Below are 114674 nucleotides of genomic sequence, written 5' to 3' on the forward strand. Positions count from 1 at the left end.
GCTGCTACCGGTGACGATCTGCTCGCCGACGACGAACAGCTCGCACGATTCGTCCCCGGCGCACGGGCGGAGGTCGCCGCGCCGCCCGGTGTGACGCCGGCCCGTGCGGCCCGGCGTCACGCCACGTGCGTGAGCGCCGGCAGCGCCTGCTCGCGCAGCCCGGCCAGGGTGCGCGAGAGCAGGCGGGAGACCTGCATCTGCGAGACGCCGATCTCGCGGGCGATCTCGGCCTGGGTCTTGCCGTGGCCGTAGCGCATGATCAGGATGCGGCGTTCGCGCTCGGGCAGCGCCGCCAGCAGCGGAGCCGCGGTCAGCGTCTCCTCCACCAGGGTGAAGCCGTTCTCCTCGACAGCCAGCTTCTCGAGCTGGGAGACCGGCCGGTCGCCGCCGTCGTCACCGCCGCCGGAATCGGAATCCAGGGAATCGGTGGTGTAGCAGTTGCTCGCGATCAGCGCCTGGGTGACCTCGCCCGGCTCGATGCCGAGTTCGTCGGCCAGTTGCTGCGCGGTGGGCGAATGGCCCAGCCGCTGCGACAGCTCCGGCACGACGGTGGTCAGGCGCTGCTGGATCTCCTTGATCCGCCGGGGTACCCGCACCGCCCAGGTGCTGTCCCGGAAGTAGCGCCGGACCTCACCCATGATCGTGGGCACCGCGAACGACAGGAACGGAGCCCCGTTACCCGGATCGAACCGGTCGACGGCCAGGATGACCCCGACCGCGGCGATCTGGGCCAGGTCGTCGAAGTCGACGCCGCGGCCACTGTAACGACGAGCGATGTGCTCACCCAGCGGCAGGCACCTCGCGATGATCTCCGACCGCAACCGATCGTGCTCGATGCTGTCGGAGGGAAGATCGGCCAGCTTCGTCAGCCAGGGCTCGATGTCGTCGTATGAATCGCCCTTGCTCTTGTCGCGGACAGATGCTCCGGTGCGAGCCGCGTATTCATTGGACATACCAATTCCTCACTGTGGGATCCGAGGATTCCGTGTATTGGTTCGTTACCCAGTCCGCCGCGTCGGAATCCTGCACTGTGACGAGCGACACAGATCATTGTCTGTTTATGCAGGTCACCCGTCCGGCATTCCCCCGCCGTCGCGGCGATGGATCACAGTCGTATCTCTTTCGTCATCCGAAAGCCGCGGATACCCACTCCTCCGGGCTCGAAACAGCCGCCGGGAAGAAATCCGCCGCACGTGGTGATCCCGTCCGGCCACCGACCCGCACCACGCGTTTCACCACCGCTCGCGGGGGCATCCGGACCTCGGAAGTCGCCACCCACCGGAAGGAGTTGCCTTCGATGACCGCACCGTCACCGACCCCGCCCGCCGCCACCCCACCCGGACCGCCGGACGCCCTCCTCGACACCATCGACTGGCCCGGTGTGCTGCTCCTGCTGCTCGGTGTCGCGACGATGGCCTGGACGGTCACCGGCGGCGCCGCACCCCGGGTGCTGGGCGGCTCAGTGGCCACCGCGGTCGCGCTGGTGGCGGGTGTCGCCTGGATCGGCGCCGAATACGTGCGCTGCCGCTCGCGGCGGGAGCGGCGGTCGTGAGGCGCGGGCCCGCCGCCGCGGCGGCCGCCCTCGCCCTGACCACGCTGCTGCTCGGCGGCTGCGACAAGGCGAAGGAAGCGGTCAACAAGGGCGGCGACACCCCCTGCTCGGAGTTCACCGCCCAGGATCAGGACAAGCAGCGGGTGACCGTCCGAAAATACCTCCAGAACGACACCAAGGTCACCGAGACGCCCTCCCCCGACACCGTCGACGCCGCCATCGGCGCCATCACGCTGATGTGCAAGGCGCAGGCCAACCCCGACACCCCCATTCGCAACGCCGATCTGTCCGGCATCCTCATCCCGAAGAAGTAGCCCGGACCGGCCGGTACCGTGCCGGTCCCGGGACGTTTGCTGCGCGTGCGACACAACATCGGATACGATCTGACTGCCTCGTGGTCCAGAAACCGGCCGCGGGGCTGTCCTTTGCGCTGTGCGCATCGCGGGTGATGGGAGTCCATGCGTTGCCGAAACCGGCAAGCCGCGAGCCGGTGTCCGTCGAATCCGCTGCCCGGCCGGCGGAATACATGTCCTGCGCCGGCCGCGGCCGGGGTGGTGCCCGTGTGGCCTGACACACCCGACGGCACCGGCGGCACCACGGCCACCCGGGCCGACGTCCTGCTGATCGAGGACGATCCCGCCGATGCGCTGCTGGTGGAGGCGCTGGTCGAGGACGGCGACCTGAGCATCCGGCTGGACTGGGTGCGGTCGATGTCCGAGGCCGCCGAGCACCTGCGCGAGCGCACCCCCGACTGCGTCCTGCTGGACCTGAACCTGCCCGACGCGCAGGGCCTGGAAGCGCTGGGCCGGGTGCGAGCCCTGTCCGAAGCCGCGGTGGTCGTGCTCACCGGCCTCGACGAGAAACTCGTCGGCCTGGCCGCGATGGCCGCCGGCGCGCAGGATTACCTGGTCAAGGGCCGGGTCGAGCCCGACCTGCTGGGCCGCGCGGTCCGCTACGCCGTCCAGCGCAAACAGGCCGAGCGCACCAGCGCCGCACTCCAGGCCAGTCAGTTGCGGGCCGAGGAGAACGCGCGCCTGGAACGCGGGCTGCTGCCCACTCCGCTACTGCGGCCCGACGCCGCGGTGGTGGTGGTGCCGCGCTATCGGCCCGGCCGCGCCCACGCGCTGCTGGGCGGCGACTTCTACGACGTGGTCGAGGACCCCGACGGCACGGTGCACGCCGTCATCGGTGATGTGTCCGGGCACGGTCCCGACGCCGCCGCGACCGGGGTCGCCCTGCGACTGGCATGGCGTACGTTGGTACTGAGCGGCGTCACGGGGGCACGGCAGTTGCAGCTGATGGAGGAGGTGTTGCTGGCGGAACGCTCCGATCGGCAGACCTTCGCCACCGCCACCGCCCTCACGCTGTCGGCCACCGAGCACACCGCCCGGGTGCTGCGTGCGGGTCATCCCGGCGCGCTGGTGCACTCCGCCGGCGGCTGGGAGTGGGTCGAGGTCCCCGGCGGACCGGCGCTGGGCTTCGGCGCCGGCGACCGCGCGGGCTGGCCCGAGACCGCCCTGCCCCTGCCGGCGGATGCGGCGCTGGCCCTGTTCACGGACGGATTGTTCGAGGGCTGCATCGATCGGAACCGGGGCCGGCTCGGCGAGGAAGGGCTGCTCGCGCTGGCGCGTTCCGTCCCCGCCGACGAGCCGGACGAATTCCTGGACGCGCTGATCAACCGGGTCGAGGGCCTCGCGGCGCCGTCCGGCGGTCTCGACGACGATGTCGCGATCCTCTACCTCCACTGGCGACGACACCGAACGGCACCATGACAGCAGACGAACCACCTGAACCGCGTAATCCGGCCGGTCGGCTCACCACCCGCGCCTGGTTCCAGGCCGTGCTCGGCGCGATGATTCTCGTGGTCGTCCTCGGCGCCGTGCTGGGCGGGCGCGTGATCTCGACCACGGCTCGAGCCAGCGATCAGCTGCTGGATCGGTCGCTGCCCGCGCAACGGGAGGCCCTGCGCTTCCAGTCCGCCCTGCTCGATCAGGAAACAGGTGTCCGCGGTTTCGTGATCACCGGGCAGCCGCAGTTCCTCGACCCCTACAACCAGGGCGTCACCGCCGAACACGACGCGGCCCAGCAATTGCGGAGCCTGGTGACCGGCGACCAACAGTCGACGACCGATCTCGACGACATCGAGACCGCCGTCCAGCGCTGGCGCACCGCGTACGTCCTGCCTCTGATCGCCTCCCCCGCCGTGGCCCGCGCGCAGGGCGACACCGACGCGGTACAGGGCAAACGCGATTTCGACGGCATCCGTGAGCTGTTCGCGCAACAGAACCGGCACCTGGCGGACGAGGTCACCACCGATTCCACGCAGCTGCACCGTTCCCGCAGTGTGCGCGACGGCATCCTGCTGGGACTGCTGGCCATCTACCTGGCCACCGGATTCATCCTGCTGGTGCTGGTCCGCCGTCTCGTCGTGCGGCCGCTGGCCGATCTCACCGACGCCTCCCGCCGAGTCTCCGACGGCGACTTCACCTTTCACATCGACGTGCACGGCCCGGCCGACGTCGCCGCGGTCGCGACTGCGGTGGAGGAGATGCGCCGGCGCATCGTCGCGGAACTGGACTCGTCGCGGGTCCAGGAGACCCGGTTGCAGGAACAGCAGACCTTCCTGCACGCGCAGGCCGCCGAATTGCGGCGCTCCAACGCGGAATTGGAGCAGTTCGCCTACGTCGCCTCGCACGACCTCCAGGAACCGCTGCGCAAGGTGGCCTCGTTCTGCCAGCTGCTGGAGAAGCGCTACGGCGACAAACTCGACGACCGGGCCACCCAGTACATCGCCTATGCCGTCGACGGCGCCAAACGCATGCAGGTGCTCATCAACGATCTGCTGAGCTTCTCGCGGGTGGGCCGGATGACCGACGACACCGTGCCGATCGACCTGGCCCAGCCGCTGGATCGCGCCCTGGCCAACCTCGCGACCGCCATCGACGACAGCGGCGCACACGTCGAGCGCCCGGACGAGCTACCCCGGATCGAGGGTGTGCCGGTACTGTTGACCATGTTGTGGCAGAACCTGATCGGCAACGCCATCAAGTTCCGCGCCGGCGACCGCCCCCCCGAGATCCGGATCACCTGCGAGCCGGCCGAACCGGGCTGGCAGTTCACCGTGGAGGACAACGGGATCGGCATCGAGCCGCAATTCACCGACAAGGTGTTCGTCATCTTCCAGCGCCTGCACAACCGCGACGAATACGGCGGCACCGGGATCGGCCTGGCCATGGCGAAGAAGATCGTCGAACACCACGGCGGCCGGATCTGGATCGACACCGAGTACACCACCGGCACCCGTATCTGCTTCACCCTGGTCGGATCCACCCCGGCGCCCGAAATCCGCACCGCCCTGACCGATCACGACAGCGAAGGACCTCGCCCATGACCAGTCCCGCCCAGCCGATCGATATCCTCCTGGTCGAGGACGATCCCGCCGACGAGCTGATGACACGGGAAGCCTTCCAGGACAACAAGATCGGTAACACGCTGCACGTCTGCACCGACGGCGAGAAGGCCCTGGAGTTCCTGTACCGGCGCGGCGAGTACACCGACGCCCGCCGCCCGGATCTGATCCTGCTCGATCTCAACCTGCCCAAATACGACGGGCGCGACGTGCTCGCCCGGATCAAGGCGGACCCGGATCTGGCGTCCATCCCGGTCGTCGTGCTCACCACCTCGGCGGCCGAGGAGGACATCCTGCGCAGCTACGAACTGCACGCCAACGCGTACGTCACCAAACCGGTCGATCTGGACCAGTTCGTCGCCGCCATCAAACAGATCGACGACTTCTTCGTCCAGGTGGTGCGGCTGCCCCGCGGTCGGCGGTGAACGAATGGCCGCTGCCGCGGCGGTGAACGAATGGCCGCTGCCGCGGCGGTGAATCTCAGACCGCGGACCCGGGCCCGGCCAGCGCCTGGTCGAGGGAGTCGAACAGGTCCAGGATCTTGTCCAGCCCGGTCACCTCGAGCGGCCGGCGCACCTGCGCCGAGACCACGACGCGCAGCCGGTCGCCACCGAGCTGTTCGGAGGCGGCCAGCAGCACGCTCAGCCCCACCGAACCCATGAAATCGACCCCGGACAGGTCGACGATCGGAGCGAACCCCTCCGCGCCGACGGCCTCGAGCGCGGCGCTCAACTGTGGTGCGGAGGTGATATCGATCTCCCCCTGGGCAGCCACCACCACGATGTCACCGTGGTGACGCTGCGACACGGTCAGCAGTTGCGAAACTCCGCCGTCGCTCACGGTCACTTCCTCTCTGTCGTTCCCGGCCGGTCGGCCGTGGGCCGACCCGTCGTGTCGTCGATCCGGCAGTCGCCCGGCATCGGCTTACCCGTTTCCGCGCCGTCGAATCGGCCGGGCCGATATCGGCTGCCGCCACCCCACTTGTCCGGACCGTCGAATAAGTCCGCACCACAAGGGTATGTCTCCAGGCGTGCAGAGGTTTCCGAAGGTCGGTGAGCAGAGAGGACTGTGCAGGATGCCAACTGCGCGCTTGCGATGGGTGCAATCCCCGGCTCCGCTCCGACTCACGTTTCCCGCGCAGCCATCCGCACTGGCGCCCTTGCGGCGGACATTACGCCAATGGCTGACCCAGGCGGGTCTCGGCGCGGACCGTACTGCCGACATGGTACTGGCCGTCACCGAGGCGTGCACGAACGCCGTGGAGCACGCCTATGTCGCCGAGCAGCCGGAGGCGGGCACGATCCGCGTCGACGGCGAACTGCTCGGTGAGGTGCTGCGGATCACGATCGTCGACGGCGGTCACTGGAAGACGGCCGACAGCGATCCGAACACGCTCCGCGGACGCGGCCTCGCGATCATGCGCGCGGTGGTCCCGGACACGTTCATCTCGACGAGTCCGGCGGGGACGACCGTGGAACTGCGGGCGACCGTGGAACTGCACGCCCTGCACTGAGCCGCGATCGCGCGCGCTGCTGTGCGGTGCCGGCCGATCGGGACCACGGGTCCGAGGCGGACGGCCCGCGGGGAACGGTCTCACCGGGACGGCTCAGAAATCGTCCACGTCACGTTGCCGCGCGAACCGCACGACCACGGGATAACCGCCGAGGTCCGGATCGAAGGGCCCGCAGGAGGTCTCGAGCCGGTCGGTCAGCGCCGCCACGATGTGCCGGCCGAAGCTGTCGTCCTCCAGCGCGGTCTCGGTCCGCGCCACCAGCGACACCCGCACGTCCACACCGTGGGCGTCGTATCGTATCTCGCATTCGATCTGCCGGCCCGAATCGGCGGCGAGGATCAGCGCGGTGGCGACCTCGTCCAGCGCCACCCGGACATCGGTGACCACATCGAGTGTGAAATCCGCTGTGAGCAGTACAGTTTCGGCGACAGCACGCAACATGGACAACTGCCCCACCACGGCCGGCACCCGCGACCGGAACTCGCCGAGATAGGCCGGCATGCTCACCTCGAAACCCTCGGCGGCGGTCTGCGCGTCGCTGTCGCGTCCGGCGCCGCTGCTGCCCGGACCGGTCCCGCCGTTGCCCACCGGCCCGACGCTCCGGAGCCGGCCCCGGCCCGCTCCACCGCGCCGCGGTGACCTCCGCGTGTTGTCCACCACCCGATCACAACCTGTTCTGTCCGTCCCGTTTTCCCGAGACGTACCCAACAGGTATCGGGGAAAACGGCCACGGTCTGCGAATCCGCTCGACGACCCGGCCGGGTCCGATGGTACGGACACCGCGCGCCGTCCGCCGGACCGGGTCCGGTCCGGTACTAACGCGGTCCGGGGACGGACCGCTCGGTGACGGCCGGGAACCGGCCGTCACCGGCCACGACGGCCACCTCCGGCGTGCCGGGATGATCCGGGACGATCGCCCGGGTCGGGCCGCTACCCACCGCGGTGGCGTGCGCGTCGATGTCGAGAACCTCCGGGCCGCGCATGGCTCGCTCGCACCGGCGGGCCAGTTCGTGCCGGTCGTCCCCGGGCGGCTGCACGGGCAGCAGCGTGACCTCGGCGACCACTCCCTTGGACCGCAGTACCCGGCGGGCCGAATCGAGGAAGGTGTCCACGCCCACGAAACCGGGGACCGTGGTCAGTTCACCGGCGGCGTCCAGGTAACGCATGCGGACCGGCTGCACCGGGGTGCCGGTGCCGATCGCGGCCTGGAACAGCGCCGGGCGCAACGATCCGTGTGCACGGCCACACCAGGTGGTGCCCTCCGGGAACAGGCCGATCCGCTCCCCGGCGGCCAGCCGCTGCGACATGGTGGCGATCACCTCGGGCAACTGCCGCAACCGCTCGCGATGGATCGGGATGACGCGCATGATCCGGGCCAGGCCGCCGAGCATCGGCCATTCGATCAGATCGCCGCGCGCGACGAAGCCCATCGGCGACACCGCCGCCAGCGCGACCACATCCGTCCAGCCGACGTGCGCGGAGACCACCAGCAGCCCCCGGCCGTCGCCGCTGCGACGCAGGAGCGGCACCTGTCCACTGCCGCGACGCAGGAGCGGCACCTGTCCACCGCTGCGCAGGAGCGCCCGCCCGCGCCGCCGGGCCCGCGCCGGCTCATCGCCGCCCCGGACATCGACGTCGCGCTGATCGAGGATGCGAATACGAATTCCGCAGGACCGCAACAATGTCCGGGCATAGCGGCGATGCAGTCGCGGCCGCAGCGGGCCAGGGGTGGCCAGGTTCACCGCGGGAAAGCTGACCAGCAGGCCCGCCACCGCGGCGATCCGGGCCAGCACCCGCAGGCGTCCGGCCTGCGCGGGCACGTCCACACAACTGGGCACGCACGGGCTGGTGGGCATCCAGGCGTGCACCGGCGCGGCCGGCGGACAGGACAACCCGGCGGCGCCGGGCGGGTTCGAGGCGGGCATATGTCTCCGTCCGTCCTCTTCGGCGGTTACCGGCCGTCGAAGGTGTTCGCGGCCGATTGCAGCCGCTCCAGATAGCGGCGGTTGATGGTGTCCAGTCCGAGCAGCACCACGAAGTCGGCCACCGCGAAGTCCGGATCGTGGGCGGGCTCCCCGCAGATCCAGGCGCCGAGCCGGAGATAACCGCGTACCAGCGGCGGCAGCTTCGGCCGGGCCGGGGCCGGCAGTTCGTCGAGGGTACGGCCGTCGACGACCACCGGACGATGCGGCACCGCCCACTGCGCCGGATCGGCGGCATGTTTGGCGAGCACGAAATCGCGGACCCCGCGCACGTTGACCCCGACCGGATCGGCCGGGCTCTCCTGCATCGGTACCGACGCGCAGCCCATCACCCAGTCGTAGCCGGTGAGCTGGATGTAGTGCAGGATGCCCGCCCACATCAGGGTCACCACGGAGCCGTTGCGGTGTTCGGGCACCACGCAGGCCCGGCCCATCTCGACGATCCGGCGGCCACCGGGATCCATCGCGGTGAGGTCGAATTCGGTTGCCGTGTAATAGCCACCGGCCGCGGCGACCTTGTCCGGCGGCAGCATCCGGTAGCAACCGACGAACCGGTCGGTGGCATTGTCGCGGACCAGCAGATGGTCGCAGTGCGCATCGAACCGATCGGCGTCGAGCCCCTCGGCGTTGTCGGGGATGTCGAATCCGGGCTCCCCCTTGAACACCCGGTACCGCAGCTGTTGCGCGGCCCGCCGATGCTCGGGATCGGACGATACGACCAGGGAGTACTGTGAGCCTGCCGCACCCGGCTCCGCCGGACGCGATACCGCGGGCGATGACGTCGGAAGCAGGCTGGGATATGACACTGCCGGTGTTGTCATGACCTGATGAAGCCAGCCCGAGTCGGCCCCGGGGCAACCTGTGAGTGTCGTCCCGATGCCAGTCCGGTGAACGAGATGCCGGTCACACACGACGTTCACCCCCGCGCTGCCCGGCGTTCGCTCACCCGGCGGAAAAACGGCCGAGCCGGCCGCCGCAGCGGACCGGCCCGGCCGGACCGGCGGACAACACCACATGCGGGTCGTCGGAACAGCCAGCTCCGCAGGTTGACCCATGACCCGCCGGGCGCCGCTCAGCTCTCCGCCGCCGGCAGGCTCTCCCCCTGTACCAGCTCCATGTCCAGGTCGATCTTCACCGTGGCGCCGACGACAGCGACGCCGACCCGCACCATGGCGTTGTAGTCGATCGCGAAATCGTCACGGTGCAACAGTGTTTCGGCATGGAAGGCGGCCCGGGTGCCGCCGTACAGATCCGGGCCGCAGCCGCCGTAGGTGAGCGCGAGCTCCACCGGCCGCCGGCGGCCACGCAAATCGAGTTCGCCTGTCATCACCCAGGTCTCGCTGCCGGTGCGGCGCAATCCGTTGCCGGTGAACGAGATCACCGGATGATGTTCCACGTCGAGGAAGTCCGCGGACCGCAGGTGGTCGTCACGCATCCGCACGCCGGTGTCCACGCTCGCCGCCTTGATCTCGGCGTATCCCGTGGAGTGCTCGAAGGTTTCGGAGATGTCGAGCCGGCCGCCGACCTCCGCGAACCGGCCCCGGATGCTGGCGATACCCATGTGCCGCGCGGTCGCCACCACCGTGGAGTGCTCCGGGTCGATGGTCCACGGCCCCGGCGGCGGCAGCTCGATCGCCGTCGCCTCCGGAGTCAGTCGCAGTTCGCCGAGCAGACCGCTGCCGTCGGCGCCGATACGGGCGATCCGGGCCTCGGGCTGATAGCCGGGCGCGGTCACCACCGCGGTGTGCATCCCCGGCGGCAGCGGCCCGGTGGCCACCGCACCGGATCCGTCGGCGACGGCGCGGACCAGCTGGCGGCCCTCGAGATCGGTGACGGTCAGCACCGCGTCCGGGATCGGCCAGCCGTTGGGGGTGCGAATCTGCACGTTGAGGCCGGTCACTGCATTTCCTCCGTCTGGTCGTAACCCAGTCGTACGTTGTGGTCGAATTCGCCCGAGGACAGTGTCACCCGGGTGGTCACCGGCGGGTAGCCGCGGGCCACCACGTGGTAGCTGCCCTCGGACAGATCGGGCACCACGTACCGGCCGTCGCCGTCGGTGCGGGCGCTGCCCATCGTCGTGCCCGATTCGTCGAGCACGGTGACCCAGGCGTCCGGCACCGGCCGCCCGTCGGCGGAGACCGCACCGGTGAGCACCGCCATCGAGGCCAGTTCGATGTCGTAGTGCAGCACACCCGTCTCCGGCACCGACAGGGTGGCCGCGGCGGGCCGCAGCCGCTGGGCGACGGCGACCAGGGTGTAGACCCCGGCCACCATGCCCTGACAGGAGTATCCACCGTCCGGGCCGCTGACGGTCGCCCCGACCACCTCACCGCGCATATCGGTGAGCGTGACGGTGGCCCCGGGCACCGGCTCGCCGTTGCCTTCGCGGCGCACCACGCCCGACAGCTCGCCGGAACCGTGCAGCGTGATCTCCACCCGCTGCGGACAGTCGTCGACGACCAGGTTCAGCGCGGTCGGCTGGTAGCCGCCGGCCGACACGATCAGCACGTATTTCCCCGGAACCGGCTGTGGCATGCCGAAATTGCCGCCGCGGTCGGCGCGGGCCCGCGCGACCTGGTGGCCGCGCTGATCGATCAGCGTGAGTACCGCACCGGTGATCGGGCCGCCGCCGGCGCGCAGCACCCGGCCACCGAGGTCGCCCTCGCCGCCGGACTGCGCCGCCTCCGGCAGCATCGAGATCGCGGCCTGCGCGGAATCGGCCGGCCGCGGCGCCGGATCGGCGGCCGGCCGCGGCATCCCGTGCCCGGCGAAGCCGTTGCCGTCGGCCAGCGCCGCCTTCAGGCCGCTGCTGAGCGCGGCGTAGCGGGCCCGTTCCGCCTCGGTGTCCGCGGACTCCACCGCGAGCATCGGCTCCGGCGCCGAGATCGCCTGCGCGGCACCGAGATAGACCTGATCCTCGGCCCACTCGGGATCGTCGGCCGGGGTCTGTTCGATCGGCTTCGCCGCCGGGTCGAGCAACGGGATCTCCTTCATGAACAGCAGCACCGCGAACGCCAGCAGCGCCACGCCCGCGGTCGAGTACAGCACGACGTGCAGCGAATTCGTGAAACCGATCAGGATGGGATCGCGCACCGTCGCCGGCAGCGTCGCGATGAGCGACGTATTCGCTTGGATGTCACCGAGTTTCGACGTGTCGAAGCCATCGGGCAGCAGCCCGCCGAAGGCGGCGAGGATCTTTCGCGGCAGCTGATCGAACAGGATGGTCAGGAACACCGCCACCCCCAGCGTGCCGCCCACCTGCCGGAAGAAGGTCGCCGACGCGGTCGACACCCCCATATCCGAACGGGGACCGGCGTTCTGCGCCGCGATCACCAATGTCTGCATACAGCAACCCAGTCCGAGCCCGAGCAGCGCGGCCACCAGCAACGGCTCCCACAGCGGGCTGTCGTAACGCACCTGCGCGTACAGCACGGCGCCGGCCGAGATGATCACCGTACCGATCACCGGCAGGATCTTGTAGCGCCCGGTGCGCCGCACCACCTGACCGCAGGTGAGCGAGCCGACCATGATGCCCGCCACCATCGGCAGCATCAGCAGACCGGCCTTCGTCGGCGAGAACCCGCGCACCACTTGCAGATACAGCGGCACCATACTCAGCGAGCCGAACATCGCGACGCCGAGAATGAAACCGCCGACGATGGTCACGGTGAAGGTGGTGTTGCGGAACAGTCGCAGCGGGATCAGCGCGGCATCCCCCATCAGCGCCTCGGCCACGACGAACAACACCAGCCCCACGGCACCGAGACCGAAGCAGATCAGCGCGTCGGTCGACCCCCAGCCCCAGCCGCGCCCCTGCTCGGCCACGATCAGCAACGGCACCACACAGATCGCCAGCGCCACCGCGCCGTACCAGTCGACCCGGACCCGCCGCGGCTGATGCGTCAGGTTCAGCACCTTGGCGACCACCACCAGGGCGATCAGGCCGATCGGCACGTTGACCAGGAAGACCCAGCGCCAGCCCTCGAGTCCCCAGAGGCGGTCGTAACCGGAGAACAGCCCGCCCAGCACCGGCCCCAGCACCGTCGAGGTGCCGAAGACCATCATGAAATAGCCCTGGTACCGGGCCCTTTCGCGGGCCGGCACGATATCGCCGATGATGGTCAGCACCAGCGACATCAGCCCGCCGGCCCCCAGACCCTGGAATGCGCGGTACCCGGCCAGCTCGTACATCGACCCGGCGAAGGTGCAGGCCGCCGAGCCGGCGACGAAGATCCCGATCGAGGCGAGGAAGAACGGCTTGCGGCCGTAGATGTCGGCGAGCTTGCCGTACAACGGGGTACTGATCGTCGAGGTGATCAGGTACGCCGTGGTCGCCCAGGCCTGCTGGTCGAATCCGTGCAGGCTGTTGGCGATTCGCACGATCGCGACGCTCACGATGTTCTGATCGAGCGCGGCCAGGAACATGCCCAGCAACAGCCCGGAGAGAATGGTGAGGATCTGGCGGTGCGACAGCGCCGGAGGCGCCGCGGATGAGTCGATACTCGGTGTCGTCATGTAGTCGATGCCCTGTTCGGACGGCTAGGCCGTCGTCGTCGTCTCCACGCTGCTGATCAATCGCTCGAGCAGATCGGTGAACGTCCGCCGATCCTGCTCCGGCCAGCCCGATAACAGCCCGGCGAGCCGGAGGTTGCGGCGCCGGCGGGTCGCCTCGAACAGCCGGGCGCCCGCGTCGGTGGCCGCGAGGACGCACACCCGGCCGTCGACCGGATCGGCCCGGCGTTCCACCAGGCCGTGCGATACCAGCGAGCGGGTCTGCCTGCTGATCGTCGACGGTTCGGCGTCCAGCAGTTCGGCGAGCTTGCCGGTCCGCTGCGGCCCGTCCTGCACCAGGCGGCCCAGCATGCCGATCGCCGATCGTTCCACTCCGCTCGGCACGTCCGGATCCTGCCGGAGTTTCGACCGGCCGAGCGCCCGCGCCAATCTACCGAGCTGGATACCGAGGCGATCGGCCGTGTCGAGGTCGGCGGTGGTGACACTCGGATCATGGGCGGCAACGGCCATGATCTGTCCCCTTACTGAAAGTTCTCACAATTATTTACTTAGCTTCTGCAAATACTTGGCGTCCGCAACTATACCCAGCCGGGACAAGTGTCCAGCAAACCGCCCGGAATACTACAGCGGATTGCCCGGATCTCGTTCGGGGAGCGGACGTTCAGTGATGGGAGGCCGGGCCAGCGGATTGCGGACCCGGCGCTTCGCGGATTCGTACACCTGCACCGTCTCGGTGGCGACCACGTCCCAGGAGAAATCCGCGGTCAGGCGCGCGCGGGCGGCCCGTGCCCGGTCCTGGGTGGCGACCGGATCGTCGAGCACCACGCAGACGGCGTCGACCAGGCCGTTCACGTCGGCGGGCTCGAAGGAGGCGCCGGTGACGCCGTCGACGACCAGCTCACCGAGGCCGCCCGCGGTGGAGGTCACCAGCGGGATGCCGGCCGCGGCCGCCTCCAGGGCGACGATCCCGAACGGCTCGTACCGGCTCGGCAGCACGATCGCGTCGGCGCCGTGCAGCCAGCCCAGCAGTTCCGCGTGATCCAGCCGCCCCACGAAATTCACCGCGCGCGCCACCCGGTGCACCCGGGCGCGCTCCTGCAACCAGTCGAATTGCGTTCCGACACCGGCGATCGTGAGCGTGGCGCCCGGATGCGCGCGGCGGATGCGCGGCAGGGCGGCGATGGCGTCCTGCACGCCCTTCTCGTACTCCAGCCGGCCGATGTACAGCAGCCGCGGCGGACCCGAGCGCGGGGCGCGGTCCCGGAAGGTCCACGAGCCCACGTCGATTCCGTTGCGGATCACCGACACCCGGGCCAGGCCCGGACCGTACAGCCGCTCGACCTCGTCCTGCATCGACGCCGAACAGGCGATGAGCGCGTCGGAATCCCGTGCCAGCCACCACTCCACCGAATGCACCTGACGATTCACCCGGCCCGACACCCAGCCGCTGTGCCGGCCCGCCTCGGTGGCGTGGATCGTGGAAACCAGTGGTACGTCGTAGTATTCGGCCAGCGTGATGGCCGCGTGCGCCACCAGCCAGTCGTGCGCGTGCACCACCTCCGGGGTCCAGCCGTCGGCGATCCCGGGTTTGCTCAAGGCGATTCCCGCGCGCACCATCGCGTGCCCCATGGCCAGCGTCCACGCCAGCATGTCCTCGCCGAAGTCGAAGCAGGGCGGGTCCTCGGCGACCGCGACCACCAGCACGCCGTCCTCGATGAAGGAGTGGGTCGGATGGGTGGAGGCGTCGGTGCCCATCGGGCGGCGCGCCAGCATCACCACCTCGTGCCCCGCGGCGGCCAGTTCGGTGGCCAGGTGGTGCACGTGCCGTCCCAGCCCGCCGACGACCACCGGTGGGTATTCCCACGACACCATCAAGATCTTCATGCTGGTCCCTCCGTGCCTACGGAAGCTACCTGCTCGCGCGCGGTTACGCGCGTCGGGCCGCCGGGCAACCGGCGCGCGTCCAGCGCCGGGAACAGACCGTCGGCGGCCGCCCAGCCGGCGGCCAGGTCCCGGGCCCGCGCGGGATGCCCGGCGGCGAGGGCCGCCGCCAGCTCCCGGACCGCGTGCGCGTGCTGGTGGGCCCGGTCGCGCGCGTAGCCGGCGGCGGAATCCTTGCTGACCATGAAGGCCCAGTCGCTGGACACGGTCAGGATCGCCTCGCGCAACAGTTGGTCGGCCACCCGGTCGCGCAGACCCGCGCGGCCGGTCTCGGCGGCGGACTTGTCGAGGGTGTCCAGCGCCAGCCGCACGATGTCCGCATTGAGATCCACCAGGTCCCGGACCTGGTCACCGGCCCACACCCGCCAGTCCTTGCCGGAGCCCCAGGACGAGTCGGCCAGCGGAACCGGCTCTCCCACATAGCCGTTCGCACGCGCGTCGGCGAGCGTGCCGACGGTGACCCCGGCCTCGGGCAGCGCCCGCAGCACCTGCTCCAGCCACTGCGGGCCCTCGTGCCACCAGTGCCCGAACAGTTCGGTGTCGAAAGCGGCCACCACCAGCGCGGGACGCCCCAGCCGTTCGGATTCGGCCAGCAGCCGCCGCCGCACGGTCGCCACGAAATCGTCGACGTCGCGCCGCACCGCCGCCGCGGCCAATTCCGGGTCGTAGGGGGCCTTGTCCGGGCCCGCGATCTGCTTACCGGTGACCCGGGCCGGTTTCAGGCCGGTGCCGTGGTCGTAGTGATGAAAATCACGGTAGGCGGCGTGCCCCGGATAGCCCGATTTCGGGGACCACACCCGATAGCTGACCTGGAGATCGCGGCCGAACGCCACCACCTCCGAATCCCACACCGGCCGGCCCAGCGTGGTGTCGCCGCGCAGCGCCGGACCGTCGACCATGAAATGCGTCACACCGGCGGCGGCGTAGCCCGCCTCCATACCGGGGGTGAAACCGCACTCCGGCGCCCAGATGCCGGCGGGGGTGTGACCCCAGCGGTGGTGCGCGTCGGCCAGCCCCTCGGTGAGTTCGAAGGCGCGCAGCCGCGGATCCAGCAACGGCTGGAACGGATGGGCCAGCGGGCCGCCCAGCAGCTCGATCGTCCCGGCCGCCAGCAGCGCCCGCCACACCGGCGAACCGCCGTGCCGCCAGCGGGTTTCGAAGTCGGCCAGCGCCGCGGCGGCCTGCTCGTGCTCGTACCGGCCGAGCGCGATCCGGCCCGCGGCGGCGGCCTCGTCGGCGCGCAGCTGCCAGTTGCCCAGCCAGTGGTGCATGCCCGCCAGGCTGTGCGGATCGTCGAGCTGCGCGGCCAGCACCGGTGTGACACCGAAGCTCAGCAGATGTGAACGGCCTTCGGCGGCAAGCCTTCCCAGCACCCGGGCGAGCGGAATGTAGGTGGCCGCCCAGGACTGGTACAGCCACTCCTCCCCCACCGGCCACCGGCCGTGATGGGCCAGCCAGGGCAGATGGGAATGCAGCACCAGGGTGAACTGGCCCGGCACCGGCGCGGAGCCTGCGGAGCGCCCGATCGGCACCGGCGCGGAGCCCGCGGAGCGCCCGGAGCCTGCCGTGGCTGTCACGGCTTCACCGCGCAGGCCACCAGGTCCAGGCTGGCGTCGATATCCGCGCCGGTCAGCTCGAAATCGCCGGTCCGGACGGCGGCCACATCGGCGATCAGGTCCGCGGGCCAGGGCTGTCCGGCCAGGGCGCGTGCGATCTGGGCATCGATCAGCGAGCCGCCCCATTTCGCGTCGAGCGCGGCCAGCCGCGGCCCGTGGTGCACGCCCTCCAGCGATTCGATCCGGAAACCGGCCTCCCGCAACAGGTCCGACAGTTCCGCCGCGTTCAGCTCGCGGGTGTGGAACGGATTGAGCGGGGTGTCGCGCCCCGGCGAGAAGGTGATCCGGTTCGGCGTGCTGATCAGCAGCCGGCCCCCGGGCCGCAGCACGCGCAGGCACTCCCGCAGGAAGCCGAGCTGATCCCAGAGATGTTCGATCACTTGGAAATTCACCACCACATCGATGCCGGCTCCGGCCAGCGGCAGGTCGGCGAGATTGCCGCGGACCATCGCCACCCTCGGATACGCCGCACGGACGTGCGCGGCGGCGCTGACATCGTAATCGAGCCCCAGCACCGCGGCGGCGACGTCGGCGATCATGTTGGCGCCGTAGCCCTCTCCCGCACCGGCCTCCAGCACGATCCGTCCGGCGCAGCGTTCCAGCAATCGCGCGTAGACGATCTCGTGACGGCGGAACCAGTAGTTCTCCTCCGGGATGCCCGGTACGGTCCGCTCACCGGTCAGCGGCAGCGGATCGATGGCAACACCCGGCGACGCCGCCGGCGGGGAATAAGAGAGAGCCTCGCTCATCCTCCCGACGTTAGCGGTTGCCATTACCATAACTGCCCCCCGACCCGGTCATGCCGAACGTCACGCGCTAAGTTACCCTTGAGTAACTTAGCGTGGGGTAATGTCCGCAGAGAGCTGAATCAAGCCCACACCGTGGACGTACGGCGAGACCGATCGTGCGACCCCATCCACGTGCACACCGAACAGGAGGTCGACGCAGACCAATGCCGAACATCGTCGTACTGATCAAGCAAGTGCCCGATACCTGGTCCGAGCGCAAGCTCACCGATGGTGACTACACCCTCGATCGCGAGGCCGCCGACGCCATTCTCGACGAGATCAACGAGCGGTCCGTCGAATCCGCGCTGCAGATCAAGGAAGCGCAGGGCGGCGAGGTCACGGTCCTCGCCATGGGACCGCAGCGGGCCACCGAGGCCATCCGCAAGGCGCTGTCCATGGGCGCCGACAAGGCGATCCACATCAACGATCCGGCCATTCACGGTTCCGATGTCGTGCAGACCGCCTGGGTGCTGGCCGGCGCGCTGGGCCAGGTCGAGGGCGTCGAGCTGGTCATCGCCGGCAACGAGGCCACCGACGGCCGCGGCGGCGCGGTGCCCGCGATCATCGCGGAGTACCTGGGTATTCCGCAGCTGACCCACCTGCGCAAGCTCACCGTCGACGGCGACAAGGTCACCGGCGAGCGCGAGACCGACGAGGGCGTGTTCAGCCTGGAGGCCACGCTGCCCGCGATCGTGTCGGTCAACGAGAAGATCAACGAGCCGCGATTCCCGTCCTTCAAGGGCATCATGGCCGCCAAGAAGAAGGAAGTTCAGGTGTTCACCCTGGCCGACCTGGGCATCGACCCGTCGACCGTGGGTGTGGGCAATGCGGGATCGGCCGTCACCGGGGTGACCCCGAAGCCGCCGCGCACCGCCGGTCAGAAGTCCGCCGACGAGGGCGAGGGCGGCAACCAGATCGCCACGTACCTGGTGTCGCAGAAGATCATCTGACACCGGCTCACCGACTTCGACGAACTTCCAGGAGAGAAGAACAATGGCTGAAGTACTCGTGCTCGTGGAGCACGCCGACGGCGCACTGAAGAAGATCACCAATCAGCTGCTCACCGCCGCCCGTGAGCTGGGCTCGCCCGCCGCGGTCGTGACCGGCGCGGCCGGCACCGGCGAGAAGCTGGCCGAGGCCCTGGCCGCCGCCGGCGCCGAGAAGATCTACATCGCCGAATCCGAGGATGCCGACGGCTATCTGGTGACCCCGAAGGTCGACGTGCTCGCCGGCCTGGTCGAGTCCGCCGCCCCCGCCGCCGTGCTGGTCGCCGCCACCGCCGAGGGCAAGGAGGTGTCCGGCCGGCTGGCCGCGCGCATCGGCTCCGGCCTGCTGGTCGACGTCATCGGCATCAGCGCCGACGGCATCGTCAAGCACTCCATCTTCGGTGGCGCGTTCACCGTGGACGCCAAGGCCACCGGCGACGTACCGGTGATCTCGGTGCGTCCCGGCGCCATCGAGGCGGTCGCGCAGGCCGGCGCCGGCGAGAAGGTGACCGTCGAGGTGCCCGCCCAGGAAGAGGGCGTCACCAAGGTCGTCTCCCGGCAGCCCGTGGTGGCCGGTGGCCGCCCGGAGCTCACCGAGGCCGCGATCGTGGTCTCCGGTGGCCGCGGCGTCGGTAGCGAGGACAACTTCCACAAGGTGATCGAGCCGCTGGCCGATTCGCTGGGTGCCGCGGTGGGCGCGTCCCGCGCCGCCGTCGACTCCGGGTACTACCCCGGTCAGTTCCAGGTCGGCCAGACCGGCAAGACCGTGTCCCCGCAGCTGTATGTGGCACTGGGCATTTCGGGCGCCATCCAGCACCGGGCCGGTATGCAGACCTCGAAGACCATCGTCGCCGTCAACAAGGACGAAGAGGCGCCGATCTTCGAGATCACCGATTTCGGTATCGTGGGCGACCTTTTCAACGTCGCACCGCAGCTGACCGAGGCGGTCAAGAACCACAAGAACTGACCCGCACTCGTTTCACCGCACTGCGGCCCCGGTGGGAAACCACCGGGGCCGCAGTCGTTTCCGGGATCGCCTCCGGGCGACCCGCGGTGCACCTACGCAACCTGCGAAGATTCGATATTCGCAACGTGCGGAACGCAAGTTTCGTAACGAACCGGTCGCGACGATCGCCGGATGCTGCTAATGTTCTGACGTCGAGTGCTGGGGTGGTTCGGGGCCCCAACCGGTCAGGCGTGTGCGTCGATCTTCCTGTCCGGCAAACGTTTTCACGGCCCCGCCGAGTCGGCGTGCGTCATGGCCGAACTCCGCTTCTGACGCGAGTGTTATCCGGTCGTGATATAGATGTTCACAATCGGCACGTCGATTTGGGGAAGGACTGAGCGGCCGGGCATCCGGCGACGAGGCAACCTGATGAATGAATCTCTCGCACTGACGATTTCGTGGATCCTCGCCGTCGTCCTGCTGATCGTGGTGGTGGCGACGGTCTTCTATGCCTACCGGCAGCGCACTCGCTCGGAGAACGCCGAGGACGCGCTACGGGCCGCCGAACAACAGATCGAACACCTGCGGATGTTACACAACGATCTGCGGCGGCAGGCCGAATACGAAGTACAACAATCCATCTCACGCACCGAGGTGACCACCCGCGAGCGGGTCGAGGGCGGCGCCCGGGAGGCGACGGCGGCGGCCGTGCGCGCCTTCGGCACGGCCGTGGTGAGCCTCGGCACCGATGTCGGGCAGGTGGTCAGCAGCGCGTTGCGCGAACACCGCGGCGACGACGTGTACGAGACGCTGATCCGCATCGACCACAGCGTGCAGCAGATGATCCGCCAGGCACAGTCCTATGTGATCGTCTGCGGCGGCCTGCCCGGCCGCCGCTGGCCGCAGCAGACCCTCACCGACGTGGTGGGCGGCGCCGCGGGCCGCGTCCGCGACTACACCCGCATCCGGCCGCAGCAGCTGGACCGCGTGGCCATCAGCCGCGCGGTGGAGCCGCTGGTCCACACGCTGGCGACGTTGCTGGACAACGCATTGCGGTACTCGCCACCGGCCTCGTTCGTCGACGTGACCTTCCAGGAGGGCCATCACGGCGTCACCATCATCGTCGACGACGCCGGGGTCCGGATGAACGGCGAGCAGATGGAGGAGGCCCGGCAGATCCTCTCCGGTGAGCGGATCGTCGACATCCAGCAGCTCGGCCCGTCGCCCCGGATCGGGCTGCCCGGTATCGCCGCGCTGTCGCGGCGCTACGGGTTCACCGTCTACGTCGACGGTCCCAACATGTACGGCGGGATGCGCGCGATGGTGTACGTCCCGGAGGAACTGCTGGTACCGCGCTCCGAAGAGGTGGCCGCACCTGATGCGCCGGCCGCACTCGCCGGCGCACCCGTCGCCCTGCCCGCCGCCGAATCGACCTCGAAACCGACTGTGCTGGAATCTGATTCGATCGAGTCCACCGTTCACGAAATCACCCCCGGCGGACTGCCGCGCCGACGACGCCGATCGATCTCGGTCACCGCACCCGCGGCCGCCGAGTCCGACCGGTCCGCGGCGGATCCGCTCGCGGGAGAGCAGCCCGGCGCCGATACGGCACTGCCCCGCGCGGATATCGCGGCCGCGTGGCACAGCGGGTCCCACAGCGGCCGCGCCGCCGCATACGAACACACCGAAGGGATGACATCCTGATGGGCACACCCGGCACCGCCGTCACGGACGGCAGCAACAAATTGGCCTGGCTGCTGGACGAACTGGAATTCCCCGGCGTCCGATTCGCGGTGCTGCTGTCCGAGGACGGCCTGCGCATCGCGCACAGCGGTGGCATCAGCCTCGACGACGCCGATCGTTTCGCCGCCGGCGCGTCCGGGTTGCGCTCGATCGGCAAGGCGCTCGGCGAATTCTGCGGCTCGGCACATACGGTGCGGCAGAACATGACCGAGTACGACCACGGGATGATCTTCATCACCGCCGCCGGCGAGGGCGCGCTGATCGGGGTCTCCACCACCGCGCAGGTGGACGTCAGCCTGGTCGCCCATCGGATGAACGAGCTCGCGGCGCGGGTCGGCCACGAGCTCGGCAGCCTGCCCCGCCATCGGTGACGGGTGATGAGCGGGCACGAGTGGTCAGGAGCCGGAGGCGGCAGCGGCGCACGGAGACCCGCTGATCCCAGCCCCGCGGCCTCGCAGGACCAGCATCGGCGCGATCCCGATCTGGTTCGCGCCTATGTGCGCACCGGCGGTCGCACCCGCCCCACCCGCGACCTCGATCTGGTGACCCTGGTGGTCGCCGCGCAGGAGGCGGCGCCGGGCGCGAGCCCGGATCTGCGCCGGGTGCTGGGCATCTGTAGTCGCGCGCTGTCCATCGCCGAGGTGGCCGCCTATCTCGACCTGCCACCGTCGGTGGTGAAGATCCTGGCAGCCGATCTGCTGGATTCCGGTCACCTGGTGACCCCGACCCCGGCGGATTCGCTGCCGGAGGTCGCCCTGCTCGAGGAGGTACTCAATGGGCTCCGCGCTCTCGCCGTCTGAGCGAGCCGATGCCCGTGCTGTCGACTATGTCCCGGAAACCGTCACCCGCTCGGTGAAGTTGCTGGTGGCGGGCAATTTCGGGGTCGGCAAGACCACCCTCGTGAACAGCGTCTCCGAGATCCGGCCGTTGCGCACCGAGGAGACCATCACCGAGGCCAGCGTCGGCATCGACGACATGGCGGGCATGCCGTCGAAGGTGACCACCACCGTCGCCATGGATTTCGGACGCATCACCCTCAATCCGCAACTGGCGCTGTACCTTTTCGGCACACCAGGACAGCGGCGCTTCCTGCCGCTGTGGGACGAACTGGCCCGCGGCGCGCTCGGCGCGCTGGTGCTGGTCGACACCCGGCGTATCGACCGGGCCGACGAGGTGCTGTCAGTCCTGGAGGAGCGCGGCACCCCGTACGCCGTCGCCGTCAACGAATTCGAAGGCGCGCAACGCTTTCCGCTGCACGAGATCCGCGATGCGCTCGATCTGGAGCCGCACACCCCGCTCACCTCGCTGGACGCCCGCAATCGGGCCACCTGTCTGCAAGCACTCATCACCCTCGTCGAGTACCTGTTCCACCGTCGTCTGGAGCCCACCCGTTGACCCGTCCCCCCGCCCCCGTCCCGGTGTCGCACGGCTCGCCCGTCGACACCGACGGACCGCGAATTCCCTTGTACGCACCGGAATTCGCCGCCGATCCACACGCCGCCTATCGGGAGATGCGCCGGCGCTTCGGATCGCTGGCGCCGGTGGATCTGGCGCCCGGGATACCGGCGACCCTGGTGATCGGCCACCGGACCGCGGTGCGAATCCTCAACGACCCGGACCACTTCCCGGCCGATCCGCGCATCTGGCAGCGGGGCGTGCCGCCGGACGCGCCGGTGCTGCCGATGCTGGAGTGGCGTCCGAACGCGCTGCGCAGCGCGGGCACCGACCACACCCGTTTCCGGCAGGCCAACGTCGCCGCGATCAACGGCGTCGATCTGCACGCACTGCACAGCACCGTCGAGCAGGCGGCGATCCCGCTGATCAATACCTTCTGCACCACCGGCGCGGTCGAGTTGATCACGCAGTACGCCTATCCGCTGACCTTCGAGGTGCTCAACCGGATGCTCGGCTGCACCCCGGACATCGGCCAGCAGGTCGCGACGGCTATGGCGCTGATGTTCGAGAGTGCCGACACCGAAAAGGTGAACCAGATGATGGTCGCCGCCCTGCTGGAGCTGGTGGGCCGCAAACGCGCCGAGCCCGGTGACGACATCACCACCCGGCTGCTGCAACATCCGGCCCACCTCGACGACACCGAGATGATCCACCAGCTGGTCACCCTGTACGGCGCGGGCATCGAACCGCAGCAGAACCTCATCGTCAATACGCTGCTGCTGATCCTCACCGACGACCGCTTCGCCGGCAGCCTCATCGGCGGCAGCCTGTCCACCCGCGACGCGCTCGACGAGGTGCTGTTCACCGACCCGCCGATGGCCAACTACTGCGTGAGCTACCCGCGGCAGCCGGTCCTCATCGACGACGTGTGGCTGCCCGCCCACCATCCGGTGGTGATCAGCATGTCGGCCGCCAACAACGATCCGGCGCTGGGCGCGCGCGAATTCACCGACAACCGTTCGCATCTGGCGTGGAGCGTGGGCCCGCACGCCTGCCCCGCCCGCTCGGTGGCCTACCTGATCGTGCAGGACGCCATCGATCAGCTGCTCGACGCCCTGCCGGAACTGACGTTGGCCGTCCCCGCCGCCGAATTGACCTGGCGCCCCGGGCCTTTCCATCGGGCCCTGGCCGCGCTGCCGGTCACCTTCCCACCGACTCCGCCCTTGCACGTGTATTAGAGGAGAACCACCCGATGGAGCTACAACCTCTCGTCCTGGATCCCCACGGAACCGATATCCAGGGCGAGGCGCAGCGCCTGCGCGAGCGCGGACCGGTGACCCCGGTGGAGTTGCCCGGCGCCGTGCGCGCCTGGTCGGTGACCGACGCCGAGCTGCTGAAGAAACTGCTGGCGGATCCGCGGGTGTCGAAGGACCCCCGGCAGCACTGGCCGGCCTTCGTCAACGGCGAGATCCCGCAGGACTGGCCGCTGTTCCCGTGGGTGGCGGTGACCAACATGTTCACCGCCTACGGCAACGACCACAAACGGCTGCGGAAGCTGGTGGCCCCGGCCTTCACCCATCGCCGCACCCAGGCGCTGCGGCCGCGGATCGAGGCGATCACCACCGCGCTGCTGGACGCGCTGGCGGCCACGCCGGAGGGTGAGATCGCGGATCTGCGTGAGGGTTTCGCGTATCCGCTGCCGATCCAGGTGATCTCCGAGCTGATGGGCGTTCCGGAGGAGCTGAATCCGGGCCTGCGCGGCTGTGTCGACGGCATCTTCGACACCACGCTCACACCGGAGCAGTCCCAGGCCAACTACATGGAGATGTACCGGATCCTGGGCGAGCTGGTGGCCTATCGCCGCGCGACGCCGGGCGACGACATGACCAGCCTGCTGATCTCGTACCGCGACGAGGAGGACGGCTCGCAGCTCAACGAGCAGGAGCTGGTCGACACGCTGCTACTGGTGATCAGCGCCGGGCACGAGACCACGGTGAACCTGCTCGACCAGGCCGTCTACCTGCTCCTCACCCGCCCCGATCAGCGCGCGAAAGTCGAAGCGGGCGAGGCGAACTGGGAGGACGTGGTCGAGGAGACGCTGCGCTTCGAGGCGCCGGTGGCCTACCTGCCGCTGCGGTACGCCGTCGACCACATCGAACTCGACGGGGTGACGATCGCCAAGGGTGATCCGATCCTGGCCTCCTACGCCGCCACCAATCGCGATCCGAAGGTGCACGGCGAGACCGCGGCGGAGTTCGACGTGAGCCGTACCCGCAAGGACCACTTGGCATTCGGCTACGGCGCCCATCTCTGCCTGGGCGCACCGCTGGCCCGGCTGGAGGCGGCGGTGGCGCTGCCGGCGCTGTTCGCCCGCTTCCCGGACCTGCGGCTCGCGGCGGATCCGGCGGAGCTTGGCACGGTGCCCAGTTTCATCTCCAACGGGCACCGGCGCCTGCCGGTGATTCTGCGATAATCGATGCACACAGCGCGGTGGCCCCGGTCCGGACGACCGGGGCCACCGTCATTTTCGCGAAACCGACACATATGAATAGTTGACGTTTCAGAATGTGGGTGCCGCGGGTCCCCGACCCGCTCGGAAAGGAACAGCGCCATGCGAACTTTCGCTGTCACCCTGCTCGCCGCAGCCCTGCTCACCGGGATGCTCTCGGTCGGCGCGGTCGATGCGACGGCCTCGCCCGCCGTCGTCGCCGCGGTGCCGCTCGCGCCGGAATATCCCGGCGCGGAAGCGATCACGATCGGCACCGGCTCGGGGGGCGCGGTCCCGGCCGCACCGTTCAACCTGCCGAGCGCGCTGGTCACCGGTTCCGCCTCCGAATCGGCCGGACTGCGCTGGCTGGGCTGGTGCTACTCGGTCGGCGCCTGCGCCTGACCACCGGCGTCCGGGACGTCCGAGGGCGGCTCGGCGCGGACACCGTGCAGCGTGGTCAGCAGGGTGTCCAGAATCGGTGACGGCCGCGCGTCGGCGCGCAGCACCGCCGACACCGGCACCCGCAGCGGGCGGCCGGACAACTCGAGCGTCGCGATGCCCTCGGTGGCGCTGTCGGCATAGAGAATCGTCCAGGCATCGGGCCGATTGACCAGTTCCATCGTCGCGGTGTGGTCCGGCGGGATCGGCGGACCGTACGCCGGCCGGCCGGGCAGGTAGGCCGCGCGGACGATGTTGTGCAGCAGGATCTGCTCCTGCTCCGGCGGCAGCAGCAGTGGATAACCACCGAGTTCGCCGAGCGTCACCGCCGGACGCCCGGCCAGCGGGTGCGCCCGCGAGACCGCGATCACCAGGTCCTCCACCCACAGTCGTTCGACGGTCAGACCGGGTTGATCGACACTGCCCCGGATGAGAGCCATGTCACAATCGCCGTCGGCGACCGCGGCGATGCGCTGCCGGAACGGCTTGATGACGAACTCGATCTCGGCCCCCGGATGAGCCGCCCGCGCACCCGCGATCGCCGATAGCGACCGGGTTGCGAAGGACATATTCGCAGCCAGGCGAATTCGCGGACCGGATGCCCGGACAGCAGCGCGGATGGCGGATTCCAGACTCAGCATCTGCTTCGCAAGCGGAAGTAGCCGAGTGGTCGCATCGGTCGGAACCACGGACCTCGTGGAGCGCTCGAAGAGCTGCGTGCCAAGATCATGCTCGAGCCGCGCGATCTGATGACTGATAGCTGATTGCGATATGAAGCACCGCGCGGCCGCCCTGCTGAAGCTGAGCTCCTCGCACACCGCTACGAAGTAGGCGAGCTGCCGCAGTTCCATCGAGATCTCCATTCATGAGCGATCTAGATAAGAGTCATCTAAATTATGCGCCCTGACCCGTGGAACAGCCAGTTTCCGAATCGCGTTTACTAATGAGAGAAGGAGGAGGTCACAGTGGACGAGGATCTGCGGGTCCAGCACAGCATCGAGACCACTGATGTGGTCATCGTAGGGTCGGGCTTCGGCGGACTCGCCGCCGCGAAGCAACTGAGCAAATCGAAGGTGAACTATGTCCTGATCTCGAGCACGCCGGAACACCTGTTCCAGCCACTGCTGTATCAGGTTGCCACGGGCGTGCTGCCCGCCGGCGACATCGCACCGCCGATCGCGGACATCCTGGAGGGTCGCCGGCATCGCAACGCCGATGTGCGGCTGGGCACCGTCGTCGACATCGACGCCGACGCCGCCGTCCTCACATACGAGACACCCGAGGGACCGCGCAAGATCCGGTACTCGTCGTTGATCGCCGCCACGGGTGCCAGCCAGTCCTATTTCGGCCGTGACGATTTCGCCGAGAAGACGTACTCCCTGAAGACCGTCGACGATGCCGAGCGACTGCGCACCCAGATCAAGAGGGTGTTCGACGAGGCCGCGTCGGCAGATCCGGAGACCCGGAAGCGACTGCTGAGCTTCGTGGTGGTGGGTGCGGGCCCGACCGGCGTGGAGGTGGCCGGGCAGCTGAAGGAACTGTCGAAACGGCACTACCACAAGGACGTTTCGGTCACCCTGGTCGAGGGCGCGGGCGCGGTGCTGCCCCCGTTCGGCGGCAGCCTGTCCGAGTACGCGCTGAAGTCGTTGAGCAACAACGGCGTCGACGTGCTGCTGGACACCTTCGTCACCGATATCGACGGTGGCAAGGTGACGGTCAAGAGCAAGGACGGCGTGGAGCGGCTGATCGCCGCCGAGACCGTGGTCTGGTCGGCGGGCGTGCAGGCAGGTGGCTTCGCGAAGCTGCTGGCCGAGGTCACCGGGTGTGCGACCGACCGGGCCGGGCGGCTGCTCATCAACCAGGACTGCACCGCCGGTGGGCACGCCGATATCTACGCCATCGGCGATATGACCTCGCTCAACGGCTATCCGGGCCAGTCGCCGACGGCAATGCAGGAGGGCCGGCACGTCGCCGACATCATCCGCCGCAAGAAGCAGCCCGGCACGCCGTTCCGCTACCGGGACAAGGGTTCCATGGCGGTGATCAGCCGGTTCAGCGCGGTCACCAAGCTCAGCGACAAGGTGAAGTTCACCGGCACGCTGGCCTGGCTCACCTGGCTGGCGGTGCACCTGTTCTATCTGGTCGGATTCCGCAACAGGTTCGTCGCGGTGGCGTCCTGGCTGATCGCCTTCATCGGCACCGGGCGGCCCGGTTTCCAGGAGGCGGACCGGCAGTCCAAGACCGTCCCCAGGGCCGAACAACGCGCGGCATGACCGCCCCCCGGCAGTCGTCGGGACGAATACCGTGAAGCCCTCCGAGGCCGGACAGCCTCGGAGGGCTTCGTGTTGAGCGACTTTCGCACAGCGGCCTAAGCGGCCCTGCCCACCTCCGCATTCGTGGTGGCCATGGCGAAGAACTCCTCGGCCAGTTCGTCCGGGTGGACACGTGGCAGTTCGTTCTGCTCGACCGACGCGAAATGTCCGGAGTCGAACAGGATCTGGGCCGCGCTGCGTTCGATCAGCCTGCTGATGAGCAGACTGCCCACCCGCACCCCACGCTCTCGCACCTGTTCGTCGATCGAGTGCAGGTAGTTGAGCAGCCCGGAACTGGGCACACTCACGCTGGCCAATGCCGCCTGCGGATCCCGCACCGAAATGCCCTGTGCGATGAGCACCGCGCCGGAGCCGCGCTCGACCATGCCGGGCAGCAGCGCGTGCACGATGCGGACCGGGGCCAGCAGATGCAGGGGCAGCCAGGTCCGCAGGGTGTCCACATCCAGGGACAGCGCGTCCACCGGCAGCCGGGCCACGTCGCCCGGACCGTAGAGCACCACATCCGGAACCCCGTGGCGGACCCGGAGTTCCGCGATCGCGGCGTCGAGTTGCGCGTCCTCCACCAGATCGGCGTAGAGCACATCCGCGGTGACACCCTCGGCAATGAGGGTGTCGCGCAACTGTTCCAGCGTGCCCTTGTTCCGTGCGATCAGTGTCACGGCAAAACCGGCTCGCCCGAAGCGGCGAGCAACCGACAGGCCGAGCGCGGGACCGGCGCCGAACAGTGCCAGATGGGGCATGTCTGATCCTTCCAACCTAAATCGAGAGGGTACTCAAGTTGAGTATGCACTCGACTTAGCGGGAAGTCGAGCCGGAGCAGGGCCACGCGTCGCGTTGTTAGGCTGGCTGGATGGTGGATCTCGTGTCGCGGCCGCGCCGCCGCGATGCCCGGGACAACCGGGAGAAGGTGTTGACCGCCGCGCGGCGGCGGTTCGCAGCCGACGGTTTGGACGCGTCACTGAACGCGGTGGCGCGCGAGGCGGGTGTCAGCATCGGCACCTTGTACAACCACTTCCCCACCCGCGACGAATTGATCGATGAGACGCAGTTGGAGCGCGTCGAGGAGTCGGTGCGGAGCGCGGAGGTTGCGCTGGCCGCGGCCGATCCGTGGACCGGGCTCGTGCAGCACCTGATCACGATGGCCGAATTGCAGGCCACGGACCGGGGTTTCACGGACGTCTGCGTGCGCCCGCTGCCCGCGGGCAGCCGGATCGAGCAAGCGAAGCGTCGCGGGCAGGTGCTGTTCCACGAGTTGATCGCCCGGGTCCAGGCGGCCGGTGCACTGCGGCCCGATGTCGATGTCACCGATATCGGGCTGATGCTCTGGTCGGTGGTGCGCGCCACCGACGGTGTGCGGCACCGCGCCCCCGAGGCATGGCGCCGGCACGTGGCGATACTGCTGGACGGCCTGCGTACCGAGGCGGCGCACCCGTTGCCCGGTGCACCGCTGGAGCACGACATCCTGCGGGCGGCCATGGAATCGGATCGGTGAGAATTCGGTAGCGGCCCCGGTCGTTCCGGGACCGCCACGATATCGCTATCTCCGCGGCGCGAGCAGGCCGACAATCCGCTCCAGCATGGTGGTGCCGGATTTCATCTCGTGCCCGAGCGCGGTGACATCCCCGCGCAGGCCCTGGAGTTCGCCGTGCAGGATGCCGAACTCCTCGAGGATGCCCGCATGCCATCGGTCGGCCGCGTCCTCCAACCGCTGCACCCGCGCCTCCATCGGCGATCTGGCCGCGGTCACCCTCAGAGCTCCCCTCGGACACTGAGCCATTCCGGGTAAGGGTGGCTGCGGCGGCTTGACCTGGTGACACGCCGGAACGTGTTGGGGTGCAACGTGAAAGCGCGGAGTGCCTGGTAGAGGTTGTTTCGACCAAGAAGACAACTTCATAGGAACTCCGCGCCCCATGAGTGTGACATACACAGCCGTCCTGCCGGTCTCCGAGCCCACTGTCGAACGCTTGACCAGCCTGCTCGAAACCGAACGCCGTCGCCGGGGCACTCGTGCGGGGCGGCGGGCGCTGTGCTGCTTTGACCAGGCCGTTCTCGTGCTCCGCTGGTTCCTCGACGCTGTTCGTGTCAGCCAGCTCGCCGTCGATCACGGCATCGGTAAATCCACCTGCTACGCCTACCTTCACGAAGGGATCGACGTGCTCGCCGACCAGGCACCCGACCTCGGGCAGGCGTTATGGGAGGCGTATCTGGCTGGGCACGAGCATGTTTCGGTCGATGGCACGCTTATCGAAACCGATCGGATCAGCGAACCCGGACCGACCCTGCGCAAGGGCAGTTCCAGCGGTCGCCGCGTCGATCTGTGGTGGTCCGGCAAACACCGCCACCACGGCGGGAACGTGCAGGTCGTGACGGTGCCCGACGGATTTCCGATCTGGACTTCCGACGTGCGGCCCGGCCGCGAACACGACACCAAAGCGTTGCGTACCCACGAGGGTGTGCATGATGCGTTCACCGGCTGGACCAGCCACGACCTTGCTGTGCTGGGCGATCTCGGCTACGAAGGACAAGCCCCGCTGATCACCACCGCGACCAAGACCCCGGCCGGCGGGACGCTCACCGAGGAACACAAGACCGCCAACAAGGCTCACAACACCCGCAGAGCCCTCGGCGAGCGCGGAAACGCGCTGCTCAAAACCACTTTCAAAGCTCTTCGCCGAGTCACGCTGTGCCCGTGGCGAATCGGCGCCATCACCGCCGCCGCACTGGTACTGCTCCAACTCGAACACCGCCGCACAGCGTGAGCGCCCGACACGCCGCTTACCCGGAATGGCTCACTCTCCACGGGCTCCGGCTCCGGCGCCTTCGCCGGGAGTCGTCCGAGAATCTCCTTCAGCAGCACAGAATGTTCTCGCAGTATCGACGAATGCTCGGCGAGTATCCCCTCGTGAACGCCCATACGAGTATTGATCTGACCGATCTCAGCCTTTACGCCATTGATTTCATATTTGACGTTGGCGACCTCCTCCTTGAGGATATCGACATCGCCCTTGATATAATCGACCTCGGTTTTCAAGCCGCCGACGTCACTGGTCAACCCGCCGAGCTGGCCGTGGACCAGGCGGAACTCGTTCAGGATCTTGTCGGACCGCTCCCCGGACACCGACTCCAGGTCTGCCACCCGGACTTCCAGCCCGCCGATCCGGGTGTCGGTCTCCGTTTTCAGCGCCACCATGTCCTCACGGAGATGCCTGGTATCCCGCTCCAGCTTGAAAAGACGGCCTTCGAAAAATTGCACGAACAACACCCCTTCTCCCCTGCAGCTCTCCCCTGGTTTGAATGAGAGCCTTTTCATCATGACCATCGAAACCCGCACCGGGATTCGAAGACGAACCGTAACTCCCTAGAATTCCGGAGGCCCGATCCCGGTTCGCGCGGCCAATGCTAACAGCACCCCGCACCACTGCCAAGCCCGAAAATATTCACTCGCGTAATTCCGAATATTCGATTCACGCCTTTTCGGCGGCGACCGGAATTTGTACCGCGGCTATCGCCGTCTGCACCTGAGTGCAATCGGCGGTGGTGAGGCCCGCGAGTATGTCCACGACCGCGTCGCGGCAGGCGGTCATCAGGGTCGCGGCGAGGGCGGGGTAGTCGGCGCTGGGATAGAGCTGGTTCTGCACGGTCCAGTAGAGCGCCGCGGCCTTGCGGATGCCGAGGCCACGGATCGTGCGCCCGTTGAAGGTGTCCCCGTCCGTGATCAGGTAGGCGAGCTTGTTGCCGACCCCGCTATTGGTGTGCGCGCCACCGCGGTCCGGGACGCGGTTGTGATCGGAATAGGTCGCCGGGACCCAGCCCGGTCCGCGATAGATCTCCGGCTGATGCCCCGGACCCGTGCTCGGCGACCGCATGTCGCGGATGACCCCCACCTCGGTCCCGTTGCCGACCTTCCAGCGGTCCTTCGGGTCGTGGGGAATCCGCTCGGTGGTGAGTTCGGTGAATTCACCGAAGATGTCGGACATGGACTCGTTGATCGCGCCGGATTCGTTGAGATAGTCCAGGCCGCTGGTCTTCTCGGTGACACCGTGGGTCAGTTCGTGCGCGACGACATCGATGGCCAGCACCGGTGCGCCGATCACGAAGCCCACCCCGTCGGACCAGTAGGCGTTCTGGTAGGGGCAGGTGGTGACACATACCCGGACGACCGCACGCAGCGCTGTGCCGTTGCTGTCGCGGGCGTCGATACCGATGAAGCGGGTGAGATCGTCGAGTCCGGTATAGCGGCGGTAGAACGCGTCGGTATCGCCGATCCAGTCGTAGACCTGGTTCGCGTCGTTCTCGTCGGTCACCGGCGGACCGCCCTCGGTACGTACCACCGGATAACTGCCCACCCCACCGCACGGGATGTCGAGCCGGATCTCGTCGCCGCCGGAATCCGCGTCGCAGATCACCCGCAGCACACTCTCCTCGGTCTTCCAGGCGTCCAGTACGGTCCGGGAATCGGTGGCGGCCACGAACACTCGCCACGCACCGTCACCGACGGCCAGATCGAACCGGTAGGCCGGGCGGGCCGCGTGCTCGCTGCGACCGCTGCCGGACAGGCCCGGGTCGTACCAGGTCGGCGCCTCGGACCGGACCCGCACCGCGGCCGCCTCGGCCTTCGCGAGTTCGGCCGCCTCGGCGAGGGCGGCGCCACGGGCGGCGGCGGTCGGCGCGGCCGCACCGGCCGGGAAGGCCCCCGCGGTCTGCTCGGCCAGCGCCCCGGTGGCCGAGAGCAGCGCACCGTCGGCCTTCAACGCCAGTGCGACACCGCCACCGTAGACGGGGATCGCATCGACGGACTGCGTCAGCCGGACGGTGTTGCCGGTGCCGCGGCGCGATACCCGATCCACCGTGAGTGCCGCCGCCACCCGGGATCCGAACAGTTGCGCGACATCTCCGGCGTGCGCGATGGCCGCGCGACCTGGATCACCGGAAGCGCCGCCCGGCGCGGGCACAGGCGCGTCGAGCACCACCTGGCGCACGGATCCGCCGCTGTTGCGATGAATCGTCTTGGGGCTGTTCAGCAGTGACGGCGCCGGTTGCGCCGTCGCCGTGACAGTGGGCACCGCGAGCAGCGCCGCCACGAGGCCGGCCAGTACCGCGAGCCGGATCGGAACCGCAAGTCGCGCAAGAGCCGTTGATCGCACGAGAAAACCTGGAACGGACATGCCGAAGCCTCCCCTGCCGGGTCGTCATAGCAGAAGCGTATCGAACAGTACTGGTGGGTGCCCCGATTCCCTGGCATCTCGCCTTCGGCCGCGCCCTCGGGCCCGGCCGGCCCCGCTACAGCTTGGCCAGCACCTTCTGCACGGTCAGCCAGGTGCGCGTGGTGATGTCCTTGCCGTACATGGTTTCCAGCCACGCCATGTGATTGGGCGTACTCCCGGCGGTGTTGTCGATGACGGCGAGCACCGCGCGGGCCCCCGGGTCGTAACCGAGAACGTTCACCACCGAGGTCAATTCCTTCGGGAGTGGACGCGACGGCGGGCCCGGATCACCGTCCTTGACGAACGTGACGGTGAGATAGCTGCCGCGGCCGTGGGTGCGGTCCCCGAACGGGGCCGCGTCGACCAGCGCCTGCAACTCGGCCCGGCTGCGCACGAGAGTGCCACCGGCGATGCCGAGTTCGGCCCGCAACGCCTGCTGGATCTGCGACTCCAGGGCGGGCACATCGGTCTCGGTGCAACCGAAGACCAGATTCCCGCTGGTGAGCACCGAACCGACGGCATCGAACCCGAGCCCCGACAGCACACCGCGCAGCTTCTCGCCACGCATGTTCGGATTGGTGGGCATGATCCCGCGGAGCAGAGCGGCGTAGCGAATCATGCGGCCGACCGTACCGGCTGCCACCGACAATCGCCCCCGCCGCGCTCCGGAGAAGGGTGCGGCCCCGGTGGGTGATGTGTGCGCCGCGGCTCAGCCCGCGGCGATCCCGGCCTTCTTGCGCGCGATGTCCGCCAGCGCCGCCTCGTGCCGCGCGCGCTCCGCCGCCGCGTCGTCCCAGGCCTGCTTGCGGTTCTTGACCACCTTGGCCGGCGCCCCCACCGCGATGCCGAAGTCGGGGATGTCGCCGCGCACGACCGCGTGGGCGCCCAGCACACAGCCGCGGCCGACCCGGGTGCCGCGCAGCACCGTCACCTTCGCCGCGATCCAGGTGTCCGGGCCGATCCGGACCGGGCTCTTGACGATGCCCTGATCCTTGATCGGCATCGTGACATCGTCCATGCGATGGTCGAAATCGCAGATGTAGCACCAGTCGGCGACCAGGGTGGACTCACCGATCTCGATGTCGAGGTAGGTGTTCACCACGTTGTCCTTGCCGAACACGACCTTGTCGCCGATGCGCAGCGAGCCCTCGTGGCAGCGGATGGCGTTGCCGTCGCCGATGTGCACCCACCGGCCGATCTCCATGCGGCCCAGTTCGGGCGTCGCGTGCACCTCCACGCGCTTGCCCAGGAACACCATGCCGCGCAGAACGATGTGCGGATTGGCCAGCCGGAACTTCGCCAGCCGCCAGTAGCGGACCAGGTACCAGGGCGTGTACGCCCGATTGGCGAGCACCCACCGCAGCGACGCCACCGTCAGGAATCGGGCCTGTTCCGGATCCCGCCGACGTGAACCCCGCCACCGTGCGCGCAACGGTGCGCCCCACATGCTCGTCACGAACTGCTCCTCGTGTCCCTCGGGCGACTGTATCTTGATCCGCGGCGTCCTTCCCGCGGTGTCGGCCGTGAGCTATCAGGGTACGTTCGCCACACCCGCGAACGCGCCCCGCCCTCGTGGCCGCCCGGAAATCCGGCGAACCGGCGCCGGGGTGAGGCAGGCGGCCGCGGTGTCGGCCGGGAGGACTAGTGTCATGCAGGCCCGTACCAGCAGAGGGAGCACAGTCAGGTGCGTAACAGCAGCCGGCGACCCGAGCACAGCGAGCACGACCGGCGTGCAGGGGATGCCGAAGAACCGAGCGCGGCCCGGATTCGGCCGTCGGTGTGGCGCGGGAGTGTCCGCGCGGCCGCGCTGAGCGCGATCGGCCTGCTGGCCCTCACCGCGTGCAGCGGCGGCCGGGAGGATCTGTCGGTGGGCCCCGGCACGGGGTGGCCCTCGGCGTTCCACGATTCCCGCAACAGCGCCACCAGTCCGGTCTCCGGTTCACGACATCTCACCCTCAGCTGGTCGCGGCCGGTCGGCGGCCCGATCACGTCGGCCACCACCGTGAGTTCGGACGGGCAGCTGTTCGTCACCACGCGCACCGGCAACGACTGCACCGGCAATCCGGGTCTCACCGGTTCGGTCTTCTCGTTCCAGATGCTCACCGGCCGTAAGCGTTTCTGCAATGTGCTGGGGCCGGACGCGATCGCGACCACCTCCTCGGTCGACGGCGCCGCCAATGTCTACCTCGGGGACAACGGCGGGGTGAACTCGTTCACCCAGATGGGGCAGCCGCGCTGGCGCACCCCGGTCGCCGGGGTGCCGGTGTCCGTGCAGTTCACCGGCGACGGCCGGGTGCTCACCGTCAGTCAGCTCGGCCAGGTCGACGTGCTCGACCGGCAGACCGGCGACCGGGTGGCGTCCACCTATCAGCTGCTGGGCGAGCCCGACTACATGAAGCTGCCCGATCTGCCGCGCCCGCCGGACGGCCAGGGTATCGACGACTGCACCTTCGGCTGGCCGCACTGTCCCGTCGCGAACGTGTCGGCGGTCGACCAGGGTTCGGGCCGGTTCTACGTGACGGTGTGGCGGCCGGGGTCGGCGACGGCATCGCTGGTGGCCCTGCGCTACGCGGACAAGGTGATCCGCCAGGACTGGAGCGCCGACCTGCTGACCGACGGCAGCGCCACCAGCCCCACGCTGTCCGCCGACGGCAAGACCGTCTACGTGGGCGACAACGGCGGCGCCCTGCTCGCCCTCGACGCCGGTGACGGCCATCGGAAATGGGTGCAGCCCTTGGGCTTCGCGCCGATGGGCGCGATCTCCGCCGCCGACGGCCTGCTCATCCCCGGCGGCGACGACGGCCACCTGGTGGCGCTGCGCGACCACGGCGACAACGTAGAGATCGCCTGGGAGCGCAAGGATCTCCAGCTGCGCGGCCGCCCGGTGCAGACCGGGGGCGACACCGGCTACGTGGTCGCCTCCATCGGCACCGGGCTCAACCTGGTCACCTTCGACACCCACACCGGCGCCACCGTCGCCTCCGCGGTCCTGCCCGACGCCCAGGGCACCACGGTGGGCACCGCGATCGGCGCCAGGGGCGAGGTCGTGGTCACCACCCGAATCGGCGAGGTATACGCCTTCAAACCGGAGGCGTAGCCGTACCACCGGCGAATCAGCGTGGTACCGGCGGAGTTTCGCAGAGGAAGACCGTCGGGGTGGCGCCGATCCTGGTCACCACCAGGGTGAACGGCGTACCGCCGCGTGGTTTGACCCGGGCGCGCAGCGCATCCGGATCGAGATCCACACCGCGGGTGAGGATTTCCAGCGGCCCGCAGTCGCGGCGGTGCAACTCGGCGCGCAGCGCCTTCTCCCGGAAGTCGAACCGGTCCAGGATGTGGAATCCGCGCACGCCATCGGGCACCGTGTTCCCGGTGAGATAGGCGATGCGCGGATCCAGCTGCCACAGGCCGTGTTTCGCCGCGTAGTGCCGGACCAGCCCGGCTCGCACCACCGCGCCGTCCGGATCGACGATCCAGTCGCCGGGCGCGCGCTCCGGGATGTCGTCGGGCTCCGCGTCGGTCAGCGACCAGCCCGAGCCGTCACCGGCCAGTACCGAGGCGCGGCGGGTCACACCGGGCTCGCCGAGTCCGGACGGCCACAGGCACGCCTCGCGCACCGAACCGTCCAGCGACACCACCTCGACCTCACCGTGCCAGCTCAGCCCGCCGGGCGGCGCACCGCCGCCGGGCCGCACCAGGAAACTGTCGAAATCTATTCCGGGCGCGCACTTCACGACCAGCTCCCGGCCCGGGTACGCGTCGATCAGATCGGGCAGTGGCGGTTGCAGTTTCGCCGGATCGTAGGTGCGGCGGCCGTCGGCGCGGCGGGCCGGATCGGCGATCACCACGGTGCCGGAACTGCACGGTGCCAGCGCGTCGGCGCGAGCCAGCAGGACGTTCGGCGCGTCCGCGAGATTGTGCGCGGCCATCGCCAGCCGCACCTCGTCCAGATCGCTGCCCAGCACCGCCGGGCAGACCCGGTGCAGCGCGGCCAGTTCCGCACCGAGGGAACAGGTGACGTCGTGTACCGGCCGCCCGGCCAGCCGCCGGGCTCGATGCCGGGCCACGGTCGCGGGCGTGGCCTGTTGCAGCGCGTCGTCATCGAACAGCCAGTGTTGCGCCCCAGGCAGTTTGACGACCGCCCGCCGTCGCAACCGGACCGTCTCGACCAGTGCTCCGGTCCGCTCCCCGAAGGCCCGCCGCACCTGTTCGGTATCCCGCACAGAGCTTTTCGGCGTCAGGGACAGCCGATCGACCTCGGCCAGCGCGGCCACCCCGGCCGGACTGCCCAGATAGTCGACCTCACCCCGCGAGAACCGATACCCCACTACTTGCCGGAAGCGCCCGGCTTCACGCCGGTGAGCATGGCGTTGTAGAAGAACCGCCGGGGCACCAAGCGGCGTATGACGTTCTCGTCCAGCCAGCTCAGGCCCAGCCAGGCTCGGTACATCGTCAGGCGGTAGCGCCAGGTGAGCTTCTCGGCGGGAACCGCGGCCTCGAAGGTGCGCACCGGCCAGCCCCAGAGCGCGGCGGCGAATTCCTCGGTCTCGGCCCGCACCCCGACGGCGCCGGCGCGGGTGGCCATGGCCTCGAGCTCGGCCGGATCGAAGGTGTGCAGGTCGACGACCGCCTCCAGGGCCGCGGCGCGGGAGGACTCGTCGAGTTCCTCCTGCGGGCGACGCCAGCCCTGCAGGAACGGCAACTTGGTGACCTCGGTGGTGACCTTCCAGGTGACCTGGCCCAGCCGGCGCGCGTAGATGTTGCCGATGGTGGTCGGCTCGCCCGCGAACACGAAACGGCCGCCCGGCTTCAGCACCCGCAGGCATTCCTTCAGCGCCAGTTCGACATCCGGAATGTGGTGCAGGACGGCATGTCCGACCACCAGGTCGAAGGTCTCGTCGTCGTACGGGATGGTCTCGGCGTCGGCGACGCGGCCGTCCACATCGAGACCCAGGTGCTCGGCGTTGCGGGTGGCCACCCGGACCATGCCCGGAGACAGATCGGTGACCGAACCCGACTTCGCGATGCCGGACTGCATCAGGTTCAACAGGAAGAAACCGGTGCCGCAGCCGAGTTCCAGCGCCCGCTCGTACGGCAACCGCGCATTCGGCGCCACCGCGTCGAAACGCCCGCGCGCGTAAGCGATACAGCGCTCGTCATAGGAGATCGACCACTTGTCGTCGTAGGTTTCGGCCTCCCAGTCGTGATACAGCACCTGGGCGAGCTTGTTGTCCGCGAGAGCGGCCTGCACCTGTGCTTCGGTGGCGTGCGGGTTGGGCGCGGGATCGTCGGGGCGTCCGGTCATGGTGGCCAACCTTACTCGAGCGTCAAAATCGCCGCTATCAGCGACCCGAGAATTCGGCGGACCCGGGACCAGCGGCCAAATAGGAACGTGTTCCTATGCTGCGGTCCTCGGTTCCGAACAGCTCGGCCCACTCCACGCGCGCGCGATCGGCGCCGTGCGGACCGGCCTCGAACACCCGTTTCGCGGCGGCCAGCGCGAGCCGCGGCCCACCGGCGAAGCGGCGGGCCCAGCGCAATGCCGCGGCGTAGACGTCGTCGGGCGCGACCACCTCGTCGACCAGGCCCAGCGCGGCCGCCTCGGCCGGCTCGACGAACCGGCCGGAGTACACCAGATCCTTCGCCGCCGCGGGTCCGATCAACAGGCTCAACCGGCGGATTCCCGCCAGCGGCAGCAGCCCCGATCGGATCTGCGGCAAACCCAGTTTCACGTTGTCGCCGATGATGCGGCGATCCGCGCCCAGCGCCAGTTCCAGCCCGGCACCCAGGCAGTAGCCACTGATCGCGGCCACCGTCGGCTGCGGCAGCCGGGCCAGGCAGCCCAGCGCCGCCTGCACGTCCTCGGCCATCGCCCGCGCCTGTTCGACCGTCAGCCGGGCCGCCTCGGCGAGATCGTCGCCGGCGCTGAACACCCGCTCGTCCCCGTACACCACGACCGCGGCGACCGACTCGTCCGCACCGAGCCGCCGCGCGGCCTCGGACAGCTCGAAGGTCGCCTGGGCGTCGATCAGGTTCATCGGCGGCCGTGCCAGGCGCAGCACGGCGATGCCGGCCTCGGGCCGGTCCACGCTCACGAATTCGGCGCTGCCCGCCACCAGATCAGAGGTCACGGGTCTACTACTACCAGCGCCGGTGCGCCGCGGGCAGATCGGCGTAGTAGGCGGCGCAATTCGGGAAGGACAGGTTGATCCGCCCACCCTCCTCCTCGACCACCGGCAGCACCGGCTCGATCACCCGATCGGCGGCGAACAGGTCTGCGGCGGAAGCGAATCCGTCCAGCGCGACGAGCTGGGTCCAGGTGGGACCGAGCAGTTCGTCGGCCCCGGCCCGCCAGCTGTCCAGCACGGCGGCGGGCGTCGTCCACCGCACCTCGCTGGCCTCGGAAGTGGCGCCGTCGGCCTGCTGCCCGGCCGGCAGCAGCGCCACGAAGAACCGGGTGTCGTAGCGGCGTGCGGAGACCTCCGGGGTGATCCAGTTCGCCCACGGCCGCAGCAGATCCGCCCGCAGCACCAGGCGTTCCCGGGACAGGAATTCGCCGAGGGTCACCTCGCGGCGTTCCACCTGCTCCCGGGCCGCGCGATAGGTTTCGGCGTCGGAGACGACGGTGTCGGCGGTCGGTCCCGCCAGCAGCACGCCGCATTCCTCGAACAGTTCCCGCACCGCCGCGCACACCAGTGCCCGCGCCCGATCGGTGCCGACCCCGAAACGCTGCCCCCACCAGGCCGCGTCGGGCCCGGTCCAGCCGATGTCGGCCGTACTGTCGGAGGCGTCCACCCCACCGCCCGGGAACACCGTGACCCCGGCGGCGAACGCCATGCCGTCGACCCGCCGTTGCAGAAACACCTCGGGTCCGGAAGCGCCCTCCCGGACCAGGATCACCGTGGACGCGTCCTTGGGCGCGGCAGGCGATTCGGCTCGGGCAATGATCTCACTCACCCTCGCACCATAACCGGCGCGCGATGGCGCCCGTTCGGGGCCCGCGGCCGGGTCAGCGGCTGCGGTGGCGGCCGAAGCGCTGCGAGCGCCGGGCGAAGTAGCGGCCGTCGATGCGGTCCAGCGCGATGGACTGGTGGAAGGCCTCGCTGAGGTTCTCCGCGGTCAGCACGTCCTCCAGCAGGCCCTGCGCGACGACACTGCCCTCCTTGAGTAGCAGGCCGTGGGTGAAGCCCGGGGGGATCTCCTCGACGTGGTGGGTGACCAGCACGGTGGCGGGCGAGTCCGGGTCGGCGGCCAGATCGCCGAGTTTCTCCACCAGTTCCTCGCGCCCGCCCAGATCGAGACCGGCGGCGGGCTCGTCGAGCAGCAGCAGTTCCGGATCGGTCATCAGGGCCCGTGCGATCAGCACCCGCTTGCGTTCACCCTCGGAGAGGGTGCCGTAGGCGCGATCGGACAGATGTTCGGCGCCCAGGCTCTCCAGCATGTCGACCGCGCGATCCAGATCGACGTCGTCGTAGCGCTCACGCCAGCGGCCCAGCACCGCGTAACCCGCAGAAACCACCAGATCGCTGACCTTCTCGTCCAGCGGTACCCGGGCCGCGACCGCGGCGGAGGACAGGCCGATGCGAGGGCGTAGCTCGTTGATGTCGACGCGGCCCAGCTTCTCGCCCAGCAGGATCGCCGCACCCGAGGTGGGGTACATCTCGGCGGCGGCCATGCGGAGCAGGGAAGTCTTGCCGGCGCCGTTGGGGCCCAGCACCACCCAGCGTTCGTCGAGCTCCACCTGCCAGGTCACCGGACCGACCAGGGTGTGGCCCGAACGCCGGACGGTGACCTCGTTGAAATCTATGAGCAGATCGGGATCCGGTTGCGGCACGGGGTATATCTTTGCCGACCCGCCGGGTCCACCGTCAACTCGGTCGGTTCGTGTGGTCTGTGTCATCGGTCGCTCTCGAGCGGAATGGATGTCGTGTCAGGATCCGGGATTTCGGGCGGACGCGCGGCCGGAACCGCGATGACCGTCATCGAACCCGGTGCGACCTCGGTGAATCCGGCGTCCCGGACCGCGGTCGCGGTGCCCTCCCGGACCCGCCGGCACAGGGCCGCCCACTGTTCGCCGGTGGCCTCGCGCACCGAACACCGCAGAGCCTGCCGGGACCAGGCGAACGCCGCGTCCACCGACAGTGCCCCGGCCAGCAACATACTCGCGTGCCCGACCTGTGCGGCGGCTTTGCCGACGGTCATGCCCAGATCGGCATCGATCCAGAGCACCGGCACCGTGGGATCCGGCGGGCCCGGCTCGTCGTGTTCCAGATCGGTGCCGCCGATCTGGAGCCGCCGGATCCGCGGGTCCACCGCGCCGACCGGCCCGGGGACCAGCGCTCGCGCCTGAGCGCCGTTCACCTCGACGGTGACCCCGTCGACCTCGGCGGCCGCGAGCCACTGCGCGCCGCGGGCACGCCGGGCCACCTTGCGGATGCGGGACCGTTTCCAGGTCAGATAGCGCTGCTCCCAGACACCGTCCAGGCCGACCCGGGGATCCAGGCACAGCGCGACCGCGGCCGTCGCGGCGGCGGCCAGCAGGTCGCTGCGGCGGGGCTGATCGCCGTTCTTGGGGATGTGCAACACCATCTGCATGGCCTGGACCAGCGCCGGATCGGCGGGATCACCGCCACCGCCGTAGCCTCGGGCCAGTTCGGCGTGCCGGGCTCGGAAGGCGGCCGGGTCGTCGGATCCGGGGGCGCTCCCGGACTCCGGGGCCGATGCGGCGGCCTGCCCGATTCCGGCGGGTGACGGCGAGACGCCGGACGGGGTCGCGGGGGCGGGGAACTCGGCCGTCATCAGTGCAGGGGCACGCGGCGCAGCAGGCCGTCGCGGGCGTCGGCGGCCTCGACCTCCTCGCGGGTCACCCCGAGGATGAACAGCACGGCGTCCAGGAACGGGTGCGACAGGGCGGCATCGGCGACCTCGCGCAGCGCGGGCTTGGCGTTGAAGGCGATCCCCAGCCCGGCGGCGTTGAGCATGTCGATGTCGTTGGCGCCGTCGCCGACCGCGACCGTCTGTTCCATCGGGACCCCGGCGTCGGCGGCGAACCGGCGCAGCGCCACCGCTTTGCCGGGACGGTCGACGATCTCGCCGATCACCTTGCCGGTGAGCTTGCCGTCCACGATCTCCAGGGTGTTGGCCTGCACGAAATCGAGTTCGAGTTCGTGTGCGAGCGGCTCGATCACCTGACGGAAACCGCCGGAGACGACACCGCAGCGGAACCCGAGCCGGCGCAGCGTCCGGATGGTGGTGCGGGCCCCGGGGGTGAGTTCGATGGTGTCGGCGACCTCGTCGATCACCGTGGCGTCCAGCCCGGCCAGCGTCGCCACCCGCTGCCGCAGCGATTCGGCGAAATCCAGTTCGCCGCGCATGGCGGCCTCGGTGACCGCGCGCACCTCGTCCTCGACACCGGCGTGCGCGGCCAGCATCTCGATCACCTCGCCCTGGATCAGGGTGGAGTCGACGTCGAAGACGATCAGCCGCTTGGCCCGCCGGGCCAGGCCCGCGCGCTCGACGGCCACGTCGACGTTGCGGCGGGCGGCCACCTCGGCCAGCCCGGTGCGCAGCCGGGTCTCCGCGGCGGGATCGCCGGGCCGCACGGTGATCATCAGTTCCAGGCCCGTGACCGGGTAGTCGGCGATACCGCGGATGGCATCGATGTTGACGCCCTGTCCCGCCAGTTCCCGGGCGATCGAGCTGAACGCCTTCGCTGTGACCGGACTGCCCAGCACCACCACCGCGTGCGTCGACAGCCGGGCACCGGCGACGGAGTTCGCGCCGATCTCCACCCCGACCTCCATGCCGACGGTCGCCATGGCGTCCTCGAGCTGGTCCTGCAAGCCCTCCGGATCGGCGGGCGAGGTCACCAGCACCCCGAGGGTGAGGCGGCCCCGGATCACCACCTGTTCGACGTCGAGCAGATCGACCCCGTGCCGCGACAGCGCCGCCAGCAATACCGACGTCACACCCGGCTTGTCAGGTCCGGTGACGGTGACCAGCACGGTCGTCTCGGACTCGGCCAAATCTGGAACTCCGTTTCTCGCGAACTCACCTGGCGCGCCGGCGCACGACGGGCTCGGCCATTGTCTCAGCCGTGCACGCGCTCCCGGCCACCGGGCGGTGCCGTACAGCCACAGCCGCCCGGCCGTAAAACCGACGCGGCGGCCGTCCGAGGGACGACCGCCGCGAGAGCTTCGGTGACTAGCTCGACACCTTCTCGAGCTCGTGCACCTCGTGGGACTTGCTGCCCCAGCCCACGTGGGCCTCGGCGCGCATGCGATCCACCATGTGCGGGTAGTGCAGCTCGAACGCGGGCCGCTCGGACCGGATCCGCGGCAGCTCGTAGAAGTTGTGCCGCGGCGGCGGGCAGCTGGTGGCCCACTCCAGCGAGTTGCCGTAGCCCCACGGATCGTCCACCGTCACGACCTCGCCGTAGCGGTAGCTCTTGAACACGTTCCAGACGAACGGCAGGGTCGAGGCGCCCAGGATGAACGCGCCGATCGTGGAGATGGTGTTCAGCGTGGTGAAACCGTCGGTCGGCAGGTAGTCGGCGTAGCGGCGGGGCATGCCCTGCGCGCCCAGCCAGTGCTGCACCAGGAAGGTGGTGTGGAAGCCGACCATGGTGGCCCAGAAGTGCCACTTGCCCAGACGCTCGTCCATCATGCGGCCGGTCATCTTCGGGAACCAGAAGTAGATGCCCGCGAAGGTGGCGAACACGATGGTGCCGAAGAGCACGTAGTGGAAGTGCGCGACCACGAAGTAGGTGTCCGACACGTGGAAGTCCAGCGGCGGGCTCGCCAGGATGACGCCCGACAGACCACCGAAGAGGAAGGTCACCAGGAAGCCCACGGAGAACAACATCGGTGTCTCGAACGTCAGCTGGCCGCGCCACATGGTGCCGATCCAGTTGAAGAACTTCACGCCGGTCGGGACCGCGATCAGGAAGGTCATGAAGGAGAAGTACGGCAGCAGCACCGCGCCGGTGGCGTACATGTGGTGCGCCCACACCGCGATCGACAGCGCCGCGATGCCCAGGGTCGCGTAGACCAGCGTGGTGTACCCGAAGATCGGCTTGCGGCTGAAGACCGGGAAGATCTCCGAGACTATGCCGAAGAACGGCAGCGCGATGATGTACACCTCGGGATGGCCGAAGTACCAGAACAGATGCTGATACAACAGCGTGCCACCGGTGGCCGGATCGTAGATGTGGCCACCCAGGTGCCGATCGTAGGCCAGACCGAACAGCGCGGCGGTCAGCAGCGGGAAGGCCAGCAGCACCAGCACACTGGTGACCGCGATGTTCCAGGTGAAGATCGGCATCCGGAACAGCGTCATACCGGGGCAGCGCAGGCAGACCACGGTGGTGAGCATGTTCACGCCGCCGAGGATGGTGCCCAGACCGGAGACGGCCAGGCCCAGGATCCACAGGTCACCGCCGACACCCGGCGAGTGCACGATGTCCGACAGCGGGGTGTACGCGGTCCAGCCGAAGTCGGCCGCGCCGCCCGGGGTGACGAAACCGGCGGTGGCCATGGTCGCGCCGAACAGGTACAGCCAGTAGCTGAACGCGTTCAGGCGCGGGAAGGCGACGTCGGGGGCGCCGATCTGCAACGGCAGCACGATGTTGGCGAAGCCGAACACGATCGCGGTCGCGTAGAAGAGCAGCATGATCGTGCCGTGCATGGTGAACAGCTGGTTGAACTGCTCCGGCGACAGGAACTGCAAGCCCGGCCGGGCCAGTTCGGCACGCATGAGCAGCGCCATCAGGCCGCCGATCATGAAGAAGGACATCGCCGTCACCAGGTACATCACGCCGAGGACCTTGGGATCGGTCGTGGTGACGCACTTGTAGATGAACGAACCCTTGGGACCCAGGCGCTGCGGATACGGCCGAGTCGCTTCCAACGTGGGGACTGGCTGAGGCTCTACAGCAGTCACTGATCCTCCTGACGGTCGGCTTGCGCTACGACAGATCGTAAACCGTGCTGCCGCAAGCTCCTCGCCGGGTCCTACTCTGTGTCGTAATTGGGTGTCACCCGGTGCGCGTGTACCCTCCCCCGCATGCCGGTGATCGAGGTCGACTCCACCCGAAACACTCGAGCTCGCAACAGCACCCGCCGCCGGGCCGCCGCCGGCGCGCCGGCCGCCGCCGCCCTCGCGATGCTGGCGGTGCTTTCCTCCGGGGGCCTGACCGGGTGCGCCGCGGGCACCACCGATGCCGAGAGTTCCATCGTCCGGACCACCACCAACATCGCCGGCGCGGCCGTCGTCGGCGTCGAACGCGATACCCGGCAGGCCTGCGCGCTGCCCAGCGCCCCGGACAAGCCGGGCGCCGATCCGCAGCGCATCGTGGTGCTCGACACCGCCGCCCTGGACGCGGTGTGCGCGCTCGGCCTGTGGGAGCGGGTGGTCGGAGCGGCGACGGTGACCGGCCCGTCCCCCCAGCCCGGCTATCTCGGCACCGGCCTGGCCAAGGTGCCGAGCGTGGGCACCGTCGGCGGTGTCGATCCGGCCAAGATCGCCGGGCTGCATCCCGATCTGATCCTCGGCAGCACCGGTGACGGCGACCCGGCCGCCCTCCAGGCCGTGGCACCCACCGTATTGACCGACGGCGGCGGCTGGGCGGACCGATTCGGCGCCTTCGCGGCGGCGCTGGGCCGCGCCGGCGCGGGCGCCAAGGCACTCGACGACTACCGCACCGCGGCCCGCGAGACCGGCTGGTCGATCGCCGCCTCCTTCTCCCAGGCGTCGGTGATCCGCTTCACCGACAAGGACATTCAGGTGCAGGGCGACGACAGCTTCGCGGCCGCCGTCCTCACCGACACCGGCGTGCAACGGCCCACGGCCCAGCGCGGCCATTCGTTCACGGTGACCGGTCTGGGCACCGACGCCGAGCGCGCGAAGGTGGAGGGCGACCTCATCTATCTGATGTTCGACGGCCCCGACGGGCAGCAGCACGGCGAATCGGTCATGCACAGCAAGGACTGGAAGAAACTCGGCGCCGTGTCCGACCGCCGTGAATTCGCCGTCGACGACACCATCTGGCACGGCTCGGGCATCACCGCCGCGCGCGCGATCCTGGAGGATCTGCGGCGCACGCTGAACGGGTACGTCACCGACTGACAGGTATCCCGATCAGCGGATGATCACCTGAATTTCGTTGGCACCAGGGCTGTTTCAGGGTGGGTCCGGGTTTACCCCGATTCCGGATTTCAGGGTGCCGCAGGCGGCGGGCCCGACCCTACGATCGAGTCGACATCACCCCCGCTGCCTGCGACGGAGACCTCATGTCCGCTCCCGCCGTCCCCGACTCGACCACCCTGCCGGGCCGTCTGGCCCGAATCCCCAGCGGCCGCCGCACGAAGTGGATCGTGTTGGCGGCGTGGCTGATCGCCATCGTCGCCCTCGGCGGCTTCGCCGGGAAACTGAACGGCGCCGAGAAGAACGACAACATCCAATGGTTGCCCGGCGCAGCCGAATCCACCCAGGCGTACCAACTCGGCCAGCGCTTCGGCGGTTCCGACGAGGTCCCGGTGGTGTTCGTCTACGAGCGCACCTCCGGCCTCACCGACGCCGACCGCGCGGTCGCCGCCGCGGATGTCTCGCGCTTCGCCTCGGTCCCCGGCGTCTCCGCCCCCGGAATCGTCGGCCCGGTGCCCTCGAAAGACGGTCAGGCCCTGGAGGTTCTGGTCCCGATCCCGGTCGGCCACGGCGGCTGGAACACCATCGGCGCCACGGTCGGGCAGTTGAAGGACGCCGCCGGTCCCCCACCCCCGGGTCTGACGATGCTCCCGACCGGCCCCGCCGGTTACGCCGCCGAATTCTCGAAGGCGTTCAAGGGAATCGACGGCACCCTGCTCTACGCGACCGCCGCGGTGGTGATCGTGATCCTGCTGTTCACCTACGGCCCGATGCTGTGGATCCTGCCGCTGCTCGCGGCGGGCGGCGCGCTGTCGATCGCGATGAGCGCCGTCTACGGCGCCACCGGCACGGGCCTCACGGTGACCGCGCAGAGCGCGGGCATCCTCACCATCCTGGTGTTCGGCGCCGGCACCGACTACGCCCTGCTGCTGATCGCCCGCTACCGCGAGGAACTGCGCCGCCACGAGGACAAACACGACGCGATGGCGGTGGCCCTGCACCGGGCCGGACCCGCGATCCTCGCCAGCGGCACCACGGTCATCATCGCCATGCTGGTTCTCCTGGTCGCCCAACTGAATTCGACCAAGGGCGTGGGTCCGGTCTGCGCGATCGGCGTCGCCGTGGCCCTGCTGGCGATGCTGACCCTGCTCCCCGCCCTGATGGTCGTGGCGGGCCGCTGGATCTTCTGGCCCCGCCACCCCCACTTCGGCACCGCCGACCACACCGCGACCGGAATCTGGTCCCGCGTCGGCACATTCGTGGCCGGCCGCCCCCGCACCGTCTGGATCGGCACCGGCGCGGTCCTCGTCGCACTGGCCTTCGGCATGACCGGCCTGCACGACGACGGCATCGCCAACCAGGACGCCTTCACCACGACCACCGACGCCGTCCACGGAAATCAGGCCCTGGCAAGACATTTCGATCAGGGCACCGGATCCCCGGTCATCGTGATCGCGAATTCGGCGAAGATGCAAGAAGTCTCGTCGGCCCTGGCCTCGACCCCCGGCATCGCCGCCCCCACCGCCGCGCACACCAGCGGCGACCTGATGCAGATCCAGGCCACCCTGACCGACGCCCCCGACAGCGCCGCCGCGGGCGCCACCGTCGACCGCCTGCGCGCGAACCTGCACCGCATCGACGGCGCCGACGCGAAGGTAGGCGGCGACACCGCGGTCCGCATCGACATCGAACGCGCCGCGGCCCACGACAACCGGACGGTCGTCCCGATCGTCCTCCTGGTGGTCATGGCCATCCTGATGCTGCTGCTGCGGTCGCTGCTGGCCCCGATCCTGCTCACCCTGACGGTGGTGCTGTCCTTCTTCGCCGCCCTCGGTCTGAGCACCCTGGCCTTCCACGCCGCCGGCTTCCACGGCGCCGACGCCTCACTCCCCCTGCTGTCCTTCGTCTTCCTGGTGGCCCTCGGCATCGACTACAACATCTTCCTGATGTCCCGCGTCCACGAGGAGGCCCGCACCCACGGCACCCGCCGCGGCGCCCTCACCGGCCTGTCCGCCACCGGCGGCGTCATCACCTCCGCCGGCCTGGTCCTCGCGGGCACCTTCGCGGTCTTCGCCACCATGCCGATCGTGTCCTTCGCCGAAGTGGGCCTGGTCATCATGATCGGCGTCCTCCTGGACACCCTGATAGTCCGCTCCATCCTGGTCACCGCCCTGAGCCTCGATCTGGGCGACCGCATCTGGTGGCCGAGCCGCCTCACCCGCCGCACGGATCCCGAAGCGGAGCGGGAACCGGTGGCGGCGCTGAACTGAACTCGGAAATGCACCCGTATGGCTCCGGCGACTCCGGGGCCATACGGGATTTCCCGACGACAGGGTGCCAAGGCCGGTGTCATTTCCACGGGACAAACGATCACTTCGAGGAAGTGCCGATCTTATCGCTACCATAGAAACGATAAGCTCAATTGTTGTGACGCACACCACTATATGGCTCGTTATCATCAGAATTCTGATGATAACGAGCGGGCTCGATCAGTCGTGACGAACGACCTCCCTCGCTCACGTCGCCGGTGAACGAAGCTCCTCGCGCCGCTGATTGATCATCTGTCGCAGTCGATGGGTCGACTTCTCATCGAAGCCGATGTCCGAGACACGGCCGACATACGGCTCGGCGGCATCGACGATCCGTGCCAGACCACGCTTGACAGCGCGCTCGGCGACGCCCAGGCGGTGCGCGGCCTCGATCCACCAACGGTGCGTCAGCCTTCCGTCCCGACCGTACAGCGGCAGCGCCATGGGATCGTTCCAAGACAGATAGGGCTGCGTGGTCAGCAGATCGTAAGCCGGCGTGACCTCCCACAGCCCGTCCGGATTCTGCCTGATGGAAAGGTTCTTTCCATGGAGGTCGCCGTTGCCGATCAGGTAACTGAAGGCTGCGATCTCCAACATCCGGACGATGGCCACCGGATACGACCCACCGCCGGCGGCCACCGCATCCGCAAGAGCTTTCATCGCTTCCTGCAAGGAGATTCGGTACTTCGCGGCCGGATACCGACCACTGACCTGACACGCATCCTCTTGAGCCAATTTCCGGACACCCCCGCGCTCGACAACTCGGTCGAAACGATCTACGAAAAGCGCGGTGCGCCCGCGGCAGTCGGCCGCGAGCTGGTGACGTGGAACCAGGATGCCGCAGCCGGCCGCCATGTCGAGGAAGAAGTTCTCGTTCTCGACCAGAAACGGATGATCCGGCGGGTTGAGCTTCAGAATGGCCGGCCCACGGTTGGTCGCCACCGGAGTGGAAATCATCTGCGCCGATACCTTGACCTGGACACCCGGCAGTCCGGTGCGGTCGAACCCGTCGGCATCGGCGGATGTCGCCTGAGAGAAAAGGGATCCGAAGTCCGCTTCGGAGGTATTCGCGCGGTCGAACATCGGCACCGGATCGGCCGGCCGGCTGCCGGCCGGGACCACCCGCACATCGCCGATCGTATCCGTGCCTACCGCGAGCAACAGACTGAGATGATCGTCCTCGCTCGTTCGCGCCGCGGTCGTGATCGCGCTGAGGCGCAACCCTTCCGGCAGCAGTCCGGCAAAGAAGGGCGGTACCGAACCGCCGGTGGCACGATATCTACCGGCCACTTTGGGCAGCGTGAAGGCGACCGGGGGCACCGCCGCTTCGGCCAGATAGGAATCGGTGTAGGCGAATTCGACGACATCGCCCGCCCGCCGGAGGTGACCGGCCAGAACGCCGGCTTTGTAGACATCGGCCTCGTTGATGGACCGCAGTGCGCCCAGATCCGGAAAATCGGTCACCCGCCGGCACTCCGCTTCGCACCGAGGTCAGCAGCATCGTTCGGAAGGAGCTCCGCCGCCGCCTGAGACATAGCGACCAGCGTCGACCCGAGAGCGTCCAACACGCGGAGCGTGACCTCGAGCGTAGGCGAAGCCCGGCCGGCCTCGACATTACGCACCGTGGAAACGCTCACCTCCGCCAGATCCGCGAGGTCGAGTTGCGTCAACCCGAGCATGTGCCGACGCCGCGTCACAAACTCCGCGAACTCGACCAGCGGCCCGACATCCACCCGGGTTCGCCGGCGCGGCTGGGGTCGTATCACCTGGGCTCCCTGCATGAACGTGCGACGTCGGGTTCCGCTGAGCCGGGCCAGACTATCACTGCCCTGGCAACTATAAGCGAGAATATTGTGACTGGCGTCACAATATTCTGCACTTATCGACATGATAATAGCGATAGCTTCGCGGCCACAAAGCTGGCGGGACCTACGACCTGCGAACGCTCGACGCCGAACCGGGGCGTGCTGTTCTGTTCGTCGACCCGGACTCAGCAGCCGTATCTCCAGAGTCAACGGGCTGCCGTCGCTGTGCACAGCTCTCACGTCGGTGAGTACCGCCCGCATCAGATAACCACCGCTCGGCGGCATCGGGGCGCCGGGCGAGGGCAGCAGCGGAAACAGCCGCTCGTACACGGTGGCGGCATCGGCAGGTCGCTGCTCGGGATCCTCGGCCAGCAGTTCCCGCACCAACTGGTCGAGTTCGTCCGGAACCTCGGCACGGATCTCACGCGGTGGGGTCGGCACGGTGAACGCGTGGTCGTACAGCACCTTCGTGTCCACACCATCGAATACCGGCTGACCACAGAGCATTTCGTACACAACGCAGCCGAGCGCGTACAGATCCGCGCGCGGGGTGGGCTGAGCGCCGGCACCTTGTTCCGGCGCCATGTACCGGCAGGTACCGAGCCACACCCCGGCCTTCGTCAGCCGGGACGTACCCGGGGTCAGCAGAGCCGCGATCCCGAAGTCGATGATCTTCACCGTGCCGTCCGGGGTCACCAGGATGTTGTCCGGCTTCAGATCGCGGTGCACGACCGGCACGGCGTGGGCATACGACAACGCGGTAGCGATCTGGGCAGCGACGGCCACCACCCAGGCAATCGACAACGGCGACTGCGGGTTCACGTATTCGCGCAACGTGGTGGCGCCTCGGTACCGGACGGCTGCTTCGGCAACCGGATCAGCCGTTCCGCAAGGGCGGGATCGGCGTGAACGGCAACGGTACTGCGCCACTACCGACGTAACGGCCACCCTCGGGAATTCATTTGAAGTGGCGCTTGCAATTCAAACACCCCCTTCGAGCACCACCGGGTTCGATTGGCACGAGTGTAGGCCGACAGCCCATGCTCGTACCGGTCGCGTGAGATCAGTTGCCCGGACAATGAACAGCCGGTACGGTTGCGCTGCCGAGTCGGCGCGGCCATCCCCGGTCGAAGATTCCACCGGTTCGTCGACGAGCGGCCGAAGCATTCGGCACGGTAGCTCGAGTGCGTGATACTCCTCGATTCGATCGTGTAATCATCCAGGATCGGTGTTGATGCAGTGACGGCAAACAAAAGGCGTGAGGCACGGTATGCACATCCGGCAGCAGTCTATTCCTCGCGTATCCACACCTCGGGCTGCCCGTGGATCTACACATGGGACTGCGATCAGGCGTGGTCGGATATTCAGTGCGAAGATTCGGAAGCTGCCGACATGTTGCGAGCGCAGATAAAGCGAGCATTCGAGAAAGGAATACCGGCGACCCGCAACAACGGAGCCCCGAACGCCGACGGGTATCCCACACATCGATGCCCGGTCGGTGACCGGGTGAACGAGTTGACGGACGTGAAGTTCGACAGTTCACGACCGCTGCCGTGGGCCGGCGAGCTCTACGCCGAGTCGGATGACGGTCGCACCATGTACCGCTTGTACTTCATCGAACGCCGAGCCGACTGGCATCAGCCGACAGACCGGATCATCGGATGCGGTATCGGCAGCAAGCCGGTCGACGAGTCCACGGCATGGTCGAACGCCGACCAAACGCGCGACATCCACGTCGCGATGGACTGAGGCGTCACGACCTGCGAAAATACGCGCTTCAGATGGCGGCGGTGGAACTCGGCCCGATACTGTTTGCGTTATAACGCAGATCTGCAGGCGAGCAGTCCCGCATGCTGGGGACAGCCGAGATGAAGCGAGGAGCCGGTGGACTTCTACCCCGGGATCGACAGCCCGACCGACCACGATCAGGTCGGTCTAGCGGTTGCGGAAGAGCAACTGGAACTCATCCACAACCTACGCGAGATCCGCATCCGTCGCGGCCTGAGCGTGACCCAGGTCGCTGAAGCGATGGGGATCGACGCCTCTCAGGTATCCCGGTTCGAAAGCGGGTCGACCAACCCGACGATGTCGACGATCCGCCGCTACGCCAAGACTGTCCGCGCCGTCTTTCGGATCCGAACACTGACGTGGGAGGAGGACTGCGATCATCGGGCAGCTGAGGGAGGCAGCGAATTCTCGGGCTCACTGCTGCCGACCGCACCACAGAAGGTGCCGGCCGCTTTTTCGGCCTCGGGATCGCCGAAGTTCATCGTCAACGGAGTGACGTCATGAGCCTCGCGAACCGCGCAACCACCGGTGATGTGGTCTGGATTCGCCGTTCGGTTGTCCGCCACGAGCCGGACACGGATAAGAGGGACGACTCGAATTCATTCCAGGCGACAATTTCGGCATCTGTCGTACACGAGCCGGATATGGGCCAATGCCACGTAGGGTAAGTGGTGCGTCCGTGTGGTTTGGTTGTGCTGTTTGATTTTTCGGGTGCTTGTGGTGGGGGTGTGGCAGTGTCTCGGGGGTGACGGACGTGGTGGTGGCGACGCCGGACATGGTGTCGCTGGGTGTGCTGGCAGGGGTTGTGGACCGGGCTCGGGTGGAGGATGCGGTCATGGTGTGCGGGGCGCGTGCGCAGCGGTCGGGCGGGAAGTTGCCTCCGCATGTGGTGGCGTATCTGACGATGGCGTTGTGCCTGTTCGGCGGCGATTCCTATGAGGAGGTCGCGGTGAAGGTGACCGGGGCGCTGACCCGGTGGGGTTGCTGGGATGCGGGCTGGTCGCCGCCGACGGCATCGGGGATCACCCAGGCGCGTAAACGGTTGGGGCCCAAGGTTCTCGAGCGGGTGTTCGAGTCGGTTGCCGCACCGGTGGCGACTCCGGCGACGCGGGGGGCGTGGCTGGCGGGGCGCCGGCTGGTGGCCATCGACGGTTTCGATGTGGACGTGGCTGACACCGAATCGAATGTGGCCGAATTCGGGTATCACGGGTCCGGGGACAACCGCTCGACCTATCCGAAAGCGCGGGTGGTCGCGTTGAGCGAGTGCGGTACGCATGTTTTTCTGGCCGCGGAGGTTACCGCGATCACTGTCGGGGAACGTGCCGCGGCTGCCCGGTTGTATCCGCGGCTGCTCGGTGACGAGATCTTGTGCGCGGACCGGGGTTTCTACTCCTTCGATGCGTGGGCGGCCGCGAAAGCCGGTGGGGCCGAACTGGTGTGGCGAGCACCGACCAATCTGCGCCTGCCGGTGGTGCGGGTACATGCGGACGGCACCTACGTGTCGGTACTCATCGATCCTGCCGTGCAGTCGAAACGGCGGCGTGCAGCGATCCTGGCCGCCGCGGCCGCGGGCGAGGACCTCGACGAAGCCGAGGACGCGCACCTGGTGCGCGTCGTGGAATACGATGTGCCCGACCGTAATCCCGACGGTGAGCTGATCGTGCTGCTGACCACCCTCACCGATCCCGCGGCCGTGCGCGCCGACCAGATCGCCGGCGCCTACCACGAGCGCTGGGAACACGAAACCGCGAACGACCAGCTGAAAACCCACCTCCGCGGCCCCGGCGCCGTACTCCGGTCGAAGTCGCCGGAATTGGTCCATCAGGAGATCTGGGCGTGGCTGACCGTCCACTACGCCATCGCCGCGGTCATGGCCCGCGCCGCCGAAGCCGCCGACCTGGACCCCGACCGAATATCGTTCATCCACGCACTCAACATCATCCGCCGCACCGCCACCGGCACGGCGGCTTTTCCCCCCTCACCGCTGGACCGACCCCGACGTGACCGCCTCGGTCGCCACTGAGATCACCAGGGCCTCGGCGTAGTCGGGTACCGATCCGCTGATCTGGGGAAACTGGTTGCGTGACACACGGTTTGAGATGCTGGGCGGACACGAGTGACTCGAGGAAGATGAAGGTTCCTACGCCTGACATCACTCTCGGAGACCCGTGCCCGCCGTACAAGTATGCCCTGCCGCGCCCACCACGATCGAGCTGGACAACGTTCCGCTCGAACAGGATCCGGCCAACGCTGCCGGCAGTTTGCTCGATGTCCTCCGACAGGTCCCCGATCCCCGCGACGCCCGCGGCCGCCGCTACGACCTGACCTCGGTCCTGCTGCTCGCTCTGGCCGCTACCGCCGCCGGCGCTCGCTCGTTCACCGCGATCGGCGAGTGGGCTGCCGACGCGTCCACCGCGGTGTCGGCCCGGCTCGGGTTCACCCGTCGCGCGCCGAGCGAGTCCGCGATCCGGCGGTTGCTGCAGCGCCTGGACACCGACCAGCTCGACCAGCTGATCGGCGCGTGGATGTGGTTGCGGGTCAGCGTGATCGGCGGCGCGAAAGTCATCTCCTTCGACGGGAAAGCCCTGCGTGGTGCCCGTGACGCCGCCGGGCATCTGACCTATCTGTTGTCGGGGATCTGCCAGGCCACCGGCGTGGTCGTGGCGCAGGTCGCGGTAGCGGACAAGACCAGCGAGGTGCCGATGCTGCGGAAGCTGTTGTCCGCGTTGAACATCGCCGGATGCGTCATCACCGCTGATGCCGCCCATACCTGCCGTGAGACGGCGCATTCGATCGTCGAAGCGGGCGCCCACTACATCCTCTGCGTGAAGGGAAATCAGCCCAACCTGCGTAAACAGTTGAAGCAGCTGCCGTGGGACGACGTGCCGGTGCTCGACAAGTCGACCGGCAAGCCCGCGCACGGCCGCCGGGAGACCCGCACGGTGAAAGCGACCGGGATCGCGTCGGGGATCGGATTCCCCGGTGCGGCACAGGTTCTGCGGATCCACCGCACTCGCACCGTGATGTCGAAGCATCGAAAGATGCGGCGCCAGACCCGGGAGACGGTGTTCGTGGTGACGAGCCTGACCGTCGGTGACGCCGCTCATCACGTGATCGCCGACTATTTGCGGCGGCACTGGTCGATCGAGAACCGAGTGCATCACGTCAGGGACGTGACGTTCGACGAGGACCGGCACCAGGCCCGCACCGGTGCCGCCGGGCATGTCATGGCGATCCTGCGGAACACGACGATGTCGCTGCTGCGGCTGGCCGGACACCGCCACGTCGCGCCGGCGTTGCGGTACTACGGCCGGGACTACAACAGGCCGGTGGAATTACTGCTGGCCTGCTGAAACCCGACTACGCCGAGGCCCTGCTGAGATCACTACCCGGCTCAACCCACCCCGGCGCCACCGCAGCTACCCACGCAAGATCAAACGCGGACGTCACAACGCCTACCTGATAAAACGCAAGTGCGACAAAGGAATCCGACACACCGGCCCGGCCACCATCAACCTGCGACGCCTACCCGCCGCATGACAAACCACACGGACGCACCACTTACCCTACGTGGCATTGGGCTATGGGCAACATTCCGATGGTCGGCATCGGCGCACGACTCGAAATCCGTAACTCACTCTTCGACGCCGACTTCGAGGTCTCGAGCCGATTCTTTTTCGAAAACGACACCGAACTCCCCGAAAAAGAGGAAGCTGCGCAGTTTGTGAACGAGTACGGCCTCGAATACGCATTCGGTTATATTCGAGCAGCACTGGCCGACGACCTGCGCATATTCGGATTCCCGGCGGGAATCATGCCCGTAACGGCACTCGACACAGCCAAGGCCAGCGGCGTGAACGTTGCCTACCACTAGATCACGCGCCGACCCGGAAACGTCGGAGACGGTCCGATCGGGCACGCAGCTTGCCTGCCCGTTCAATCTCCCTCTGCTGGTAGATGTTCCAGCACCTCCGTTACCCCAAAGTCAGCTCGTCGTCGGCACCCCGAGGGCAACCTGATAGCGGGGTTACGCCGCGCCGGCCTGCTTCTCCTCGGCGTACTTCGGTGCCAGCACCTCCATTTGGTCGATGACCTGACGGATGGCCGCCTGCTGCTTGTCCGGCGGGTATCCATACTTGATCAGCAGACGTTTGATGGTGGAGCGAAGCTTGGCACGGACGTCGTCACGGACCGTCCAGTCGGTCTTCACATCGCGTCGCATCACCTTCACCAGGTCGCGGGCGATGTCGCCGAGTACGTCATCGCCCATTTCGATGACGGCGGACTCGTTCTCGTGGACCGCGTCGTAGAACGCGAGTTCATCCTCGTCGAGCCTGGGGCTGAACTTGTCGCCGCGGTCGCGCTCCTTCGCGGCTTCGCGCGCCAGCTTGATCAGTTCGGAGATGACCTGAGCGGATGTCAACTGCTGGTTGGTGTACTTGTTCATCAGTTCGCGCAAGCGCTCGGAAAACGCTTTCTGCCGAACCAGGTTGTTGCGGGTGCTGTGCCGGACCTCTTCGGTCAGCACGTCACGCAACGCCTCGATGGCCAGGTGCGGATGTTCGGATTCCAGTGTCCGCCGCTCGAATTCGGGGGTGAGTTCGGTCAGCGACGGCTTGGGCATACCGGCGGCGGCGTAGATGTCGATGATCGCGCCGGACGCGGTGGAGTCGGCCAGCAGTTTGTCGAGCACGCGTTTGATGTCGGCGGGCAACGGCCGGCCTTCGGCTTTGCGTTGCTCGGCATCGCATTTGGCCATCCAGACCCGCACCTGCTCATAGAACTTGATCACTGGTTGCAGATCGGTCAGTGTTTCCGAGCCCCGGCAGACCGCCCATGCCCGGCCGAGCTGATTCGCCAGGTCACGGAATCGGTCGCCGAGTGTCGGATCACCGGGCGCCACCCTGTTTCCCGGTGTCGTGGGTGACCGCAGGTATTCGAGGAGACCGGTGACGACCCGCATGAACTGCCCGGGCTTGGGACCGAGCTTCGAGCGCCACGGATACCCTGCACACAGGCTGTCCAGCGCGGCTACCAGCTGCCGGGTGAGTTCGATGACCTCGTTCGGTGTCGTCTCCACCGGTTGTTCCCGGCCGGCAGTGCGGGTGTATTCCTTGAGCGCCCTCTCCAGGTTGTCGGCAATCGGGGCGTAGGCGACGACCAGTCCGTCCTTCTTGCCCTCGAAAGTGCGGTTGACCCGGGCCAGGGTCTGCATGAGCAACGCGCCCTGGATCGGGCGGTCCAGATAGAGGGTGTGCAATGGCGGCGCGTCGAATCCGGTAAGCAGCATATTCTGCACGATCACCAGCTCCAATGGGTCGTTCTCGTCCTTGAGCCGGTTGGTGATGGCCTTGTTCTCCGACTCGCGGCGCACATGCTTGCGAATCGACGCCGGATCCTTGGCACTGCCCGAGTAGACGACCTTGACGACGCCGTCCTTCGGCGAATCCGACTCCCACTCCAGCTCCAGCGCGATGATCTCCTCGTACAGCTTCGCGCAGATCTCGCGGGTCGCGCAGACGATCAGTGCCTTTCCGTGGCCGCCGATGTACTCGTCCATCACCTCCCGGCGGTCCTTCCAGTGCCCGACAATGTCTTTCGCGACCTTCGCCAACCGCTCGGGTGCGCCGTACAGCGCGTTGAGTACGGTCACCGACTGTTCGATGCGGCGACGTTCGACGTCGTCGAGCCCCACCACCGCCGCATCCGCGGCACCATCGATCTCGGCGTCGGTGACATCCGCGGCGACCTTCACCTCCGGTAGTCGAGGCTCGAAGATCACCCGTACGGTGGCACCGTCGTCGACGGCACGGGCCAGGTCGTAGATGTCGATGTAGTCGCCGAACACCTTGCGGGTGTTGCGGTCCTCGAACGATATCGGGGTGCCGGTGAACGCGATCAAGGTAGCGTTGGGCAGCGCCGACTTCAAATGTGCGGCATAACCATCGAGATCGTCGTAGTGGCTACGGTGCGCTTCGTCGACGATGACGATGACATTGCGCCGGTCCGACAGCAGCGGATGTTCGCGCCCGGAGTCCTTCTCGTCCTTGGTCAGCCCGAACTTCTGCAGCGTGGTGAACAGGATGCCGCCGGTCTGCCGGTCGGCGAGCGCGGTACGCAGTTCGGCGCGACTGCGAATCTGCTTCGGTTCCTCCTGTAGCAGTGCCGATTTCGAGAATGCCGCGTAGAGCTGCCCGTCGAGTTCGGTCCGGTCGGTGACCAGCACGATGGTCGGGTTCTTCAGCTGCGGTTTGGTGCCGACCAGATGGGTGTAGAGCTCCATCTCCATCGACTTGCCCGACCCCTGGGTATGCCAGACCACGCCGGCCTTGCCGTTACTGCGCATCGCCTCGATGGTGCAGCCGACCGCCTTGCTGACCGCGAAATACTGGTGCGGCTTGGCAATCCGCTTCACGAGTCCGTCGGCGGTCTTGTCGAAGGCGACATAGTTGCGCTGCAATTGCAGGAACCGTTCGGTCTGCAGCACCCCGTCGATCAGGTATTCCAGCTGGATACCGGCGTCCTCGTCCTCGATGCGGGCACCGAGCGCCAGCGGCTCCCCGTTGTCGTCCACATTCCACGGCGAGTAGTGGTTCAGCGGCGTGAACGCGGTGCCGTACCGGGCGGTGACGCCGTCGCTGATCACGGTGAGCACGGTGAACCGGAACGCCATCGGGAACTCGTCGAGGTAGGTGGCGAGTTGAGCGTGAGCGGAGGCCAGATCGGCCGCCAATGCTCCCGGTTTCTTCAATTCGACGATGCCGATTGGCATTCCGTTGAGGTAGAGCACTACGTCGAAGCGCCGCTGATGCTCCCGCGAACGGATGTCGACTTGGCGCACCGCCAGGAACTCGTTGTCCTCGACCCGCTCACTGACGAACCGGATCGTCGGATTCTGCTCCGCCCCAACGTGATCGACGTAGCTGATCCCGCGGTATCCATCGACCAGGATCTCGTGCAACCGGAAGTTCTCGGCGATCGCGTCCTGCGACTGCGGCGCCAGCACTTCCGCTCGTGCCTGCTCCAGATACTCCACCGGCACCGCCGGATTCAGCTGCCGCAACCGCTCCAACAGCCGCCCCGGCAACACCAGCTCCTGCCACGACTCCCGCCCCCGATCCTTCCCCGGAGCGATGTCGGTGCCCGCCAACGGCTCCCACCCATGCAAATCCCCCAGCCGCTCGAGCATCATCTGCTCCAACTCGGCCTCACTGCCACCGACATGCTCGATCATCAGACCATCTCTTCCACTTTCTTTTCCGCATCTTTGACGCGGAGCTTTCCGGACATGAGTAGAGGGAGGAGTTCGTCGCGAGTTCTGGCGAGAGCGACGTTCTCGCGCGTGACAGCATGCCCCAAGCTCTGGAGCGAACCGAGCTGTTCGACAGTTGACCCGAATGCATCCAAATCCATGATTGGCACTACCAACGACCCGATATCCTGAAGGTTTACATAGGGGGCCATGTCGCTCTTGTGCATGGCGATGTCGGTCTGACGAATCCGGTCGGAGCTCCGGAACCACGCTGCCAACCAAGGCTGAATCCGACCGTGATCTTCAGCTACTCGAAAATAGCACAGTTGCGGACTGTATACACTTGAGGAGATATCGTCCGGGACGACGGCAACTCGCCCGACCGTACCTTTGGTCGTGAGTACGATATCTTTGGGACGGCAGATTTTGACACCGATTTGACCGACGTAATCATTGCTGACGAAATCGTCTCCACTGAGTACTATTCGACCACTTTTAATATCACCCGCTCGCACTATTCGCAGCCCGGGCTGGCCATGCTCAGACCGCTTGGTTCGATAGCCGTCGCCGTAAGTCAGCACTCCGTCACCCGCAAGATCACGGATGCTGACGCGGACAATCGCATCAGATGCAGCAACTACAGACTTAAACAAGGCGTCGCCTAGTGCGTTCGCGGTGGTTTCAATCCGATGGTTGGCGTCGATCTTGTCATCGAGCGCCCCCAACACCTCCGCAATCGCCCGCTGCTCCCCTAAAGGTGGAAGTGGAGGCAAAGTGAAGGATTTAACATCAGCGACCCGCAGGTGAGGGACCGTCGAACCCATCGCGATCGAAATCAGCTTCGCCTGAGTATCAGGTGAAATAAGCAGGTAGAATAGATAGAGCTCGTGAACCACGGAGGGATTCGCACGTAGATGCATAACGCGCTGCCCTGCAGCAATTCTTCCACCGTCAGGAATCCGTACCACCGGCCCGACTGGAGCCTCCCGCGCCAGGAACAGATCCCCAGCTTTAGGGAGCAACCGACGGGTCCACGTTGCGAAGGTCTCCGCCGATAGCCGACGAGCCTCCAGCAGATTGATCACATTACCTCTCATTGCGGGAGTACCTACCGCAAAGTATTGGCCATCCAAAGTCTCTGGCGCTGTGCGGTTTACACAATCAACGACTTCGGAACAAACCTGATCAATTGTGAGAGGCTCAGCCATTAATTCGCTCCAGCTGTGCCCGCACCATGGCCTCCAGACTTGCCGACTCATCAAGGGCCACTATCAGTTCTTTTGTTAGGCGCCGAATCTTGGTTTCAATCGGTTCTTCATCAGCACCGACCTCGGCCGCGCCGACGAAGCGCCCTGGGCTCAGGGTATAGTCCGCGCCCTTGATCTCGTCCTGCTTGACAGACCGGCAAAACCCCGGCACATCCTCATACGTCAGCCGTTTTGCCACAGCCGACCGAGTCCCCCGCCACGCGTGATACGTATCCGCGATCTTCGCGATATCCTCGTCCGACAGCGCCCGCTCGGCCCGGTCCACCATGTACCCGAGTTCTCGGGCATCAATGAACAACACCTCACCTGTCCGGTCGACGGTGCCACCACGACCGGGTTTCTTGTCCTTGGCGAAAAACCACACACACACCGGGATACCAGTGGAGCGGAACAGCTGGGTGGGCATCGCGACCATGCAGGACACCAGGTCGGCTTCCACGATGCGACCGCGAATGTCGCCTTCCCCATTGGAGTTCGACGACATCGAGCCGTTCGCCATCACCACGCCGGCCGAGCCGTCCGGCTTCAGCTTGTACAGCACGTGCTGGATCCAGGCGTAGTTGGCGTTATTGGCCGGAGGAACGCCGAACACCCAGCGCGGGTCCTCGATATTGCGTGTCCAATCCTTGATGTTGAACGGCGGATTCGTCATCACGTAATCCATCCGCACATCCGGATGCTGGTCGCGGGCGAAGGTGTCGCCCCAGCGGGCGCCGAGGCCCTTGTTGTCCATGCCATGGATGGCGAGGTTCATCTTCGCCAGCCGCCAAGTCTCCTCGATGGCCTCCTGGCCGTAGACGGCGAGGTCCTGCACGTCGCCCTCGTGATATTCGACGAACTTCTCCGACTGCACGAACATGCCGCCCGAACCGCAGCACGGGTCGTAGATGCGACCACTGCTGGGCCCCAGCACTTCCACGATGGTCCGCACCACGCTGGGCGGAGTGAAGAACTCACCGCCCCGCTTCCCTTCCGCGCGAGCGAAATTGCCGAGGAAGTACTCATACACCTCACCCATCAGGTCGCGGGCCTTGTGCGTGCCCTGCCGGCTGAACTGGGCGCTGTTGAACAGGTCGACCAGTTCGCCGAGGCGGCGCTGATCGATGTTGTCGCGGTTGTAGATTCGCGGCAGTGTGCCCACCAGCGACTCGTTGGCCTTCATCACCGCGTCCATCGCCTCGTCGATCAGCAAGCCGATCGTCTTGGCGGGTTCACCGGTCTCGGACTGCTTCAGTCCCTTGGCGTTATCCGCCAGATACGACCAGTGCGCATTGTCCGGCACCAGAAACACCCCGTACCCGCGATACTCGTCGGGGTCGTCGAGGTACAGCTCGAGCTGCTGAGCATCCACCCCCTCACCGCCGAACTCCTCCTGCAGCGTGCTCCGCCGCTCGTCGTAGGCATCGGACACGTACTTCAGGAACACCAGGCCCAGGATCACGTCCTTGTACTGGCTTGCCGACAGGGATCCCCGGAGCTTGTCGGCCGCCTTCCACAGGGTGTCCTTCAACTCCTTCATCGTCGACGGCGCCTGCTGCGCGGCCGCCTGCCTCTTCCTCGGGGGCACCCCGGGCTCCTCTCCTCGTTCTCCGACAACATCTTTCACGCACTCATCCGGTCGGCTCGTCCGGCACGCACAGGCTGACCGTGCCCGCACCGATCCCCTCGATCAGCGCACGGCGCAGCTCAGCGACCGCGTCCTGCCGCGCCCGCAGTCGAGCGGAGTAGCCGGCGGCCTCCGCCAGCACCGCCTCCAAGCGCGCCGACTCATCCTCGCCCAGCCGAGGCACATTCCACGACTTCCAGCCGACACGATGCGGGGGCAGCCCGTTGATCAGCGCCGCCAGAGCGCGCGGTCCGATGCCCGCGTCCGGAGACAGCCGCAGGATGCGCGACGGCGACAACACCAGGTTGCCACCAGTCTCGTCGACCAACGCCTGGGGCGGATTTTCGCAGAAGACCACATCACCGGGTTCGGTGCGGGTTGCGCGGGGATAGCGTCTGTGCGCGTTCAGCGAGTCCAGCACCAGTCCGTCGGTGCTGCCGTCCGCCGACAGCACCCGGACCGTGCCGTTCGGGTCGCCGTGCGAACGGTCGATCTTACTGCCGGTCCGCATCCGCATCAGCTTGCGTTCGGCCAGTTCACCGAGCGGGCGCTGCCGCACCTCCAGGGAGCCGGCACCCGCGCGGGCCACCACATCGAAGCCGGGGTCCGGCGCCGAGGTCAGCAAGGTCGCGGCGTATACCCGATCCAGGTCGTCGACCGCCTCCGGCGCCCGCACCCGCACCGCTGTCGTGCCCGGGGGGACCACGGCATGACCGGCCAGGATGTCGCCGAGTTTGACCACCCGGCCATAGCGGTAGGCGCGAGCGATCCGATCCCCACGATCACCGATCGCCGAGGCCAAGTCGGTAGCAAGCGCGTCATGGTCGAGGTCGGCCGGGAGTACGGTACCCAGGTCGGCGACGACCGGGAGGTCGATCTGCGCGCCGCCGCAGTACACCCAGACACCGAGCGCTTGGCGATGCGCCTCCTTCCACAGCCCGCGCGGCAGCTTCAACGCCGCCGCGAGGCCGCCGAGGCGCAACGTTTCCGCCCGCTTGCCCTCCGGATTGCTTGATCGTGCCGCAGCGCGCGGAATCGCGTCGCACAGCACCGACGCAGCGCCCAGTACCACGGCGATCTCACCGGGCCCCAGGTCGATCAGCACGTTGTCGACATCCTCGAGCGCCTGCGTCAACTCCTCTCCGACGATCGACAGCAACCGTACCCGCGGGCCGTCCCCCGATCCCTGCTCCTGCTCACGAATCATCATGCGGCGACGCAGAGCTCGGGCGGCGGGGGCATTGCCGAGTGCGTACACCTCGATATCGGAGTCGGAGTCGGACAGGGCGAGTACGACGCTGGGCGCATCGCCGGCCGAGACCACCTGCGCCCCTTCAGGATCGAGTTCCAAGCGGCACGCATCCACGATCGTGCGCAATATTGACACAGCGGCCGGATCCAGGTCTCGCGCTGCCAGTTCACGTCCGGCACGCGAGGATTCGAGTTTCGCGAGCGCGTCGGCGCCGCCGTAACTCGAAGCCACCAGTCCGTCGATGAACGCCCGCGCCTGCCGGGTGTCGCCCAGCGCCGCGACCTCGCCGGCGAGCAGTTCGTCATCTGGATCGAACTCGCTTGCGGCAGCGATGCACTCGTCGATGGACAGCTGTTCCAGATCACCGATCGACTGCCGCAGACACAGCAGTGTCACCAGATCTTCCAGCGACATTCCGTCCGGAACGCCGGCGGCTGCCACATCCACGCGGTGTTCGGCGTTGTTACCCCGGCCAGTGCGCTCCAGGTAGTCGACCACATCCGCCCGTGCGAAACGCGCGATGCCACCCACCTCGTCGACCGGTTGCGGGAACGGGATGTGCTTGCCGTGCACCGCCGGGCGGTTGCGCCACATCGATACCACCGGCCGCTTGACCTGCGCCAAGTCGGCGATGTCCTGCAGCGTGAGCGTCGGTTCGCTCGTCGGATGATCCATCGGTGCCGCTCATCTCCTTCTGGGTGGATGTGAGCGACAGTACGAGCGCGAACATCTATATCGAATTATAGGCTCCGATAAACCCGCTTATCCGAGATTCTCATCGACACACTCAGGCCTCGTGCTTGATCGTTGTGCCACACCGCACACCGAGCAGGGGGTCACGATGAGCAGCAATCGACAGTCCCGGCAGTGCTACCGCCAGTACCGACCGCGCCAGGCGGCGGTGCGGCGGGAGCTGACGCTGCACAGCGGTGCCGACCTCGCAGGCCTTCCCCCGCTGATCCGCATCGCTCGATGCATCACCGGCAAGGTGCAGTACTTCACCGCCGCCGATGCCGAGTTGGCCTTGGCCGGCATCGACCACAGCGACCCACGGCGCCGCGAACAGCGGGTGTACCGATGCCCGGACTGCCAGGGCTGGCACCTCACCAGCCAGGACTGACACAAGCCGAAAAGCACAGCGTAAGTGCAGATTCCGCATACCTCGCCGAGCTTGCGGATAACCCCACTTATCAGCACCGACTCTCGATTCCCCCCGATTCGCATGATCGGGTGACCCCTGCGCCCGCAGCACGCACGGGCGTGCGAGCAATCCTACTTCCTCTGGGAGCCAACATGACTCATGATCTGACCTTCGCCGCATTCGACGTCGAAACCGCCAATCAGCGCCGCGGTAGCATCTGTGCCATCGGAATCTCGATGGTGGTGAACGGAATTCGTACTCACAGCCGGTCGTGGCTATGCCGGCCGCCTACCGGGATCGACACCTTCGCCCCGATGAACATCCGCATCCACAAGATCACGCCGCAGCAGGTCGCGAACAAGCCCCGGTTCCACGAGGTGTGGCCGGAAGTGCTCGGCCTGATCGGAAACGTGCCGGTGATCGCGCACAACGCCGAGTTCGACATCTCGGCGGTCCGGCAGGCCTGCGAACAGAGCCGACTGCCGGTTCCGATGTGGACCTACGGCTGTACCAAGGAGTACGCCCAGTCGCTGCTGTCCCTCCACAACAACAAGCTGCCCACCGTCGCCGCCGCGCTCGGCGTGAAACTGCTGCAGCACCACGACGCCACCTGCGACGCGGATGCGGCCGCCGACATCGTGATCCGGCTGGCCGAGCGGACCGGAACCACCGACCTCCCCGGCCTGGCCCGCGTCAGCGGCTGCCGCCTGCGCCGCACCATCGGATGGAGTGGCCGATGAGCGAGGTAGTTCCGCCGCATGGCGGCATAGAGGATCTGGCCCTCGGATCGCGCCGGGACGTCCGCGGCATGGCCGCGCTGCTCGGCGAACTCGCGCCCGGCACGCACATCACGGCGGTCTTCCGAGCCGACCTGTACGGGCACTATCGGGTAGCGGGCACGATCACCCGCTCCGACGCACTCGACACCCTGGTCCTGGCCGGCCGACCGCTCACCACCGGCGCCACGGGCGTCAAGCCGGCGGACACCCTGGTGATGCTCGAACGACTGGCCTCTCCACCGCAGGCCGACCCACCGATGCATGTGCAGGACACGGTCGCCGCGGTCGGCCACGGTGACCTGATCGCCGCCCACTTCGACCGCCGGCCGTACGGATGCTTCACCGTCACCGGCTTCGCAGTCGCCGCCCCACCACCCGCCCGGTTCGCCCTCGGCGGCTGGCTGCTCACCCGCGGCGACGGGTCCGTCACTGCGGGCATCCGCGCCGTCACCCTGCTCAGCCCGGCTGCCGAGCACGGCGCACCGGTACCGGCCCCCATCCACCGCTGGCCGGAATCCGGCACAGTGTGATCAGCAATTGACTTGGAGCACAAAATGATCCGAACAATGACCACCATCCTCGTCACCCTCGCCGCCACCGCACTGACCGCCGGCGCGGCACATGCCGATCCGAGAACCTGGCTCAATGAAGGCACGCAGGTCGTCGGCACCGACGTACTGCCGGGCCTCTACCACACCGACGGGCCCCGCTCGAACGACTACGGCTCCTGCTTTATCACCTGGCTGCCCTACCTCGGCGCCCGCGACTCCGCAGCTACCGACATCCAGTCCTACGACGGACCGAGCTACGTCCGGCTCGACGCCGGCGATGTGATCGAGGTGGACGGCTGCACCTGGGTTCACGAAAGCTACCATCCGTGAAAAGTCTTCACGTTCCGCTCCGTCTTGCCTCTGCGGACCTGCTCAGACGTCGGCGACCGCCACCACCTCACCGTCCGCCTCGGCCCGCAACCGCCCCAGATCATCGAGGGTCAACCGCTGTGCGGGTTCAGCCCGGCCTGCCGAGTTGAACTGAATACCTTCGCCCTCGAGCACCTCCCGGGGGTCATCCGTCCGACCCGGCTCGGACCAGCGGAACGTCGGCGAGATGGCACCTTGTACGCTCAGCACCCGGTGCGCATTCGGGGTCGGCACCGACGCCAACCGCATACCCAGCGGCTGCGCCGCCGTGCCGATGACAGTGGCGACGTCACCGTAGGTGGTCCACCGTCCCGCCGGGACCAGCTCGAGCAACCGGTTCAGCGCAACCCACAGAGGGTTCTCCGATCCGTTCCCATCCTCCAGCGGCCCGGGCCATGCGGCGGCGATCCGTGCGGCCAGCTGCCGGGCGCGGGTCTCGATCTCCTCGGGACCCCAGACGGGCCGGTCGGCGATACCTTGATTCATCCGGATACTGCTGGCTCCCAGCTGTTTTCGCTTCGACTCGAATTCGTGGTTGCCGAGGTCCGAGTTGTACCCGGTCAATGTCAAGTTACCGAGAGTATGCACCAAACGGGCGTGCACCGTGTCGATATCGGATCCTCCGACGAGCGGGTCCAGCTCAGCTCGCCAAGTGGGCGACAGCTTTTGCGGCATGATGTGCTCGATGGTCAGTGTCTCCGGTGCGACTTTCTCTTTCGCGCCGAAGAGCCGCTCGATCCACAGCAGCATCGTCTTCCGCTGTGCCGCACGGCCGTTGAGGTAGTACGGTTCCGATGCGATCGCCTCCGCCAGTTCACGGTCCGATGCGTAGTGCTTGCGGCCGGCCGACAGATGCCGGTGCAGCGCTTCGTCGACGGGTAGCGAAGAGTCCAGCTCCTGGACGGCAGCTGCGAAGAGGCGATTGAGCCCCTGCGGTAGGCGACCGACCAGAAAACGGCGCACCATCAGCGATTCGATATACAGCAGCGCCCGCGCCACCTGCTCCGAGGTCGCCTCACCGCGATCCCGCAGTACCAGCAGATGCAGCACCAGCGGGTCCGGTGTTGTCGAATCCCACTCGAGCAATCGGCTCAGACGCTCTCGCACAACGGGATCGGCCTCCTCCGACGGCTCCCACATGATCCGGTAAAGGTGTCCGAGCCGAGCGATCCGCTCGACCTCCGCCACGACCTCATCCTCGGTACGCAGTTTCTCCAGTCTGGCCTGCTGGCCGGCGAAGGTGTCCGACTGCTTCACCTTCGGCCTGGTGTGCAACAGATCCAGCCAGAGCAGAGTCTCCAGCCGCTGATTCTGGTCGAGCGCGTCCTGCAACGGCTTCCAATGGGTGCGGTACACCTCGTCGCTTCGAGTCGGCAGCCGCATGAACAAATAGTTGCGAACCAGATCGCCCGCGGTCAGCTTCATACCGGTGTTGTTGAGCGACTGGAAAATTCGATGCACGTTATCGCCGGCATGGGTGCTGATCGACACCACCGACAGGCCGATCGTGATCGCCTGATAGATCTGCGCGACCGTAGGTCCCTCGGCATCCAGGCCGAGCAGTTGATCGCGGAAGAAACCGTGAGCGACGCTGACCCGGTCCTCGTCACCAATGGGCCGACTGCGGTCGATCACAGCGGTGTAGGCGGCTCGATCCGTCTGAGTCGGCAGCAACTTCAGCCGATACGGGTCGTCTTCGTACTGGTTGGTGAGCAACTGATTCTGAATGCGGTCGACATCACGACGCGCGGAGCCGTCGTGCTCCCGCAAATGGTCCCGGATCGCTGCCAGCAACAGCGTCACGGTCGTCATACGCTGCTGACCATCGACCACGAGGAAGCGGCTGATCGCACCCGCCACGCTGCCCGGAACCGGTGCGAGAACCACCGATCCGAGGAAGTGCGTGGCCTCCGGTTCGCTTCTCCGATCCTCTGCCAGTTGAACGATGTCCTGCCACAGCTCGCGGAACTGGTCGGTTCCCCAGGCAAATGGGCGCTGATACAGCGGAACGAAATACTGCGCGGTGCCTTCCAGTATCTTCTGAAGGCTGGTCTCCTGCGCTGCGACCACCGACCACACTCCCCTGCTCACGAACCGGCCATGCCGCCGGACTGGTTACGACAGTAAACCTAGTGGCGACGAGTGGCGGGGCATATCGTGCCCGGCCGAATACTCCAGCGCCGATTCCTCGTGCAGATCCCGCCCAGCCTCACCCAGCGCCCGGGCTCCGAACCGGTCCCGGCACTGCATCTGACTTGCTCTGGTGAACGCGCCCGCTCTGCGCAACCGTCGAATCCGTTGTCTCTGCGGGATTCAGGGAACGGTGTACAGCGCGATCAGAATGTTCGCGAGGGTCTCGGCCAGCTCGTCGACGGGATGGCCGGGCTGATGCAGGCTCCAGCGGTGGACCAGGCCGTTGACCGCGCCGATGAACGCCGCCGCGGCCAGCTGTTGCTGTTCCGGTGACAGTGGCCGTGCGCCACCGAGTCTCGCGGCGATCCCGGCGATCACCTCGGCCCACTGTTCGCGGGTGTGTTCGCGGTGGGCCTCGACCCGGTCGCTGACGCCGACGACCTCCACATAGGCGAGTCGCACGCGCAGCGGCTCGTCGCGGAGGGCTTCCAGGTAGGCGCGCATCGCCTTTCGCGCGACCAGTTCGGGATCGGTCTCAGCGTCGTTCGCCAGGGCCTCGGTCACCGCGTCGCCGACGAGGCGCTGCGTGTCGTCGTAGGCGGCGATCAGCAGATCCTCCGGACTGTCGAACAGTTCGTAGAACTGGCGGCGCGACAGCCCGGCCGCCGCGCAGATATCGGCCAGCGTCGCCGCCGCGAATCCCCTGTCCCCCTACTGCGCCGACCCGCAGGCCCAGATCCAGTACACCCGTGAACATCTCGGCGAACACATCGCCACCGAGATCTCCGGCACCGGCCCGGCCCTGAACTGGCTGCGCGACCGTCTCGACGGCGTCCCCGCCGCCACGGGCTGCCACACCGTCGACGTGGGCTGGCTCGCCCTCGACGCCCAGGGCGATCGCACCACCACGGACTCGCTCGGCCAGACCTTCCTCGGCCTGTTCGGTTATCCGCTGGGCGCGGACGCCCACTGATTCACGTGATCCGGCGGTGGTCGTCCACAACCGCAGGCACGAACCATATCCATGGACGCTGTGGCCGATGTGGTCTGCACCCCGGAAAGCTCCGACACGGAACCGCGTTCATTTCGCGGTACCGGACCACGTGCCGATCCGACCGGCAATATCGGCAGCCGTACCGGCCAGGTCCCCGAGCAACTCCCCCAGCACCGACTCCTCGTGCAGATCCCGTCCGCACGACCGGTACACCTCGATGAGCGAATCCCCTTCCCCAGCACCGAAATACCCGGTGTAGGTAGCCACATCGAAGCGCCACGGTTCGGCCCGGGGCGCCGCCGTGCGCACGGTGTCCACGATGACGAACCCGGCCGCGTCGATATCCGCTCGTACCCGCAACTCGATGCCCGCGTCGTCGGCACCGGCGATCAGATCCAGCGCCGCCAGCGCCGGCACCCCGTCGGTACAGATCAGCGGCGCACAGTGCCGTCCCAGCTCGTCCGCCGCCGCCTCGACGACAGTCGGGTTCTCACACACGTAGATGCGCTGCGGCGATGGCTCGAAATGCCACGGCCCCAACAGGTCCCGCAACGTGAGCCATGCGGGGACGCCGCGCCGGTGACCGGCGGTGATGTCCAAGGGCAGGTTCAGGGTCAACACTCGGGAGGACACTGTGTCGCAGCGGACACCGGCGGCCGACCACACCGCGCGCCATTCACGTCCGGGGCGGGCCGGGCGTGCGATACCGGTCTGTGCCGCGACGAGCCGGGCCACCGCCCGGCCCAGCTCGGTGTCGTAGTCCAGGGCGTGCGCGTCGTGGGTGACGGTCGCGGCCAGTTGTGCCAGCCGCCATGGCTGCCCCGCCCACGGTAACCGGGCCCACACCGCGGCTACCCGTTCGGCCAGTTCGGCTGTCCGTCCGGTGCCGGGGTTGGGGATGCTCCGGTCGGCCAGCCACCGCTGGGTCACCTCGGTCGGCACTCCGGCGGCATCGAGTATTTCCAGTACCCGCATCCGCTCTTGTCGCGCTGCGTGATGTTCGGCTTCTCTGATCTCCCTGCGATCGATCAACGGCGTGCCGTCGAGCGCTTCGACGAACCTTCGCACGGTGAGTCCGTGACCGGCGAGCCCGGAAGCGAAGGCGTGCAGGGTGACCGGGCGGCGGGACACCTCCCATCTCGCTCCCAGCAGGCGCCCGACCTGTTGGCGCTCCTCGGTTGTCAAAGTGACACTCAGCGTTCCGCGATCCAGACTGCCACCACGGTGTGCGCGCCGACGAACCGTGTCGAGGACCCGCGCCGGACCGGGCAGCGCGGCCCACTCCCGGAGTCCATGCGGCACCGGCTCATTCATCGTCGATCCCGAACAGGCCCTCGGTCGGCGGCTCCGCGGCGGCGGTGAACCCCAAACGGTCGACCTCGACAGTGGTCAGGGTCCCGCCACACCACAGGTAGGGCAGCACGTCCACCCCTGGCAGGTGTCGTTCACGAGCCAAGTCGTATACCGCGACCGCCGGCACGGTGTCGTAGTTGCACCACTCGTCGTGTGCCGTCAGCATGATGTCGAGTTCGAAGTCGACGGTCAGGCCCATGAAGGAGGCCTTGATCTGCGTGTCGACCCCGGTCATCGCCTCGTCCAGCCACACCCAGCGCGGCGCGTGCGCGACGGCGGCGTCGTAGGCGACGACGGCGGCGGCGAACAGCGGCTGGGACAGCAGCACCACCTTCTCGCCACCGGATTTCGCGCCGTGCTTGGCCGCGTCGAACAGCGACCACTTACTGGTCGACCCCGGCCGGTATTGCAGGGTTATCCGCAACCAGCCGCGATAGTCGAGGGCTCGCGTGAGCTGCTGCTTCCAGTCGGCGACGCCTTCGGCGGCGGCATCGCTGCGGGCCTGCTCGATCCTGCGGGACAGAAACTCCCGCACCAGTTCCTGCCGCTCCGGCGACAATTCGGCGTAGCCCTGGCCGAGGGCGCCGACGACCGCTTCCGCGTCCGGGTCGGACGGGTCCGCTTCGCACACCACCTTCACCGCATGTCCCTGCCGGGTCGGGTGCGAGACGAGGTGCGCGTTGATGTTCGCGAAGGTGCGGGTGGTGTAGTCCAACCGGTCCTTCAGATGCTCGATGAAGGTCGATCCGAGCAGGGTCGCGAGCACCCGTTGTTGCTCCGCGTCGTAGCTCTCCCGCTGTCCCCGGACCAGGTCGGCCAGGGTGTCGGCGGCGTCGGGCGGGAGTTCGAACCCGTGGGCGGCATCACTGTGGATCTCGACCCGGGGCAGGGTGTCGTCCTCGTCGAGCACTCGCGCGTCCTGTGACGGCAGCAGCGCCTGCCGGAGCTCCTCGAGCTTCTGCACACAGGCACCCCACGCCCGGGACTGATCTGATTCCTCGGCCTTCACCTCGACCTCGCGGCGAATCGCCGTGGCGAGCTCCCGCGCCGGCTGTACCGCGTGACGTTGTGGCAGCTCCAGATCCAGCGTTCGAGCCAGCCCGGCGTCGACCGCCTCCCAGAGCGCGGTCATCGCCGCGTCCCGGCGCAACTCGGCCTCCGCGCGCCGCTGCTCGTGATTGGCCAGCACGTTCTCCGCGTGCAGTTGCGCGGACTGCGCCGTGATCAACCGATCGGAATGCGAGTCGATCGTCGCGGTGAGCCGGGCGCACAGCTGCTCGAGATCGTGCTTCCGATCGAGTTGCTGCCGGGCACCGGCACCGAGAGCTTGTTCCGCGGTGCCGAGCTTGACTTCCGCCTGGCGCAATCGGACCGCGACGCCCTCCGACTCGGCCTGGACCGCCCGCAGCGCTTCGACTCGCTCCTGATGGACGGCCAGGGCACCGGCCAGGGCGTCCTCCCGCACCTGCAATTTCTCGAGGGCATACCGGTAGTCGGTCAGGTGATCACCGAATTCGGCCAGGGCACGCCGCTGCCCGTCGAGGTCGGTCAGCCGGAAACCGTGCGTGCCGGCGTATTCGGCGAAGACCGCTCGCTTCTGATCCAGCCGTGCGAGATCGCCGTGGTGGACGTCTTCCTTACCGGCGAGCGCCGCGGCGAGGGCCAGCCGGGACCGGTGACGTTCGGCCCACCGCACGACCGCGACGGTCACCTCGCGCTCCCCGGGCACCGGTATGGTCCGGGCTTCGATGTCCAAGCGCCGCAACGCGGTATCGGCCGCGGCGAGTTGTTCGTCGAACTCCCCGATTCGCTGTTCCAGCGCCGCCAGATCGGTTTCCAGCCGGGCGATCAGTCGCGCCCGCGCGGCCGCGCGCGCGGCCGCGCCGAGATATGCGGCCGGGCCTCGGGAAGCGCCACGGCCGGCGAGCCCGCCGAGTCGCCAACTCCCGTCGGCGGCACACCAATCGCCGTCCGCGTGCTCGTTCGCCCGCTCGTACCAGCCGAAACCGGCCAGGATTCGGGTGATGACGTCGAGGGGGACCCCGCCGGCGGTCGCCGGCTCCAGAACGGCCAGCAGATTCGACTCGACCGGCGCATACCCGACCGAAACGTGAACATCCATCGATGCGAAATCGACCGATCCGTCCGGGGCGACCCACGCGTCGAGCAGTCCCGAACCGGCCAGCGCGGTTTCCAGGGCGGCGAGCGTCGAATCATCGAGGCCGCGTACCGGATTCACCAGTCGCCACAGCGGCGCCCCCTGCTCGGCCGGGAGTGCAGGCCGGATTCTGCGCTGCCATGACACCGGTTCGGCGGGCTCGGACTCGGTGCTGCGCCTCGCCGTCTCGAGCCGGTCGGCGACCGCATCACGTTCGACCGCGACCGGCACGCGTGCGAGCCGGAGTGCTTCGACCCGCTCGGTCCGGGCCGACCGGAACGCCGCGACATGCGCGCGCATCGCCTCCACCACCGACGGTGGGCGCGGCGGCGTCCCATCGTCATCGATGACGGTCATCTCCGCGATCAGGTCACACCACCGGCCGGTCAGTTCGGCGGTGCAGACAGCTTCCGACGCTTCGGCGGCCCAGGCACGTACCTGCTCGGTCAACGTCGCGGCCGCACGCTGGACCTCGTGCCGGGCCCGGTCCTCGTCCCCGGTGGCGTCGCTCACCGCCTTCGACGCCAGTTCGACCGCCTGTTCGGAGCGGTCCGCTGTCCGCTGGGCCTCGCCGCGCTCACCGTCGAGTGCGGTGAGATGCCCGAAACGCACTGTCCTGGACTGGTGTTCACCGTGGAGCGCGTCGACATCCCGCTCCGGCAGATGCCGCGTGAGTGCGCGAGCCAAGCCGGCGTCGGTGGCTACCGTCGTCAGACGTTGCGCCGCGTCCTCGACGTCCGCACCGGCTCGCACCGTTTCGGCCCGCGCGACCTCCGCCCGCTGACCGGCCTTCCGCTCCGCATCCTGCTCCCGTTGTTCCCGCGTCACCACCCCCTGCCGCTGCGAACGCAATGCCACGGTTTCGCGACGCAGGCTTTCCACCCGCCCGGCGGCCGCCACCGCGTCCTGATACGCCTGGGATTCCAGCAACTCCCGCAGCGTGGCGTCGGCGTCGACGTGCTCGGACTTGGTCTGCGCCAGTATGGTTCGCGTCGACTCCAATTCGGCGCGCGTCTGTTCCACCTGCCCCTCGGCGGCCTTCTTGTCGGCGGTGGTCTTGTCCAGCTGTGTGGTGGCACTTGCCATTTCGTCGGCACGGCGACGCAGCACCACCCGCGCCCACGGCCGCCAGCCGACCCGAACGAACGTCGCGATCGCCCGCGCGGCGTCCTCGGTGCGCTGCATCGCCGACCGCAGCTGTTCGAGATGCTCCCATCCGTCCGCCAGCTGATCCACTTCATGAGTGGCCAACGGCGGCAACGCGTCCCGCAGAGTATTGGCGAGACTGGCGGGGTTGAGCCGTTCGCCGAGTTTCGGCTTGCGCAACTGCTTGAGCAGCTCCGTGAGATTGTCGTACGACTCGGGTGACAGCCCGAACAGCTCGTCGGCCAGCCTCGCTCGATAGGCAACGGCGCTCGGCGGCATCGTGATTCCGTCGAGCTTCTTCAGATCCTTCTGCTCGACCGCCCGGCCCTCGCTGATCAGGCGGAAATCCGGTCCCAGTCGCAACCGGGTGACGAAGTGCCACGTGCTCACCGGTGTGGACCCGGTCCCGGCCCGGGCCGACGCACCGAGGCCGCAGGTGAAGAAATGCTCGGTCCCGTCGTCGTCGCGGCGGCCGAATTCCACCCAGGCGTATCCGAGGCCGACGTCCACCGGCGGCCGCGGATCGTCACCGTCCCCGGTCGGCAGCAGATTGAACCGCATGGTCCGGTGCTGTGAGCCGAAGGGGTCGAGGACCGACGGCGCGATCTCGCCGCGGAGCAGCATCAGCGTGGTCAGCTCCAGCACCTTGGTCTTACCGGCGCCGTTACCGCCACGCAGCACCAATCGGCCGTCGGCGAACCAGAATTCGGCATCGTCGTACTCCCACAGGTTCGCGATACCGACCCGCAGCGGCTGCCATCGGGGCCGGCCCGGCGCGGGCAGCCCGCCGGTCTGCGCGGCCCGCAGCCACCCGACCTCGTCCCGTAGACCCACGTGGTTCAGCATTTCCGTCACGGTGGCGCCGTGTTCGATGATGGCCTCATCGAGCTCGGTCACTGCGCGTCCTCCAATCGAGTCGTCACCGCCACCACGTGCGGATCGCGGTACCGGGCAGCGATCGGGGTGAGCTGCCACCAGTCGCGCCCCGGGCCTGGTCGAATCAGATCCAATGCTCGGAGCAGATCGAGCGCGCGCTCGCGTCGAGCGGCGTCGGAGGCGATGTCGGCGGTGATCGACTTGGGATGACGCACCGCGACCTCGGCCACCGCCGCGGTCAGATCCGCCTCACTCACCACACCCGCGTCGTCGCGGCGCCGATACAGTTCATCGAGCACCATCAGGCTGACGAAATCGACGGCTCGCAGTCGCGGGAACGGCAGGTCCGTGTCTGCTTCGTCAGTGGCGATCAGCGCCAGCCCCTCCGCCCGCTGTTCGACCGTCCACCCGGTCATTTCGGTGCACCAGGCCACGATTCGACTGCGCTGCCGGATCAGGTAGGCCCGCTCGGCCTCGGTCAGATCACTGTACAGGCAGACCGGCAGTTCCAGCAGCCGCCGCATGACCGAAAATCGTTCGGCGACTTCGATGGTCGCCGGTCCACGGGTACCGAGGGCCGCCGCGAACGCGGCCGGATCGACCATGCGCAACAGCATCTCACGCCGCACCGCATAGGTGCCGCCGATCTTGTCTGTGCGCCGCGCCCACCCGTCGCGCTGTTCATCCCCACCGGCATCGACGGGCGCCAGCGCGCCGGTCGACATCAGCAGCTTCATCGCCGTGGCGAACAGTTTCCGCTCGGCGAACCGGTCCGGGTCGTAGGCGGTGATTTCGGCGTCGTCACGGTTCGACAGCACCCGCACTCGATCGGACAGGTCCTGGGTGGTCGTGATGTCCTCGGCGTCCTCGGCGGCGGCCGCGGCCAGCAATGCCAGCACCAATGCGCGCCGCGGCGGCATCTCCACGCGACGGGGCGCAATCACGGTGTCCCCCAACGGCAAACGGAACAATCGCGCGCCGGTATCGGTGACGATCAGCCGGTACCCGAGTCGCGAGCTGAACCAATTCGACAACTCAGGGCGATGCTGCGGATGCCGCACCAAGCCGAACAGTTCCGGATCGCGACGCCGATCGAGCACCGGGTTGGCGAGCAAGCCCACGAAGGCGCGCCGCCGATCCACCTCATCTCTACTCGCCGCCACGCGCTAAACGATAGCTCGGACTACGGCCGGGCCGATTCCAGCTCGAAGAACCAGTCCCGGGTGACGAACCGGCCCTGTTCGGTATCGATGGTCGTGGTGGCACCGTCGGTCGGCACCGTGAGCGTGACCTGCCAGCGTCCGTCCTCGGTCACTGCGGTATGTCGTTGTTCACCGTGGCGTGCCCTGGCCACGGCGATGAAGTCCAACAGCACTTCCAGTTGGGGCTCGGTCAACGGCGTCCAGGTCGACATCGAGGTGCCGGACCGGGTTCGCAATTCCGCTTCGGCGGCCAGTCGCTCGGCGCGCGCCGCGGACCGGGCTCGGCGAGCGGCTGCGCGGCCGGCGGAATTGTCGATCGCCTTGGTGCGCTTGCCGACTGCCGCGCGATGCCCGTGTTCACGGAACCGCGCGGTGATCGGCGCCGGATCGGCGTCGGCCCACGACACCGCATGTTCGTCGGCGCCTTCCGCGCAGACCAGCAGATGCCGGGCCGGGAAGACGCCCATCGCCGTGTCCCACATCCGCCACGCCGTCTCGTCGTCGGGGGCACGCTCGATCGAACGCGCCAGCGTGAGAAATTCGCTACGCCGGGTGAGCGCACCACCGGTGTCCATCAGGATGTGCATGTTGCGCGCCCACGGCGCCACCAGATCACGCAGCTGGCGACGCAAGCGGCGAGCCTGGCCGTCGCCGCCGGCGAACCATCCGCGCAGCGCCTCCCAGGTGCCCACCCAACGCCGGACCTGTGGTTCGACGATCGAATCCGCCACGTCCGCAGGCAGCGCGCCGCGTACACACGCTCGCCAGATCTGTTCGGACAGCAGCGGTTCCAGCTCGACGATCACGGCTGCCACGGTCGGGGTGTAGATGTCGACCTGCTCACCCCACATCCCGACGTACGCCTGCAAAGTGCGCCACAGGATCTCCTGCCTGCCGGAGTCCGGTGCGCCGGACAATGCGTGCGCCAGACTGCGCTGCCAGGTGCGCGCCGCCACTGCCATGCTGTGCTGCAAGGTGATGATCTGCTGATACTCCGCGGCCGCCGCCGGAAACTGCCGCTCGCGCACCGCGGCGGCGAATTGCCGCAGTCGGTCGTGGATGGCCCGCGGCGCGAGGGTCAGATCGGCGGCCGCATCCTCGTCGGACTCCAGCTCCAGTGTCCAGAACGCGTGCAACCGTGCGGCGGTCGGGGTCAACTGGAATCGGTCGCGGCGACGCAGGAAATCCTCACCGGTACGTGCCGGCTCCTGCCATCGGGTGAGGACACCCCAGTTCACCAGGCTGTCCAGTCGTCCTTCCAGCGGGAACACATCATCACCCACGAGCCGATCGGCCACGACCGATTCGACCCGCTCGCCCAGCCAGGTCCGTAGCCGCGCTGCGACCTCCTCGAACGACATCCCGGTCAGGCTGGTGTCCTGCGCCTCCAGCATGACCTCGACGATCGCGCGGTACTGCGCCGCGAACCGCGACACCAGATAGGTCGGAACCAACTCCTGCCCCGGCAGGTACGCCGCCCACTGATCGACACCAGCCGATTCCGGCACCTCATCCCCGGCCGTCATACCGAAACCCTACCCAGCCCCGGACCGGGGGTGCGCCCAGGGACGGCATTGCGAGCCTTTTCCGACATCCGGCGAGGCGGGGTCAGACGACTGTCACCAGCGAAGGCCGAGAGCCTACGCTCGTGCCAGTCGCGAGCTTCGACAGCTCGGCCGACGCCGACCGGGCTCAGAACGCCCAGTCCTCGTCCTCCGTATTCACGGCCTTGCCGATGACGTACGAAGACCCGGACCCCGAGAAGAAGTCGTGGTTCTCATCCGCGTTCGGCGAAAGTGCCGACAGGATGGCCGGATTCACATCCGTCTCGTCCTTCGGGAACAGCCCCTCGTACCCCAGGTTCATCAACGCCTTGTTCGCGTTGTACCGGAGGAACTTCTTGACGTCCTCCGTGAGCCCGACCTCGTCGTAGAGGTCCTGGGTGTACTCCACCTCGTTCTCGTACAGCTCGAACAGCAGCTCGAAGGTGTAGTTCTTCAACTCCTCGCGCTCGGGCTGGGTCAGCGGCTCGAGGCCCTTCTGGTACTTGTACCCGATGTAGTACCCGTGCACGGCCTCGTCGCGGATGATCAGGCGGATCAGGTCGGCGGTGTTGGTGAGCTTGGCTCGGGAGGACCAGTACATCGGCAGGTAGAAGCCGGAGTAGAACAGGAAGCTCTCCAGCAGCGTGGAGGCCACCTTGCGCTTGAGCGGCTCGTCGCCTCGGTAGTACTCGAGGACGATCTCGGCCTTGCGCTGGAGGTTACGGTTCTCCTCGGACCAGCGGAAGGCGTCGTCGATCTCGCGGGTGGAGCACAGCGTGGAGAAGATGGAGCTGTAGCTCTTGGCGTGCACCGACTCCATGAACGCGATGTTGGTGAGCACCGCCTCCTCGTGCGGGGTGATCGCGTCGGGAATGAGGCTGACCGCGCCGACGGTGCCCTGGATGGTGTCCAGCAGGGTGAGGCCGGTGAAGACCCGCATGGTCAGCTGCTTCTCGTTGGCCGTCAGGGTGGCCCACGACGGGATGTCGTTGGAGACCGGCACCTTCTCGGGCAGCCAGAAGTTGCCCACGAGCCGATCCCAGACCTCGGCGTCCTTCTCGTCGGTCACACGATTCCAGTTGATCGCGGACACCCGGTCGATCAGCTTCACGCCTGCTCACTCACCCTTCTACCTCGCCGGTTTCCTCACCGGAGAACACTACTATTGGGGGCCGACAACCTTCGGCAGCACAACACCTTGTGTCTCGACACCATTCTCCTCCGAATGACGGAGGGGTGCGGCCTGCCACGCGGGACCGTGCTCGCAGTGTGCCAGATCGCGGCCCCGGCGCATACCGGAGTCGCCGGGCCATCCGGACACGCCGTCAGGCGAGCGTGGCCAGTACCGCGGCCTCCGCCACCGACCAGGTCGGCACCGGCACCACCCACTCCGGGGCCGGCTCGGTCTGCATACCGAACCAGAACAGGTGCGGCACCAGCCCGTGGAGCGCTCGATGCACATCGAGCCGATCATCGATCATGTGGGTGATACCGAGCTCGCCACAGTGGATCGCCTTGTCCCTGCGAGCCCGGCAGAACCGTACATGATCGCGGGGCACGCCCGTGGCACCGTAGAAATCGTGTTGATCGAGCCACTGGCGGGTCCGCTCCTCGATCCGCGGCCCGCATTTGGAGATGACCCACGCACCGTCGAACCGCGGCACCAGCCGGGCCAACGCCTCGAACGCGCCCGCGCTGGGCGGGCTGCTCAGCGCCTGCTCGAGCCCGCCGGACAGGAAGACCGTGTCCTCATCTCCCGGTTCGAGCGCGGCCCCTTGGACAACCCGGCCGAAATCGATTCCCAGCCGGTATTCCGAAAATTTCTTCATCACCGCTCAGCATGCCGCCGGTCGGCGCCGGGTTCCAAGCGCTGCCCGGCACCCGCGGACATGAGCAACAAGGCCACCGGCACGCCGTGATCATCCAATCGGACCGATTCCCTTCCAACGCGGTCACCGTCGCGATGACGTCGACCAGCGCAGGCCCAGCCGTATACCGGCCGGTCATCGAGTTCGACGGCACGCAAACCCGCATTCTCACCGATCAGATCTTCACTGTCGCCCCCGAACGACTCGGCGCGTTCAAAGCAAGCCCGGTCGGAACCGAACCGGCCGAACTGGATAGGGCATTGATGCTGAAGCTGGGACTGCTCTGACCCGATGTGGGTGGGGCAGCCCGCGATCGCAACCGGACGCCAAGCGATTCATAAGGACGATCCGGTGGGATGTGGCGATGAACGAGCAGCAGCACCGGGTCGCGATGGGCGGCACCACCCGATCGGATACACCGCGGCGAGGAATGATCTCGGACGAGCAGTTCGTCCGCGGAACCGACGGTCGCCTGCACTATGCCGCCCCGGCAACCCCTTCCGACCCGGCGACCGCGCCTCGGCCGGGAGCGATGGACCTGTTCGCGCGCAGCCGTTGGTTTCCCGCGCTCGAGGGATGGGCGCGCGCACTGCTCGTGACGCTCGCCTTCTCGATCGACACGGCTCTGCACGCGGCGGTCGCGACCGGAGTCTGGTTCGCCGCCTACGAACACTCCATCGGTCCCCAGCCGGCCATCGTGTGCGCCGTACTGGCCTGGGCTGTCGTTTCGTTCGTGCACCGGACATTCTTTCAGCGCCTGACCTACACCACGATCGGCAAGGCCGTGTTCGGGCTGCGCCTGCACAATCCCGGCGACTATCCGATCACCCTCTGGCAGCTCATCAAATTCTGGTGCTGCGCGGTATTCATGTGCCTGGCAAACGTCGCCGACATGTTCCCCTGAAACGCGATACACCACACGCGCACGCGACGGTCCGTGCCTCACAGGGCGCCTCCGAGCCGGAAACACCCTGTGCGCCACGACTTCTACAGCATGCAACTCACGCAGCCCTCGACTTCGGTTCCCTCCAGGGCCATCTGGCGGATGCGGATGTAGTAGAGGGTTTTGATGCCCTTGCGCCAGGCGTAGATCTGGGCCTTGTTGACGTCGCGGGTGGTAGCGGTGTCCTTGAAGAACAGCGTCAGCGACAGGCCCTGGTCCACGTGCTGGGTGGCGGCGGCGTACGTGTCGATGATCTTCTCGTAGCCGATCTCGTACGCGTCCTCGAAGTATTCGAGGTTGTCGTTGTCCATGTAGGGCGCCGGGTAGTAGACGCGCCCGATCTTGCCCTCCTTGCGGATCTCGATCTTCGACGCCACCGGATGGATGGAGCTGGTGGAGTGGTTGATGTAGGAGATCGAGCCGGTGGGGGGTACGGCTTGCAGGTTCTGGTTGTAGATGCCGTGTTCCATCACCGACGCCCGCAACTCACGCCAGTCGTCCTGGGTCGGGATGCGCACCGCGGCGTCGGCGAACAGTTGCCGGACCCGGTCGGTGGCCGGCTCCCAGGCCTGCTCGGTGTACTTGTCGAAGTAGGTACCGTCGGCGTACTTCGAATTCTCGAAACCGCCGAAGGCCCGGCCGCGTTCGATCGCGATCTGGTTGGAGGCCCGGATCGCGTGGTAGGCGATCGTGTAGAAGTAGATGTTGGTGAAGTCGACGCCCTCGGCGGAGCCGTAGTGGACGCGCTCCCGGGCCAGGTAGCCGTGCAGGTTCATCTGGCCGAGGCCGATGGCGTGGGATTCGTTGTTGCCCTGCTCGATCGACGGCACCGAGTGGATGTGGGTCTGGTCCGATACCGCGGTGAGCGCGCGGATCGCCGTCTCCACCGAGCGGGCGAAGTCCGGCGAATCCATGGTCTGGGCGATGTTCAGCGAGCCCAGGTTGCAGGAGATGTCCTTGCCGACCTCGGCGTAGGACAGGTCGTCGTTGTAGACCGACGGGGTGGAGACCTGCAGGATCTCCGAGCACAGGTTGGAGTGGGTGATCTTGCCCGCCACCGGATTCGCCCGGTTCACCGTGTCCTCGAACATGATGTAGGGGTAGCCCGACTCGAACTGCAATTCGGCCAGCGTCTGGAAGAACTCGCGCGCCTTGATCTTCGTCTTGCGGATGCGCTTGTCGTCGACCATCTCGTGGTACTTCTCGGTGACGTCCACATCCGCGAACGGCACGCCATAGATACGTTCCACGTCGTACGGCGAGAAGAGGTACATGTCCTCGTTCTTGCGGGCCAGTTCGAAGGTGATGTCCGGGATGACCACGCCCAGCGACAGCGTCTTGATGCGGATCTTCTCGTCCGCGTTCTCCCGCTTGGTGTCGAGGAAACGGTAGATGTCGGGGTGGTGCGCGTGCAGATAGACCGCGCCCGCGCCCTGGCGCGCGCCGAGCTGATTGGCGTAGGAGAACGAATCCTCCAGCAGCTTCATGATCGGGATGACGCCCGAGGACTGGTTCTCGATCTTCTTGATCGGGGCGCCGTGCTCGCGAATGTTGCTGAGCAGCAACGCGACTCCGCCGCCGCGCTTGGACAGCTGCAACGCGGAGTTGATGGAGCGCCCGATGGACTCCATATTGTCCTCGATGCGCAACAGGAAACAGGACACCGGCTCGCCGCGCTGCTTCTTGCCCGAATTGAGGAAGGTCGGGGTGGCGGGCTGGAAACGACCGGAGATGATCTCCTCGACCAGCTCCTGCGCCAGCGCCTCGTCACCGGCGGCGAGGGTCAGCGCGACCATGCACACCCGGTCCTCGAACCGCTCCAGGTAACGCTTGCCGTCGAAGGTCTTCAGTGTGTACGAGGTGTAGTACTTGAACGCGCCGAGGAAGGTCGGGAACCGGAACTTCTTCGCGTACGCCTGCTGGAACAGCTTCTTCACGAAGGCCCGGCTGTACTTGTCCAGTACCTCGGCCTCGTAGTAGTTCTCCCGGATCAGATAGTCGAGCTTCTCGTCCAGGTTGTGGAAGAAGACAGTGTTCTGGTTGACGTGCTGGAGGAAGTACTGGCGAGCGGCGGCGACATCCTTGTCGAACTGGATCTCGCCGTTCGGGCCGTACAGGTTCAGCATCGCGTTGAGGGCGTGGTAGTCGAGGTCCTCGGTGGCGGCCTCGTTACTGACCGGACGCTCTAGGCGGGCCGTCTTTCCGGCCGGTGCTGTGGTCGTTGCCAAAACAATCCCAATCCCTCTCGGACGCGCTCGACGTCCTCCGCGGTTCCCATGAGTTCGAAGCGATACAGGTACGGCACCCCGCACTTGCGGGAGATGACCTCTCCCGCATAGCAGTACGTCTCACCGAAGTTGGTGTTGCCCGCCGCGATGACGCCGCGCAGCAACCCACGATTGTGCGGATCGTTGAGGAACTTCGCCACCTGTCTCGGGACGAATTCCTTGTCGGACCGGTTGCCCCCCAGCACATGCCGCCCGCCCCCGTAGGTCGGACAGATCAGCACATAGGGTTCGTCGACCCGCAGCGAGTCGGCGGTGTGCAGCGGGATGCGGACGGCCGGGAGTCCCAGCCGCTCCACGAAGCGGTGCGTATTCTCCGATGCGCTCGAGAAGTAGACCAGCAGATCGTCCATCGCAGCCACTCCCCTTCCCACCGCCCGCTGCACCCAGCGCGACGGCGACAGCAGCTCAGGCCACCAGGGCGGCCAGAGACTTGATGCGGTCCGGACGGAAGCCGGACCAGTGGTCGTCGCCGGCGACGACGACGGGGGCCTGCAGATACCCCAGCGCCATGACGTAGTCGCGGGCGTCCGGATTCTCCGAGATGTCGATGACCTCGTAGTCGACGCCGACCTTGTCGAGAGCGCGGTAGGTGGCATTGCACTGGACACACGCGGGCTTGGTGTAGACGGTGACGGTCATAGAGTTTCCCTCTCTCTTCATCCTCGACCCGATGCAACCTTGCAGTGCACGACTGGCAGATCCATGTGGTGCTACGCAAACCCCGGAAAGAACGAGCAGCATCGGACGGTGGCCCAGCCAACGCCGGGCGCATGCCCGCCACAGGTCGGCGAGAGCCCAGCGTTGCCAGGTTCCGCGCCGTGACCGGCTCGGAACCCGCGTCGCCTTCCAGTACGCCAGACACTACACCTAGTGGCCGACAGAATCATCCAACACGACATGTTGCGAGTCACAGGCGTGGAATTCGCCAGGCGTAAGTACCTGGACAGACGATCCCGCAACTCGACACGACAGTGGCGTAGATCACGATTTCACACTACAGTTCCTTCTCAGCAAACTCATCTCCCCCATTCGTCACAGGGATCTCATCCATCCCGGAAGTCCCGAAAAGTCCCGGAAGCACCGCGCACCCCTCACGCCACTTGCCGTCCACGGCCGATACGCCACCGTCGTCCAGGCGAACACACCACCCCCGTACACAGCACCAGGGCCCGCTCCCGTCGAGGTGCGACGGGGGCGGGCCCTGGCCGGACGCGCGAGCGGCGGCGCGTGTCAGGCGGCGGCGATCTCGATCGTCGAGATCAGCGCGCGCAGCGCGCCGGCCAGCTCCGCGAGCGCCTCGGCATCCTTGCTCGGGTGCGCCTCGGCGAAGCGCGTGCCGATGCCGCCGAAGTGCACGGTGGCGTCCTCCACCACTGCCGCGCCCGCGACGCCCAGCGCCTTGACGGTGTCGGCGTGCGCCCACTTCGCGGCGTTCGCACTGATCGACGCGCTGATCACCGCGACCGGCTTGCCCTTGAGGGCGCCGGTGCCGTAAGGCCGCGACACCCAGTCGATGACGTTCTTCAGCGCCGCCGGAATGGTGCCGTTGTATTCGGGTACGAACAACACCAGCGCGTCGGCGTCGGCGACGGCCGCCCGGACCGCGGCGGCCGCCGCGGGCACCCGGCCCGCCACATCGATGTCCTCGTTGTAGAAAGGAATCTCACCGAGGCCCTCGTAGATGCTCACCGCCACGCCCTCCGGGGCGTTCTGCGCCGCGGCCTCGGCGAGCTGCCGGTTGATCGACGCGGCCCGCAGGCTGCCGACGAGCGCGAGAATGCGAGTCTGGGACATGGACGATTCCTCCTGATGCGGTATTGCGCCGCGTGGCGCCTCTGCGACACGATAACCGGACTATGGTCCGCTTCTATTCCGACCCCCGAGGAAGTCAGCCGTGAACCGCGACACAGACGCCCGGACCGACCCGTGCGCCGAGGATCCCTGTACCGAGCCGTGGCCGAACCAGCTGCCGATCGAAGCGGTCTCGGTCGACATGCCCGGCCACGATCTGATCGGCGGACTACCGGTGCTGCTCGGACATCCCGAGCGCAGCGACGCCGCCCGCAACCGCCAGTTGCTGCTGGACGCGGCCGAACAGCTGGTCCGCGAGGAGGGCGCCGACGCGGTCACCATGGACGCGGTCGCCAAGCGGGCCGGGGTCGGCAAGGGCACGGTGTTCCGCCGGTTCGGCAACCGGGCCGGGCTGATGCTCGCGCTGCTGGACCAGTCCGATCGAAAACTCCAGGCCGCCTACATGTTCGGGCCGCCGCCGCTGGGACCCGACGCGCCGCCGGTGACCAGGCTGATCGCCTTCGGCCGGGCCCGGCTGGCGCTCATCGAGGTCGAGGGTGAGATCCGCCGCGCCGCCGATCGGGGCAGCCACGCCAGCGCCCCCTACAACATCGCGAAAACCCATGTGGCGCTGCTACTCCGGCAGGCCGGAGCGGCCGGGGACATCCCGCTGCTGGCCGACACCCTGCTGGCGAGCCTGGACGCCGCACTGGTGCTGCACCAGATCCGCGTCCTCGGTTACACGCCGGACCAGATCGTCGGCCACTGGGAACATCTGGTCCGCACGATCGTCCCGGCCTGAGACACGTTCACCCGGCACCGCCGGAGCACGCGCTCACCCGGCCCGGCGGCAACGCACACTCGCCCGGCCCGGCCGGAACACACTCCCCCGGCCCGGCCGAGGAGGCGCACACTCACCCGCCCGCGAACGGCGGCAGTACATCCACCCGGGAGGTCAGCACGGTGGCGTCGTCGCGGGTCAGTTCGTCGTCGACGAGGAAGGCGCACACCTTCAGCATCGGCCCCAGATCGGGGCCGTAGGCGCCGGCCAGCACGCGGCGCAGGTCGGCGACGGTCGCGTCGGCGGGCAGGTCGAAACGTTCGCTCGCCTTGCCGACCGCGTCGGCGATGGCGGCGAAGTAGCGGATCTCAACCACCGATTGCTCCCATCGTTCGTTCCGGTGGTGCGAACCCCTCGGCGCCGATGCCGTGGCCGGCCCACTTGTTCCACATCGCGCCCCGCCACACCGTGGCCACCTCGGCGTCGGAGGCGCCCGCGCGCAGCAGACTGCGCAGATCGTATTCCTGGTCGCTGAACAGGCAGGACCGCACCATACCGTCGGCGGTGAGCCGGGTGCGGTCGCAGTCCCCGCAGAACTTGCGGGTGACCGAGGCGATGATGCCGACGGTGCCGGGACCGCCGTCGACCAGCCAGGTCTCCGCCGGCGCCGACGGATCCGGGCGGCCGGCCGCGGACAGCGCGAAACGCGTGCCCAGCACCTCCAGCAGTTCGGCGGCGGTGACCATGTTGACCCGGGCCCACTCGTGATCGGCGTCCAGCGGCATCTCCTCGATGAACCGCAGCTCACACCCTTCGGCGAGACACCATTGCAGCAGATCCGCTGCGCCGGAGAGTGTTTCGCGCATCAGCACCGCGTTCACCTTCACCGGCGCCAGCCCGGCCGCATGCGCGGCCCGGATGCCCGCCTGCACCGAGGCCAGCCGGTCGCGCCGGGTCAGCCGGGCGAAACCGGCGCGGTCGACGGTGTCCAGCGAGACGTTGACCCGGCGCAATCCGGCGGCCGCCAGGCCGCGCACCCGATGCTCGAGCCCCACGCCGTTGGTGGTCATGGCCAGCGGCGTGCCCGGCACCTCGCCGCGGCAACCGGCGAGGATCCGTTCCAGGTCGCGCCGCATCAGCGGCTCGCCACCGGTGAAGCGGACCTCGCGCACCCCCAGCTCGCGCACCGCCAGCGCGACCAGCCGCACGATCTCCTCGGCGGACAGCAACTCCTCGGCCGGAATGGCCGGCAGCCCCTCCTCCGGCATGCAGTAGGTGCAGCGCAACGAGCACTTCTCGGTGATCGACACCCGGAGGTCCCGGGCGACACGGCCGAACTTGTCGACCAGCTCGGGTGTGTCGGGCCGGCCGTCGAGCGCGGGCCGCCCGCCCCGTACGGCGGGCAGTCCCATGAGTACGACGGTCATCCGCCCATAATATGTACTTGATCGTTGGCTTGATACAGCAGCGCTGACGCAGTTGGCCTACCTGCGGATCTACCGCTGTGGTCGTTGGCTGGCGTTGGCTGGTCGGTGCAGTTGTTGCGTACCGTCTGCGTACCGGAGGGCCGGACATGGACGAAGCCGCCACCGGTGAGGGTGACGGCTTCGATGCGCCGATGAGTGTGGTGGCGCAGCGCCGATCGTACGCCCGCGGAGTGCTCCGTTTCCCCTGCACGGACGAACCGATCGGTCGTAGCGTGGACAACATGAGTGTGGTGGGAGAGCGGGTGAAGAATGCCCGAAAACGGTCAGGCATGACCCAAAGGCAGTTGGCGGACGCGGCCGGCGTCTCGCTGTCGCAGCTCCGCAAGATCGAGCAGGGCGACTATGAACCACGCCTCGAGACGCTGCGGGCGGTCGCGGTCGCGATGAACCTCCGGACCACGGCGCTACAGGCCGCACCCGACTACGAGATGCCCGACAGCGACACCGAGGCCCAATGGCAACCGGTCATGCACGCTCTGTTCGGCAACATCGCACAACCGGACGAACCAGCGACACCCGAAGGCATTCACGCGGTGCTCGAGACGGTACAGGGCATGATCAGCGCCGACCGCTACCGCGAGGTTACGGCGTTGCTACCCAACCTGATTCGGGATGTCGACAGTCTCGACGACGGCCGGGGTCCGCGGTTCAAGGTGCTGAACGTGGTGGCATCACTTCTCGCGCAGACCCGCCAGTTCGAGGCGGCGGATGCTGTGCTGGATCGGGCGGTCGACGTAGCGGAGACGGCGGTCGAGGCGGCAACCGCAATCGACACACGCCTGTGGGCGTTGCTTCGGCAAGGCAGGCTCGATGACGCTCGCACGGTAGCGGTCAACTGGGCCGACGATATCGAGCCTCGGTTCTCGCGCGCGAATCTGCAATCGGTGGCGATGTGGGGCCGCCTGTGGCTGAAGATCGCGAACGCTGCCGTGCGCGACAACCAGCCTGGCGAGGTCGAGGACGCGCTGTCGCTGGCTCGGGCCGCTGCTGCCCGCATCGGGCACGACGTGTACGTAGAACGGCTCCTGGGGCGCACGTTCGGCCCGCTCGAGGTGTCCTACATCTCAGCGGAGTCGTTCGTCATCGCACGCGAGCCGGAAAAGACACTGGCGATCGCCGCGAAGGTGCCGGCCGCAGTGATCGAACCGGCGGGGTCGAGCCGCATGCGGCACAAGCTCGACGTGGCGAATGCTCATGTTCAGATGGGCCGCTACGGCGAGGCGCTCGACGCCTTCCGGACAGTGCAGCGGACAGCGCCGGAATGGCTTGTGCAGCAACGTTATGCGCGTGACATCCTCGGAACGATCGTGAGCAAACGGCGTACGTTGACCCCGGACATGCGAGAGTTGGCAACCGCAATTCGGTTGGACTACTGACCATTTAGATTCATCCTACGAATGTCACTTCCGGTCGGCTCGATCCGGAAGTGACATTGTTCCGCGCCCTCGCTGCCTGTGACGCTCGTTACAGGTCCCGGCGCTGAAATGCATTGGCTCGCAACCTGCGCCCCGAGCGGGTAGCGCCGGGACCCCTTTACCGGAAAGGGGGACCGCGGATGCCCACCGATCACGCGAGCGCAGAGACACGGGTACTGGACCTGCTCGCACCCGGCGGACTGCTCGATGTCGAGCAGATCGCGCGGCAGGCGCACCTCACCGGGCGAGCGGCCCGCACCGCCGTGACCACGCTCGCCCGGCGTGGCTGGATCGCCTCACCCAAAGGCGCGGCCCGCTGGAACATCACGACCCTGGGCCTCAAGGCGGTGCGCTGATGGGTGTATTCGTCGTGACCCTCGGCGGCGTCCTGTCGGTGGCCTACCTGCTGTACCTGCTGGTCGCCTACTGGCCGACCAAACCACCACCGGACCGGTCCGTGGACGGTATCCGCGCGCGCGTCGAATCCGAACACGCACGGGACAACCGGTGACCGGCCCCGATCTCGGCCCGTTCCGCCCGCACCACGTCCGCGACGGGTGGCGACTCGAGGGCGACCACCGCGGCGAATGGTCTCTGGTCCTGCCCGCCGGGAACCAGGTCGCGCAGATCCGGGCCACTGGCACCGAGTCGGTCTCATGGACTGTCTACGCCTCGAGTGGGGCCGTGGTCCGTGAGGCGTCGGCGGTCAGCGTCGAGGCTGCACAGGAACACGCCTGGCGCTACCTGTGCGGCGAACGTATCAACGAGTGAACAGGAGACAGTGACCGATGGGCCTCGATGACGAAGACGGCTACGACGACGGCCTCACCTCCCAGGACGTCTACTACAGCCGACTCGCCAGCCTGAAAGCGCACGGACCACAGGACATGTACGAATCCATGCGCGCCGGCGGACCACCGCCACCGGAACCCGGCGACGGGTATTGGGGGAAGTTCCGGTTCTACACGCACCACGCGAAGAACAAGCCCGAGTACGCGCGCCTGCTCGACGAACTCGGACCGCCGCCGGAGTGACGGCGGTCTAAGCACTCCTTAGACCCGCGCGGAGCCTGCCGAGCAGCTGGGTGTGACCCAGCTGCTGGACCCTTCCTCGTGCGCGCCGAGGCTGCGAAAGAGAGTGACGTCCTGTCACCCAGTTGCTCGTGCGACGCGAGCAACTGGGTGACGACCTCGCTGATAAAACCATCGAGGTCGAGAGTGAGCCGAACTCACTCTCAACACTCGCCCGACACGAACGGTACGCAGTCCGTGCGTACCCCCGGCATTTTTGCCGACCCCTCTGAACAGCAACTTTGCGGGACTACCCGGACTGGGGTATGGGTACCCACGGTGCACCTGAACCGCTGTCACAGCAGTCCAGCTGATATCCGCCGGACGTACACCAGGTCCCTGATCAGCAAGAACCGCTTGTGGCAGATCTGCCACAAGCGGTCTCGGGTACCGCCGAGGGGATGCCGATCCCGCACACCCCCAGGAAATCCCAGCTCCGGAACTATTTGCCGACGCCGGCAACATGACCGGTCACGCATCCGGCGCAGGCTCCACAGCCCCATCGCCGTACACCAGGAAGAACCGCGCACCCCGCCACCCGGCGGTCACCTCGGCCGGAAGCAGCGCCCGGCGGATCCGCGCAGGCTTCCCCGCGCGCAGCTCCTCCAACTCCCGCTCCCGGCATTCCAGCTCCGGCCGGAAGTCGTAGATCTGCCGGACGTCGTCATGACACGCCTCCCGCAACCGGGCCACCCGCCGCTCCGCGGCCTCGATGACGATCGCGCGCACCCCATCGAAGTGGGTGCGCGTCGTCGACCGCTTCGCCCGCAGCATCACGCACCGCGCTTGCCGGCGTTGTGCACAGCCCAGCGCGACTCGGCGGCCTTCACCTTGTCGGCATCCTTGTTCGGCGAATCGACGTTCACCCGCGCGACCAGCAGCGCCAGCGTCCGAGCGTGCGCGCGGTACTCCGCGATCCCCGGATGCAACCGCACGATGCCCGACGCGGACACCGAACGCTCACCATCCTCGGCGATCACCTGCTGTAGCGACTCCATGCGGTCGCGCAGCTGCCGGATCGTCTCCAGCAACTCACGGCCGCGCGAATCCACCTCCAAGTCCGCCTCGTCGATGTCGGCGAGCAGGGTATCCACCAGCAGATCCCCGGCGGACTTCACCGGTACAGCGGCCAGTTTCCGGGCCATTCAGAGCCTCCAAGGGGTCAAAAACGGGTATTTCCTGCATTGCAGCCAGCAATATGTGCAGTGCCTCCCGCTGAACGTGCGCGCCCCAGGGAGGGGGTGTCGACGCGGTGTCTCTGCGACCGCTCCCCAGGGCTGCGGGCCGGTCAGAGCGCGGCGGGCTTGGGGAGATCCTTGGCGTAGCTGACCTTGAAGGGGTCGCGGGTGAGTTCGGGGATGACGTCCTCGCGCATCGACTTCGTGGGGACTTCGGGTGTCGTGTTGGGCTTGTTGTTGCTGCCGGTGGTGCTCATCGGGGTTTCCCTTTCGGTTGTGTGACGGGTCTTCGGTGGTCAGCGGTCGGGGTCGTACTTGCGTGCGTCGACCAGGAATGGTTTCTGGTAGGCGCCGGGGTGGCTGACGCTGAGCCTGCTCCGCATCTGCTGGACGTTGTGCCGGGTGACCTCGTATGCCTGCTCGGCGTCGACGGCGCGCTTGAGTGCCCGCGCGTACTGCGGGGCTTTCTCGGCGAGGATGGCCTTGGTGGACGCGTCGAAGGACACGCCGCGGCTGCGGAGGTACGAGGGGAGTTCCTGGAGGAGTACGCCGAGTTCGGCTGGTTCGGCGTGGCGGAGGAGTGCGACCGCGGCACCGGCGACGCCATCTTTGGCGGCGTCGAGTTGGCGCTGTGCCCGGTTCCAGTAGCGGGTGTTGCGGAGTTCCTGGGCGGTGTCTCCGTCGGGGGACAGTTCCCGCTGGACGCGTTCGAGGTCGGCCTTGGTGGAGTCGCGGAGTTGTTCGGTGGTCTGCATCACGGCGTCGATGGTCTTGCCGGCGGGTGTGGTGGCGAACTCGCTGATGCGGGCGCGGAGTCCGTCGGGGCTGTAGTCGTCGGTCTTGATGGTGCGGAGCCATTTGTCGAACTGGTCGCCGACTGCCTCGAGGGATGCCTGTGCGCGGCCGACGGTGGTGGTGTCGTTGACGCTGGGTGCGTTGAGGAACTGCGCGCCGGGCATGACGGGCTGTACGTATTCCGTCGGTGACTGCTGGGGTTGCGCGTCGACGATGAGCGGGGTTTCGGTGTAGGCGGTGGGGATTCCGGTTTGCATGGTCTTCCTTTCGTCAAGTGACGCTTGTCAGTAGGTGGCGAGGTGGCCCATGGATTGCTGTTCCTGGAATCGGTCCAGGTCCCTGACCAACTCGTCGTTGTTCATCACATGCATCGGTCCGGTGATCTGGATCGACCGGTCGTGTGTGACGTTCTGGGGGCCGCCGGTCGGCTGGCTGAACGTGTCGGGGGCGATGCGGACCGGTGACCACTGCGAGGCAGCGATGGCCTTGATCTGGTCCTGCCCGAACCGTCCGGCGTTGATGGCCTCGAGTTCGGGCCGGTGCCGTGCCGCGGCGAAAGCGTTGACGACGTACTCGCCGGGAGAGACCATGGCGCGGATGCCGTCGGAGCGTGGGCCGCCGGGTCCGGTGATGAACCCGCCGTCGGCGTAGCCGTGGCCTTGTCCCCACTGCGCGGACAGGTCGCCACCGTAGCGGGCACGGTAGTAGTTCAGTGCCGCAACAACATTCGCTTGCGGGTCGTAGATGTCGGTGGACAGGGACTTGTCCCGGTAGGCGGCGAACGTCGGGTCGATCACCTGAAGCAGCCCCTTGGATGGGGTGCCGGCCTTGGCGTTGGAGTCCCAGTTGTTGATGGCACGCGGGTTGCCGCCGGACTCGGACTGGATCTGCGCCTCCATGAGACCGACCTGTCCGACATTGAACCGTTGCCGCTGGAGCGCCCAGATGCTCAGGTCATGCCATTGGCCGCCGCCGCCTCCGGTTTTGGGGATGCTGACGGACCCGATGACGCCGAGGTCGGGGTTCACGCTGCCGGTGCTGTTGGTCCCGGTGCCGCCTGTGCCGCCGGGTGAGGACGCGGCGGGGGCTTGGATGCCGGGCAGGTTCTGCGGGGTGTAGGCGTAGCTGCCGCCGAGAACGGACAGGTTCGGGTTGTCCTTGTTCGCCCACTTCGCGAACAGCTCGACGTCTCGGCCGTAGTAGCCGCCGTTGAGGATCGAGCCCTGGAGACCGAGAGAGTCGAGCACACCTTCGGTGAGGGCACCGGCGAAGGACGCGGCGATACCGGGGAGGGTGTACTGCTTGGGCAGCTGCCCGCCGGTGGACTCCAGTGCGTTCTGTGCCTGGAGGTATTTCAGGTCTGCGGCTTGGCGGTCCTGTGGGGTGCTGGTCGGGTCGTTGTAGACCCGGTTGCGGTCGCTGTTGGCGGCGTCGACTGCGGCCCGTCCCTGGATCCGCTGGATCTGCTCGGTGGACATGCGGCCGGGCAGCGGCGCCTGCGGGTACAGGGTGGTCGGCGGCGGGGTGATCGCGGGTCCGGTGGCCGGGTCGGGCCGCAGTTCGTCACGACGGTTCGGGTCGTCATCCTCGGCTGCGCCGCCGATGTCGAAGCGGGCGAGACCGGCGGCGCGCGCCTTGGTGTCCCGGAGCTGTTGGAGTTCGCCGCGCTGGATGGCGCGTCGCAGTGCGTACACCTGCGACTGCCCGCCGAGCCTGTCGACGTCGGCGACGGTCAGCACGTGCTCGCCGGGCATCAAAAGCGACGGTACCGAGTCGCGACCGGGGATTCCGCCGGTGATCTCACCGCCGAGGGCGCGGCCGCCGACGTTGCCGCCGGTGATGGTCTTGTTGTCGCCGGAACCGGGGTTCAGGGCCTTGCGTGCGGCGGCATCGAGGTCGATGGACTGGACGTCCCACCCGACATAGATTTTCGCGTCGTAGCGCTGGGTGGCGATCTTCTGGATCTCGGACTTGGCGTCCTCGTCTTTCACGACGACCTTGACGGACCCGTCCGGCAAGTGCTCGATCGCGTTGCCGGTGTCCTTCAGTTTCTGTTCGGCGTCGGCGGTGAGTGATTGCACGACAACGGTTTTCGCGTCCGGCACGGCAGTGATGGCCGCGCCGAGGTCCGCGAAGGCTTTACGGCCCTGCTCGGTCAGTTCGAAGGAACCCGCGATCGCCTCGTTGGTGCGGCGGGCATCCTCACCCATCTTGCCGAGCGCACTGTTGGTGTTGTTCAGCTCGCCACCGAGGGTCGCCGCGGACTCGCCCGCGTCGTTCAGGGCGTTCTTCAGCTGCGCCAAGTCCGGGATACCGAGCTGTAGGCCCGATTGAGCGGCTCGGGTCTTGGCCGTTTCGGCGTTGTCGGTGTACTTCTTGACCGCTTCGGGCACACCGGCGAGCGCGGCCGCGATCTCCTCATCGGTCAATCCGGTGAGCCCTGCACCGGCCCAGGTACCGCCGGCGGTCCCCTTCTGCGCCAGAATCGCGGCGATCAACTGATCGTTTATGCGGCCCTTCGCATTCGGGTCAGCACCGGCGGCAGCCAACGTCAGGTCGTGGGTATTGACGCCGAGCGATTCGGCGCGTTCGAGGAATCCGCCCTTCTGCAAGTCTGCGGCGGCCTTCTCGATGGTCGCTTGAGTGGCGCGGCCGGTCTGCTTGTCGAGGGTCTGGCCGAGCGCCTCGAGTTGCTGCCGCTGCTTCTCCGCTGCCTCGCTGGCCCGGTCGTGTGCCGCGGTCAACAGGCCCAGTCCGGCCACACCGGCGCCGAGCGCCACACCCCACGGTCCGCCGAGGAATCCGGCCAATCCGCCTGTGGCACTGGCGAGTTTACCGACACCCTTCGGCCCGGCGGTGTCGGCAAGGCCGTCCCTGAACGACCCGACGGACTGGTTCGCCAGGTTGACACCCTGCTTTGCCAGATCCAGCAGCGGAGAGACGGTCTTGAAACCGACATACGCGGCGACCGCATCCCGGACCAGGCCGGGGTGTGCGCCGAGCAGATCCGCGGCAGCGTGGAGGAACGGCAGCGACACATCGGCCCACGCCTTGAACCCGCCGGTGACACCTTCGACCAGGTGCGGAATATCCGACAGGACCGGCTTCAGCTTGTCCAGCTCCGCGCGCGATTCCTGGAAGAACCGCTTCATGTCGTCTTGTCCCGCAGTCGATTTCAGGAATATCGACATACGGCCGGTGAGGTCGTCGAGGGACTTGAGAGTCTCGCCGTTGTCACCGGCGGCCTTGAACACCGAGCCGATCGAGGAGCCGAGGTGCTCGGTGATCCGGGCCAGTTCCTTGCCGGACTCGATACCGTCGCCGATCCACTTCTTCAGGGAGCCATCCGCCGAGGTGCGCTTGATCAGGTTGTCGAAGCGGACAGCCACATCGTCGACGTCCTGTCCGAACTTCGGCAAGAAATCCGACCCGACGGAGACCAGCTTCAACACGGCATCGGTCAACGGCCCGGCGGCCCGCGCGGCGTTGGCGAACGCCACGCTGGCGTTGCCCATCGCGTGACTGAAATCGGCCTTCGCGCTGTCGGTCGACAGTGCCGCCAGCGATCCACGCAACCCGCTGTTGATGGCGGTGTCGATACCGACGATTCCCGATTTCAGGGCCGGAAGCTGTACAGCGGCAACGTCTTTGATGCCCTGTCCGAGTCCGGCCGTGAGCGCGTCCTGTGCGGCCTTGCGGGTGTCGGTCCACGCCGGACCCAGCGACCGGATATCGCCGACCAGCTGTTGCGCGTTCGGCGACAACTTCGCCATCGCCTCGGCGACCTTGTCCGCGCCACCGCCGGGCGCCTTGTTCAGCTCCGCTTGTGCGCGCGCCAATCCCTCTGTCGCGGAAGTCAATTCGTGCTGCGCCGAGGTGACCTGCTTCGACCCCTCCACACCCTTCGTGTTCGCTTCGGCGGTGTCCTGGGACTGGTCGTTGAGCTTGTTCTGCGCCTCCGACTGGCGAATCAGAGCATGCTGGTAGTCGTCGGCCGCCTTCTTGCGGGTGTCGGCGTCGGCGAACGGGTCGTGCTGGACCTTCGCCAGGTTGCGTGCCGCCTCGTCGACGGCGATCGCGGCATCGGCGACGTTGAGCTTCTGCTCCTCGAGGGACAGGTTCATGTCGCGGATGGAGCGGTCCGCGTCCTTGTACGCCTCGGACAGGCCGGTGGTCGCTGTGCTCACCCGGTACTCGGCTTCGCTCACCGCGTCCAGGCGTTCCCGCTGCTGCTCGGCCTGGTCGCCAGCGGGCGGCTGCTGGTTGATCGCCTTGAACGTGTCCGGGATGCCCTTGAGGCCGACCGCGACCGACCCGACACCGGCCAGACCGGCGAAACCGACCGCGGGCAGAACTCCCAGTGCCTGTGACGCTTTGGCCGCCGCACCGGCGACCGCGAGGAGATCCGCGACCGCACCGGACGCACCGAGCACGCCGAGCACCTTGAGGTTCACGGTGCCGGCGGACTGGAGGCCGTCCACCAACTTGCCGAAGTCCCGGCGAGCCACACCGGAGCTGGCGCGATCCATACGCGCCTGAATGTCCGCGGTGCGCGTGCGGGACAGTTCGGCCAGCCGCGCCTGTGTCTCTTCGACACCCGCCGTGCGCGTCTGGATCTGGGCGACCCTCTCCCGCGCGATCGCGTCCAGGCGGGCCTGTGCCTCGGGGGCGTCCTGGACGCGGAGCAGGATATCGGCGTCCTTGGTGAGGTCCATCGCCTTGAGTTCGGCGCGTGACTTCTCGAGGAAGCCAGAGAACGACGGAGAGATCTTGATCGACGCGGAACCCGCTGAGTAGTCCACCATCAGGCGGCCCGGCGGCGGAGGGGACGCGGTGGTTCGGGTTTCGGTGGCCGGGCGCGCATCATAATTCGCTCGAATTCGTCATCGTCGAGTTCGGACAAGAACACGACAACGCCGTCGACCAGAAATGAGGTCGGATCCGCTTTCATGTCACCTTCTGCCGATAGAAGAGATGCCCGCGGGCCACTGATCCCGCGGGCATCTCCGTTCCGATCCGTGTCTCAGGAGCCGAGCTATGTCCCCGTTTCGGTGACAATTCGACGGTAGACCGGTGTTATTCGGCGAGTCCAATAATTCCGCCTATGTAGGCGATTTCCGATGTGTCCGCGCGTATTCTTCGACCATTTCGCGGCGGTACCACAGCGCGCGACCGGTCAGCCGGACCGCGCCGAGTACCGGTCCCAGTTCGCGGACGTGCCGCGGGGAGAGGTCGAGCAGTCGAGCAGCCTCGGCGGTGGAGATGACGTCGTGGACGGGGTCGCGGTGCATGGCCCGTCCCAGGTACTCGAGCGCGACTTCCACTTCGGGGTCCGGAGCGAGGCGCGCGAGACGCCGGCGAGTGCTCAGCAGGTCGAGCGACCGGAACAGTCGGCGGGCGTCGGCGTCAGGGAAGTGCACCGTCCACCACCTCATCCGGGTGCCACTCGGTCCAGTCCTTCGGCCCGGCGCCGGTCAGTCGCCGGTACCGGATCGGTCGGCGGGGTTCGCGCGCGGCGACGATTGCCAGCGCGCCGATTTCGACAGCGGCATCGAGAAGGGTCGCGCGGTCGGCGGGACTGATCCGGCCGTCACGCTTCGCCTGTACATAGACAATCTGGTTCGGTTTCAAGGCGAGCAAGTCGACCGGGGAGCGGCTACCGGCACAGCGGTACACCTGGTAGCCGTCGGCCCGGAGCGCGTCGCGGAGCTGCCATTCGAACGCTCGGCCACGCTGATACTGCGTCATCACTGCCTCTCTTCTATGTGGGTGTCGAAAGTGTCGAAACTGTCGAATCCGTGGAAACGCTGCTGGTCGGTGAGCTGGGGTTACTCATCTCTTTCGACACTTTCGACACTTTCCCCAGTGGGGGGACGGTCGTAGGTCCCGCGGGTTCCCCAACCGCGATGCGGTGCCGGTTCCGTGGTCGGTGTCGATGTGCCGGTCCTCCCTGGGCGCGGCGCATGTCCAGCGGTGTCGGAGCGACCGGTCGGTTCTCCTGGACTTCACCCTTAAATGCACTTCCAAGCGACTCAAGTGACTCACCCGCTGCGACCTGCGCTTTTCCCGGATCTCCAAGTGACTCACGCACCGGGTCAAGTGACTCACCCTCGATGTCCGAGTCCGCGCCTGAGTCATGTGAGTCACTTGGTGAGTCACTTGACACCCCCTCCGGAAACATGCCCTGAACTGGGGTTTCTTCCGGTGAGTCACTTGAGTCACTTGAAGGTGCATTTAAGGTCGTACTCAGCGAGTCTTTCCAGTTGTCGCGGAGGGCGATCCGCTCGTACCGGCGCACCTGGTTGCCGTTGATCCGGGGCCTGCTGATGAACAACTCGGTCACCACCGCGCGGAGGTCACGCCCGAAGCCGGAGGCGCTGCCGGAACGGTGGCCGTTGTCCTCGGACCACGCCTTCCAGGCCACATACAAGGCCATCGGATCGACGTGTACATCCGGGCCACGCACACAGCACTCCCGCACGAACGCGGAGATCGGCGACGCCAAATCCATCATCAAGGTGGCGGCGTCGTGCGACGATTCCGGCACCGTGAAACGACCGTTGCGATAAAGCCGATCCAGGCCGTCGAGCGCCCAGCGAAGAATTCCGGGCAGTTCCGGTTTCAGGCGCGCGTCCAGCGTCCTGTCCTCCTTGCCGAGGAAGCTCCTGGTCATTTGCAGGATCAGAAACCTGTTCGCGATAGCACCGGAGGCGTCGCCGAATCGCGGCAATTCGTTGGACAGGATCACGAACCGAGTGGGCAGTTTCCCGGACCACGGCGTCTTGAATTTCTTGTCGATGGTCAACATGTCCTCGCCGGTGATGGACAGCAGACGCTCGACGACGGTATGCGCGCTGCCGTTGCCCAAGCGCGCGTCCGCGATGATGGCGAGAGGCTTTCCGATCAACGGCTCCAGTCCGAAATTGGTCGACATCGACGACAGGGTGGGCCCGCACGCATTGTTGGCGCCGATGAGTTCCTTCAACATCCGGGTGTAGGTGCCCTTGCCGGAACGGGTGGGACCGATGAGCAACAACAGCTTCTGCATGTCCGTGCGCCCGGACAGCACGTACCCCGTGTACTCCTGGAGCAAGTCGACCGAGGCTTGGTCGTCGGGCCACACCGAGGCCAGGAAGTCCAGCCACACCCGCGGTTCCGGGGCGTCCGGGTCGTAGTCGAACGGGACGCTGACGAGATTGAAGAACGCCGGGGTGTGCTCGGACAGGGTGCGGTTCTCGACATGAAGCAGGCCGTTGCGGCACGCGATGATCGCCGACCGCATCGGGGCACCGTCGAGCCACGCCGGCGGGTCGATCGTGCTGCGCATGTGACCGACCGCCGCCATCGCCTCCATGACGTTCGCGACCTTGTGCCGGTTCGGATTCCAGTCAACGGGGAGACCGGCTTCGTCGAGGTACGAGACTTTCTCGAGGATCCGGTACACATGGCTGCGCAGACCGGCGTGGTCCTGTTCTTCCCAGTGGGTTCCGGTCCACTTCATCCAGCCGCCGCGCCAGGCCGCCAGCGTCGGCATGCCGTCGTCGCTGCGGAACTGGCGGAACAGCTCGCGGGCCACCGGTAGCGGCGCGCTCGGAGGGGGGAATTCGCCCGAAGGCGCGGCATCGGATGCCGCGCCCTGGGTGTCGTCGTCGTGGGTCACGCACCACCCCCGCCGAGGCGGTGGTACATGCGGATGGTGTCGGTCACGCTGCCCTCCTTGAAGATTCGGGTGTCTGGAGCTGCGCCAGGATCCGGCGTTCGATCTCCCGCCAGTGCCGCTCGGCGCGGACGATCAGGCCGCCGTACTCGCGCCACCGCGGCAGGATCTCGCCCGGGTCGTTGTCGATGGACGCGGTCACGATGGACAGATCGCGTGCGGCCCAAGCACTCTGGTGCCGGTACCGCCGGTCCGCCTGCTCCAGCTCCGCGAGCAGATCCTGTTCCTCGAAGCTGTAGTTCGGCCACCGCCCGAAGACGCCACGACCGAGCAGACCGCCATCGGAGTAGCAGTAGCTACCGTCAGCGGCCACCACCCACCTCCTCGTACGCGGCCAGCAAGGAGATCGCGACGTCCACAAGCTCCTCGGCGTCGTCCAAGGTCACGTCTACGTGCGTGCCGTTGCCGAGCGAGAACCGGATCGGCCGGTCGGGGTCACCCGAGAGGCTGAACGACGGTGTGCCGCAGGCGATCTGCACGGACGTACCGGAGTCCAGACCCTGGACGTACCGCTCCAGATCCGCGTGGCTGAAGCTGTTGCCGGTCACCGGGATTCGAGCGTTCACTGTCCCGCCTCCCGTGCGACCTGGGCCAGGTGGATCAGCGACCGGCCGAGAGCCTCCGCTTCGTCGACGGAGAAGAACAAGCCTTCCCCAGCGGCGGACAAGTAGATCGGCTCACCCGAGGGTGAGGCTTCGGGGGCGTAGACCGCACGTGCAGGACCGGTGATCGGACGGTTCATCCGCACCTCGTCGCAGCCCGAGGCGCACGCGCGCAGCTGACCACCGCCGGGGAGAGGGTTCCCGACCGCAGCGGACGAGGCATTGGACGGCAAGATCCGTGCGCAGTAGCAGCACACCGTGCCGAGACGCGCATCGGCGCCGAAGTCGAACTGGGCGCTCACCGGGTCACCGCCTGGCAGTCGATGCAGGAGACCGGGACGTTCAGGACCGAGGGCACGCGAGCGATCAGGTCCCCGCAGTCACGGCAGCGGATGTACGTCTCGTCCGGGCCGGCGAACAGCTCGTCCAGCGGGATGTGGAGCACACCGTGCCCGGCGGCGAACGCTTCGGCTACGCGCAGGTCCCGCTTGCCGAGCAGAGTGTTGCCGAACTGCACGGGGTCGAGGCCCGCCTCGGTGGCGACGGCCTTGATACCGAGCCCCTGTTCCTGCATGGCCGCGGCGATCCGGGCGCGAACGGCGGCGTCGTGCTCGGCGGATGGGGTGTGATCGGTGTCGGTCTGGTCGCCGCGTCGGTGCGGCTGTAGCGTGTTCACGAAATCTTCCTTCTGGTGAGGGTGGGTTTCGATGGCCCGAGAGCGGCTCCTACCCCGCTCTTGGGCCGCTTGCGTCCGGCGTCCGGTCGGGCTCACGCGACCTCCGGATTGCCGCCCCGGCGACTGGCGGACTCCTGCTCGGCAAGCCACTTCTCCAGCTCCGAGCGCTTGTAGACGACCTTCTTGCGGCCGAGGGTGCAGCAGGCAGGACCGCGGTCGTCCGCCCGCCAGTACCGCAATGTGCCCTCCGCGATGCCGGTCAAGGCCGACACCTCCCGCGTCGACAGGTACTCCCGCATCTGTCCAGCCGATTCCATCTGAGTCTCCTGCATGTAGTAACTGCGTCTGGTGCAGACAAACGCTAGAACCGTTGACACTGCTTGTCAAGCAGTGCGACCATGCACCTCATGCAGATTGAGGACGTGAACCGGTTGATTGGCGAACGCGTGGCCGACCTGCGTAAGGGCAGGTTCTCTCAAAGTGAGCTGGCGCAGCTCTTGTCCGAGAAGCTCGGGAAGGCAATCGATCCGACCACGGTTACGCGTCTCGAGGGAGGCAAGCGCCCGGTCGCGGCAACCGAATTGGTCGCTCTCGCAGAGATATTCGGAGTGAGTCCGGCCGCATTACTTCCCGACTGGGCGCCCGACGACTCCGACCCGCGATATCAGCTTGCACGACAGCGGACCCGAGCGCTGGTCGAGTTGGCCCGGATCCGAGACGTTACGTACGGATACCTTCGCGAACGCGCCGCGCTTCAGCAGATTGTGGACAGGTTGATAGCGAAGGGGCTGATCCCCTCGGGCGCCAGTTCATCGGCTGTGGAGAACCAGCTTGCCTTGGCGATAGAAACGCTAAACACCAAGCCGGAGAGCCAGATTGATGATGCACTCTTCCTCTGGAATGCCAATGAGCGCAACGAGACGTAACCGCCGTGCAGGCGTCGAGGACCTGTGGTTCAAGTCCGAACGCCGAGAGGATGGCACCACCAAGAAGGTGCCGACCCAGCTGCACGAGAAGGGCAAGCGCTGGCGGGCCCGGTACGTCGACGACGCCGGCCAGGAGCACACGAAACGGTTCACCAAGAAGGCCGAGGCGGAAACGTGGCTGACCGGCCAGATGGCGAGCGTAATCCAGGGCACGCACGTGGCACCGAAGGATGCCAGAGCCACGGTCGGCGAGTGGGCGGACACATGGCTGGGCACGTACATTGCCAGACCCCGAACCGTGACCGTGACGAAATCTCAGGTCACCGTCATCAAGGCCGATATCGGGCACGTGCAGATGGCGCAGCTGCGCCCGTCGACCGTGAAAGCATGGGTCGCCCGGCTCAACGCGCGTGGGCACGAGCCGTCCTACGTACATGCGCTGCATGCGCGGCTGTCGCAGGTCCTCGGCGACGCCGTGCGCGACGGGATGTTGGCCCGGAACCCGTGTTCGAAGCACACCTCACCGCCCGCCGGGAAACCGAAGGTCTACTGCGCCACCACCGCCCAGGTTTGGGCTGTGCACGATGCGATGCCGGAATGCATGCGGTCGGCGGTGCTGCTCGGTGCGTTCGCGGGTCTGCGGATCTCGGAAGTGGGCGGCCTTCGCCGCGAGGATGTGGATTTCATGCGAGGGATCGTGCATCCGCATCAGCAGTGGGGCGGCGGCCCGCTGAAGACTCGCGCGTCCGAGGCGCCGATCCCGGTCCCGAACGATCTGGCACTGCTGCTGTCGGCAGCCTTGCGAAAGTTCCCGGGTCCGCATGTGGTCAACGATGAGTTCGGCAAGCCGGTGTCGCCCGAACGCATCGAGAAGGCCATCCGGGGGGTGCGGCCCGCTGTCGGCGGGTTGCCGCCGAAGTTCTCCTTCCATGATCTGCGCCACTTCTACGCGAGTGCCCTCATCGCTGCGGGCTCGAACATCAAGGTCGTTCAGGCACGCCTGCGGCATGAGAGCGCGACCACGACGCTGGACACGTACGGCCATATGTGGCCCGATACCGACGAGTCGAGCAAGGCTGCGATAGCCGCGGTTATCGCGGCACGGCCGACCGCTCCCGGAGCTACTGCGTACTCTCTGCGTACCGATGGGTAAGTATTCGCAGGTCACAGCCGATATATGCTCATCCGCCCATTATGTCCACTCATTGATCTCACGCCCACCCGGCGGGGACCGGTGAGCAGGCCGATCGACCGGCCGGTATACACCGGTGGCGGGCCGGTTTCGCGGCCGATCGGCGATAGCGCCGATGATGCGGAGACAGCCGCCGATTCGCACCGCGGATCCGGAAGTCACACGCGCATGCACCGCCGACGGGCGCCGCGAAATTCCGGACCCGCGCGATATCTCCGGTTCCGGAACATCCGTCCGGGCCGCCGTCACCGGGCGGTGACCGGTCGGTACCGGTCGCAGGCCACCGTTAGGCTGGCCTGATGAGCACCCGGCCCGCACCCGCCTCGGCGTGGTCCGTCGACGACCATCGTGATCGTGTCGAGCAATTGCTGCGCCCGCTGGCCTGGCGTGCGGTCGATCCGGCGCCGATGGCCGAGGCGCTGGGGCGGCGGCTCGCCGAGGATGTGCGCGCACCGGTCGAGCTACCGGTGTTCCGCAATTCCGCGATGGACGGCTACGCGCTGCGGGCCGAGTCGGTGCCCACCGCCCCGGCCACGCTGCCGCTGGCGGGCGTCATCGCCGCCGGCGATCGCGGCGACCGGCCGCTACCACCCGGCGCCGCGGTGAAGATCATGACCGGCGCGCCGATCCCGCCGGGCGCGGACTGCGTGGTGCCGGTCGAGGAGACCTCGACCGACGGCGTCACCGTGACGATCGGGCAACGCTGCGCGGCAGGCGATTTCATCCGCGAACCGGGCAGCGACGTGCGGGCCGGGCAGTTGCTGGTGCCGGCCGGCACGCTGGTACAGCCGCGGCACATCGCGGCGCTGGCCGCGGTGGGCCTGACCACGCTGCCGGTGTTCCGGCGGGTGCGCGCGGCCGTGCTCACCACCGGCGACGAACTGGTGCCCGCGGGCACGCCGCTGGCGCCGGGCCGGATCTACGATTCGAACGGGATCGCGCTGGCGGCGGCGCTGGCCGCCAACGGGGCCGAGGTGGTGTCGGTCGAGCACAGCACCGACGATCCGGCGGTGTTCCGCGAAATGCTTTCCGCGGCAACTAAATCCGCGGACGTCGTCTTCACGTCCGGCGGCGTGTCCAAGGGCGACTTCGAGGTGGTCAAGGATGTACTGGCCACACTCGGCGGCGAATTCGGTTCCGTCGCCATGCAACCCGGCGGGCCGCAGGGCGTGAGTGTGATCGACGGGGTGCCGGTGCTCAGCTTCCCCGGTAATCCGGTCAGCACCCTGGTGTCGTTCGAGGTGTTCGCGCGCCCGATCCTGCGCGAGCTCGCGGGCCTGTCCGCGATACCGAAATATACGGTGCCGCTGCGTGATCCGGTGCAGTCACCGGCCGGTCGCCGGCAGTTCCTGCGCGGCCGGCTGGAATCCGGTGCGGTGGCCCTGGTCTCGGGCCCCGGATCGCATCTGATCGCCGCGATGGCCCAGGCCGACGTCCTGATCGACATTCCCCCGGCGGCCACGGAACTGGCCGCGGGCTCGAACGTGGAAGTGCGCGAACTATGAGCGACCAGCCCGGCGACTCCCGGTTGTCCCACCTCGATGCCGAGGGCCGCGCCCGCATGGTGGACGTGAGCGCCAAATCCGACACCGTCCGGACCGCGGTCGCCGCCGGGGTGCTGCGCACCACCACGCAGGTGGTGGATCTGGTCCGGGCCGACGACATGCCCAAGGCCGACGTGTTGGCGACGGCCCGGATCGCGGGCATCATGGGCGCGAAGAAGACCTCCGAGCTGATCCCGCTGTGCCATCAACTGGCGCTGTCCTCGGTCGACGTCCGCTTCGGTTTCGCCGGCGACGCCATCACCATCGAGGCCGTCGCGAAGACCAAGGGCCCCACCGGTGTCGAAATGGAGGCGCTGACCGCTGTCGCCGTCGCCGGGCTCACCCTGCACGACATGGTGAAGGCCGTCGATCCGGGCGCCGTCCTCGACAATGTCCGGCTGCTCACCAAAGACGGTGGGAAACACGGTCGTTGGGACCGGGCGCGGATCGGCGAACCGGAACCCGCGCCCGCGGCCTTCGATCCGGAACCGGTATCCGCCACCGGAAGCCCGGATCCGGCCCCGCTCCGCCACCGTCCGGCAACTCCCGCCGACGCCGAAACCGTCTCGCCCCGAGCCGATTCGGCGCTGCCGGCGGCCGGAAACGGTGGTGAACATCACCCTCACCACCGAGCCGAACCCGAGATCCAGCGGACCGCGGCCGTGCTGGTGGCATCGACCGGCACCGCCGCCGGGACCCGCGTCGACACCACCGGCCCGGTCCTGGTGGAGTGGCTGCGCGAGCGGGGTTTCCTGGTCCACGGCCCCCTGGTCTACCCGGATGCCGAGATCATCACCGGCCTGGCCGACGCGCTGACCGGCAATCCCGCGCTGGTGATCACCACCGGCGGCACCGGCGCCTCCCCCACCGACGCCACCCCGGAGGCGACGCTGGCGATCCTGGACCGGGAACTGCCCGGCGTGGCCGAGGCGATCCGCCGGTACGGCGCCGAGAAGTTCCCGCTGGCGGCGCTGAGTCGCGGCGCGGCCGGTCTGGTGGGACGCTCGGTGGTGGTCAACCTGCCCGGTTCACCGGGCGGAGTGCGAGACGGCATCGCGGTGCTGGAGCCGCTGCTCGATCATCTGCTGGCCCAGGTGGCCGGAGGAGGTAGGCATGACTGACACCCTGTCGCCGGTGCGGCTGGCCCGGATGGACGAGCGGCCGCTGGATCCGGCCGAGGTCGAGGCCGCGGTCACCGGACCGCACTACGGCGCGGTCGTCGTGTTCACGGGCAAGGTCCGCGACCACGACGGCGGGCAGCCGGTGACCTCGCTGGAGTATTCGGCGCATCCCCAGGCCGAGCAGTTCCTGCACCGGGTCTGCGCCGAGGTGGCCCGGGAATCGGGCCTGCCGGTGGCCGTGGTGCACCGGGTGGGCTCGCTGACCATCGGGGATCTCGCGGTGGTGGCCGCGGTGGCCGCCCCGCACCGCGCCGAGGCGTTCGCCACCTGCGCCGACCTCATCGACCGGATCAAGCACGAGGTCCCGATCTGGAAGCGGCAGATGTTCGCCGACGGACTGTCCGAATGGGTCAACGCCTGCGGGCACTGACGACGCCGGGATGCCGAAACCGGTTGTCCGGTCACCGGCGCGCGGCCATCATCGGTGCATGGCCACCGGAAATCAGAGCGTCAGCCTCACTCCGCGCATGAACTGGGTCCTCGGGTACGCCGAGGCGGTCGCCCGGGAGCGCGGCCACCCGGAGGTCGGCGTGGACCATCTGCAACTGGCGGTGCTGCACGATCCGGCCGCGGTGCCGACCCAGGTCCTGGCCCGGCTCGGCGGTGACCGCGAGCGGCTGGCCGAACTGCTGAACGTGGCATTGCGCGCGGCGGCCTATCGGATGAGCGCCGATCGGTTCGAAATGCTGCGGGCCGCGGGCGATATCGCCGTGGAGTTCGGCCACGACCACATCGGCGTCGAGCATCTGCAACTGGCGATCCTGCGCCTGCCCGGTAGCGTCGCCGTCCGAGGGCTGGCCGAGGCCGGGCCGGCACCGGAGGTCTTCGCGGCGGAGCTCACCGCCACCGTCCGCTCCTACCGCTGACCGTCATGCGCCCCGGCTCAGATTGCCCTCGATCCGGCGCAGCGCCGCCAGCACGCCGACGCGTTCGGCGGCGGTGAAGCCCGCGAGGGCGCGTTCGGTGAGCAGTGCGCCCGCCTCCTCGATGCGATGTTCGAGTTCCCGGCCGCGCTCGGTCAGGTGTAGCAGCACCAGGCGGCGATCGGTGGGATGCGGCTCGCGGCGCAGCAGTCCGGCGGCCTCCATCCGGGTCGTCGCCCGGGTGACGGTGGGCGTGGCCAGGCCGAGCCGCTTGGCGACCTCGCCGGGAGCCAGGCCGTCCTCGGCCCACAGGCACCGCAGGATGAACTGCTGTCCTTCGTAGACACCGTGTTCGGCGTAGGCGGCGGCCGCCGCGACGGCCAGGGCGTGCTTGGCCGACCAGAAGGCGGTCTGGAAATCGTCGTCACTCATGGTTCACCCAGCGTAAAACCATGCGCACGAGTGCCCCTCGGCTCATCCGGCAAACCTCTCGGATCGCCGTGCCCGGAAACCGCCCGAAACCGATGCGGAAACGGTTACCGTATGCCGATGTTCAAGGCGAGGACCGGCGGTGTCCGTACCCGCATACTCGTGATCGCGTTCGTCCCGAGCGTGGCGCTGCTCACCATCGGTGTCGGCACCGCGGGCTATCTGTACTCCACGAGCCGTGACGCGCACGACTGGCTGACGGTGTTGTCCGGCACCAACAACATCGGCGGCCCGCTGGTGGATGCCTTCCAGCAGGAGCGGATGCAATCGCTGTGGCAGGAGACGGGCCAGAACGATCCGGCCGCGATCGCGCACGCGCGGCAGCAGGCGGACACCGCGCTGGCCGCGGTCGCGCCGATCCAGAAGATGGTCAACAACAACGCCTATGGCAAGAAGGCGTCGTACGGCGAGGAGGGGTTCAACAACCTCACCGCGTCGCTGCCGCGCCTGCGGGCGGGTATCGACGCCGGCGCGCTGCCGGTCCCCGACACCTACAACGTGTTCAACCAGATCCTCGACGGCATCGAGGACAGCAGCGGCGGGGTGGTGAAGGACGCGCCGAATCCGACGATCACGCTGGAGATGCAGCGCGGACTGCAACTGCTGATGGCACTGGAATCGCTGTCGCGCGGGATCGCGCTGACCGGTGTGGTGCTCAACGGCGCCACGCTGCCGCCGGCGATGCTGGACGACTACCGCAACCAGGTCGGGTTCTACCGGACCGAATTGCCGCCGCTGGTCGGGCAATTGATCGGGTCGGACAAGGAGGTCGGCAAGTCGATCGTGAATTCCCCGGCCTGGCAGCAACTCGCGGCCATGGAGGAGTGGGTCATCCACCCGGGGGTCACGAAATCCGGTGCGATCCAGCCGCCGCCGATGTCCGAGGCGGACTGGCGAGCGGCGGCCACCGATGTCTCCACGCGAATCCTCCAGCTGTGGAACGAGGAGAGCGTCAAGACCAACAAGTCCGCGCTGGACGCGGTCAACCGGACCTCGCGCAATGCCGCGCTGGCCGGTGGTGGCGCACTGGCGATCTCGGTACTGGCCTTCGTGATCGCGGTGCTGCTGGCGAATCGGCTGATCGGCCGGTTGCAGCGGCTGCGGACGCAGACGCTGGCGCTGGCCGAGGAGCAGTTGCCCGATGTGACCCGCCGGCTCGCCGCCGGTGAGCAACTGGACACCACCACGCTGTCGGCGCAGCTCGACTTCGGCTCCGACGAGGTCGGCCAGGTGGCGCGCGCCTTCAGCCAGGCGCACGATGCGGCCATCGATGCCGCCCTGACCGAGGCGCGCACCCGCGAGGGCGTGCGCGCGGTGTTCCTGAACATCGCGCACCGCAGCCAGATCGTGGTGCACCGGCTGCTGGAGATCCTCGACGAGGCCGAATCGCAGCAGGAGGATCCGACCACGCTGGACACCCTGTTCCGGCTCGACCACCTGGCCACCCGCGAGCGCCGCAACGCCGAGAACCTGATCATCCTCGGCGGCGGGCAGCCGGGACGGCAGTGGCGCCGGCCGGTGCCGCTGGTGGAGGTGGTCCGCAGCGCGGTCGGGGAAACCCTCGACTACGTGCGGGTGCACACCTCCCGGATGCCGGAGGCGTACGTGATCGGCGCGGTGGTCGCCGACCTCATCCACCTGCTCGCCGAGTTGGTCGACAATGCCACCTCCTTCTCGCCGCCGGAGTCGCACGTCGGCATCAGCGGCGCGGTGGTCGGCCGGGGCGTGGTCATCGAGATCTCCGACCAGGGCATGGGCATGCAGCCCGCGGACATGGAGCGGTCCAACCAGATGCTGGCCGAGCCACCGGATTTCGGCGTCGCGGCGCTGACCTCCGACTCCCGGCTGGGCCTGTTCGTGGTGGCCCAGCTGGCCGGACGGCACGGAATCTCGGTGCGGCTGAACGAATCCGACTACGGCGGAGTGCGCGCCATCGTGCTCGTTCCCATGTCGCTCACCGCGTCGCCGGACGTCGCCGCGGTCGATCACCTGCCGGACCGGTTCACCCGGATCCCGGATCCGCCACGCACGGGCGAGTTCCCGTCCGTCGCGCAGGCCTGGCAGTTGCCCGCCGCGACCGGCACCGCCACGGCGTGGGCGCCGGAACCGACGGCAACCGCCTGGACTCAGGAACCGCCCGCCGCCGCATGGGCACAGGAACCCCCCGCCGCCGCATGGACGCAGGAACCGGCGCCACCGCGGCACGATGCGCGCACGGCTCACCACGGATATCCGACCCGGCCACCGCTACCGCGGCGGCGCAAGCAGGCCAGCCTGGCCCCCGAACTCGCCGAGCAGCGCGCGGCCGAGAACGAGTCGCAGCGGCCACGTTCGGCGGAGCAGGCCCGGGATCTGCTGTCGGCCATAGACAATGGAACCCGGCAGGGCCGCCGGGAGATCGGCGCGCCCGCCTACTCGGAAGAACAGGACGGCGAAGGTGACCTCTTCCCACGCAGGTGATCTGAATTGGCTGCTCGATGATCTGGTGGATCGCCTGGCGGGGGTGCGGTTCGCGGTGGTGCATTCCACCGATGGGTTGCTGCTGGGCCGGTGTACGTCGATGAGCAGGGAGGATGCCGAGCATTTCGGGGCGATGTCGGCGACGTTGTACGGTTTGGCGCGGTCGGCGGGGATGCGGTTCGACGGGGGTGGGGTGCGGCAGGCGGTGATCGAACTGGACCGGGCGGTGTTGTTCGTGACCTCGGCCGGGGATAATGCGTGTATCGCGTTGCAGGCCAGTGAGAACGCGAATGTCGGGATGGTGGCGTACGAGATGAATCTGACGGTGGCGCGGGTGGGCCCGTATCTGGGTACCGAGGCGCGGTCCGGGTTCGGTGAGCATGCGGGGCCGCGGACGTCATGACGCGTTTCGGTCAGTCGTGGTTCGACGACGACGCGGGTCCGCTGGTCCGTCCGTACGCGGTCACGCGTGGCCGGACCCTCGGCTCGGGCCGTGAACTGGACATGCTGACGCTGGTGGTGACCAAGTCGTCGTCGGTGCCGTTGCGGCGTCCCGAGCCGGAGTACCCGGAGATTCTCCGGTTGTGCCATGTTCCGCAGTCGGTCGCCGAGGTGTCGGCGGTGCTGCGGTTGCCGCTGGCGGTGACGAAGATCCTCGTGGGTGATTTGATCAACGACGGGCACCTGAACTTCCGGGCGCCCGCCCAGTACGACACCGGCCCACTCAATCTGTCCACCCTGCGTGCCGTCCTGGACGGAATTCGGCGGCTCTGAGCTCGCACCGGCCGCACCGCCGGCCATGCGCCACAGCACCTTCCGCTCCTCCCGGGTTCTCCTCCGTTGATTTTGTTAGCCGACTCACGATACGATCGATGTCCGGCTAACGATGAGAGGAACAGATGAAACTCGGAATCACGCTCGGCAACTTCTCCTTTCCCGTCCCCGTCGCGGAATTCGCCTCCACCGTGGGCGATCTCGCCCGCCAGGCCGACGAGTCCGGCTTCGACAGCCTCTGGGTGATGGACCACTTCTTCCAGATCAGGATCACCGGGGAGCCCGTCGATGCGCCCATGCCCGAGGCCTATACGACGCTGGGCTTCCTGGCCGGCCGCACCAGCCGTATCCGGCTCGGCACCATGGTCACCTCGGTGGCCTACCGGCATCCGGGTGTCCTGCTGAAATCCGCGACCGCACTCGACGTGTGGAGCGGTGGCAGAACGTATTTCGGCATCGGCGCCGGGGCGCCCTTCGATCCGGAGCCGCAGGGCACGGCCACCGTCTTCGAGGCCGAGGGGCTCGGCATCCCGTTCCCGCCGCTGGCCCGGCGGTTCGAACAGCTCGAGGAGGTGTTGCAGATCGCCCACAGGATGTGGGCCGAGGACGAAACCCCGTACACCGGAAGGCATTACCAGTTGCCCCGCCCGCTGAACTCGCCGAATTCGGTGCAGCGGCCGCATCCGCCGATCCTGGTCGCGGGCAGCGGCGAGAAGAAGACGCTGCGGCTGGTCGCGCGCTACGCCGACGCGTGCAATCTCTTCGACCTCCCCGGCACCGGGTACGCCGACAACCTGACCCACAAGCTCGACGTGCTCCGCAAGCACTGCGCCGAGGTCGGCCGCGACTACGACAGCATCGAGAAGACCGTCGCCTCCCACGTCGACCCAGGCGCCGAACGCGGCGAATTCCTGGCCCACCTGCGCGATCTCGCCCGGCTCGGGCTCGACCACGTGCTGCTGGCCCCGCCGGGCCCGTGGACCCGGCAGCGGCTGGCCGCCCTGGCCGAACTGCTCCCGGAGATCCACGCCCTCTGACCGATCCACACAGAACCGAGCCACGACGGATCGGCGCGAATGAGCCGAAAAATACTGCACGGTAATTCATCCGGCCGAGCATCGAAAACTTGGATCCGATGCCATTTCCCGCGTACCCTGTGTGCGAACGCGTTCCATGCCAGAAATCCGGTGTATGTTCCGGTTTCGCCGAATCGCAGCACGTTCACAGGCGGCGCACAGGCCGGGCACATTTTATTTCACTTCCCTCCTTTCCCGAAGGATCAGTCGCGGCACATGTCGCGGCCCGTCCCACACGTTTCATCCAGCGCCGGCACTCGCCGACCGCGGAGTCGTGTTTGTCCGGGTCGCCGGAAGAATCGAGGGCCCGGCCATGGGGAACGGGCGGCGGCCCGTACGCCGTATCGGTTCCGGCGCACCGGTTCGCCGGCACGCCGTCGCCGCTGGACCTGCGCCTCGGCCGGTAAGGGTGAGCGATTTCCGGACCGGCCGACGTCGGAGCGGTAGCGATATATCTTCGGCGCGTATTTCCTTTCAGCAGAACAGTGCCGTCGATTTCCGCGCATAATCCCTCCGAAAAGTCCGCAGGTACCGAATGCGAGATATAATTAGGCGCTTGCCCCGGTCGGACAGCGAGTTCGGCAGGCGTCCCGTTCAATCGCGTTGGTGCACCGTCGACGCTGCAGCAGCGAGGTCCGTTCTTCCGCCTTGAGGTCGATGTCAGTTTCGGGAGATAAAAAATATGGTCACCAACTTTGTCGACAATGCCACGAAGGCCGCAGCGTCGACCATCTCGTCTGCAATCACCACAGTCGCCCGCTTGACCGATTTCGGGGTCGCCGTTCCGAACGCGATGATCGATCAGCATCTGCCCGACGAAGGCGGCGGTTTGATAACGCTGGCGGCGCAGAGCAAGAATGCGGGCGCCATGCGGCGAATCGCCGCGAACTCCAGAGTCGAACATCGGCACATGGCCATCGATCCGTACGTCGAGGACATCACCGGCTGGTCGACCGGAACTCGGATGCGCCGCTACGCTCAGGAGGCGTTACCGCTGGCGAAGGTAGCCGTTGCCGAGGCGTTCGAGCGGTCGGCCGTCCTACCCCACCAGGTTGGGCTGTTCTGCCTGGTCTCCTCGACCGGATATGCCGCGCCGGCCATCGACACCCTGGTGGCTCGCGATATCGGCATTCCGGCCGATGTACAGCGCGTGTGCGTTGGGCATATGGGGTGTTTCGCCGCTATGCCCGGTCTGGGGGTGTGTTCGGATTTCGTCCGCAGTCGTCATCGGCCGGCGTTGCTGGTGAATGTCGAGCTGTCGTCGTTGCATCAGCAACCGCTCCCCTGGGATCTCGAGCAGATCGTGGTCGGCTCGCTGTTCGGCGACGCCGCCACGGCAGTGATCGTCGAACCGGCCAGTGGTGGCCGGCCCGGACTGGACGTCGTCGACTTCGTCGCGCACACCGATACCGACTACGCGGATTACATGACCTGGAAGATCGGCGATCGCGGGTTCCGCATGGGGTTGTCGGCGAAGGTGCCGGAGGTGATCGGCATCCATCTCCCGCGCGTCCTACGGAAGCTGCTCGCACCCCACCACCTCGACATCTCCGATATCCACTGGTGGGCAGTACATCCTGGAGGTCGAGCCATCATCGACGCGGTCGAGCGGACACTCGGACTCCCCGCCGAGGAGGTGGCGGTCTCCCGCAGCGTTCTCCGCGATGCCGGCAACTGCTCGTCGGCCGGGGTCGTGCAAGTTCTGCATGCCCTGCAGAGCAGGACCCCACTGCCTTCCGGACAATGGGGTGTCGCCATGGCCTTCGGCCCGGGCCTGACCCTCTCCACCGCCCTGGTGCGCGGGGCAGGCGACGTCCGCACCCGAGCACATCAGGTCCCGCTCGGTTAGCCACGCGTACTGAGCCACGTGTCTCATGATCGTCAAATGCCCGAAACGATCGGCTGGTTGACTGTGATCATTGTTTGCCGATGATTTGTCCAGTCGACGTGAAGGTGGCCACCAATGGGCGTTCTCGACGAGCCGGGAGTTTTCGATGTCGCCGATCCCACCGGGATCGGCTGGCATTACCAGATGTACGGGTACGCCGTCGTGCGCGGACTGCTCACCGCCGCCGAGGTGGACGCGCTGGAGACCGAATGCGTCGACGCCCAGCGCCGGGTGATGTCCGGGGAGTTGCCGGCCCGCTACGGCTCCACCATGTTCCTCGACGACGTCACCAAGGCGGAGGTCTTCGCGAACTACGTCGAGCACGTCACCGAGATCTGCCCGGCGGTGGAACGCGCGGTGACCGATGCCCGGCTGGCCGGCCTGATCCGGCAGTTGCTCGGCGCGGACTGCTGGCTGGGCAGCGGTCGCAGCGCCGGGATCGTCTACCAGGATGCCCGGCCCGGCCGGGAATCCGGGTACACGCGCATCGGCTGGCACTCGGACTGGCAGTCCGCGCCGAGCCTGGACATCTGGCCCGCAACGGCTTTCACCATCCACATCGATGCGACCAGTCCGCAGAACGGTTTCCTGCGGGTGGTGCCCGGCAGCCAGCTGTGGGCGACCCCGGCGCCGTACCGCAACGTCAACAACATCGAGGTGCCCAGCACCGCCCGGCCCGCGGGCGGTCGCACCGCGACCCCGCCGCCGTTCCCGATGCCGTTGGGATTCGAGAAGATCCGCGGCGAGGTCGCGGTCTACGCCGAACGCGGCGACGTCCTGCTGCACGACGCCTATCTGTGGCATTCGGCGGCCCGCGCCACCGACGACGACACCACCCGGCGGCACATTCGCGGCGGCTACTTCGCCGGTGCGGCGCCGGATCCGGAACTGGCGGACGAGTTCATCAAGAACGCCGCGCGCTGACCCGGGCGCCGATCAGCGCCTGCCCGCCTCGGCCGCGGCCCGCACCCGCGCCGCCTCGCGCTCGGCGCCGAGGTTGATCCGGCCCTGCCGGGAGCCGGCGAGTTTGGCGCGGATGTGGTCGCGCACGGTGATCGGCTCGTAGGCCAGGCCGTCGGCGCCGATATGGTCCGGCAGGGTGGCGACGATCGCGTCCACGTTGCCGTCGTGGAAGTAGGCCGCCGAGCGGCGGCGGCGGACGGTGCCGTCGACGATCGGCGGCCGCACCCGGTGCAGTGTCGACAGCCACCGGTCGTTGGTCAGCCGCGCGGTGAGATCGCCCAGATTCACCAGCAGCGCACCGGGTTCCGGGGACACGTCGTGCCAGTGACCGTCGGCGCCGAGCACCTGTAGCCCCGCGATCCGATCGGCCCACAGCACGGTCACGATCCCGAAGTCGGTGTGCTCCCCCATCCCGGTCGGCTCCCCGGTCACCCGGGTGTGCTCCGGCAGCGCGTAGTTGTTCATCCGCAGCACGTCGATCGAATGGTCGGTGAGGCCGTCGAAGAAGTCCGGCGCCAGATCCAGTGCGGCGGCGAAGATCCGGGTGAGGGTGCGCGCGACCCGGCCGGCGTGCGCGAAATACGCCCGCACCGCCGGTTCGAACCCGGCCACCTCCGGCCACACGTTGAGCCCGTAATCATCCTCGGACAGCCCCAGTTCCGGGAACGAGCGCGCCTCCACCCCGACGTTGAACGCCTCGAAGAAATCGTTCGTCCCGGCGGCAGATTCGATGCCGAGGCTCAGGCTCAGCGACTCGCTCCTGGGCGGGCTGTATCCGCGATTGGCGCCCGGGACCCGATAGGCGTTCTTGACATCGGCCGGGCTGCCGAAGAATCCGTCGATCGCGTCGGCCAGCCCGGCCTGCACGCCGGTGGGGATGCCGTGCCCGAGGATCTGCACGAAGCCGACCCGGGTGCAGGCGGCATCGATCTCCCGGGCCACCCGGGCCCGATCCGCGTCGGAACCGCCGGAGACGAAGGGTTCGATGTCCACGATCGGCACGTCGAACGGTTCGGGCTGCTGTGACATGTCACCAGGGTAGGCCCGCGGTCGTGGCGACGGACTTGTCCGGAAGACCAAACCCGGCCCCGGATCCGCGGGGGGATTTGTCTTTCGTACAGGCCCGTCGCGGCGCGCGGTGCAGCACAGTGGAATCGTGACCGAATTGACCGGCGAGATCGTCCTCGGCGCC

112 protein-coding genes and 2 pseudogenes (1 of these 114 running past the window's edge) are annotated in these 114674 nt (G+C 67.7%); 53 read left to right on the plus strand and 61 right to left on the minus strand.

The genetic code is table 11. The features are described from left to right. Positions 1–116: 116 nt before the first annotated feature. Positions 117–953 carry a SigB/SigF/SigG family RNA polymerase sigma factor gene (locus LBW94_RS23095; RefSeq protein WP_225059399.1) on the minus strand — a complete coding sequence of 279 codons (837 nt, stop codon included), beginning with the start codon at positions 951–953 and terminating at the stop codon, positions 117–119. A 344-nt stretch (positions 954–1297) separates the two neighbouring features. Here LBW94_RS23095 and LBW94_RS23100 point away from each other — a divergent pair, with 344 nt between their 5' ends. The 5 genes from LBW94_RS23100 to LBW94_RS23120 all read left to right on the plus strand — a co-directional run bounded on the left by LBW94_RS23100 (position 1298) and on the right by LBW94_RS23120 (position 5386). After that, complete coding sequence (locus tag LBW94_RS23100; protein ID WP_225059398.1) at positions 1298–1552, plus strand: hypothetical protein; 255 nt, start codon at positions 1298–1300, stop codon at positions 1550–1552. After that, positions 1549–1866 (plus strand): hypothetical protein, encoded by a 318-nt coding sequence (locus LBW94_RS23105; protein WP_225059397.1) that lies wholly within the window; start codon positions 1549–1551, stop codon positions 1864–1866. The genes LBW94_RS23100 and LBW94_RS23105 overlap by 4 nt, the downstream gene beginning before the upstream one ends. Positions 1867–2106: 240 nt before the next feature. Further along, the gene (locus LBW94_RS23110; RefSeq protein WP_416276938.1) at positions 2107–3324 is read left to right on the plus strand and encodes a PP2C family protein-serine/threonine phosphatase; all 1218 of its coding nucleotides are present in this window, start codon (positions 2107–2109) and stop codon (positions 3322–3324) included. Beyond that, positions 3321–4943: a sensor histidine kinase gene (locus tag LBW94_RS23115; protein WP_225059395.1), complete on the plus strand. Its 1623-nt coding sequence runs from the start codon at positions 3321–3323 to the stop codon at positions 4941–4943. Before LBW94_RS23110 ends, LBW94_RS23115 begins: the two co-directional genes overlap by 4 nt. After that, positions 4940–5386 carry a response regulator gene (locus LBW94_RS23120; RefSeq protein WP_225059394.1) on the plus strand — a complete coding sequence of 149 codons (447 nt, stop codon included), beginning with the start codon at positions 4940–4942 and terminating at the stop codon, positions 5384–5386. Before LBW94_RS23115 ends, LBW94_RS23120 begins: the two co-directional genes overlap by 4 nt. 55 nt (positions 5387–5441) lie before the next feature. On the opposite strand, the gene LBW94_RS23125 is transcribed toward LBW94_RS23120, so the two are convergent. After that, a complete protein-coding gene (locus LBW94_RS23125) occupies positions 5442–5801 on the minus strand; it encodes an STAS domain-containing protein (RefSeq protein WP_225059393.1) in 360 nt (119 codons plus the stop codon). A 235-nt stretch (positions 5802–6036) separates the two neighbouring features. Here LBW94_RS23125 and LBW94_RS23130 point away from each other — a divergent pair, with 235 nt between their 5' ends. Continuing rightward, a complete protein-coding gene (locus LBW94_RS23130) occupies positions 6037–6474 on the plus strand; it encodes an ATP-binding protein (RefSeq protein WP_225059392.1) in 438 nt (145 codons plus the stop codon). A gap of 93 nt (positions 6475–6567) precedes the next feature. On the opposite strand, the gene LBW94_RS23135 is transcribed toward LBW94_RS23130, so the two are convergent. The 9 genes from LBW94_RS23135 to LBW94_RS23175 form a co-directional block, all read right to left on the minus strand. Beyond that, a complete protein-coding gene (locus tag LBW94_RS23135) occupies positions 6568–7062 on the minus strand; it encodes an ATP-binding protein (protein WP_225059391.1) in 495 nt (164 codons plus the stop codon). 227 nt (positions 7063–7289) lie between these two features. Further along, positions 7290–8399, minus strand: a complete 1110-nt coding sequence (locus LBW94_RS23140; protein ID WP_225059390.1) for a lysophospholipid acyltransferase family protein — start codon at positions 8397–8399, stop codon at positions 7290–7292. Positions 8400–8425: 26 nt separating this feature from the next. Further along, on the minus strand, positions 8426–9277 hold the full coding sequence (locus LBW94_RS23145; RefSeq protein WP_225059389.1) for a GNAT family N-acetyltransferase: 852 nt from the start codon (positions 9275–9277) through the stop codon (positions 8426–8428). A gap of 251 nt (positions 9278–9528) precedes the next feature. Continuing rightward, on the minus strand, positions 9529–10356 hold the full coding sequence (locus LBW94_RS23150) for a YceI family protein (protein WP_225059388.1): 828 nt from the start codon (positions 10354–10356) through the stop codon (positions 9529–9531). Further along, positions 10353–12971: an MFS transporter gene (locus tag LBW94_RS23155; protein WP_225059387.1), complete on the minus strand. Its 2619-nt coding sequence runs from the start codon at positions 12969–12971 to the stop codon at positions 10353–10355. The genes LBW94_RS23150 and LBW94_RS23155 overlap by 4 nt, the downstream gene beginning before the upstream one ends. A gap of 24 nt (positions 12972–12995) precedes the next feature. Further along, the gene (locus LBW94_RS23160) at positions 12996–13478 is read right to left on the minus strand and encodes a MarR family winged helix-turn-helix transcriptional regulator (protein ID WP_225059386.1); all 483 of its coding nucleotides are present in this window, start codon (positions 13476–13478) and stop codon (positions 12996–12998) included. A 111-nt stretch (positions 13479–13589) separates the two neighbouring features. Next, positions 13590–14852, minus strand: coding sequence for a glycosyltransferase family 4 protein (locus LBW94_RS23165; protein ID WP_225059385.1), 1263 nt, complete (start codon positions 14850–14852; stop codon positions 13590–13592). Then, entirely contained in the window at positions 14849–16441 is a 1593-nt protein-coding gene (locus LBW94_RS23170) for a glycoside hydrolase family 57 protein (protein WP_225059479.1), read from the minus strand. The genes LBW94_RS23165 and LBW94_RS23170 overlap by 4 nt, the downstream gene beginning before the upstream one ends. A gap of 41 nt (positions 16442–16482) precedes the next feature. Then, the gene (locus LBW94_RS23175; protein WP_225059384.1) at positions 16483–17274 is read right to left on the minus strand and encodes a class I SAM-dependent methyltransferase; all 792 of its coding nucleotides are present in this window, start codon (positions 17272–17274) and stop codon (positions 16483–16485) included. A 203-nt stretch (positions 17275–17477) separates the two neighbouring features. Between LBW94_RS23175 and LBW94_RS23180 the strand changes: the two genes are divergently transcribed. The 9 genes from LBW94_RS23180 to LBW94_RS23220 all read left to right on the plus strand — a co-directional run bounded on the left by LBW94_RS23180 (position 17478) and on the right by LBW94_RS23220 (position 25273). Further along, on the plus strand, positions 17478–18263 hold the full coding sequence (locus tag LBW94_RS23180; protein WP_225059383.1) for an electron transfer flavoprotein subunit beta/FixA family protein: 786 nt from the start codon (positions 17478–17480) through the stop codon (positions 18261–18263). Positions 18264–18306: 43 nt separating this feature from the next. After that, on the plus strand, positions 18307–19266 hold the full coding sequence (locus LBW94_RS23185; RefSeq protein ID WP_225059382.1) for an electron transfer flavoprotein subunit alpha/FixB family protein: 960 nt from the start codon (positions 18307–18309) through the stop codon (positions 19264–19266). A gap of 408 nt (positions 19267–19674) precedes the next feature. Continuing rightward, the gene (locus LBW94_RS23190; protein WP_225059381.1) at positions 19675–20949 is read left to right on the plus strand and encodes an ATP-binding protein; all 1275 of its coding nucleotides are present in this window, start codon (positions 19675–19677) and stop codon (positions 20947–20949) included. Continuing rightward, the gene (locus LBW94_RS23195; protein ID WP_225059380.1) at positions 20949–21359 is read left to right on the plus strand and encodes a roadblock/LC7 domain-containing protein; all 411 of its coding nucleotides are present in this window, start codon (positions 20949–20951) and stop codon (positions 21357–21359) included. The genes LBW94_RS23190 and LBW94_RS23195 overlap by 1 nt, the downstream gene beginning before the upstream one ends. A gap of 6 nt (positions 21360–21365) precedes the next feature. Further along, positions 21366–21788, plus strand: a complete 423-nt coding sequence (locus LBW94_RS23200; RefSeq protein ID WP_225059379.1) for a DUF742 domain-containing protein — start codon at positions 21366–21368, stop codon at positions 21786–21788. Beyond that, a complete protein-coding gene (locus LBW94_RS23205; RefSeq protein WP_225059378.1) occupies positions 21763–22383 on the plus strand; it encodes a GTP-binding protein in 621 nt (206 codons plus the stop codon). Before LBW94_RS23200 ends, LBW94_RS23205 begins: the two co-directional genes overlap by 26 nt. Next, positions 22380–23621 carry a cytochrome P450 gene (locus LBW94_RS23210; protein ID WP_225059377.1) on the plus strand — a complete coding sequence of 414 codons (1242 nt, stop codon included), beginning with the start codon at positions 22380–22382 and terminating at the stop codon, positions 23619–23621. Before LBW94_RS23205 ends, LBW94_RS23210 begins: the two co-directional genes overlap by 4 nt. A 14-nt stretch (positions 23622–23635) precedes the next feature. Next, entirely contained in the window at positions 23636–24856 is a 1221-nt protein-coding gene (locus LBW94_RS23215; protein WP_225059376.1) for a cytochrome P450 family protein, read from the plus strand. A 138-nt stretch (positions 24857–24994) separates the two neighbouring features. Continuing rightward, positions 24995–25273, plus strand: coding sequence for a hypothetical protein (locus LBW94_RS23220; RefSeq protein WP_225059375.1), 279 nt, complete (start codon positions 24995–24997; stop codon positions 25271–25273). Here the strand turns inward: LBW94_RS23220 and LBW94_RS23225 are convergent. Then, positions 25249–26160: a LysR family transcriptional regulator gene (locus LBW94_RS23225; RefSeq protein ID WP_225059374.1), complete on the minus strand. Its 912-nt coding sequence runs from the start codon at positions 26158–26160 to the stop codon at positions 25249–25251. The two genes, LBW94_RS23220 and LBW94_RS23225, sit on opposite strands and share 25 nt — an antisense overlap. A 114-nt stretch (positions 26161–26274) precedes the next feature. On the opposite strand from LBW94_RS23225, the gene LBW94_RS23230 reads away from it, so the two are divergent. Next, positions 26275–27582, plus strand: a complete 1308-nt coding sequence (locus tag LBW94_RS23230; protein WP_225059373.1) for an NAD(P)/FAD-dependent oxidoreductase — start codon at positions 26275–26277, stop codon at positions 27580–27582. A 95-nt stretch (positions 27583–27677) separates the two neighbouring features. Here LBW94_RS23230 and LBW94_RS23235 read toward each other — a convergent pair whose 3' ends face one another. Continuing rightward, the gene (locus LBW94_RS23235) at positions 27678–28382 is read right to left on the minus strand and encodes an SDR family NAD(P)-dependent oxidoreductase (RefSeq protein ID WP_225059372.1); all 705 of its coding nucleotides are present in this window, start codon (positions 28380–28382) and stop codon (positions 27678–27680) included. A 110-nt stretch (positions 28383–28492) separates the two neighbouring features. Between LBW94_RS23235 and LBW94_RS23240 the strand changes: the two genes are divergently transcribed. Further along, positions 28493–29134, plus strand: a complete 642-nt coding sequence (locus LBW94_RS23240) for a TetR/AcrR family transcriptional regulator (protein WP_225059371.1) — start codon at positions 28493–28495, stop codon at positions 29132–29134. Between the two features lie 45 nt (positions 29135–29179). Here LBW94_RS23240 and LBW94_RS23245 read toward each other — a convergent pair whose 3' ends face one another. After that, on the minus strand, positions 29180–29389 hold the full coding sequence (locus LBW94_RS23245) for a hypothetical protein (RefSeq protein WP_225059370.1): 210 nt from the start codon (positions 29387–29389) through the stop codon (positions 29180–29182). Between the two features lie 163 nt (positions 29390–29552). On the opposite strand from LBW94_RS23245, the gene LBW94_RS23250 reads away from it, so the two are divergent. Together LBW94_RS23250 and LBW94_RS23255 are read left to right on the plus strand one after the other, a co-directional pair. Then, entirely contained in the window at positions 29553–30401 is an 849-nt protein-coding gene (locus LBW94_RS23250) for a transposase family protein (RefSeq protein WP_225062831.1), read from the plus strand. 122 nt (positions 30402–30523) lie between these two features. Then, the gene (locus LBW94_RS23255) at positions 30524–30940 is read left to right on the plus strand and encodes a hypothetical protein (protein WP_225062481.1); all 417 of its coding nucleotides are present in this window, start codon (positions 30524–30526) and stop codon (positions 30938–30940) included. Between the two features lie 166 nt (positions 30941–31106). On the opposite strand, the gene LBW94_RS23260 is transcribed toward LBW94_RS23255, so the two are convergent. From LBW94_RS23260 to LBW94_RS23270, 3 genes are all read right to left on the minus strand, one after another. After that, positions 31107–32786, minus strand: coding sequence for a M4 family metallopeptidase (locus LBW94_RS23260; protein WP_225062482.1), 1680 nt, complete (start codon positions 32784–32786; stop codon positions 31107–31109). Positions 32787–32922: 136 nt separating this feature from the next. Beyond that, the gene (locus LBW94_RS23265) at positions 32923–33465 is read right to left on the minus strand and encodes a DUF1697 domain-containing protein (protein ID WP_225062483.1); all 543 of its coding nucleotides are present in this window, start codon (positions 33463–33465) and stop codon (positions 32923–32925) included. A gap of 90 nt (positions 33466–33555) precedes the next feature. Continuing rightward, positions 33556–34293, minus strand: coding sequence for an acyltransferase (locus LBW94_RS23270; protein WP_225062498.1), 738 nt, complete (start codon positions 34291–34293; stop codon positions 33556–33558). A gap of 237 nt (positions 34294–34530) precedes the next feature. Between LBW94_RS23270 and LBW94_RS23275 the strand changes: the two genes are divergently transcribed. Continuing rightward, positions 34531–35943 carry a PQQ-binding-like beta-propeller repeat protein gene (locus LBW94_RS23275; RefSeq protein ID WP_225062484.1) on the plus strand — a complete coding sequence of 471 codons (1413 nt, stop codon included), beginning with the start codon at positions 34531–34533 and terminating at the stop codon, positions 35941–35943. A 16-nt stretch (positions 35944–35959) separates the two neighbouring features. Here the strand turns inward: LBW94_RS23275 and LBW94_RS23280 are convergent, their stop codons facing one another. The 8 genes from LBW94_RS23280 to ctaD all read right to left on the minus strand — a co-directional run bounded on the left by LBW94_RS23280 (position 35960) and on the right by ctaD (position 44786). Further along, positions 35960–37174, minus strand: coding sequence for a THUMP-like domain-containing protein (locus LBW94_RS23280; protein ID WP_225062485.1), 1215 nt, complete (start codon positions 37172–37174; stop codon positions 35960–35962). Then, entirely contained in the window at positions 37174–38151 is a 978-nt protein-coding gene (locus tag LBW94_RS23285) for a class I SAM-dependent methyltransferase (RefSeq protein WP_225062486.1), read from the minus strand. Before LBW94_RS23285 ends, LBW94_RS23280 begins: the two co-directional genes overlap by 1 nt. A 37-nt stretch (positions 38152–38188) precedes the next feature. After that, positions 38189–38977 (minus strand): enoyl-CoA hydratase-related protein, encoded by a 789-nt coding sequence (locus LBW94_RS23290; protein ID WP_225062487.1) that lies wholly within the window; start codon positions 38975–38977, stop codon positions 38189–38191. A 10-nt stretch (positions 38978–38987) separates the two neighbouring features. Continuing rightward, on the minus strand, positions 38988–39803 hold the full coding sequence (locus LBW94_RS23295; protein WP_225062488.1) for an NUDIX hydrolase: 816 nt from the start codon (positions 39801–39803) through the stop codon (positions 38988–38990). 52 nt (positions 39804–39855) lie between these two features. Next, positions 39856–40689 carry an ABC transporter ATP-binding protein gene (locus LBW94_RS23300; protein WP_416276950.1) on the minus strand — a complete coding sequence of 278 codons (834 nt, stop codon included), beginning with the start codon at positions 40687–40689 and terminating at the stop codon, positions 39856–39858. A 53-nt stretch (positions 40690–40742) separates the two neighbouring features. Then, positions 40743–41645: a peptidyl-tRNA hydrolase gene (locus tag LBW94_RS23305; RefSeq protein ID WP_225062490.1), complete on the minus strand. Its 903-nt coding sequence runs from the start codon at positions 41643–41645 to the stop codon at positions 40743–40745. Then, the gene (serB, locus tag LBW94_RS23310) at positions 41645–42871 is read right to left on the minus strand and encodes a phosphoserine phosphatase SerB (RefSeq protein ID WP_225062491.1); all 1227 of its coding nucleotides are present in this window, start codon (positions 42869–42871) and stop codon (positions 41645–41647) included. The genes LBW94_RS23305 and serB overlap by 1 nt, the downstream gene beginning before the upstream one ends. Positions 42872–43049: 178 nt before the next feature. After that, positions 43050–44786 carry a cytochrome c oxidase subunit I gene (gene ctaD / locus LBW94_RS23315; protein WP_225062492.1) on the minus strand — a complete coding sequence of 579 codons (1737 nt, stop codon included), beginning with the start codon at positions 44784–44786 and terminating at the stop codon, positions 43050–43052. A gap of 123 nt (positions 44787–44909) precedes the next feature. Between ctaD and LBW94_RS23320 the strand changes: the two genes are divergently transcribed. Both LBW94_RS23320 and LBW94_RS23325 read left to right on the plus strand, forming a co-directional pair. Next, positions 44910–45971: an ABC transporter substrate-binding protein gene (locus LBW94_RS23320; protein WP_225062493.1), complete on the plus strand. Its 1062-nt coding sequence runs from the start codon at positions 44910–44912 to the stop codon at positions 45969–45971. Positions 45972–46135: 164 nt separating this feature from the next. Continuing rightward, a complete protein-coding gene (locus tag LBW94_RS23325) occupies positions 46136–48259 on the plus strand; it encodes an MMPL family transporter (RefSeq protein WP_225062494.1) in 2124 nt (707 codons plus the stop codon). A 246-nt stretch (positions 48260–48505) separates the two neighbouring features. On the opposite strand, the gene LBW94_RS23330 is transcribed toward LBW94_RS23325, so the two are convergent. Then, the gene (locus LBW94_RS23330) at positions 48506–49762 is read right to left on the minus strand and encodes a type II toxin-antitoxin system HipA family toxin (protein ID WP_225062495.1); all 1257 of its coding nucleotides are present in this window, start codon (positions 49760–49762) and stop codon (positions 48506–48508) included. After that, positions 49759–50937 (minus strand): protein kinase domain-containing protein, encoded by a 1179-nt coding sequence (locus LBW94_RS23335; RefSeq protein ID WP_255635305.1) that lies wholly within the window; start codon positions 50935–50937, stop codon positions 49759–49761. The genes LBW94_RS23330 and LBW94_RS23335 overlap by 4 nt, the downstream gene beginning before the upstream one ends. A gap of 405 nt (positions 50938–51342) precedes the next feature. Between LBW94_RS23335 and LBW94_RS23340 the strand changes: the two genes are divergently transcribed. From LBW94_RS23340 to LBW94_RS23360, 5 genes are all read left to right on the plus strand, one after another. Beyond that, complete coding sequence (locus tag LBW94_RS23340) at positions 51343–51852, plus strand: hypothetical protein (protein WP_225062496.1); 510 nt, start codon at positions 51343–51345, stop codon at positions 51850–51852. 135 nt (positions 51853–51987) lie between these two features. Next, positions 51988–52395 carry a helix-turn-helix domain-containing protein gene (locus tag LBW94_RS23345; RefSeq protein ID WP_225062497.1) on the plus strand — a complete coding sequence of 136 codons (408 nt, stop codon included), beginning with the start codon at positions 51988–51990 and terminating at the stop codon, positions 52393–52395. Between the two features lie 241 nt (positions 52396–52636). Continuing rightward, positions 52637–53914, plus strand: coding sequence for an IS4 family transposase (locus LBW94_RS23350; protein ID WP_225062805.1), 1278 nt, complete (start codon positions 52637–52639; stop codon positions 53912–53914). A 145-nt stretch (positions 53915–54059) separates the two neighbouring features. Next, positions 54060–55244, plus strand: a complete 1185-nt coding sequence (locus LBW94_RS23355) for an ISAs1 family transposase (protein WP_266271868.1) — start codon at positions 54060–54062, stop codon at positions 55242–55244. 230 nt (positions 55245–55474) lie between these two features. Then, complete coding sequence (locus LBW94_RS23360) at positions 55475–55765, plus strand: hypothetical protein (RefSeq protein ID WP_225061738.1); 291 nt, start codon at positions 55475–55477, stop codon at positions 55763–55765. 153 nt (positions 55766–55918) lie between these two features. On the opposite strand, the gene LBW94_RS23365 is transcribed toward LBW94_RS23360, so the two are convergent. The 4 genes from LBW94_RS23365 to LBW94_RS23380 form a co-directional block, all read right to left on the minus strand. Further along, positions 55919–59125: a type I restriction endonuclease subunit R gene (locus tag LBW94_RS23365; protein ID WP_225061739.1), complete on the minus strand. Its 3207-nt coding sequence runs from the start codon at positions 59123–59125 to the stop codon at positions 55919–55921. After that, on the minus strand, positions 59125–60228 hold the full coding sequence (locus LBW94_RS23370; RefSeq protein WP_225061740.1) for a restriction endonuclease subunit S: 1104 nt from the start codon (positions 60226–60228) through the stop codon (positions 59125–59127). Before LBW94_RS23370 ends, LBW94_RS23365 begins: the two co-directional genes overlap by 1 nt. Before the next feature lie 115 nt (positions 60229–60343). Then, a complete protein-coding gene (locus LBW94_RS23375; protein WP_225061741.1) occupies positions 60344–61978 on the minus strand; it encodes a type I restriction-modification system subunit M in 1635 nt (544 codons plus the stop codon). 43 nt (positions 61979–62021) lie between these two features. Continuing rightward, complete coding sequence (locus LBW94_RS23380; protein WP_225061742.1) at positions 62022–63944, minus strand: hypothetical protein; 1923 nt, start codon at positions 63942–63944, stop codon at positions 62022–62024. A 166-nt stretch (positions 63945–64110) separates the two neighbouring features. Here LBW94_RS23380 and LBW94_RS23385 point away from each other — a divergent pair, with 166 nt between their 5' ends. The 4 genes from LBW94_RS23385 (at position 64111) to LBW94_RS23400 (ending at position 66070) form a co-directional block, all read left to right on the plus strand. After that, positions 64111–64389 (plus strand): hypothetical protein, encoded by a 279-nt coding sequence (locus LBW94_RS23385; RefSeq protein ID WP_225061743.1) that lies wholly within the window; start codon positions 64111–64113, stop codon positions 64387–64389. 173 nt (positions 64390–64562) lie between these two features. Next, on the plus strand, positions 64563–65150 hold the full coding sequence (locus LBW94_RS23390; protein ID WP_225061744.1) for an exonuclease domain-containing protein: 588 nt from the start codon (positions 64563–64565) through the stop codon (positions 65148–65150). Then, positions 65147–65719 carry a hypothetical protein gene (locus LBW94_RS23395; protein ID WP_225061745.1) on the plus strand — a complete coding sequence of 191 codons (573 nt, stop codon included), beginning with the start codon at positions 65147–65149 and terminating at the stop codon, positions 65717–65719. The genes LBW94_RS23390 and LBW94_RS23395 overlap by 4 nt, the downstream gene beginning before the upstream one ends. A gap of 36 nt (positions 65720–65755) precedes the next feature. After that, entirely contained in the window at positions 65756–66070 is a 315-nt protein-coding gene (locus LBW94_RS23400; protein ID WP_225061746.1) for a hypothetical protein, read from the plus strand. A gap of 42 nt (positions 66071–66112) precedes the next feature. On the opposite strand, the gene LBW94_RS23405 is transcribed toward LBW94_RS23400, so the two are convergent. From LBW94_RS23405 to LBW94_RS44450, 3 genes and pseudogenes are all read right to left on the minus strand, one after another. Further along, on the minus strand, positions 66113–68179 hold the full coding sequence (locus tag LBW94_RS23405; protein ID WP_225061747.1) for a GmrSD restriction endonuclease domain-containing protein: 2067 nt from the start codon (positions 68177–68179) through the stop codon (positions 66113–66115). Between the two features lie 243 nt (positions 68180–68422). Further along, the gene (locus tag LBW94_RS23410) at positions 68423–68806 is read right to left on the minus strand and encodes a hypothetical protein (protein ID WP_225061748.1); all 384 of its coding nucleotides are present in this window, start codon (positions 68804–68806) and stop codon (positions 68423–68425) included. Positions 68807–68851: 45 nt separating this feature from the next. Beyond that, positions 68852–68938 (minus strand): annotated as a pseudogene (locus LBW94_RS44450) (helix-turn-helix transcriptional regulator); the annotation flags it as partial. A 7-nt stretch (positions 68939–68945) separates the two neighbouring features. Here LBW94_RS44450 and LBW94_RS23415 point away from each other — a divergent pair. Continuing rightward, positions 68946–69077 (plus strand): annotated as a pseudogene (locus tag LBW94_RS23415) (lipase family protein); the annotation flags it as partial. Between the two features lie 246 nt (positions 69078–69323). On the opposite strand, the gene LBW94_RS23420 reads toward LBW94_RS23415, so the two are convergent. From LBW94_RS23420 to LBW94_RS23445, 6 genes are all read right to left on the minus strand, one after another. Continuing rightward, positions 69324–70550: a TIGR02679 domain-containing protein gene (locus LBW94_RS23420; protein ID WP_225061749.1), complete on the minus strand. Its 1227-nt coding sequence runs from the start codon at positions 70548–70550 to the stop codon at positions 69324–69326. Next, positions 70543–74790, minus strand: coding sequence for a TIGR02680 family protein (locus LBW94_RS23425; RefSeq protein ID WP_225061750.1), 4248 nt, complete (start codon positions 74788–74790; stop codon positions 70543–70545). The genes LBW94_RS23420 and LBW94_RS23425 overlap by 8 nt, the downstream gene beginning before the upstream one ends. Continuing rightward, positions 74787–75932 carry a DUF2398 family protein gene (locus tag LBW94_RS23430; RefSeq protein WP_225061751.1) on the minus strand — a complete coding sequence of 382 codons (1146 nt, stop codon included), beginning with the start codon at positions 75930–75932 and terminating at the stop codon, positions 74787–74789. The genes LBW94_RS23425 and LBW94_RS23430 overlap by 4 nt, the downstream gene beginning before the upstream one ends. Positions 75933–75952: 20 nt before the next feature. Next, the gene (locus LBW94_RS23435; protein WP_225061752.1) at positions 75953–77497 is read right to left on the minus strand and encodes a DUF2397 domain-containing protein; all 1545 of its coding nucleotides are present in this window, start codon (positions 77495–77497) and stop codon (positions 75953–75955) included. Positions 77498–77663: 166 nt separating this feature from the next. Then, a complete protein-coding gene (gene nrdF / locus LBW94_RS23440) occupies positions 77664–78626 on the minus strand; it encodes a class 1b ribonucleoside-diphosphate reductase subunit beta (protein WP_225061753.1) in 963 nt (320 codons plus the stop codon). Positions 78627–78840: 214 nt separating this feature from the next. Next, positions 78841–79344: a hypothetical protein gene (locus LBW94_RS23445; RefSeq protein WP_225061754.1), complete on the minus strand. Its 504-nt coding sequence runs from the start codon at positions 79342–79344 to the stop codon at positions 78841–78843. 11 nt (positions 79345–79355) lie between these two features. Between LBW94_RS23445 and LBW94_RS23450 the strand changes: the two genes are divergently transcribed. Continuing rightward, positions 79356–79670, plus strand: coding sequence for a type II toxin-antitoxin system PemK/MazF family toxin (locus LBW94_RS23450; protein ID WP_225061755.1), 315 nt, complete (start codon positions 79356–79358; stop codon positions 79668–79670). 77 nt (positions 79671–79747) lie between these two features. Then, positions 79748–80287 carry an RDD family protein gene (locus tag LBW94_RS23455; RefSeq protein ID WP_225061756.1) on the plus strand — a complete coding sequence of 180 codons (540 nt, stop codon included), beginning with the start codon at positions 79748–79750 and terminating at the stop codon, positions 80285–80287. Positions 80288–80370: 83 nt separating this feature from the next. Here LBW94_RS23455 and nrdE read toward each other — a convergent pair whose 3' ends face one another. The 4 genes from nrdE to LBW94_RS23475 form a co-directional block, all read right to left on the minus strand. After that, complete coding sequence (gene nrdE / locus LBW94_RS23460; RefSeq protein ID WP_255635141.1) at positions 80371–82452, minus strand: class 1b ribonucleoside-diphosphate reductase subunit alpha; 2082 nt, start codon at positions 82450–82452, stop codon at positions 80371–80373. Positions 82453–82511: 59 nt separating this feature from the next. Next, a complete protein-coding gene (nrdI, locus tag LBW94_RS23465; protein WP_225061758.1) occupies positions 82512–82964 on the minus strand; it encodes a class Ib ribonucleoside-diphosphate reductase assembly flavoprotein NrdI in 453 nt (150 codons plus the stop codon). Positions 82965–83019: 55 nt separating this feature from the next. After that, positions 83020–83253, minus strand: coding sequence for a redoxin NrdH (locus tag LBW94_RS23470; protein WP_225061759.1), 234 nt, complete (start codon positions 83251–83253; stop codon positions 83020–83022). A 591-nt stretch (positions 83254–83844) separates the two neighbouring features. Continuing rightward, complete coding sequence (locus LBW94_RS23475; protein ID WP_225061760.1) at positions 83845–84408, minus strand: NAD(P)H-dependent oxidoreductase; 564 nt, start codon at positions 84406–84408, stop codon at positions 83845–83847. 199 nt (positions 84409–84607) lie between these two features. Here LBW94_RS23475 and LBW94_RS23480 point away from each other — a divergent pair, with 199 nt between their 5' ends. Next, on the plus strand, positions 84608–85207 hold the full coding sequence (locus tag LBW94_RS23480) for a TetR/AcrR family transcriptional regulator (RefSeq protein WP_225061788.1): 600 nt from the start codon (positions 84608–84610) through the stop codon (positions 85205–85207). Positions 85208–85319: 112 nt separating this feature from the next. Here LBW94_RS23480 and LBW94_RS23485 read toward each other — a convergent pair whose 3' ends face one another. Together LBW94_RS23485 and moaA are read right to left on the minus strand one after the other, a co-directional pair. Further along, positions 85320–85562: a MoaD/ThiS family protein gene (locus LBW94_RS23485; protein WP_225061761.1), complete on the minus strand. Its 243-nt coding sequence runs from the start codon at positions 85560–85562 to the stop codon at positions 85320–85322. Continuing rightward, positions 85555–86613 (minus strand): GTP 3',8-cyclase MoaA, encoded by a 1059-nt coding sequence (gene moaA / locus LBW94_RS23490; protein ID WP_225061762.1) that lies wholly within the window; start codon positions 86611–86613, stop codon positions 85555–85557. Before moaA ends, LBW94_RS23485 begins: the two co-directional genes overlap by 8 nt. 146 nt (positions 86614–86759) lie before the next feature. Here moaA and LBW94_RS23495 point away from each other — a divergent pair, with 146 nt between their 5' ends. From LBW94_RS23495 to LBW94_RS23515, 5 genes are all read left to right on the plus strand, one after another. Then, entirely contained in the window at positions 86760–88049 is a 1290-nt protein-coding gene (locus tag LBW94_RS23495) for a helix-turn-helix domain-containing protein (protein WP_225061763.1), read from the plus strand. A gap of 179 nt (positions 88050–88228) precedes the next feature. After that, positions 88229–88444 carry a hypothetical protein gene (locus LBW94_RS23500; protein ID WP_225061764.1) on the plus strand — a complete coding sequence of 72 codons (216 nt, stop codon included), beginning with the start codon at positions 88229–88231 and terminating at the stop codon, positions 88442–88444. Then, the gene (locus LBW94_RS23505; protein ID WP_225061765.1) at positions 88444–88599 is read left to right on the plus strand and encodes a hypothetical protein; all 156 of its coding nucleotides are present in this window, start codon (positions 88444–88446) and stop codon (positions 88597–88599) included. The genes LBW94_RS23500 and LBW94_RS23505 overlap by 1 nt, the downstream gene beginning before the upstream one ends. Continuing rightward, the gene (locus tag LBW94_RS23510; protein ID WP_225061766.1) at positions 88596–88859 is read left to right on the plus strand and encodes a hypothetical protein; all 264 of its coding nucleotides are present in this window, start codon (positions 88596–88598) and stop codon (positions 88857–88859) included. The genes LBW94_RS23505 and LBW94_RS23510 overlap by 4 nt, the downstream gene beginning before the upstream one ends. Positions 88860–88876: 17 nt before the next feature. Next, positions 88877–89122 carry a hypothetical protein gene (locus LBW94_RS23515; RefSeq protein ID WP_225061767.1) on the plus strand — a complete coding sequence of 82 codons (246 nt, stop codon included), beginning with the start codon at positions 88877–88879 and terminating at the stop codon, positions 89120–89122. 507 nt (positions 89123–89629) lie between these two features. Here LBW94_RS23515 and LBW94_RS23520 read toward each other — a convergent pair. The 13 genes from LBW94_RS23520 to LBW94_RS23580 form a co-directional block, all read right to left on the minus strand. Continuing rightward, positions 89630–89932 (minus strand): hypothetical protein, encoded by a 303-nt coding sequence (locus LBW94_RS23520; RefSeq protein ID WP_225061768.1) that lies wholly within the window; start codon positions 89930–89932, stop codon positions 89630–89632. Beyond that, on the minus strand, positions 89932–90303 hold the full coding sequence (locus LBW94_RS23525) for a hypothetical protein (RefSeq protein WP_225061769.1): 372 nt from the start codon (positions 90301–90303) through the stop codon (positions 89932–89934). Before LBW94_RS23525 ends, LBW94_RS23520 begins: the two co-directional genes overlap by 1 nt. 143 nt (positions 90304–90446) lie before the next feature. Then, complete coding sequence (locus LBW94_RS23530; protein ID WP_225061770.1) at positions 90447–90593, minus strand: hypothetical protein; 147 nt, start codon at positions 90591–90593, stop codon at positions 90447–90449. A gap of 39 nt (positions 90594–90632) precedes the next feature. Beyond that, positions 90633–91388 (minus strand): hypothetical protein, encoded by a 756-nt coding sequence (locus LBW94_RS23535; protein WP_225061771.1) that lies wholly within the window; start codon positions 91386–91388, stop codon positions 90633–90635. Between the two features lie 27 nt (positions 91389–91415). After that, entirely contained in the window at positions 91416–95936 is a 4521-nt protein-coding gene (locus LBW94_RS44245; RefSeq protein WP_323137909.1) for a transglycosylase SLT domain-containing protein, read from the minus strand. A 297-nt stretch (positions 95937–96233) separates the two neighbouring features. Then, positions 96234–96551: a hypothetical protein gene (locus tag LBW94_RS23545; protein ID WP_225061772.1), complete on the minus strand. Its 318-nt coding sequence runs from the start codon at positions 96549–96551 to the stop codon at positions 96234–96236. Further along, entirely contained in the window at positions 96538–96879 is a 342-nt protein-coding gene (locus LBW94_RS23550; RefSeq protein WP_225061773.1) for a hypothetical protein, read from the minus strand. The genes LBW94_RS23545 and LBW94_RS23550 overlap by 14 nt, the downstream gene beginning before the upstream one ends. Positions 96880–96892: 13 nt before the next feature. Further along, positions 96893–98791, minus strand: coding sequence for a DNA primase family protein (locus LBW94_RS23555; protein WP_225061774.1), 1899 nt, complete (start codon positions 98789–98791; stop codon positions 96893–96895). A gap of 43 nt (positions 98792–98834) precedes the next feature. Then, positions 98835–99161, minus strand: a complete 327-nt coding sequence (locus tag LBW94_RS23560) for a hypothetical protein (protein WP_225061775.1) — start codon at positions 99159–99161, stop codon at positions 98835–98837. Next, positions 99151–99414 carry a hypothetical protein gene (locus LBW94_RS23565; protein WP_225061776.1) on the minus strand — a complete coding sequence of 88 codons (264 nt, stop codon included), beginning with the start codon at positions 99412–99414 and terminating at the stop codon, positions 99151–99153. The genes LBW94_RS23560 and LBW94_RS23565 overlap by 11 nt, the downstream gene beginning before the upstream one ends. Continuing rightward, complete coding sequence (locus tag LBW94_RS23570) at positions 99411–99752, minus strand: hypothetical protein (protein ID WP_225061777.1); 342 nt, start codon at positions 99750–99752, stop codon at positions 99411–99413. Before LBW94_RS23570 ends, LBW94_RS23565 begins: the two co-directional genes overlap by 4 nt. Continuing rightward, positions 99749–100126 carry a hypothetical protein gene (locus tag LBW94_RS23575; protein ID WP_225061778.1) on the minus strand — a complete coding sequence of 126 codons (378 nt, stop codon included), beginning with the start codon at positions 100124–100126 and terminating at the stop codon, positions 99749–99751. The genes LBW94_RS23570 and LBW94_RS23575 overlap by 4 nt, the downstream gene beginning before the upstream one ends. Positions 100127–100218: 92 nt before the next feature. Further along, the gene (locus LBW94_RS23580; protein ID WP_225061779.1) at positions 100219–100443 is read right to left on the minus strand and encodes a helix-turn-helix transcriptional regulator; all 225 of its coding nucleotides are present in this window, start codon (positions 100441–100443) and stop codon (positions 100219–100221) included. A gap of 90 nt (positions 100444–100533) precedes the next feature. Here LBW94_RS23580 and LBW94_RS23585 point away from each other — a divergent pair, with 90 nt between their 5' ends. The 6 genes from LBW94_RS23585 to LBW94_RS23610 all read left to right on the plus strand — a co-directional run bounded on the left by LBW94_RS23585 (position 100534) and on the right by LBW94_RS23610 (position 105835). Next, positions 100534–101052: a helix-turn-helix domain-containing protein gene (locus LBW94_RS23585; RefSeq protein ID WP_225061780.1), complete on the plus strand. Its 519-nt coding sequence runs from the start codon at positions 100534–100536 to the stop codon at positions 101050–101052. Beyond that, the gene (locus LBW94_RS23590; RefSeq protein WP_225061781.1) at positions 101033–102205 is read left to right on the plus strand and encodes a tyrosine-type recombinase/integrase; all 1173 of its coding nucleotides are present in this window, start codon (positions 101033–101035) and stop codon (positions 102203–102205) included. The genes LBW94_RS23585 and LBW94_RS23590 overlap by 20 nt, the downstream gene beginning before the upstream one ends. A 338-nt stretch (positions 102206–102543) precedes the next feature. Further along, a complete protein-coding gene (glp, locus tag LBW94_RS23595) occupies positions 102544–103749 on the plus strand; it encodes a gephyrin-like molybdotransferase Glp (protein ID WP_225061782.1) in 1206 nt (401 codons plus the stop codon). Then, positions 103746–104909, plus strand: a complete 1164-nt coding sequence (gene moaCB, locus LBW94_RS23600; protein ID WP_225061783.1) for a bifunctional molybdenum cofactor biosynthesis protein MoaC/MoaB — start codon at positions 103746–103748, stop codon at positions 104907–104909. The genes glp and moaCB overlap by 4 nt, the downstream gene beginning before the upstream one ends. Next, positions 104902–105339, plus strand: coding sequence for a molybdenum cofactor biosynthesis protein MoaE (locus LBW94_RS23605; RefSeq protein ID WP_225061784.1), 438 nt, complete (start codon positions 104902–104904; stop codon positions 105337–105339). Before moaCB ends, LBW94_RS23605 begins: the two co-directional genes overlap by 8 nt. A 58-nt stretch (positions 105340–105397) precedes the next feature. Further along, complete coding sequence (locus tag LBW94_RS23610; protein ID WP_225061785.1) at positions 105398–105835, plus strand: Clp protease N-terminal domain-containing protein; 438 nt, start codon at positions 105398–105400, stop codon at positions 105833–105835. 3 nt (positions 105836–105838) lie between these two features. On the opposite strand, the gene LBW94_RS23615 is transcribed toward LBW94_RS23610, so the two are convergent. Then, positions 105839–106264 carry a MarR family transcriptional regulator gene (locus LBW94_RS23615; RefSeq protein WP_225061786.1) on the minus strand — a complete coding sequence of 142 codons (426 nt, stop codon included), beginning with the start codon at positions 106262–106264 and terminating at the stop codon, positions 105839–105841. Between the two features lie 117 nt (positions 106265–106381). On the opposite strand from LBW94_RS23615, the gene LBW94_RS23620 reads away from it, so the two are divergent. The 6 genes from LBW94_RS23620 to LBW94_RS23645 all read left to right on the plus strand — a co-directional run bounded on the left by LBW94_RS23620 (position 106382) and on the right by LBW94_RS23645 (position 113443). Then, on the plus strand, positions 106382–108781 hold the full coding sequence (locus tag LBW94_RS23620) for a nitrate- and nitrite sensing domain-containing protein (RefSeq protein WP_225061787.1): 2400 nt from the start codon (positions 106382–106384) through the stop codon (positions 108779–108781). Beyond that, entirely contained in the window at positions 108759–109184 is a 426-nt protein-coding gene (locus tag LBW94_RS23625; RefSeq protein WP_225062847.1) for a roadblock/LC7 domain-containing protein, read from the plus strand. Before LBW94_RS23620 ends, LBW94_RS23625 begins: the two co-directional genes overlap by 23 nt. After that, entirely contained in the window at positions 109181–109555 is a 375-nt protein-coding gene (locus LBW94_RS23630; protein ID WP_266271872.1) for a DUF742 domain-containing protein, read from the plus strand. The genes LBW94_RS23625 and LBW94_RS23630 overlap by 4 nt, the downstream gene beginning before the upstream one ends. A 125-nt stretch (positions 109556–109680) precedes the next feature. Next, on the plus strand, positions 109681–110592 hold the full coding sequence (locus tag LBW94_RS23635) for an LLM class F420-dependent oxidoreductase (protein ID WP_225062221.1): 912 nt from the start codon (positions 109681–109683) through the stop codon (positions 110590–110592). A 799-nt stretch (positions 110593–111391) separates the two neighbouring features. Then, positions 111392–112480, plus strand: a complete 1089-nt coding sequence (locus LBW94_RS23640; protein WP_255635233.1) for a type III polyketide synthase — start codon at positions 111392–111394, stop codon at positions 112478–112480. Positions 112481–112594: 114 nt separating this feature from the next. Further along, the gene (locus LBW94_RS23645; protein WP_225062219.1) at positions 112595–113443 is read left to right on the plus strand and encodes a phytanoyl-CoA dioxygenase family protein; all 849 of its coding nucleotides are present in this window, start codon (positions 112595–112597) and stop codon (positions 113441–113443) included. 12 nt (positions 113444–113455) lie between these two features. Here the strand turns inward: LBW94_RS23645 and LBW94_RS23650 are convergent, their stop codons facing one another. Beyond that, entirely contained in the window at positions 113456–114511 is a 1056-nt protein-coding gene (locus LBW94_RS23650; protein ID WP_225062218.1) for an isopenicillin N synthase family dioxygenase, read from the minus strand. Between the two features lie 127 nt (positions 114512–114638). Between LBW94_RS23650 and pucL the strand changes: the two genes are divergently transcribed. After that, positions 114639–114674: the 5' end (the start) of a factor-independent urate hydroxylase gene (gene pucL / locus LBW94_RS23655; RefSeq protein WP_225062217.1), read on the plus strand. The gene runs 885 nt beyond the window's last position; 36 of the gene's 921 nt are visible here — the first part of the coding sequence; its start codon is at positions 114639–114641; the stop codon falls past the right edge of the window.

Origin of the sequence: Nocardia sp. alder85J (assembly GCF_020176955.2) — a bacterium.
In the GTDB taxonomy this organism is placed as follows: Bacteria; Actinomycetota; Actinomycetes; order Mycobacteriales; family Mycobacteriaceae; genus Nocardia.

Excerpts from the sequence above, each read along its gene's own strand:
- LBW94_RS23095 (WP_225059399.1), bottom strand. The coding sequence starts at position 953 with ATGTCCAATGAATACGCGGCTCGCACCGGAGCATCTGTCCGCGACAAG.
- LBW94_RS23100 (WP_225059398.1), top strand. The coding sequence starts at position 1,298 with ATGACCGCACCGTCACCGACCCCGCCCGCCGCCACCCCACCCGGACCG.
- LBW94_RS23115 (WP_225059395.1), top strand. The coding sequence starts at position 3,321 with ATGACAGCAGACGAACCACCTGAACCGCGTAATCCGGCCGGTCGGCTC.
- LBW94_RS23120 (WP_225059394.1), top strand. The coding sequence starts at position 4,940 with ATGACCAGTCCCGCCCAGCCGATCGATATCCTCCTGGTCGAGGACGAT.
- LBW94_RS23130 (WP_225059392.1), top strand. The coding sequence starts at position 6,037 with ATGCCAACTGCGCGCTTGCGATGGGTGCAATCCCCGGCTCCGCTCCGA.
- LBW94_RS23140 (WP_225059390.1), bottom strand. The coding sequence starts at position 8,399 with ATGCCCGCCTCGAACCCGCCCGGCGCCGCCGGGTTGTCCTGTCCGCCG.
- LBW94_RS23145 (WP_225059389.1), bottom strand. The coding sequence starts at position 9,277 with ATGACAACACCGGCAGTGTCATATCCCAGCCTGCTTCCGACGTCATCG.
- LBW94_RS23155 (WP_225059387.1), bottom strand. The coding sequence starts at position 12,971 with ATGACGACACCGAGTATCGACTCATCCGCGGCGCCTCCGGCGCTGTCG.
- LBW94_RS23160 (WP_225059386.1), bottom strand. The coding sequence starts at position 13,478 with ATGGCCGTTGCCGCCCATGATCCGAGTGTCACCACCGCCGACCTCGAC.
- LBW94_RS23165 (WP_225059385.1), bottom strand. The coding sequence starts at position 14,852 with ATGAAGATCTTGATGGTGTCGTGGGAATACCCACCGGTGGTCGTCGGC.
- LBW94_RS23175 (WP_225059384.1), bottom strand. The coding sequence starts at position 17,274 with ATGAGCGAGGCTCTCTCTTATTCCCCGCCGGCGGCGTCGCCGGGTGTT.
- LBW94_RS23180 (WP_225059383.1), top strand. The coding sequence starts at position 17,478 with ATGCCGAACATCGTCGTACTGATCAAGCAAGTGCCCGATACCTGGTCC.
- LBW94_RS23185 (WP_225059382.1), top strand. The coding sequence starts at position 18,307 with ATGGCTGAAGTACTCGTGCTCGTGGAGCACGCCGACGGCGCACTGAAG.
- LBW94_RS23190 (WP_225059381.1), top strand. The coding sequence starts at position 19,675 with ATGAATGAATCTCTCGCACTGACGATTTCGTGGATCCTCGCCGTCGTC.
- LBW94_RS23195 (WP_225059380.1), top strand. The coding sequence starts at position 20,949 with ATGGGCACACCCGGCACCGCCGTCACGGACGGCAGCAACAAATTGGCC.
- LBW94_RS23200 (WP_225059379.1), top strand. The coding sequence starts at position 21,366 with ATGAGCGGGCACGAGTGGTCAGGAGCCGGAGGCGGCAGCGGCGCACGG.
- LBW94_RS23205 (WP_225059378.1), top strand. The coding sequence starts at position 21,763 with ATGGGCTCCGCGCTCTCGCCGTCTGAGCGAGCCGATGCCCGTGCTGTC.
- LBW94_RS23215 (WP_225059376.1), top strand. The coding sequence starts at position 23,636 with ATGGAGCTACAACCTCTCGTCCTGGATCCCCACGGAACCGATATCCAG.
- LBW94_RS23220 (WP_225059375.1), top strand. The coding sequence starts at position 24,995 with ATGCGAACTTTCGCTGTCACCCTGCTCGCCGCAGCCCTGCTCACCGGG.
- LBW94_RS23225 (WP_225059374.1), bottom strand. The coding sequence starts at position 26,160 with ATGGAACTGCGGCAGCTCGCCTACTTCGTAGCGGTGTGCGAGGAGCTC.
- LBW94_RS23235 (WP_225059372.1), bottom strand. The coding sequence starts at position 28,382 with ATGCCCCATCTGGCACTGTTCGGCGCCGGTCCCGCGCTCGGCCTGTCG.
- LBW94_RS23240 (WP_225059371.1), top strand. The coding sequence starts at position 28,493 with ATGGTGGATCTCGTGTCGCGGCCGCGCCGCCGCGATGCCCGGGACAAC.
- LBW94_RS23250 (WP_225062831.1), top strand. The coding sequence starts at position 29,553 with ATGAGTGTGACATACACAGCCGTCCTGCCGGTCTCCGAGCCCACTGTC.
- LBW94_RS23255 (WP_225062481.1), top strand. The coding sequence starts at position 30,524 with ATGCTCGGCGAGTATCCCCTCGTGAACGCCCATACGAGTATTGATCTG.
- LBW94_RS23265 (WP_225062483.1), bottom strand. The coding sequence starts at position 33,465 with ATGATTCGCTACGCCGCTCTGCTCCGCGGGATCATGCCCACCAATCCG.
- LBW94_RS23270 (WP_225062498.1), bottom strand. The coding sequence starts at position 34,293 with ATGTGGGGCGCACCGTTGCGCGCACGGTGGCGGGGTTCACGTCGGCGG.
- LBW94_RS23285 (WP_225062486.1), bottom strand. The coding sequence starts at position 38,151 with ATGACCGGACGCCCCGACGATCCCGCGCCCAACCCGCACGCCACCGAA.
- LBW94_RS23305 (WP_225062490.1), bottom strand. The coding sequence starts at position 41,645 with ATGACGGCCGAGTTCCCCGCCCCCGCGACCCCGTCCGGCGTCTCGCCG.
- LBW94_RS23320 (WP_225062493.1), top strand. The coding sequence starts at position 44,910 with ATGCCGGTGATCGAGGTCGACTCCACCCGAAACACTCGAGCTCGCAAC.
- LBW94_RS23325 (WP_225062494.1), top strand. The coding sequence starts at position 46,136 with ATGTCCGCTCCCGCCGTCCCCGACTCGACCACCCTGCCGGGCCGTCTG.
- LBW94_RS23360 (WP_225061738.1), top strand. The coding sequence starts at position 55,475 with ATGGGCAACATTCCGATGGTCGGCATCGGCGCACGACTCGAAATCCGT.
- LBW94_RS23365 (WP_225061739.1), bottom strand. The coding sequence starts at position 59,125 with ATGATCGAGCATGTCGGTGGCAGTGAGGCCGAGTTGGAGCAGATGATG.
- LBW94_RS23380 (WP_225061742.1), bottom strand. The coding sequence starts at position 63,944 with ATGGATCATCCGACGAGCGAACCGACGCTCACGCTGCAGGACATCGCC.
- LBW94_RS23385 (WP_225061743.1), top strand. The coding sequence starts at position 64,111 with ATGAGCAGCAATCGACAGTCCCGGCAGTGCTACCGCCAGTACCGACCG.
- LBW94_RS23390 (WP_225061744.1), top strand. The coding sequence starts at position 64,563 with ATGACTCATGATCTGACCTTCGCCGCATTCGACGTCGAAACCGCCAAT.
- LBW94_RS23395 (WP_225061745.1), top strand. The coding sequence starts at position 65,147 with ATGAGCGAGGTAGTTCCGCCGCATGGCGGCATAGAGGATCTGGCCCTC.
- LBW94_RS23400 (WP_225061746.1), top strand. The coding sequence starts at position 65,756 with ATGACCACCATCCTCGTCACCCTCGCCGCCACCGCACTGACCGCCGGC.
- LBW94_RS23420 (WP_225061749.1), bottom strand. The coding sequence starts at position 70,550 with ATGAATGAGCCGGTGCCGCATGGACTCCGGGAGTGGGCCGCGCTGCCC.
- LBW94_RS23435 (WP_225061752.1), bottom strand. The coding sequence starts at position 77,497 with ATGACGGCCGGGGATGAGGTGCCGGAATCGGCTGGTGTCGATCAGTGG.
- LBW94_RS23445 (WP_225061754.1), bottom strand. The coding sequence starts at position 79,344 with ATGAAGAAATTTTCGGAATACCGGCTGGGAATCGATTTCGGCCGGGTT.
- LBW94_RS23450 (WP_225061755.1), top strand. The coding sequence starts at position 79,356 with ATGCCGCCGGTCGGCGCCGGGTTCCAAGCGCTGCCCGGCACCCGCGGA.
- LBW94_RS23455 (WP_225061756.1), top strand. The coding sequence starts at position 79,748 with ATGAACGAGCAGCAGCACCGGGTCGCGATGGGCGGCACCACCCGATCG.
- nrdE (WP_255635141.1), bottom strand. The coding sequence starts at position 82,452 with ATGCTGAACCTGTACGGCCCGAACGGCGAGATCCAGTTCGACAAGGAT.
- nrdI (WP_225061758.1), bottom strand. The coding sequence starts at position 82,964 with ATGGACGATCTGCTGGTCTACTTCTCGAGCGCATCGGAGAATACGCAC.
- LBW94_RS23470 (WP_225061759.1), bottom strand. The coding sequence starts at position 83,253 with ATGACCGTCACCGTCTACACCAAGCCCGCGTGTGTCCAGTGCAATGCC.
- LBW94_RS23475 (WP_225061760.1), bottom strand. The coding sequence starts at position 84,408 with ATGTCCCAGACTCGCATTCTCGCGCTCGTCGGCAGCCTGCGGGCCGCG.
- LBW94_RS23480 (WP_225061788.1), top strand. The coding sequence starts at position 84,608 with ATGCCCGGCCACGATCTGATCGGCGGACTACCGGTGCTGCTCGGACAT.
- moaA (WP_225061762.1), bottom strand. The coding sequence starts at position 86,613 with ATGACCGTCGTACTCATGGGACTGCCCGCCGTACGGGGCGGGCGGCCC.
- LBW94_RS23495 (WP_225061763.1), top strand. The coding sequence starts at position 86,760 with ATGGACGAAGCCGCCACCGGTGAGGGTGACGGCTTCGATGCGCCGATG.
- LBW94_RS23500 (WP_225061764.1), top strand. The coding sequence starts at position 88,229 with ATGCCCACCGATCACGCGAGCGCAGAGACACGGGTACTGGACCTGCTC.
- LBW94_RS23505 (WP_225061765.1), top strand. The coding sequence starts at position 88,444 with ATGGGTGTATTCGTCGTGACCCTCGGCGGCGTCCTGTCGGTGGCCTAC.
- LBW94_RS23515 (WP_225061767.1), top strand. The coding sequence starts at position 88,877 with ATGGGCCTCGATGACGAAGACGGCTACGACGACGGCCTCACCTCCCAG.
- LBW94_RS23520 (WP_225061768.1), bottom strand. The coding sequence starts at position 89,932 with ATGCTGCGGGCGAAGCGGTCGACGACGCGCACCCACTTCGATGGGGTG.
- LBW94_RS23525 (WP_225061769.1), bottom strand. The coding sequence starts at position 90,303 with ATGGCCCGGAAACTGGCCGCTGTACCGGTGAAGTCCGCCGGGGATCTG.
- LBW94_RS23530 (WP_225061770.1), bottom strand. The coding sequence starts at position 90,593 with ATGAGCACCACCGGCAGCAACAACAAGCCCAACACGACACCCGAAGTC.
- LBW94_RS23535 (WP_225061771.1), bottom strand. The coding sequence starts at position 91,388 with ATGCAAACCGGAATCCCCACCGCCTACACCGAAACCCCGCTCATCGTC.
- LBW94_RS44245 (WP_323137909.1), bottom strand. The coding sequence starts at position 95,936 with ATGGTGGACTACTCAGCGGGTTCCGCGTCGATCAAGATCTCTCCGTCG.
- LBW94_RS23550 (WP_225061773.1), bottom strand. The coding sequence starts at position 96,879 with ATGACGCAGTATCAGCGTGGCCGAGCGTTCGAATGGCAGCTCCGCGAC.
- LBW94_RS23580 (WP_225061779.1), bottom strand. The coding sequence starts at position 100,443 with ATGGAATCGGCTGGACAGATGCGGGAGTACCTGTCGACGCGGGAGGTG.
- LBW94_RS23585 (WP_225061780.1), top strand. The coding sequence starts at position 100,534 with ATGCAGATTGAGGACGTGAACCGGTTGATTGGCGAACGCGTGGCCGAC.
- LBW94_RS23590 (WP_225061781.1), top strand. The coding sequence starts at position 101,033 with ATGAGCGCAACGAGACGTAACCGCCGTGCAGGCGTCGAGGACCTGTGG.
- glp (WP_225061782.1), top strand. The coding sequence starts at position 102,544 with ATGAGCACCCGGCCCGCACCCGCCTCGGCGTGGTCCGTCGACGACCAT.
- moaCB (WP_225061783.1), top strand. The coding sequence starts at position 103,746 with ATGAGCGACCAGCCCGGCGACTCCCGGTTGTCCCACCTCGATGCCGAG.
- LBW94_RS23605 (WP_225061784.1), top strand. The coding sequence starts at position 104,902 with ATGACTGACACCCTGTCGCCGGTGCGGCTGGCCCGGATGGACGAGCGG.
- LBW94_RS23610 (WP_225061785.1), top strand. The coding sequence starts at position 105,398 with ATGGCCACCGGAAATCAGAGCGTCAGCCTCACTCCGCGCATGAACTGG.
- LBW94_RS23615 (WP_225061786.1), bottom strand. The coding sequence starts at position 106,264 with ATGAGTGACGACGATTTCCAGACCGCCTTCTGGTCGGCCAAGCACGCC.
- LBW94_RS23620 (WP_225061787.1), top strand. The coding sequence starts at position 106,382 with ATGTTCAAGGCGAGGACCGGCGGTGTCCGTACCCGCATACTCGTGATC.
- LBW94_RS23630 (WP_266271872.1), top strand. The coding sequence starts at position 109,181 with ATGACGCGTTTCGGTCAGTCGTGGTTCGACGACGACGCGGGTCCGCTG.
- LBW94_RS23635 (WP_225062221.1), top strand. The coding sequence starts at position 109,681 with ATGAAACTCGGAATCACGCTCGGCAACTTCTCCTTTCCCGTCCCCGTC.
- LBW94_RS23645 (WP_225062219.1), top strand. The coding sequence starts at position 112,595 with ATGGGCGTTCTCGACGAGCCGGGAGTTTTCGATGTCGCCGATCCCACC.
- LBW94_RS23650 (WP_225062218.1), bottom strand. The coding sequence starts at position 114,511 with ATGTCACAGCAGCCCGAACCGTTCGACGTGCCGATCGTGGACATCGAA.